Source organism: Glycomyces lechevalierae (genome assembly GCF_027622945.1).
In the GTDB taxonomy this organism is placed as follows: domain Bacteria; phylum Actinomycetota; class Actinomycetes; order Mycobacteriales; family Micromonosporaceae; genus Glycomyces; species Glycomyces rutgersensis.
Window position 1 is genome coordinate 49497 of sequence record NZ_JAPZVQ010000006.1, and the last position, 93096, is coordinate 142592.

General features: G+C 69.9%; 79 protein-coding genes, 1 tRNA gene, 1 pseudogene and 1 riboswitch. Of the genes and pseudogenes, 57 read left to right on the forward strand and 24 right to left on the reverse strand.

Annotated features, from left to right (window positions below):
• The 4 genes from O2L01_RS11985 to O2L01_RS12000 all read left to right on the forward strand — a co-directional run.
• Window positions 1-979, forward strand: a 979-nt coding sequence (locus O2L01_RS11985) for a carbohydrate ABC transporter permease (RefSeq protein ID WP_416259804.1), incomplete at its 5' end; no start/stop codon positions are given.
• Complete coding sequence (locus tag O2L01_RS11990; protein WP_270122172.1) at window positions 976-1788, forward strand: carbohydrate ABC transporter permease; 813 nt, start codon at window positions 976-978, stop codon at window positions 1786-1788. The genes O2L01_RS11985 and O2L01_RS11990, both read left to right, overlap by 4 nt.
• A 4-nt stretch (window positions 1789-1792) precedes the next feature.
• Window positions 1793-3691 carry a glycoside hydrolase family 127 protein gene (locus O2L01_RS11995; protein WP_270122173.1) on the forward strand — a complete coding sequence of 633 codons (1899 nt, stop codon included), beginning with the start codon at window positions 1793-1795 and terminating at the stop codon, window positions 3689-3691.
• A gap of 101 nt (window positions 3692-3792) precedes the next feature.
• Window positions 3793-4410 (forward strand): hypothetical protein, encoded by a 618-nt coding sequence (locus O2L01_RS12000; protein WP_270122174.1) that lies wholly within the window; start codon window positions 3793-3795, stop codon window positions 4408-4410.
• Here O2L01_RS12000 and O2L01_RS12005 read toward each other — a convergent pair whose 3' ends face one another.
• Complete coding sequence (locus O2L01_RS12005) at window positions 4411-4830, reverse strand: winged helix-turn-helix transcriptional regulator (RefSeq protein ID WP_374727645.1); 420 nt, start codon at window positions 4828-4830, stop codon at window positions 4411-4413.
• Window positions 4831-4911: 81 nt separating this feature from the next.
• Between O2L01_RS12005 and O2L01_RS12010 the strand changes: the two genes are divergently transcribed.
• Window positions 4912-5826, forward strand: coding sequence for an NmrA family NAD(P)-binding protein (locus O2L01_RS12010; protein WP_270122176.1), 915 nt, complete (start codon window positions 4912-4914; stop codon window positions 5824-5826).
• Window positions 5827-6416: 590 nt separating this feature from the next.
• Here the strand turns inward: O2L01_RS12010 and O2L01_RS12015 are convergent.
• The 4 genes from O2L01_RS12015 to O2L01_RS12030 form a co-directional block, all read right to left on the reverse strand.
• Window positions 6417-7034, reverse strand: a complete 618-nt coding sequence (locus O2L01_RS12015) for a hypothetical protein (protein ID WP_270122177.1) — start codon at window positions 7032-7034, stop codon at window positions 6417-6419.
• A 132-nt stretch (window positions 7035-7166) separates the two neighbouring features.
• A complete protein-coding gene (locus O2L01_RS12020) occupies window positions 7167-8858 on the reverse strand; it encodes a cellulase family glycosylhydrolase (protein ID WP_270122178.1) in 1692 nt (563 codons plus the stop codon).
• 288 nt (window positions 8859-9146) lie between these two features.
• The gene (locus O2L01_RS12025; RefSeq protein WP_270122179.1) at window positions 9147-9947 is read right to left on the reverse strand and encodes a hypothetical protein; all 801 of its coding nucleotides are present in this window, start codon (window positions 9945-9947) and stop codon (window positions 9147-9149) included.
• Window positions 9944-10864, reverse strand: coding sequence for an ATP-binding cassette domain-containing protein (locus tag O2L01_RS12030; protein ID WP_270122180.1), 921 nt, complete (start codon window positions 10862-10864; stop codon window positions 9944-9946). Before O2L01_RS12030 ends, O2L01_RS12025 begins: the two co-directional genes overlap by 4 nt.
• Window positions 10865-11008: 144 nt before the next feature.
• On the opposite strand from O2L01_RS12030, the gene O2L01_RS12035 reads away from it, so the two are divergent.
• From O2L01_RS12035 to O2L01_RS12055, 5 genes are all read left to right on the forward strand, one after another.
• Window positions 11009-12196, forward strand: a complete 1188-nt coding sequence (locus O2L01_RS12035) for a sensor histidine kinase (protein WP_270122181.1) — start codon at window positions 11009-11011, stop codon at window positions 12194-12196.
• Window positions 12197-12215: 19 nt separating this feature from the next.
• Window positions 12216-12893: a response regulator gene (locus tag O2L01_RS12040; RefSeq protein WP_270122182.1), complete on the forward strand. Its 678-nt coding sequence runs from the start codon at window positions 12216-12218 to the stop codon at window positions 12891-12893.
• Between the two features lie 49 nt (window positions 12894-12942).
• Window positions 12943-13728, forward strand: a complete 786-nt coding sequence (locus tag O2L01_RS12045; RefSeq protein WP_270122183.1) for a DeoR/GlpR family DNA-binding transcription regulator — start codon at window positions 12943-12945, stop codon at window positions 13726-13728.
• 10 nt (window positions 13729-13738) lie between these two features.
• Window positions 13739-14392, forward strand: coding sequence for an NUDIX domain-containing protein (locus O2L01_RS12050; protein ID WP_270122184.1), 654 nt, complete (start codon window positions 13739-13741; stop codon window positions 14390-14392).
• A gap of 65 nt (window positions 14393-14457) precedes the next feature.
• A complete protein-coding gene (locus O2L01_RS12055; protein ID WP_270122185.1) occupies window positions 14458-15726 on the forward strand; it encodes a PP2C family protein-serine/threonine phosphatase in 1269 nt (422 codons plus the stop codon).
• A 15-nt stretch (window positions 15727-15741) separates the two neighbouring features.
• On the opposite strand, the gene O2L01_RS12060 is transcribed toward O2L01_RS12055, so the two are convergent.
• Window positions 15742-17139: an MFS transporter gene (locus O2L01_RS12060; RefSeq protein WP_270122186.1), complete on the reverse strand. Its 1398-nt coding sequence runs from the start codon at window positions 17137-17139 to the stop codon at window positions 15742-15744.
• Between the two features lie 116 nt (window positions 17140-17255).
• On the opposite strand from O2L01_RS12060, the gene O2L01_RS12065 reads away from it, so the two are divergent.
• The 5 genes from O2L01_RS12065 to O2L01_RS12085 all read left to right on the forward strand — a co-directional run bounded on the left by O2L01_RS12065 (window position 17256) and on the right by O2L01_RS12085 (window position 23427).
• Window positions 17256-18173: a LysR family transcriptional regulator gene (locus O2L01_RS12065; protein WP_270122187.1), complete on the forward strand. Its 918-nt coding sequence runs from the start codon at window positions 17256-17258 to the stop codon at window positions 18171-18173.
• A gap of 84 nt (window positions 18174-18257) precedes the next feature.
• Window positions 18258-19640 (forward strand): alpha/beta hydrolase family protein, encoded by a 1383-nt coding sequence (locus O2L01_RS12070; RefSeq protein WP_270122188.1) that lies wholly within the window; start codon window positions 18258-18260, stop codon window positions 19638-19640.
• 197 nt (window positions 19641-19837) lie between these two features.
• A complete protein-coding gene (locus tag O2L01_RS12075) occupies window positions 19838-21346 on the forward strand; it encodes an amino acid adenylation domain-containing protein (protein ID WP_374727674.1) in 1509 nt (502 codons plus the stop codon).
• Entirely contained in the window at window positions 21343-22650 is a 1308-nt protein-coding gene (locus O2L01_RS12080; protein ID WP_270122190.1) for a ferredoxin reductase domain-containing protein, read from the forward strand. The genes O2L01_RS12075 and O2L01_RS12080 overlap by 4 nt, the downstream gene beginning before the upstream one ends.
• 12 nt (window positions 22651-22662) lie before the next feature.
• Complete coding sequence (locus O2L01_RS12085; RefSeq protein ID WP_270122191.1) at window positions 22663-23427, forward strand: enoyl-CoA hydratase-related protein; 765 nt, start codon at window positions 22663-22665, stop codon at window positions 23425-23427.
• A 28-nt stretch (window positions 23428-23455) separates the two neighbouring features.
• Here the strand turns inward: O2L01_RS12085 and idi are convergent, their stop codons facing one another.
• Window positions 23456-23992: an isopentenyl-diphosphate Delta-isomerase gene (gene idi / locus O2L01_RS12090; protein ID WP_270122192.1), complete on the reverse strand. Its 537-nt coding sequence runs from the start codon at window positions 23990-23992 to the stop codon at window positions 23456-23458.
• Window positions 23993-24130: 138 nt separating this feature from the next.
• Here idi and O2L01_RS12095 point away from each other — a divergent pair, with 138 nt between their 5' ends.
• Entirely contained in the window at window positions 24131-24643 is a 513-nt protein-coding gene (locus tag O2L01_RS12095) for a DUF4395 domain-containing protein (protein WP_270122193.1), read from the forward strand.
• Between the two features lie 28 nt (window positions 24644-24671).
• On the opposite strand, the gene O2L01_RS12100 is transcribed toward O2L01_RS12095, so the two are convergent.
• Complete coding sequence (locus tag O2L01_RS12100; protein WP_270122194.1) at window positions 24672-25139, reverse strand: MarR family winged helix-turn-helix transcriptional regulator; 468 nt, start codon at window positions 25137-25139, stop codon at window positions 24672-24674.
• A 54-nt stretch (window positions 25140-25193) separates the two neighbouring features.
• Here O2L01_RS12100 and O2L01_RS12105 point away from each other — a divergent pair, with 54 nt between their 5' ends.
• Window positions 25194-25781: a class I SAM-dependent methyltransferase gene (locus tag O2L01_RS12105; RefSeq protein WP_270122195.1), complete on the forward strand. Its 588-nt coding sequence runs from the start codon at window positions 25194-25196 to the stop codon at window positions 25779-25781.
• 1 nt (window position 25782) lies between these two features.
• Here O2L01_RS12105 and O2L01_RS12110 read toward each other — a convergent pair whose 3' ends face one another.
• Window positions 25783-26472, reverse strand: coding sequence for a DUF6766 family protein (locus O2L01_RS12110; protein ID WP_270122196.1), 690 nt, complete (start codon window positions 26470-26472; stop codon window positions 25783-25785).
• Between the two features lie 98 nt (window positions 26473-26570).
• Window positions 26571-26936 carry a hypothetical protein gene (locus O2L01_RS12115; RefSeq protein WP_270122197.1) on the reverse strand — a complete coding sequence of 122 codons (366 nt, stop codon included), beginning with the start codon at window positions 26934-26936 and terminating at the stop codon, window positions 26571-26573.
• 168 nt (window positions 26937-27104) lie between these two features.
• Here O2L01_RS12115 and O2L01_RS12120 point away from each other — a divergent pair, with 168 nt between their 5' ends.
• The gene (locus O2L01_RS12120) at window positions 27105-28487 is read left to right on the forward strand and encodes a cellulase family glycosylhydrolase (RefSeq protein ID WP_270122198.1); all 1383 of its coding nucleotides are present in this window, start codon (window positions 27105-27107) and stop codon (window positions 28485-28487) included.
• Window positions 28488-28591: 104 nt separating this feature from the next.
• Window positions 28592-31918: a DUF4132 domain-containing protein gene (locus O2L01_RS12125; RefSeq protein ID WP_270122199.1), complete on the forward strand. Its 3327-nt coding sequence runs from the start codon at window positions 28592-28594 to the stop codon at window positions 31916-31918.
• A gap of 106 nt (window positions 31919-32024) precedes the next feature.
• Here the strand turns inward: O2L01_RS12125 and O2L01_RS12130 are convergent, their stop codons facing one another.
• Window positions 32025-33509 (reverse strand): non-reducing end alpha-L-arabinofuranosidase family hydrolase, encoded by a 1485-nt coding sequence (locus tag O2L01_RS12130; RefSeq protein ID WP_270122200.1) that lies wholly within the window; start codon window positions 33507-33509, stop codon window positions 32025-32027.
• Between the two features lie 378 nt (window positions 33510-33887).
• Between O2L01_RS12130 and O2L01_RS12135 the strand changes: the two genes are divergently transcribed.
• Window positions 33888-35309 (forward strand): endo-1,4-beta-xylanase, encoded by a 1422-nt coding sequence (locus O2L01_RS12135; RefSeq protein ID WP_270122201.1) that lies wholly within the window; start codon window positions 33888-33890, stop codon window positions 35307-35309.
• 206 nt (window positions 35310-35515) lie between these two features.
• Here O2L01_RS12135 and O2L01_RS12140 read toward each other — a convergent pair whose 3' ends face one another.
• Window positions 35516-36685, reverse strand: coding sequence for a TolB-like translocation protein (locus O2L01_RS12140; protein WP_270122202.1), 1170 nt, complete (start codon window positions 36683-36685; stop codon window positions 35516-35518).
• Window positions 36678-37262, reverse strand: coding sequence for a SigE family RNA polymerase sigma factor (locus O2L01_RS12145; RefSeq protein ID WP_270122203.1), 585 nt, complete (start codon window positions 37260-37262; stop codon window positions 36678-36680). The genes O2L01_RS12140 and O2L01_RS12145 overlap by 8 nt, the downstream gene beginning before the upstream one ends.
• A gap of 195 nt (window positions 37263-37457) precedes the next feature.
• On the opposite strand from O2L01_RS12145, the gene O2L01_RS12150 reads away from it, so the two are divergent.
• The 3 genes from O2L01_RS12150 (at window position 37458) to O2L01_RS12160 (ending at window position 40044) form a co-directional block, all read left to right on the forward strand.
• Complete coding sequence (locus O2L01_RS12150) at window positions 37458-37877, forward strand: hypothetical protein (protein ID WP_270122204.1); 420 nt, start codon at window positions 37458-37460, stop codon at window positions 37875-37877.
• A 151-nt stretch (window positions 37878-38028) separates the two neighbouring features.
• A complete protein-coding gene (locus O2L01_RS12155) occupies window positions 38029-39207 on the forward strand; it encodes an AAA family ATPase (protein WP_270122205.1) in 1179 nt (392 codons plus the stop codon).
• Window positions 39208-40044: a DUF7192 family protein gene (locus O2L01_RS12160; protein WP_270122206.1), complete on the forward strand. Its 837-nt coding sequence runs from the start codon at window positions 39208-39210 to the stop codon at window positions 40042-40044.
• 18 nt (window positions 40045-40062) lie between these two features.
• On the opposite strand, the gene O2L01_RS12165 is transcribed toward O2L01_RS12160, so the two are convergent.
• The gene (locus O2L01_RS12165) at window positions 40063-40704 is read right to left on the reverse strand and encodes a TetR/AcrR family transcriptional regulator (RefSeq protein ID WP_270122207.1); all 642 of its coding nucleotides are present in this window, start codon (window positions 40702-40704) and stop codon (window positions 40063-40065) included.
• 206 nt (window positions 40705-40910) lie between these two features.
• Here O2L01_RS12165 and O2L01_RS12170 point away from each other — a divergent pair, with 206 nt between their 5' ends.
• From O2L01_RS12170 to O2L01_RS12185, 4 genes are all read left to right on the forward strand, one after another.
• A complete protein-coding gene (locus tag O2L01_RS12170) occupies window positions 40911-42305 on the forward strand; it encodes an MFS transporter (RefSeq protein WP_270122208.1) in 1395 nt (464 codons plus the stop codon).
• Complete coding sequence (locus O2L01_RS12175) at window positions 42302-43501, forward strand: FAD-dependent monooxygenase (protein WP_270122209.1); 1200 nt, start codon at window positions 42302-42304, stop codon at window positions 43499-43501. The genes O2L01_RS12170 and O2L01_RS12175 overlap by 4 nt, the downstream gene beginning before the upstream one ends.
• 125 nt (window positions 43502-43626) lie before the next feature.
• Window positions 43627-44733 carry an epoxide hydrolase family protein gene (locus O2L01_RS12180; RefSeq protein WP_270122210.1) on the forward strand — a complete coding sequence of 369 codons (1107 nt, stop codon included), beginning with the start codon at window positions 43627-43629 and terminating at the stop codon, window positions 44731-44733.
• Window positions 44734-44906: 173 nt separating this feature from the next.
• Complete coding sequence (locus tag O2L01_RS12185) at window positions 44907-45290, forward strand: hypothetical protein (RefSeq protein ID WP_270122211.1); 384 nt, start codon at window positions 44907-44909, stop codon at window positions 45288-45290.
• 10 nt (window positions 45291-45300) lie between these two features.
• Here O2L01_RS12185 and O2L01_RS12190 read toward each other — a convergent pair whose 3' ends face one another.
• Window positions 45301-46635, reverse strand: a complete 1335-nt coding sequence (locus O2L01_RS12190; RefSeq protein ID WP_270122212.1) for a hypothetical protein — start codon at window positions 46633-46635, stop codon at window positions 45301-45303.
• Window positions 46636-46788: 153 nt separating this feature from the next.
• On the opposite strand from O2L01_RS12190, the gene O2L01_RS12195 reads away from it, so the two are divergent.
• The 14 genes and pseudogenes from O2L01_RS12195 to O2L01_RS12255 all read left to right on the forward strand — a co-directional run bounded on the left by O2L01_RS12195 (window position 46789) and on the right by O2L01_RS12255 (window position 67000).
• Complete coding sequence (locus O2L01_RS12195; RefSeq protein ID WP_270122214.1) at window positions 46789-47382, forward strand: glycoside hydrolase family protein; 594 nt, start codon at window positions 46789-46791, stop codon at window positions 47380-47382.
• The gene (locus tag O2L01_RS12200; RefSeq protein ID WP_270122215.1) at window positions 47363-48385 is read left to right on the forward strand and encodes a LacI family DNA-binding transcriptional regulator; all 1023 of its coding nucleotides are present in this window, start codon (window positions 47363-47365) and stop codon (window positions 48383-48385) included. Before O2L01_RS12195 ends, O2L01_RS12200 begins: the two co-directional genes overlap by 20 nt.
• Entirely contained in the window at window positions 48382-49986 is a 1605-nt protein-coding gene (locus tag O2L01_RS12205) for a sugar ABC transporter ATP-binding protein (RefSeq protein WP_270122216.1), read from the forward strand. The genes O2L01_RS12200 and O2L01_RS12205 overlap by 4 nt, the downstream gene beginning before the upstream one ends.
• 102 nt (window positions 49987-50088) lie before the next feature.
• Window positions 50089-51072 carry an ABC transporter substrate-binding protein gene (locus O2L01_RS12210; RefSeq protein ID WP_270122217.1) on the forward strand — a complete coding sequence of 328 codons (984 nt, stop codon included), beginning with the start codon at window positions 50089-50091 and terminating at the stop codon, window positions 51070-51072.
• Between the two features lie 181 nt (window positions 51073-51253).
• The gene (locus O2L01_RS12215) at window positions 51254-52819 is read left to right on the forward strand and encodes a sugar ABC transporter ATP-binding protein (protein ID WP_270122218.1); all 1566 of its coding nucleotides are present in this window, start codon (window positions 51254-51256) and stop codon (window positions 52817-52819) included.
• Window positions 52816-53883 (forward strand): ABC transporter permease, encoded by a 1068-nt coding sequence (locus O2L01_RS12220; RefSeq protein ID WP_270122219.1) that lies wholly within the window; start codon window positions 52816-52818, stop codon window positions 53881-53883. The genes O2L01_RS12215 and O2L01_RS12220 overlap by 4 nt, the downstream gene beginning before the upstream one ends.
• Window positions 53880-54914, forward strand: coding sequence for an ABC transporter permease subunit (locus O2L01_RS12225; protein ID WP_270122220.1), 1035 nt, complete (start codon window positions 53880-53882; stop codon window positions 54912-54914). Before O2L01_RS12220 ends, O2L01_RS12225 begins: the two co-directional genes overlap by 4 nt.
• A 127-nt stretch (window positions 54915-55041) precedes the next feature.
• Window positions 55042-57915 (forward strand): immunoglobulin-like domain-containing protein, encoded by a 2874-nt coding sequence (locus tag O2L01_RS12230; protein ID WP_270122370.1) that lies wholly within the window; start codon window positions 55042-55044, stop codon window positions 57913-57915.
• Between the two features lie 319 nt (window positions 57916-58234).
• Entirely contained in the window at window positions 58235-62566 is a 4332-nt protein-coding gene (locus O2L01_RS12235) for a family 43 glycosylhydrolase (RefSeq protein ID WP_270122221.1), read from the forward strand.
• 138 nt (window positions 62567-62704) lie between these two features.
• Complete coding sequence (locus tag O2L01_RS12240) at window positions 62705-63322, forward strand: hypothetical protein (RefSeq protein WP_270122222.1); 618 nt, start codon at window positions 62705-62707, stop codon at window positions 63320-63322.
• Window positions 63323-63397: 75 nt separating this feature from the next.
• Window positions 63398-63838: pseudogene (locus O2L01_RS25655) on the forward strand (WxL protein peptidoglycan domain-containing protein); the annotation flags it as partial.
• Between the two features lie 259 nt (window positions 63839-64097).
• Window positions 64098-65123 (forward strand): extracellular solute-binding protein, encoded by a 1026-nt coding sequence (locus O2L01_RS12245; protein ID WP_270122223.1) that lies wholly within the window; start codon window positions 64098-64100, stop codon window positions 65121-65123.
• A 36-nt stretch (window positions 65124-65159) separates the two neighbouring features.
• Window positions 65160-66083, forward strand: a complete 924-nt coding sequence (locus O2L01_RS12250) for a carbohydrate ABC transporter permease (protein ID WP_270122224.1) — start codon at window positions 65160-65162, stop codon at window positions 66081-66083.
• An 8-nt stretch (window positions 66084-66091) separates the two neighbouring features.
• Window positions 66092-67000, forward strand: a complete 909-nt coding sequence (locus O2L01_RS12255) for a carbohydrate ABC transporter permease (RefSeq protein WP_270122225.1) — start codon at window positions 66092-66094, stop codon at window positions 66998-67000.
• Between the two features lie 265 nt (window positions 67001-67265).
• On the opposite strand, the gene O2L01_RS12260 is transcribed toward O2L01_RS12255, so the two are convergent.
• Window positions 67266-69050: an HNH endonuclease signature motif containing protein gene (locus O2L01_RS12260; protein WP_270122226.1), complete on the reverse strand. Its 1785-nt coding sequence runs from the start codon at window positions 69048-69050 to the stop codon at window positions 67266-67268.
• Between the two features lie 486 nt (window positions 69051-69536).
• Here O2L01_RS12260 and O2L01_RS12265 point away from each other — a divergent pair, with 486 nt between their 5' ends.
• The 9 genes from O2L01_RS12265 to O2L01_RS12305 all read left to right on the forward strand — a co-directional run bounded on the left by O2L01_RS12265 (window position 69537) and on the right by O2L01_RS12305 (window position 76724).
• Complete coding sequence (locus O2L01_RS12265; protein WP_270122227.1) at window positions 69537-70994, forward strand: RICIN domain-containing protein; 1458 nt, start codon at window positions 69537-69539, stop codon at window positions 70992-70994.
• Between the two features lie 231 nt (window positions 70995-71225).
• The gene (rpsE, locus tag O2L01_RS12270) at window positions 71226-71867 is read left to right on the forward strand and encodes a 30S ribosomal protein S5 (RefSeq protein ID WP_205328637.1); all 642 of its coding nucleotides are present in this window, start codon (window positions 71226-71228) and stop codon (window positions 71865-71867) included.
• An 11-nt stretch (window positions 71868-71878) separates the two neighbouring features.
• Window positions 71879-72061 (forward strand): 50S ribosomal protein L30, encoded by a 183-nt coding sequence (gene rpmD / locus O2L01_RS12275; RefSeq protein ID WP_106361906.1) that lies wholly within the window; start codon window positions 71879-71881, stop codon window positions 72059-72061.
• Between the two features lie 2 nt (window positions 72062-72063).
• The gene (gene rplO / locus O2L01_RS12280; protein WP_344469422.1) at window positions 72064-72537 is read left to right on the forward strand and encodes a 50S ribosomal protein L15; all 474 of its coding nucleotides are present in this window, start codon (window positions 72064-72066) and stop codon (window positions 72535-72537) included.
• Window positions 72538-72788: 251 nt separating this feature from the next.
• Window positions 72789-74129: a preprotein translocase subunit SecY gene (gene secY / locus O2L01_RS12285; protein ID WP_270122228.1), complete on the forward strand. Its 1341-nt coding sequence runs from the start codon at window positions 72789-72791 to the stop codon at window positions 74127-74129.
• 40 nt (window positions 74130-74169) lie between these two features.
• A complete protein-coding gene (locus O2L01_RS12290) occupies window positions 74170-74805 on the forward strand; it encodes an adenylate kinase (protein ID WP_270122229.1) in 636 nt (211 codons plus the stop codon).
• A 4-nt stretch (window positions 74806-74809) separates the two neighbouring features.
• The gene (gene map / locus O2L01_RS12295; RefSeq protein WP_270122230.1) at window positions 74810-75646 is read left to right on the forward strand and encodes a type I methionyl aminopeptidase; all 837 of its coding nucleotides are present in this window, start codon (window positions 74810-74812) and stop codon (window positions 75644-75646) included.
• 24 nt (window positions 75647-75670) lie between these two features.
• Window positions 75671-76210 carry a DUF1707 SHOCT-like domain-containing protein gene (locus O2L01_RS12300; RefSeq protein WP_270122231.1) on the forward strand — a complete coding sequence of 180 codons (540 nt, stop codon included), beginning with the start codon at window positions 75671-75673 and terminating at the stop codon, window positions 76208-76210.
• A 37-nt stretch (window positions 76211-76247) separates the two neighbouring features.
• On the forward strand, window positions 76248-76724 hold the full coding sequence (locus tag O2L01_RS12305) for a DUF1707 SHOCT-like domain-containing protein (protein ID WP_270122232.1): 477 nt from the start codon (window positions 76248-76250) through the stop codon (window positions 76722-76724).
• A 49-nt stretch (window positions 76725-76773) separates the two neighbouring features.
• Here the strand turns inward: O2L01_RS12305 and O2L01_RS12310 are convergent.
• Both O2L01_RS12310 and orn read right to left on the reverse strand, forming a co-directional pair.
• Window positions 76774-76849: transfer RNA gene (locus O2L01_RS12310), tRNA-His, on the reverse strand.
• A gap of 91 nt (window positions 76850-76940) precedes the next feature.
• Entirely contained in the window at window positions 76941-77552 is a 612-nt protein-coding gene (gene orn, locus O2L01_RS12315; protein WP_270122233.1) for an oligoribonuclease, read from the reverse strand.
• A 621-nt stretch (window positions 77553-78173) separates the two neighbouring features.
• On the opposite strand from orn, the gene O2L01_RS12320 reads away from it, so the two are divergent.
• Complete coding sequence (locus O2L01_RS12320) at window positions 78174-79130, forward strand: sigma-70 family RNA polymerase sigma factor (RefSeq protein ID WP_205328644.1); 957 nt, start codon at window positions 78174-78176, stop codon at window positions 79128-79130.
• A gap of 77 nt (window positions 79131-79207) precedes the next feature.
• On the opposite strand, the gene O2L01_RS12325 is transcribed toward O2L01_RS12320, so the two are convergent.
• The 3 genes from O2L01_RS12325 to O2L01_RS12335 all read right to left on the reverse strand — a co-directional run bounded on the left by O2L01_RS12325 (window position 79208) and on the right by O2L01_RS12335 (window position 82212).
• Window positions 79208-80110, reverse strand: coding sequence for a C40 family peptidase (locus tag O2L01_RS12325; protein ID WP_270122235.1), 903 nt, complete (start codon window positions 80108-80110; stop codon window positions 79208-79210).
• Window positions 80111-80219: 109 nt separating this feature from the next.
• Window positions 80220-80406, reverse strand: a riboswitch (cyclic di-AMP (ydaO/yuaA leader).
• Between the two features lie 319 nt (window positions 80407-80725).
• Window positions 80726-81553: a spermidine synthase gene (locus O2L01_RS12330; RefSeq protein WP_270122236.1), complete on the reverse strand. Its 828-nt coding sequence runs from the start codon at window positions 81551-81553 to the stop codon at window positions 80726-80728.
• The gene (locus O2L01_RS12335; protein WP_270122237.1) at window positions 81550-82212 is read right to left on the reverse strand and encodes a MerR family transcriptional regulator; all 663 of its coding nucleotides are present in this window, start codon (window positions 82210-82212) and stop codon (window positions 81550-81552) included. Before O2L01_RS12335 ends, O2L01_RS12330 begins: the two co-directional genes overlap by 4 nt.
• Window positions 82213-82364: 152 nt before the next feature.
• Here O2L01_RS12335 and O2L01_RS12340 point away from each other — a divergent pair, with 152 nt between their 5' ends.
• Window positions 82365-83906 (forward strand): heparinase II/III domain-containing protein, encoded by a 1542-nt coding sequence (locus O2L01_RS12340; RefSeq protein ID WP_270122238.1) that lies wholly within the window; start codon window positions 82365-82367, stop codon window positions 83904-83906.
• Here O2L01_RS12340 and O2L01_RS12345 read toward each other — a convergent pair.
• On the reverse strand, window positions 83853-85577 hold the full coding sequence (locus O2L01_RS12345; protein WP_270122239.1) for a SulP family inorganic anion transporter: 1725 nt from the start codon (window positions 85575-85577) through the stop codon (window positions 83853-83855). The two genes, O2L01_RS12340 and O2L01_RS12345, sit on opposite strands and share 54 nt — an antisense overlap.
• Window positions 85578-85693: 116 nt before the next feature.
• Between O2L01_RS12345 and O2L01_RS12350 the strand changes: the two genes are divergently transcribed.
• Window positions 85694-86146 (forward strand): hypothetical protein, encoded by a 453-nt coding sequence (locus O2L01_RS12350; protein WP_270122240.1) that lies wholly within the window; start codon window positions 85694-85696, stop codon window positions 86144-86146.
• The gene (locus O2L01_RS12355) at window positions 86143-86616 is read left to right on the forward strand and encodes a hypothetical protein (protein WP_270122241.1); all 474 of its coding nucleotides are present in this window, start codon (window positions 86143-86145) and stop codon (window positions 86614-86616) included. Before O2L01_RS12350 ends, O2L01_RS12355 begins: the two co-directional genes overlap by 4 nt.
• Here the strand turns inward: O2L01_RS12355 and O2L01_RS12360 are convergent.
• Window positions 86613-87530 carry a GNAT family N-acetyltransferase gene (locus tag O2L01_RS12360; protein ID WP_425555290.1) on the reverse strand — a complete coding sequence of 306 codons (918 nt, stop codon included), beginning with the start codon at window positions 87528-87530 and terminating at the stop codon, window positions 86613-86615. The two genes, O2L01_RS12355 and O2L01_RS12360, sit on opposite strands and share 4 nt — an antisense overlap.
• A gap of 97 nt (window positions 87531-87627) precedes the next feature.
• On the opposite strand from O2L01_RS12360, the gene fdxA reads away from it, so the two are divergent.
• Complete coding sequence (fdxA, locus tag O2L01_RS12365; protein WP_270122243.1) at window positions 87628-87948, forward strand: ferredoxin; 321 nt, start codon at window positions 87628-87630, stop codon at window positions 87946-87948.
• Between the two features lie 5 nt (window positions 87949-87953).
• Complete coding sequence (gene dapC, locus O2L01_RS12370) at window positions 87954-89069, forward strand: succinyldiaminopimelate transaminase (protein WP_270122244.1); 1116 nt, start codon at window positions 87954-87956, stop codon at window positions 89067-89069.
• 66 nt (window positions 89070-89135) lie between these two features.
• On the opposite strand, the gene O2L01_RS12375 is transcribed toward dapC, so the two are convergent.
• Window positions 89136-89681 (reverse strand): hypothetical protein, encoded by a 546-nt coding sequence (locus tag O2L01_RS12375; protein WP_270122245.1) that lies wholly within the window; start codon window positions 89679-89681, stop codon window positions 89136-89138.
• A gap of 323 nt (window positions 89682-90004) precedes the next feature.
• Between O2L01_RS12375 and O2L01_RS12380 the strand changes: the two genes are divergently transcribed.
• Complete coding sequence (locus O2L01_RS12380; protein WP_270122246.1) at window positions 90005-92995, forward strand: ATP-binding protein; 2991 nt, start codon at window positions 90005-90007, stop codon at window positions 92993-92995.
• Window positions 92996-93096 lie beyond the last annotated feature (101 nt).

Below are 93096 nucleotides of genomic sequence, written 5' to 3' on the forward strand. Positions count from 1 at the left end.
CCCCCCCCCCCCCGCCCCCCCCCCGCCGCGCCGCCCCCCCCCCCGCGGGCGCCCCCCCCCCCCCCGCCCGCCCCCCGGCCCGGGCGCCCGCCGCAGGCAGGGCGCGTCCCGCTGGACCGCGTTCGGCTTCGCCGCGCCCCTGCTCGCCTACCTGCTCGTGTTCTACGCGTACCCCTTGTGGCGCAACGTGGAACTGAGCCTCCACGACTACACCGTGCGGGCCTTCGTGCAGGGCAACCCCGAATTCGTGGGCTTCGCCAAGTACGCGGAGGTCTTCGGCTCGGACTCGTTCGGCACCGCCCTGCTGAACACGGCGCTGTTCACCGTCGTCTCCATCGCGTTCCAATACGCGATCGGACTCGCGCTGGCAGTGTTCTTCCGCAACAACTTCCGGCTCTCCGGGGTGCTGCGCGCGCTGTTCCTCGTGCCGTGGCTCCTGCCGCTCATCGTCTCGTCCTCCACGTGGGCGTGGATGCTCAACAGCGAGAACGGGATCGTCAACTCCGTGATCGAGGCGTTCGGCGGCGAGCAGATCAACTGGCTCACCTCGCCGGACACCGCGCTCACCGCCGTGATCGCCGCCAACATCTGGCTCGGCATCCCGTTCAACCTCGTGATCCTCTACTCAGGACTCCAGCAGATCCCTCCGGAGACCTACGAGGCGGCCTCGCTCGACGGGGCGAACGCGCGGGAGCAGTTCTGGCACATCACGCTGCCCCTGCTGCGGCCCGTCTCCGCGATCACGCTGCTGCTCGGCTTCATCTACACGCTCAAAGTCGTCGACGTCATCTGGATCATGACCACCGGCGGACCCGGCGACGCCTCGCTCACCCTCGCCGTGTGGTCCTACCGCGAAGCCTTCGGCACCGGGCAGCCCGACTTCTCGCCCGCCGCCGCGATCGGCAACCTGCTCATCGTCATCGCGCTCGTCTTCGGCTTCGTCCACCTGCGCATCCAGCGGAACGGAGAACGCCGATGACCACCGCAAGGACATGGTGGAAGACCGGCCTCGGCCTCGTCTTCACCGCGATCATGCTGTTCCCCGTCTACTGGATGGTGAACGTCTCGCTCACGCCCACCAACGAACTGCGCCAGACCAACTGGTTCCCGGTGCACCCCACGCTCGAAGGGTTCGACTCCGCGCTCGGCCAGCAGCTCCCGGCGCTCGGCACGAGCCTCGGCATCGGCATCGGCTGCGTCCTCCTCACGGTCGTGATCGCCGCCCCGGCGGGGTACGCGCTCGCGATCTTGAACCTGCGCGGCGGGCGGGCGCTCAACTTCCTGCTGCTCGTGGCCCAGATGGTCCCCGCGGTCGTCATGGCCATGGGGTTCTACGCGATCTACGTGCGGCTCGGCATGCTGAACACGGTGTGGGGCCTCATCATCGCCGACTCCACGATCGCCGTCCCCTTCGGCGTGCTGCTTTACACGACGTTCATGGCGGGCATCCCGAAGGAGCTCATCCAGGCCGCCCGCGTCGACGGCGCCGGGGCCTGGGGCACGTTCACCAAGATCGTCCTGCCGGTGAGCCGCAACTCGACGCTCACGGTGTCGCTCTTCGCGTTCCTGTGGGCCTGGTCGGACTTCATCTTCGCCTCGACCCTCAACCGCTCGAGCGAGTACGTGCCGATCACCCTCGGGATCTACCAGTACATCGGCAACAACACGACCCAGTGGAACGCGATCATGGCCACCGCCGTCGTCGCCTCGCTCCCCGCGGCGATCCTCCTGGTCGTCGCCCAACGATATGTGGCCGCCGGCGTGACCGCCGGGGCCGTGAAGGACTGAACCAGTGCGAGACAACACCGCGACCGTCCCCGTCGACCCGCCCGGCGGCCCGCGGGGACTCGGCCTCGGCGAGTTCCGGCTCCGCGGCGGCTTCTGGGGCGGCCTCCAGGCCGTCAACACGGCCGCCACCCTCCAGCACTGTCTGGAGTGGATGGAACGCCTCGGCTGGATCACGAACTTCGACCGCGTCGCCCGCGGGGACACCGGCGGCGGACGGCCCGGCTGGCAGTTCTCCGACTCGGAGATCTACAAGCTCATGGAAGCCCTGGCCTGGGAGCACGGCCGCACCGGCTCGCCCTGGGCCGAGGAGGCCCTCGCGTCCCTCACCGAGCGGGTGGCCGCCGCGCAGGACGACGACGGGTACCTCAACACCTGCTACGGCCATGCGGGCCAAGCGGAACGGTACAGCGACCTGTCCTCCGGGCACGAGCTGTACTGCACGGGCCACCTGCTGCAGGCCGCCGTCGCGCGCCTCCGGACGACCGGCGAGGACAAACTCGTCGAGGTCGCCCGGCGCGCGGCCGACGAGGTCTGCCGCACCTTCGGCGCCGACGGCAGCGACGGCATCTGCGGCCACCCCGAGATCGAAGTCGGCCTCGCCGAACTCGGCCGCGCCCTCGGCGAACCCCGCTACACCGAGCAGGCCCGCCTGTTCATCGAACGACGAGGACGGGGCACGTTGAAGCCCGTGACCTTGCTGGACGCCTCCTACTTCCAGGACGACATCCCGGTCCGGGAGGCCGACGCCTGGCGCGGCCACGCCGTCCGAGCGCTCTACCTGGCCGCCGGGGCGGTCGACGTCGCCGTCGACACCGGCGACTCCGGCCTGCTCAACGCTGTTGAGCGCCAATGGGAACGAAGCGTCGAACGCCGCACCTACCTCACCGGCGGCATGGGCTCGCGCCACCAGGATGAGGGCTTCGGCGAGGACTGGGAACTCCCGCCGGACCGTGCCTACTGCGAGACGTGCGCGGGCATCGCCTCCAACATGGTGTCGTGGCGGCTCTACCTGGCGACGGGGGAGGCGCGGTACGCGGACCTGATGGAACGCACCTTCTACAACGTCATCGCCGCCTCCCCGGCCGAGGACGGCAAGGCCTTCTTCTACGCCAACCCGCTCCACCAGCGCAGCGCCGCAGCGGATGTGCGCCCCGACGAGGTCAACCCGCGCGCCGAAGGCGGCGTGCGCGCGCCCTGGTTCGACGTGTCATGCTGCCCGACCAACCTCGCGCGGACGCTTGCGAGCTGGCAGGCCTACGCCGCCTCGGTCGAGGGGAACCGGGTCTCACTGCTGCAATACGCCAACGGCGACATGCGCATCGAGATCGGCGACGGGGAACTGGCCCTGCGGATCACCACCGAATATCCGCAGGAGGGCGCGATCCGGATCGAGGTCCTGGAGACCCCGAGTGAGCCGATCGGACTGCGACTCCGCGTCCCGCACTGGGCCGACGGCGCGAGCCTCGCCGACGAGACGGCCGCGTTCGCGGTCGAACCTGGCTGGGCGGCGATCCGGGGCCCGCTGAAGGTGGGGATGACTGTCGAACTCAGCCTGCCGGTCGAACCCCGGTTCACCTGGCCCGATGAGCGGATCGACGCCGTGAGAGGTTGCGTAGCAGTGGAACGCGGCCCGCTCGTGCTCTGCGCGGAATCCACGGATTTCCCAGAAGCGGCGACGATCGAGGATCTCCGAGTGGACCCGTCGCAGCCCCTGCGCCCCGAATCGGACGGAGCCACAATCCAAGCGGTGTTCGCCGGGGGTGGAGCGCGGCCAGGACTGCCTTACCGCTCCGAACCGCCGAAATCGGCCAGCGCGGCGACGACCGAACTCCGTCTCATCCCGTACCACCGGTGGGCGCAACGAGGCAGCGCCGCAATGCGCGTCTTCCTGCCGACCGTGTGACGGTGCGGTCCTTGACCTCCCTGGTCAAGGGCCGCTCATGTCTTCAAGAGCGGGCAATCTCGCGTCCCATGGCGAAGCCGCCGCTCGAATAGGATCGGTGCATGCCCCCCGAATCCCCTGACGCACCTCCCGCCCCGGAACCGGTCTACGGCCGCGTCCACCTGAATCCGGGCATCTTCGGTTACCTGATTTCGGCGGTGTTCCTCATGGCCCCCGTGATCATCGTCCTCCGGGGGATCGGGACGGTGCCCGTTCCAATCACGTACATGGGAGCCTTGCTGGGCGTACTCACGATCTTTCTGAACTGGAAAACCATCATGAGGATCCCTGTCGTCGAGACCGACCCCGACGGCATCACGGTGCGCCCCAGCATCGGCAGGGGCCGGATCTTCGTGCGGTGGGAGGACGCGAACGGCGTGGTGATCTGGCATGAGCGCCTCGGAGGCGAGATGTCGACGATGGTGGCCGTCAGCGCTCGAGAGGGCTTCGCCTACGACAATTACGGCCTGTACCCGGCCGTCCGCCCTGCCAGGGACCCGAACTCCGGCTCAAAGGTTCGTCGGCATCTGCGTTCCTGGTCGGTCCAAATCGGCAAGACCAGCGCCCGCCGCATCGCGCGGCTTGTGAACGCGAGCGGCAAGGGCGTGCCTGTCGTCGAGGAGCTTCCCAACGGCGACACCTGGAACCACTCCGGCCCTCAGTGGGCCACTGGCGATTGATCAGAGGCGGTCCGCTTCCTGGTCTGCGTCCCAAGTGGCGCGGGCGGTGGCGATGGCGTCCTTGTGTTCGCGGGACCAGTCCGCCAGGCCGTTGACCATCCCGGCGAGGCTGTGGCCCACCGGCGTGAGCCGGTATTCGACCTGCGGCGGGATCGTCGGATAGACGGTGCGCTCCACGAGGCCGTCGCGCCAGAGGCGCTTCGTCGTCAAGGTCAGCATCCGCTGCGAGATCCCCGGGATGGCCCGTTCGAGCTCGCGGAACCGGCGGACGCCCTTGGCGAGTTCGACGACGACCAGCACGGTCCACTTGTCGCCCAAGCGGTCGAGCACGTCCCTGATCCCGCAGTCGTCATCCCCACAGGGCCCCTCGGGAATAGGGGCCGCGACCTGGGGAGTTACGGCCGTGTTCGTGGCTGACACAGAAGTGCCTCCTTACGGAGTCGGCTGACTCGTGCGAATCTCGGGCTGCCATTCGAACCTTACAGCGCAAGGAGCAGCCCGATGATTCTCGTGACCGGTGTGACCGGCGGCCTCGGCGGCCTCATCCTCAACGGCCTCAAAGGCATCGACGACATCGAGGTGGTGCCGGGAACCCGCAAGGGGGACGGCTCGGCCGCCCGCCGGATCGACTTCGACGACCCCGCCTCCCTCGCCGAGGGCTTCGCAGGCGTCGACGTCCTGGTCTTCATCTCCGCCGGGTACGCCGAGGACGACATCGTCCTGGCCCGCCACGGCGCAGTGGCCGACGCCGCCAGGGCCGCCGGTGTGAAGCACGTGATCTACACGAGCCTCGCCTCCTCCGGCGAACGCATGACCATCGCCCTGCCGCACCGCTGGACCGAAGACCGACTCGCCAACGGCCCCTTCGAGGTGACGATCCTCCGCAACGGGCTTTACACCGAGATCCCCCTCGGCCTGGCCCTCACCGGAGCGGCGATGGCCGCCGAGACCGGGATCTTCGCGGCCCCGTTCGGCGACGGCCGAGTCTCGGTCGTCGCCAAGGAAGACCTTGCCGACATCGCCGTCCGAGTCGCAGTCGAAACCGACCGCGACCTGGCCGCAGGCAACCAGAGTCGCCACGCGGGCCGGACCTACGAACTCGAGGGCCCCACCCCCATCGGCGGGAACGAGATCGCCGAGGTGCTGACCGAATCACTCGGCCGCCCTGTCACTTACCAATCGATCTCGCTCTCGGACCTCCGCCAGGGCCTGGAAGGCAGCGGCATGCTGCCCTACCAGATCACCCACACCCTCTCGATCTTCTCGAACGTGAAGGCCGGCTGGACCGAAGCGAGGCACAGCGACCTTGAGGCCCTGCTGCCGAACGTCCCCCGACCCGTCCACGACAGCATCGTGGCCGCCGTGAAGGCGGGTGGGTTCGAGTCCCAGTCGCTCAGTTCCAGTGGGGAAAGCTGAGCGACCGGCCTGTTTGTTCGCGGGCGCGGGTGTCGTCGCCGAGTCGGGTCCTCTAATGCCCGATCTGGCGTTGCTGCTCGCGCTCGCTGTCTTGCCAAGGTGTGCCTCGTTCAGAGCACTGCCGCGGTCGAGGTGATCCCGACCAACGATCTCCCACCCAGCACGGCCCCCTGGGGCCGTGGTCCGCTGTGGATCCCGATAGCACGCGGGGACTGAGACCAGTGCTCCGTCAAGGCGCTGATCTCGGAATCGGTCCGGTTTGGGTTTCGGCCAGAGGCTTGGCGTAGTCTGCTTGCACCTACTCGCCACCTGTACGTTTTCCGTATCCCTGTGCGTACATCAATCATCCCTCGCACCACACCCCACTGTCATCACTCACAGGGTGAGAAGACATTCATGTTCAGCCCGACCCACCTGCACCCCAAGGGAAACGGCGCCGCCCGCCGCGCCCCGACCAAACCCGCCACCCGCCAAGCAACCCCACCCCGAATCCACCTCTCCGTCGCCGCCCGCCTGAACCGCAAGCCGATCCCGACGACAAAGTCGCTCATGCACGCGCAACCCCCGAGTCGAGCGGCTCAGGCTCAGGTCTATGCCTGCTCGATTGAGGCGGCACCGGACCGGCGTGCGAGTTCGATGAGCAGGTTCGCGTACCCGAGAGTGTCATCGAGGGCTTTATGCGTGTGCTCGATGTCGCCGAACCATTCGGAGGGCAGGTTGGCCGGGGTCATCTCCGCGACCGGGCGGCCGGTGAGCGCCGCCGCGTAGCTCCGGATGCACAGGCCCGGTCCGTCGAAGATCCGGTCCTCCTCGTAGGGGCCCTGGATGAGGCCGTAGCGGGTGAACCGGCGCAGGTAGTAGTCGATCCACAAGCCGTCGAAGGCGAGCGGAGAAGCGGCGAACATGCACTTCCCCGGCAGGGCTTGCACCCACGCGGCGTATGAGGACATGACATCGTGAACCGGTTGCGGGTCCTCAGTGGCCGCGGCCCACACGTCCGGGATGGTCTGGAACCACGCCAGGGTCTTCTCGTTGGGGGCGGCTCCTGGCAGGGGTTCGAGCACCGCCTCGAACCGGCCGTGCTCGGTGCCGTCGAGCGAGACGGCCACCGAAGCGAACGACCGCATGGAGTTGGCTCCCGGCCAAGGGCCGTCGACCTCGATGTCCGTCACGACGTAGATCCACTCGTCGGAAAGCGCCTTCTTCATGCACATCATCCTGCCCGAGCGCGGCATCGACGAGTCGGCCAGGGCGGCTGCGCCTGCTCAGGACCCGATGAGGGACTACACGACAACGGCCGGGGCGGCGAGTGCGCGCCGCCCCGGCCGTCGTCCATCAGGTCAGGCCGTCCCGGTGACGGCGGTGCCGTTGCGGTTCAGCGTGTACGTAACGGTCTTGCCGCTCCAGAAGTGGATCGTCAAGTTCACCGTCGAGCCGTCGGTGACCTCGTTGAAGAACGCCTGGGTCATCTCGATCGTCCCCGCCGCAGCGTCGGGCTTGAAGGCCGCACCGTACTCCTTGAACGGGGTCCAGTTCTGCGGGCCCGCGTTCGTGCCGTCGGCGTACTTGGCCTCCAGCGTCGAGATGCGGTCGCCGTTGAAGTCCGTCGGGATCAGCAGCGAGGCCGTGGTCCCGGTGGCGCTCTGCAGGACCGGGGTCTCGTGGCTGACGACGTTGAGCTTGTAGGGCACGCCGGCCGAGAATCGGACCGACAACTGCGCCTGCTTGCCCGGCGTCCGGTCGGGGAGCAGACTGGCGAGGAGGCCCGCCTTCAGCGTCAGGGTGTTGCCCCGGACGACGTAGTCCTTCCTGGCGCTCAGGCGCTTGGTCCCGTAGTAGACGTCCGTGAAGGACAGGCCGTTCGTGTTCAGCGTGACCGACTTGTCGGTGATCGGGTCGGTCGAGTCGACGAACAGCAGGTCGGACGAGAGCGTGCCGGAGCGCGTGGTCCAGGCCGACGAGATGTACGAGAACAGCTCCGGGTCCCGCCACTGCAGCGCGGTGCGGTCGAAGTGGGAGCCGTTGTCCCAGAACATGGTCGTGATGCCCTTGGAGCGCGCCACGTACCCGAAGTGCTCGAAGAACTTCAGCAGCTCGCCGCGCTCGACCGCGCTGTAGCCGCTGTCGAGGACGCCCCACTCGCCGATGATCACGGGGATGCCCTTGGCCACGAACGTGTTGGAGAAGCGGTTGAAGTCGTCCTCCAGGTAGCCCTGGACCTCGGCGTTGTACGTCGGGTAACCCGCGATGTTGACCGAGAACGGCCAGAACGAGTAGTGGTGGATGGTCGCGGCGATCATCGGGTCGTTCAGGGCCGCGATCTCGGAGGACAGCTCGTCCATCGCGGCCTGGTCGCCGCCCGTGTGGAGGGTCGGCAGGACCAGCAGTCGCGAGGCGTTGCCGCCGCCGGAGCCGCGCACGATGTCGTGGAACGAGCTGTTCAGCTCGGCGATGTACGGGAAGCTCTGCGCGTCGGTGAGGCCGTCGAAGCCCTGCTCGTTGATGCTCTCGAAGACGAGCTCCGGCGGGAAGTCCTTGAAGGCGTCGGCGATCTGGGTCCAGGTCGCGTCGTAGCGGGCGCGCACGGTGTCGTGCTGGGTCGGCATGGTGTTGACCCACTGCCACGAGTCGTGGTGGATGTTGATCATCACGTAGAAGCCCTCGTCGAGGGCCATCTGGACGACTTCCTGGACGCGGGCCATGACGGCCGGGTCGATCGTGTAGTCGGGGCCGGCGCCTTGGTGGTTGCCCCAGCTCACGGGGATGCGGATGCTGTTGAAGCCTTGGGCGCGGATGGCCGCGAGCTGCGCCTGCGTGACGCGCGGGTTGCCCCAGGCGGTCTCGTCGGCGCCGCAGCATATCGAGTCGAAGGTGTTGCCGAGGTTCCAGCCGGGCTGCATGGCCGCCACGATCTGGGTCGCGGTCAGGTTCGCGGCGGCGGCGGGTGTTTCGGCTTGGGAGGCGGCGGGGACCGCCATCATGGCGAGGGCGACGGGGACTGCGAGGAGCAGTCGCAATGCCTTGCGTATCAAAGGAGATTCTCCTTTCGGAGCACCGGGGACGGTCCGCGTCGACGCGGCGGTGCGATGGGCGATACCGATCGCGGCGGGACGGGCGGCCCCGCAGCGATGTATGGACAGATTCCTATATCCCATATCGTGGTGTCAATGTTTGGTCGCCCGATTCAACTAATTACTCCCCGAACCGTTATCTGTCGGCTGGCAGGCAAGCCCGAAGCGGGCCTTTGAAGACGCGACGGGAGGACACCTCCCAGAGGTGCCCTCCCGTATGCGTATCGCCGCTCTCCGGCGACCGACCGGCTAGACGTCGGACCGCTTGATGCGCCAGGCGGCCGCGCCGAGCGTGGCGGCGATGTAGCCGCTGAACACGGTCAGCCCGGCCAGCGGTGAGAGCGCGTCCTCCTGCTGCGTCACCGCCGTGAACGCGTCCCCCGCCTCGGACGGCAGGTACTGCACGACATCGCTCCAGCTCTCCGGCACCAGCAGCGCGGCCACCATGGCCAGCAGGAACATGACGCCGAACAGCGTCGTGATCGCGCCGGGCGTGGAGCGCATGAGCGCGCCGAGCCCGACCCCGAGCAGCCCCGACCCGGTGAGCAGGCCCGCGGTGCCGACGACCGCGCGGGCCACGCCCGGGTCGGACCAGGAAGCGCCGCCGTCGATGAGCGACTGGCCCACGGTGAAGACGACCGCCGAAGCGGCGAGTGCCACGACGAACACCACGGCGGCGAACACCGCGGCCTTGGCCCACAGCACCGGCAGCCGCTTCGGCACGGCCGCCATCGAGGAGCGGATCATCCCCGTGCTGTACTCGCCGGCCGTGAACAGGACGCCCAGCGCCCCGAACGCCAGCACCGCGAAGTTCGTGCCGGTGAAGCTCGCGCTGATCGGATCGGTCGGCTCGTTGCCGGGAGGGCCGCCCGGGTCGCTGCCGTCCCCGTACAGGGACGAGGCGAGGAGCCCGAACCCGATGAGCAGCAGCACGGCGATGCCCAGGGTGATGAGGGTCGAGCGCACCGACCAGAACTTGATCCATTCGCTCTTCAGGACCCGCGGCAGGCTGACCCGCTTGCGGGGGAGGGCGGCGATTGCGGTGGTCATCGGGTTGCTCCGATCGTGGCGGACTGGTATTCGACGGCGTCCTTCGTGAGTTCCATGAACGCCTCCTCGAGGGACGGACGGATGACGGTGAGCTCGTGCACCGGGATGCCGGCGCCCGCGGCCCGGTCGCCGATCTCCTCGGCGGACAGGCCCGTGACCTCGAACAGGCCGCGGTCGATGCTGAGCACCGTGGTCCCGGGACCGGAGATGAGGTCGTGCAGGGCGTTCGCGTGCGGCGAGCGCACCCGGACGCTCTCGTTGGACGCGCTCTCGATGAATCCGCTCACCGACACGTCGGCGATCAGGCGGCCCTTGCCGATCACGATCAGGTGCTCGGCGGTCAGCGCCATCTCGCTCATCAAGTGCGAAGAGACGAACACGGTGCGTCCTTGTGCGGCGAGATCACGCATCAGGTTGCGGATCCAGAGGACACCCTCGGGGTCGAGGCCGTTCGTCGGCTCGTCGAGGATGACCACCTCGGGGTCGCCGAGGAGCGCCGAGGCGATCCCGAGGCGCTGGCCCATGCCCAGGGAGAACCCGCCGACCCGCTTGCGGGCCACCTCGTGCAGGCCGACGATGTCGATGACCTCGTCGACGCGGGACTTCGGGATGCCGGTGGTGGCGGCGAGGGCGAGCAGGTGGTGGTAGGCGGTGCGACCGGTGTGGACGGCCTTCGCGTCGAGCAGCGCGCCGGCCTGGAACATCGGGTCGGGGTGCTCGGCGTACGGGCGGCCGTTCACCGTGGCCGTGCCGGAGGTCGGCCGGTCGAGGCCGAGGATCATGCGCATGGTCGTCGACTTGCCCGAGCCGTTCGGTCCGAGGAAGCCGGTCACGATGCCCGGCTTGACGGTGAAGGCGAGGCCGTCGACGGCGGTCTTGTCGCCGTAGCGCTTGGTGAGGTCGTGTACTTCGATCATGCGGTCAAGTCTCTGATCCGGGACCCGTACTCGTCGTCGTCCGGACGCGGGCCGCCGCACTACCGCGGTTGCGGTAGACGCGGCGTCCACTGCTACTGCGCGTGGACGATGACCTGCGAACCTATGCGCGCGTACGATTTCGCCATGGCATGGGGGACGACTCGGGCGTGGACGCGCAGGCACGCGACGCTCATGGACACCGCCTTCGCGGTGGCCTTCGTCGGACTGTTCTTCATGGGCTACTTCTTCGGCGACGGACACGGCCCCCGCGGCGGCGACTTCACCATCGCCGACTCGGTCGTCGCACACGTCCTCGCCGCGGCCACCGCGCTGTTCGCCTTGGCCGCCCGGCGGTTGTGGCCCGAGCGGCTGCTCATCCTCGACACCGCGGTCTCGGTCGGCGTCATGATCGCCACCGGGTACCGCCATCCGCTGCTGATCGTCACCTGGCTGATCGTCGCCTACACGTTCGCGCGGCGCACCGGCCGGCGCCGGGTCTGGCTTGTCGCGGGCGCCTGCATCGCGGCCATGTACCTCGCCTCCGGCGCGTTCGGCGACGGCGGCTGGATCGCCCCGGGCAATTTCGGCGTCACCGCCTGGTCGATCGCCGTCGTGGCGATCGGGGACGCGACCCGCAGCCGCCGCGCCTACATCGACGAAGTCGAGGACCGCGCCCGCCGCGCCGAGGAGACCCGCGAGGAGGAGGCCCGGCGCCGCGTGGCCGAAGAACGGCTGCGGATCGCCCGGGAGCTGCACGACGTTGTGGCCCACCACATCGCCGTCATCAACGTGCAGGCCGGAGCGGCCGCGCACGTCCTCGAGTCCCGCCCGGAGGCCGTCGGCCCGGCACTGGCGCACATCCGGCGCGCGGCGGACACGGTGATGCAGGAGCTCGGCTCCGTCGTCGGGGTCCTGCGCAGCCCCGAGGACGCCGGCGAGCGGTCCACCGAGCCGACCCGCGGCCTCGCGCGGCTGGCCGAACTCCTCGACTCGTTCGCCGCCGCCGGACTCCGGGTCGAGCACCGGCAGACCGGCGACGCGCGCGCCCTCCCGGCGGTGGTCGACCTGGCCGCGTACCGGATCGTGCAGGAGTCGCTGACGAACGCCCACAAGTACGGGACCGGCCGGGCGCAGTTGGCGATCACGTACGCCCCGGGCACCGTCTCGATCGACATCGAGAATCCGATCGACAAGGGCGCCAAGGCGTCCGGGTCGGGGTACGGCATCGTCGGGATGCGCGAGCGCGCCGCCGCCGCCGGGGGCACCGTCACCACCGGAGCCGCGGACGGCCGCTTCACCGTGCACGCCGAACTGCCCGCCAGTGCTCATTGACCGCTGTGAAGGAGACCCCGTGACCATCCGAGTCCTGCTGGCCGACGACCAGGCGCTCATCCGCGCGGGCTTCGCGCTCATCATCGGCTCCGAACCCGACCTCGAAGTGGTCGGCGAGGCCGCCAACGGCCGCGAAGCGGTCGAGCTCGCCCGCTCCGAGCGCGCCGACGTCGTCCTCATGGACATCCGCATGCCCGAGGTCGACGGCATCGAGGCCACGAAGCGGATCGCGGCCGACGACGACCTCGCGGGCGTGCGCATCCTCGTGCTCACCACGTTCGAGAACGACGACAACGTCGTCCTCGCCCTCCGCGCGGGCGCCAGCGGGTTCCTCGGCAAAGGCGTCGAACCCGCGGACCTGGTGCGGGCCATCCGCGTCGTCGCCTCGGGCGAGGCGCTCCTGTCGCCCAAGGCGACGCGCAGCATGATCGGCCGGTTCCTCGACCAGAACGAGCCCGGCCCGCTGCCGAGCCCCGAACCCCTTGCGGCGCTGACCGAACGGGAGCGCGAAGTCCTCGCGCTGGCGGCGCACGGCCTCTCGAACGACGACATCGCCGCGAAGCTCTACCTCTCGCCGCTCACCGCGAAGACCCACGTCAACCGGGCCATGACGAAGCTCGGGGTCCGCGACCGCGCCCAGCTCGTCGTCATCGCCTACCAGACCGGCCTCGTGAAGCCGGGGGACCCGCTCCCCTAGAACGAACATCACATTGTTCGTTCAAACAATCGGGTGTTAGGTTCGTGGCATGAGCATCGCGGACCGCCTCGACCTGACGCTGCGCCTCGTGCAGAACACCGAGCAAGTCTCGGTCGCCGAACTCGCCCAGCGCCTCGGCGTCTCCGAGATGACCGTGCGCCGCGACCTCGACGAACTCGAACGGCGTGGCCTCGTGCGCCGCGTGCGCGGCGGCGCCGTCGCCACCCGCGCCGTCGCAGAGGACGACGGGTACCTCGTGCGCGCCTCCTGGCAGGCCGCCACCAAGGACCGCCTCGGCGCGGCCGCCGCGGCCCTCATTGAACCCGGCACGCGGGTCCTGCTCGACGCCGGCACCACCACCGTCCACGTCGCCGAGCACCTCGCCGCGCGCGGCCCGCTCACCGTCGCCGTCCTCAGCCTCCAGGCCGCAGCCGTCCTAGCCGACCGGCCCGGCATCGAACTCCTCGTCGTCGGCGGCCGCTCCCGCCCCGGCGAACGGTCCCTCGTCGGCCCGCTCGCCTTGCGCACCTTGGCGTCCCTGACCTTCGACCGGTTCATCATGTCCATCGGCGGCGTCCACGCCGACCACGGCTGGTCCGAGTTCTCCATCGACGACGCCGCCGTCAAGCAGATCGGCCTCGACCAGGCCGCCCGCACCATCGCCGTCGCGGACGCCACCAAGCTCGGCGTGCGCGCCTTCAGTCGCGTCGCGCCCCTCGAGGCCGCCCACGAGTTCGTCACCGACGCCGCCGCGGGCGACGAGGCCACCCACCCGGGCGGCCCGCCCACCCTGCGCGCCCTGCGCGAAGCCGGCGTCCGCACCCACCTGATCTGAGGAGACCACCATGACCGCAGGCGTCGACACCCCCGACCGGCGCGGCCGCACCGGCCTCGACCGGCACGGCCGCGACCTGAACGGCAATGCGCGCGTTCGCATCCGCGACGTCGAACTGCTCTCCAGCGACTGGTACGTGCTGCGCGAGACCACCTTCGACTACCGCCACGCCGACGGCCGCTGGAGCCGCGAGCAGCGCGAGACCTACGACCGCGGCGACGGCGCGACCCTCCTGCTCTACAACGAGCACCGCCGCACCGTCCTCCTCACCAGGCAGTTCCGCCTCCCCGCCTACGTCAACGGCCACCCCGACGGGATGCTCCTCGAGACCGCCGCCGGCCTCCTCGACGACGACGACCCCGAGACCGCCGTCCGCCGCGAGGCCGCCGAAGAGACCGGGCACGCGATCGGCGCCGTCCGGCACGTCTTCGACGTGTACATGAGCCCCGGCTCGGTCACCGAACGCCTCCACTTCTTCGCCGCGCCCTACGAGGACGCCCTCGACGACCGCCCGCACGGCAACGCCGCCGAAGGCGAGGACATCACCACCGTCGAACTGCCCTTCGCCGAAGCGCTCGCCATGATCCGCACCGGTGCGATCGCCGACGCCAAGACCGTGATGCTCCTCCAGTGGGCCGCCCTCGAAGGGCCCTTCGCCGCCTAGCCTTGATTGCCTGTGCCCGCCTGAAACGGGAGGTACTGTCGTTTCAGGAGAGGTGGGAGCACGTCATGCGGACGGAGAACGCCGGACGACCGGTGCTGGCGGACCTGGACTACGCGGCGCTCTTCGCGGCCACGCCCAGCCCGTACCTGATCATCGATCCCGGCCTGGTGATCGTCGAGGTCAACGACGCCTACCTGGCCGCCACCGCCCGCACCCGGGCGGACCTGCTCGGCAAGCACATCTTCGCCGCGTTCCCCGACAACCCGGCCGACCCGAACGCCGACGGCGTGCGCAACCTCAACGCCTCCCTCCAGCGGGTCCTCAGCCTGCGCAGGCAGGACACCATGGCCCTGCAGAAGTACGACATCCCCGTCACCGAGCGCCCGGGGGAGTTCGAGGAGCGCTGGTGGTCGCCGATCAACACGCCCGTCCTCGGCCCGGACGGCACCGTCGAGTGGATCATTCACAAGGTCGAGGACATCACCCCGTTCCTCCAGGCCCTCGCCTCCGGCGGCTGGCCGCCCGACAGCGCGCCCGTCCAACGCGAGGCCGTCGTCGCCGAGCTGTACACGCGGGCCCGCGAACTCCAGCGGCTCAACGAGGAGCTGCGCCTCGCCCACACCCGCGAACGCCAGGTCGCCGTGACCCTGCAGGAGGCGATGCTGCAGTCGCCGGACCTCGCCCGCCACGACGACGTCGCCCTCCGGTACCTGCCCGCCACCGGCTCCATGACCGTGTGCGGCGACTGGTTCGACATGATCGACCTCTCGGACGAGCGGTACGGCGTCGCCGTCGGGGACGTCGTCGGGCACGGCCTCGAGGCCGCCGCCGTCATGGGGATGCTGCGCAGCGCCCTCAGCGCCACCATCCGCGCACTCGAGCGGCCCGCCCAGGCGCTCGACGTGCTCAACCTGTACTCCCGCTCGATCGAAGGCGCCGCGAACACCACGGTCGTCTGGGCCATGATCGACCCCCGCAGCCGCCTCGTCATCTACAGCAACGCCGGGCACCCGCCGCCGGTCCTCCTGCACCCCGACGGCACCTGCGACATGCTCGACGAGGCCGCCGACCCGCCCCTCGGGGCCCGCCCGCAGAACGTGCCGCACCCGCAGGCCGCACTGTCCTACAGTCCGGGCGACACGCTCGTGCTCTACACGGACGGGCTCTTCGAGCGCCGCGGCGAGGACATCGACGCCGGGCTCGCCCGCCTCGTCGACACCCTCGGCCGCCACGCCGACGAGAGCCCGGAGCTCCTCGCGGACGGCGTGCTCGCCGACCTCGGCGTGGCGGACGGCGCCCAGGACGACATCGCCCTGCTCATCGTCCGCCTCTGAGCGCCGCCCTTCGGTTCACACGCCGGCGAGCGCCGGTTCCTCCTGGGCCGCAGTGGTCTTGCGGCGGAGGTTGAACGCGCCGACGACCACCGCGAGCACGGCCGCGGCGAGCGGCACGAGCAGCGCCGCGCGGTAGCCCGCGAGCAGGTCGCCCGGGTCGCTCGAAGCGGTCGCGGCCACGTTCACCGCCGCCACGCCCGCGAGGCCGATCGCGGCCCCGAACTGGAACGACGTGTACAGCAGCCCGCCCGCGAGCCCCTGCTCGGACTCCTCGATCCCGTTGGTGGCGATGATGGTCAGCGGGCCGTACGCCAGGGTGAACGCCATGCCGGTCGAGACGAGGCTCGGCAGGAGCTCGAAGTACGACGCGTCCGGGCCGGCCGTCAGGAACAGGACGTACGACAGGGCCGCGAAACCGAGCCCGGCGAGCAGCACCGGGGCGTTCCCGAAGCGGCGCACCAGCTTCGGCGTCAGCGACGGGGCCAGCGCCACGTCGATGCCGAGGACCAGCATCGCCAGGCTCGCCTCGATCGTCGACCAGCCGCGCAGCTCCTGCAGGTACAGCACCACCAGGAACTGGAAGCCGAAGAACCCGGCCATGAACAGCATCCCGATCAGGTTGGCGCGCACCAGCGACGCCGACTTGAGGATGCCGAGGCGCACCAGCGGCGCGGCGTGCCGCCGCTCGACGGCCCAGAACAGGACGAAGCAGACCAGGCTCGCCGCGACCAGGCCGATCGTCCATTCCGGACCGACGTGCGCGGCGCGCTCGACGCCGAGCACCAGCAGCACCACGGCCGCCGTGATCGTCAGGCCCCCGAGGAGGTCGAAGCGGTTGCCGTCGCGCTCCGGCGGCGCGGCCTTCGGGATGAGCGCGGCCGCCGCGATCAGCAGCACCAGCGCGAGGCCCACGGGCATGAAGAACACCCAGCGCCAGTCGAGCGCCGTCAGCAGGCCGCCGATGACCATGCCGAGCGTGAAGCCGCCCGCGCCGATCGCGCCGTAGATCATCAGCGCCCGGTCGCGCTTCGGCCCTTCCTCGAAGCCCGTCGTGATGATCGAGAGCCCCGCGGGGGTCATGAACGCGGCGGCGAGGCCGGTCACGAACCGGGCCGCGATGAGCGTCGCCCCGTTCTCGGCGAGCCCGCCGAGCCCGGAGAACAGCAGGAAGACGAACAGCGCGGCCAGGAACATCCGGCGGCGGCCCAGGATGTCCGCGGCGCGGCCGCCCAGCAGCATGAAGCCGCCGTAGCCGAGGACGTAGGCGCTCACCACCCACTGCAGCGACCCGGTCGAGAGGCCGAGGTCGGTGCGGATCGAGGGCAGGGCGATGTTGAGCATGGCGATGTCGATGCCCTCCAGGAAGATAGCTCCTGAAAGGACGAGCAGTACACCCCATTCACGGGCTTTCACGGGTCACTCCTTCGGTGGGTGTCAGTGGCCCGGCAATCATCGATCCGCCCGCCGCAGGGAACAACGGCGAAGCACGCAACGTTCGGTAAGTCAGGCTTACCGATCCGGAGGGACCCATGGAACGCGACGAACTCGAGTGCTTCCTCATCCTGGCCGAGGAACTGCACTTCGGGCGCACGGCCGCGCGCATGCGCCTCTCCCGCGCCCGCGTCAGCCAGCTCGTGCAGCGACTCGAACGCCGCCTCGGCGCGCCCCTCTTCGAGCGCACCAGCCGCAGCGTCGCCCTCACCGAGCTCGGCGCGCGCTTCCGCGACGACGTCGAACCCCACCACCGCGCCATCGAACGCGCCCTCGCCCGCACCGCCGCGGCCGCCCGCGGCATCGGCGGCACCCTCCGCGTCGGCTTCGCCGACTCCCTCACCGGCGCGATCGCGATCCGCGCCGCGGACGACCTGCGCGCCGCGTACCCCGAACTGGCCGTGGAGATCTGTGAGATGTCCTTCACCGACCCGTTCACGCAGCTGCGCGACCGCTACTACGACGTGCAGATGATGGAGCTCCCCGTCCGCGAGGACGACCTCGCGAAGGGCCCGACCCTGCTCACCGAGCCGCGCGTCCTGGCCGTCGCCGCGAGCGGCCCGCTCGCGTCCCGGCCCTGGCTGACCCTGAACGACCTCGCCGAGACCGCCCTCCTGGCGATCGAAGGCGACGTGCCCGACTACCGCCGCCCGCCCCGCCGCACCCCGGACGGCCGCGACATCCCCGCCGGGCCCGGCATCACCAGCCTCCAGGAAGGCCTCATGCTCGTCGCCGCGGGCAAGGGCGCCATGCTCACCGGCGCGCACACAGCCGCCCACCAGCCCCGGCCCGGCATCGCCTACGTTCAGATCCTCGACGCCCCGCCCGTCCGCTACGGCCTCGCCTGGCGCGCAGAGGAGCACAGCGCCGCCGTCGAAGCCTTCGCCGCCCGCGTCGACGCCGTGATCGCGGCACGTGAACAGGTCGAGGCACCCCTCGATCTCACCGCCGTGTAGATCGGCCGAAAGACCGAGGCGGCGGCTGGAAAACGGCTGGATTGCGGAAGCGACGCCGCCTTTCGCGCTGCCACACTCGGACCGGTGACCGCACCGATCCCGGGACTGAGCCTGTCCCCCTTGGAGATCCTGGCCGTCCTGGGCGCGCTCGCCGTCGTCCTCGCCCGGTGGCTCGCGCACCGCAAAGCCGTCCTGCTCACCGGCGCCTCGGTCGTAGCGGCCGCCGGGGCCGCGCTCGCGGCGACCGGCCTGCGCTGGCAGCTGTACTCGGTCCTCCTGCTCACTGCGATCGTCCTGGTCGTCGCGTTGGCGAGACGCGGTCGCGGCCGGATGCGCCGCCGGTTCGCGGTCCCCGGCACGGCCGCCTGCCTGCTCGTCCTCGCCGCCACGCCGATCGCGGCCTGGGCGCTGCCCGTCCCGGTCTATCCCGAGCCGACCGGCGCGCACGACGTCGGCAGCGCGGTCTTCCAATGGACCGACGAGACCCGCCCCGAGCCGTTCACGGACGACCCCGACGACCACCGCACCATCGTCGTCCAGCTCTGGTACCCCGCCGAGGCAGGACCGGACGCCGAACGAGCGATCGCAGGCAGGTCGACTCTCGAAGAGTCCCAAGCGGTCACGCAGGCCACGGCCGACCTCTTCGGCATCCCCGGGTTCCTCCTCGAGGACGCCGCCGCGGCGCCCTCGCACGCGGTCTTCGACGCCCCGGCCGCGCCCGGCCGCTTCCCGGTCATCGTCTTCTCCCCGGGCCTCAACGCGACCCGCACCGCCAACACCGCGCTCGCCGAGGAATGGGTCAGCCGCGGCTACGCCGTCGCCACCGTCGACCACCCCTACGACGCCGCGCTCACCTACGTCGACGGCGCACCCGCCTACTCCCGCAACACGCTCAACACGACCGACGAAGCCGAGATCGCCGCGATCAACCGCGCCAACATCGAGACCCGCAGCGCCGACCTGAGTTTCACCCTCACCCAGCTCGACACCGTCGCGCTCGCCCCGCACCTCGACACCGGCCGCGCCGCCGTCGCGGGCCACTCGCGCGGAGCCGTCGCCGCCCTCGCGGCCCTGGCCGCCGACCCCCGCTTCGACGCGGCCGTCCACATCGACGGCGGCCTCGAACCGACCCTCATGCCCGGGCCCTTCACGCAACCGGTCCTCTCGATCACCAGCCCGATCTCGGCCGCCGAGAACCCCGACTACCTGCCCACCCTCGACGCCGCACTCGCCCTGGGCCCCAAGGACACCTACCGGATCGAACTCGAAGGCGCCGGGCACTTCTCCTTCACCGACGCCGCCCTCTCGTTCCCGCCCGTCCCCTCGATCCTCGGCACCGTCGGCCGCACGGAAGGCCTCCAGCGCACCGCCGACGCCACCGCCGTCTTCCTCGACGCGGTCCTGCGCGGGGAGCCGACGGACCTTCCCGGGCAGCTCGCTCAGTTCGGCACATTGACTTCAATTTGATTGAAACCTATACTTTCTCACGTGTGAGCGCTACCACAAGGAGCGCGCGCACGATTCGAAAGGGTTGGGATTCAAGCAAAAAGCAGCGAACTGGCGGGTGACCTATGCCTGAAGTCGACTACACACAGCGATCAATCAACTACGTCAAACGAAAGGGCGGCACGCCGCTCCTCGAGAAACGCGGGACTCGATCCGCACTGGACGAACGGGACCGACACCTGTTCCGCCGGTTCGGATGGGGTCCCGCTCGCGTCGTGCCCCGCGTCGCGATCCACGAGACGATCGAAAAGCACGCGGCCGCAACGCCGTCCGCGACCGCCGCCGAACACGGCGGCGACCGCATCACCTACGGCGAACTCGAACGCGACGCGAATCGGCTCGCCGCGCGCCTCATCGCGCACGGCGTCCGCCCCGGCGGCCGCGTCGCGCTCGTCGTGCGCCGCGGCATCCCGATGCTCATCGGCATCCTCGCGATCCTCAAGACCGGCGCCGCATACGTACCCCAGGACGCCAAGATGATCCGGAACCCGGCACTCCGGCACATCCTGCGCACCACCGGAAGCACGATCGTCCTCACGCAATCCGATGCGCCCGTGGAACTCCCGCCCGGCATCACCGGCATCGACATCGACCAGGTCCGCGCCGAACGGACCGACGCCCCCGCGCCCCGCATCCCCGCCGACCCCGAGCGGGCCTGCTACATCCTGTTCACCTCCGGCACCACGGGCACGCCGAACGGGGTCGCGGTCACGCACGCGAACCTCGCGAACCTCCTGCTCACCGAGCCGGGCGACCTCGGCATCCGGCCGGGCACCACCGTCGGGCAGATCCTCAACATCGCGTTCGACATGGCCGCGTGGGAGATCCTGGGCTGCCTCGCGCACGGCGGCACCCTCCTCATCCGCGGCGACGACATCGCCGCGACCGCCCGCCGGGCCGAGGTCCTGATAGCGACGCCCACGATCCTCTCCCGGATCGATCCCGAGTCCTGCCAACGCATCCGGACCGTGGCCGTCGCCGGCGAACCGTGCCCGCGCGCGCTCGCCGACCGGTGGGCCGCACGATGCGCCTTCTACAACGGATGCGGCCCCACGGAGACCACCATCGTGAACACGATGCAGCGGCACCACCCCGGCGCCGCGCGGCTCACCATCGGCCGGCCCACCCCCAACAACACCGTCTACATCCTCGACGAGCACCGCAATCCGTGCCCGATCGGCGAGGTCGGCGAGATGTGGGCGGGCGGCGACGGCGTCTCCGCCGGGTACCTCGCCAACCCCGAGCTGAACGCCGAGCGGTACTCGCCCGACCCGTTCCTCGGCGGCGGCCGCACCATGTTCCGCACCCGCGACCTGGGCCGCTGGACCGCGGACGGCGAGCTCGAGCACTTCGGGCGCACCGACGACCAGGTCAAGATCCGCGGCTTCCGGGTCGAACTCGACGCGGTATCGGCAGTGCTGGAAGGCGTTCCGGGCTGCGTCCGGGCCGCCACGGTCAAGCTCGACGACCGCACACTGGCGTCGTTCGTCCAGCCCGCCACGGTCGACCCGGCGCTCGCGCGCAAGGTCGTGGCCGAGGCGCTGCCGTACTACTGCGTCCCGGAAGCGGTCCACCTCCTGGAAGCGCTCCCCCTCACCGATCGCGGCAAGATCGACAAACCGCGGCTGCTCCGGCTCGCCCGCCTCGGACGGGAGGCCACGTCATGACCGAGCTCAGGCACGACACGCAGCTCAAGAACGACCGGATCGACGACGTCGAACTCCCGCCGCTCCTCCCGCTCGTACGCCGCGCCTTCAAGCACCCGGCGCTCATGCACTTCAACCGCCTGGCCGCCTCGGTCATCGCGGTCAACCTCGTCGTGCTGATCGCGGCGGTGCCGGAGGTCCCGGCCGAGTTCGCCTCGCGCGCAGCGCTGTTGAACTTCGCCCTCGCGATCCTCATCCGCCGCCAGCGCCTGATCAACCTGCTGTTCCGGATGGCGACCGCTGCGCCGGTCACCTGGCCGCTGAAGGTGCGGTGGACGCTGGCGAAGGTCTACCACTTCGGCGGCCTGCACGTGGGCGGCGCGCTCGCGGGCTCGCTGTGGTTCGGCGCGTTCGTCGCACTGGCCACAGTGGAAGGCGCGCCGGTGGACGTGCTCGTCCTGGCGTACGCGCTGGTGGCGCTGTTCGCGGCGATGCTGGCGACCACGATCCCGAAGCTGCGGGCCAAGAACCACAACCGGTTCGAGCTCGTGCACCGCTTCGGCGGCTGGACCTCGCTGGTCCTTTTGTGGGCCATGACGATCACGCAGGTCGGCCACAGCGGCGAGCCGCTGTTCTCCACACTGGAGTTCTGGGTGCTCGCGGCGGTCACGGTCGCGGTCATCGCGCCGTGGACGCGCCTGCGCCGCGTCCCGGTCGACATCAAGCGGCCCTCGTCGCATGTCGCGATCGCGCGGTTCACGCACGGCCGCAAGCCCTTCGCCGGTTCGTCGACGGCGATCAGCCGCTCGCCGCTGCGCGAATGGCACTCGTTCGCGAACATCCCCTCGCCCACCGAGCACGGCTTCCGGCTCACGATCTCGCGCGCCGGCGACTGGACCGGGCGGTTCATCGACGACATGCCGTCGCACGTGTGGGTCAAGGGCATCACCGTGGCGGGCGTGGCGAACATCGAGGTGCTGTTCAAGAAGGTGGTGTACGTGGCGACCGGGAGCGGCATCGGCCCGTGCCTGCCGCACCTGCTGGCGCAGGAGGTCCCGGCGCTGCTGGTGTGGTCGACGCGCGCGCCGCGCGTCACGTTCGGCGACGAACTGGTGGACGAGATCCTTGCAGTGCAACCGGAAGCGCGGATATGGGACACCGCGGAGCACGGCAAGCCGGACATGATCCGCCTCGCGGTCGCCGCCTACCGCGACTTCGGCGCCGAGGCGGTCATCTGCATCTCCAACAAGAAACTGACCTGGCAGGTCGTCCACGGGCTCGAACGCCGGGGCATCCCCGCCTACGGCGCGATCTGGGACTCCTGAGAGAGGAAGACGATGCGACTCAAGATCGAACGTGAAGGCCGGGTCGTGCGGGTGCGCCTGCACCGGCCCGAGGTCCTGAACGCCCTCGACGCCGCGCTCATGACCGAGCTGGTCGAGGCGCTGACCCCGCTCGACGCCGACCCCGGCGTGGGCTGCTTCGTGATCACCGGCTCCGAGCGGGCGTTCGCGGCCGGCGCGGACATCAAGGAGATGTCCGGGAAGTCGGCGGCGGACATGATCGCGGAGGACTACTTCGCGGGCTGGGAGGCCTTCGCGGCCTTGCGGACGCCGAAGCTCGCGGCCGTCTCGGGCTACGCGCTCGGCGGCGGCTGCGAGCTGGCGATGATGTGCGACATGATCATCGCGGGGGACGACGCGAAGTTCGGGCAGCCGGAGATCACGCTCGGCGTCATCCCGGGCATCGGCGGCACGCAGCGGCTCACCCGGTTGGTGGGCAAGGCGAAGGCGATGGACCTCATCCTCACCGGGCGTCTCATCGACGCGGAGGAGGCCGAGCGCATCGGGCTCGTCTCGCGGGTCGTCCCGGCCGAAACCCTTGCGGCCGAGGCGAACGCGATCGCCGAGCAGATCGCCGGCTACGGCAAGCTCGCGGTGATGGCGGCGCGCGACTGCGTCGACCGCGCCTTGGAGACCGGGCTCGCCGACGGGATCCGCTACGAGCGCAGGGCGTTCCACGCGCTCTTCGCCACCGCAGATCAGCAGGAGGGCATGCGCGCCTTCAAGGAGAAGCGGGCGCCGGAGTTCACCGGGCGATGAGGAGGAGGGCGGCGCCGCGGCGCCGCCCTCACCCGTTCAGGAACCGCTCGACCAGCCCCCACTGCTGCAACTGCGCGACCTGCATCCGCGACCAGGGGGAGAGGTCCGAGTCCTCCCGCTCCGCGCGGGCGACGTACGCGGGCCAGTCGATCCACTCGACGTCGCCGACCTCCTCGGCGTCGGGTGCGGGCTCGCCCGCGACCCAGCCGAGGAAGACCGGGCAGATCTCGTTCTCGACGACCCCGTTGGACTCGGCCCGGTACCGGAACGTCGGCAGCGCGCACACCAGCCCGATCACCCTGATCCCGAGCTCGGTCTCCATCCGGCGCGCGACCGCGGCCTCCATGAACTCGCCCGGCCCGGGATGCCCGCAGCACGTGTTCGTCCACACGCCCGGGAACGCCCGCTTCGCGTCCGCCCGCCGGGTCGCCAGGAGGCGGCCTTCGGCGTCGAAGCCGTAGCAGGAGAACGCGAGATGCAGCGGCGTGGCCGCCCCGTGCACCCGGTCCTTGCGTTCGGTCCCGAGCGGCGTGCCGTCGTCCCCGAGCAGCACGACCCTCTCCATCGCTTCCCCCACACGAGCCCCCGTAGTCGATCGGGCACCGATGGTATCGCGCCGCTTCGGGTGGCGCCTCCTCCATGATCACGGCGCTACCATTGGCGGACTTGCCCCGGTTGTCCGCCCGTCCGAAGGAACCGCCCCATGCGAAGCCTGTTCAGCTTCCCGAACCCCGTGAACGAGGTCTCGGCCCGACTCGTCGCCGGGGGCGTGGTCGCCATGAGTGCGGCCGCGCTCGCCTTCCAGCTCGAATGGCTCGTCGCGATCATCGCGCTCGGCTTCCTCGCCCGCGTCGCGACCGGCCCGAGCCTCAGCGTCCTCGGCCAGCTCGTCACCCGCGTCGTCACGCCGCGCCTGCCGATCGCCCCGAAGCCCGTCCCGGGCCCGCCCAAGCGCTTCGCCCAGGGCATCGGCGCGGTCTTCTCGGTGACCTCGTTCCTGCTCCTCGCCTTCGACCTGAACGTCGCGGGCTGGATCGTCCTCGCCGCCCTGACGATGGCCGCCGCACTCGAGGCCTTCTTCGCGTTCTGCCTGGGCTGCAAGATGTTCGCCCTGCTCACCCGCATGGGCCTCATCCCCGACTCGGTCTGCGAAGCCTGCAACAACATCCAGGCCCGCACCGACGCCGCCCTCGAACGGGCCGCCGCCTCAAGCTAACGCTGCCTCCAGCTAACGCCGCCTCCCGCTAGCCGTCGGTCCGTTCCTCGCGCATGGCGCGGAGCAGGGCCGGGAGCCCGGTGGCGAGGCCGTCGCGCTCGGCCGGCGACATCGCGGCCGTCCAGCGGCCGTAGCGCTCGTGCAGCATCCCGGCGGCGCCGCGGTGGAGCCGCCGTCCTTCCTCGGTGATCTGGAGCCGGTAGAGCCGCCGGTTGTCCGGGTCGCGCTCGCGTGTGAGCAGGCCGTCCGCCTCCAGGTCGGCCACCAGGCGGCTGACGCTGCTCTTCTCCAGGCCGAGGCGCTCGGCGAGCTCGCGCTGGGAGATACCCGACCGGTGGTCGAGTTCGTGCAGCGCGAACAGCTGCGACATGGAAACCGTCCGTCCGGGGAACACCTCTTCGAGCAGCGCGAACTCGGCGGTGCGGACCAGGTCCATGAGCAGGTGGTGCAGGTGCTCGGCCTCCATCGCCGCTCCTCCCAGAGTTGTGTGTTGCAACCATTCATCGTAGACTGGCTTGAAAGTTGTAGAGCACAACTATTGGAGGCCGTCATGCCGCACCGTTCCCACCAGCACCAGCACCAGCACGACAGCGGCGCCATCGAAGGGCGCCACAGCGACCGCTACGACACCATCGCCCGCCTGTTCGCGAAGCCGTTCTACAACCGGATGGCCAAGGAGATCGCGACCATCGCGCCCCGCGGCGCCGCCGTGCTCGACGTCGGCACCGGCCCCGGCATCCTCCTCAAGCGGCTCGGCAAAGCCCGCCCCGACCTGCGGCTCACCGGCATCGACATCGCCCCCGACATGATCGAGCACGCCGCGCACAACCTCGCCGACCTCGCGACCCCGCCGGACCTCCGCGCCGCCGACGTCGCCGCCCTGCCGTTCGCAGACGATCGGTTCGACCTCGTCGTCTCCACCTTCAGCTCCCACCACTGGGAGGACCCCGAAGCCGGTGCCGCCGAGATCGCCCGCGTCCTCCGCAGCGGCGGCCGCCTGCGCATCTACGACTTCCGCGACGCGCCCTTCGACGCCGTCATCGGCGAATCCCGCCTCACGAGCCTCCGCCAGGCCCCGTTCCGCTCCGTCTGGACCATGTTCATGAAGGCCACCCGCTTCGACGCCACCGCGGCCTGACTCAGCCGGACTCCTCCGTCTTCGCGTGCGAGGTGCCCACCGGCTTCGATTCGGGGGAGCCGCGCTGGCGCAGGTAGACGCTCATGACGGCCAGGGAGCCCACGGCCAGGAGCTCCGACTGCCAGTTCTGCAGGGTGCGGTTCCAGAACTCGGCGGAGCCGACGTAGCCCAGCCAGCTCACCGGGTCCTGGAGGTCGGCGATCAGCTCGGCGTTGTAGACGCTGAGGCCGCTGATGGACTGGGCGGTCCACGAGAGCAGGAAGATCACGGCCATGACGATGCCGAGGGACCGTGAGAAGACCGCGGTGCGCCAGCCGCCGGCCTTGACCCACTCGGGGGAGTCCTCGGTGGCGTAGCGGCCCGTCTTCTGCTTCTTGTCGGATTCGGTCCCGATCTGGTCCATCGGCTTCGACTCGGGCGAACCGCGCTGGACGAGCCAGACCGTCGCGAACACGTACAGGAAGAACTGCAGGTACTCGGACTGCCAGTTCTCGGCCACGTTGACCGCGAAATCGCTCGAGGTCACGTACTGGAGCAGCGTGACCGGGCTGCCGCCCTCGACGAGCTGCCGATGGTTGAAATCGGCCTGCCCGGCGAACGCCTGGCCGACCAGCGCGGCGAGGAACATGGCGCCGAAGCCCGCGCTCAAGCCGTTGTCGCGAAGGAAGCTGCCGCGAAGGAAGCGCTTCATTTCCCCTCCTCAGAGCCGCATCAGGCCGACCGCGATGAAGTACGCGAGCCCGCCGAAGATCACGATCAGGTAAGCCACGAACATGCCCCGCTTGCCCATCAGCCGCCCACCTCGCACAGATACGGCCGCTCGCCCTGCGGCACGCAGCCGGCCGCGACCACCTTCCAGCCCTCATCGAGTTCGACGAGGAAGAGCACGTCACCCGCGGTTCGGGCCTGTGCGCGGTCGCCCCACACCTGGACGTCGCTCACCGCGCCGCTCGGCAGCTCCTCGGGCTTCAGCGACTCCTCGCACGGCTTGCCCTCCGAGGCGGCCAGCGCCTCCGCGGTCTCCGGCGAGAGCACGGCGCACGCGGCGGCCGCGTCCCCGCTGGCGATCGCGGTCGAGAACGCCTCGGCCACGGCGGAAGCCTCGGACTCCCGCTGGCCGGTCCCGCAGGCCGCGGCTCCGCCGAGCACCACCACGCCACACATGGTGGCCAGCGTCTTCCGAAACATCCACCTGAAGTTCCCCTCCGGACCCCGGGGCAAACCGGGCGGTCGGCGGCCCTTGACGGCGCGCCAATACATTGACAAACTCCGATGCAACCACTGGGAGCGCTTCCCAATGTCCGGATCGATGAAAGGCACACCATGCGAGCAACCCGAAGGCGAAAGCTGACGGCGATCATCGGCGCGGCCGTCGCCGCGCTCAGCGCGGGCGCGATCACCGTGGCCGCGTCCCAGGGCGCGAACGCCGCGGCCGGCTGCGACGTCGGCTACGAAGTCGTCAGCGACTGGGGCTCGGGCTTCCAGGCGAACGTCAGCATCACCACCGACCAACGGATCGACGGCTGGACCGTCGAATGGGACTTCACCAGCGCTGTCTCCGGCATCAGCGCCTGGAACGTCTCCAAGTCCTCCCTCAGCGGCAGGCACTTCACCGCCACCGACGCCGGCTGGAACGGCCCCATCGGCGCCGGCCAGACCCGCGAGGTCTTCGGCTTCACGGCCGACGGCGACTCAGGCGACATCACGAACCTGAAGCTCAACGGCGTCGCGTGCGGCGAAGGCGGCGGCGAGCAGACCACCGGACCCGAACCCACCGACCCGGAGCCGACCGACCCCGCCCCCGCGGGCACCCCGGTCGAGGAGCACGGCAAGCTCCACGTCTGCGGCACGCAGATGTGCGACGAGTCCAATGCGCCCGTCCAGCTCAAGGGCGTCTCGAGCATGTGGCTGCACTGGCAGACCCAGCCCTACGCGCAGAACCGCTCCGCGCTGGAATGGATGCGCGACAACTGGGGCATCGACGTCTTCCGCGTCGCCATGGGGGTCGAGCCCGAAGGCGCCTACCTCTCCGACCCGGCACGCTGGAAGGCCGAAGTGGAGACCGTGATCGACAATGCGGCCGCCGCGGGGGTCTATGTGATCGTCGACTTCCACGCCCATGCGGCCCACCAGCACACGTCCGAAGCGGTCGCGTTCTTCAGCGACCTCGCCGCCCGCTACGGGGATCTCCCGAACATCATCTGGGAGCCCTACAACGAGCCCGAGCAGGTGTCCTGGAGCGGCACCGTCAAGCCGTACCACCAAGCCGTCGTCGCGGCCATCCGCGCGGAGGACCCGGACAACATCATCGTCCTCGGCACCCCGACCTGGTCCCAGGACGTCGACGTCGCCGCCGGCGACCCCGTCTCCGGCACCAACCTGATGTACACCCTCCACTTCTACTCCTGCACCCACCAGCAGTGGAACCGCGACAAGGCCGACGCCGCCATCGACGCCGGCCTGGCCCTCTTCGTCACCGAGTGGGGCGCGAGCGCCGCCGACGGCGGCCTCGACGGCCGCCTCTGCCTCGACGAGGCCCAGACCTGGATCGACTGGATGGCCGCCAACGGCATCTCCTGGACCGCTTGGAAACTCGACGTCGGCCCCGACTCCACCAACCTCCTCGCCTCGGGCGCACCGCTGACCGGGGGCTGGACCAATTACCTCCACGGCCACGCGCCCTTCGTCATCGAGAACCTGCAGTAACACCACGATGAACACCGGCCCGGGTCGCTGATCCGGGCCGGTGTCCTTTTGCGAGGGTTGCTCGGCTACGGGGAATGTCGCACCCGGTCGCTACCGTTGCCGTTGTGAACGACGAGAACCCCTTGCCCGACGAATCGCTCCTCCTCCTGCCGGCCGAATGGCAGGAGGAACTGCTGCCCCGGCGCGGCGTGCGGCCCGGCGCGGTGTTCGAACCGGATGCGGACGCGACGGCGTTCTGGCGCAAGCGTCTCAGCGCTCAGGAACCGGACCTGCGCGCGGCCCTTGCCGCGACTCCTGTTCCCGACGCGGTCGAATACCTCGACGGGAAGCCGAATCCGTCGGGCGCCGGCCTGATCGCCGAGATGGTGAACGCCGAGCCCTCGAACCAGGCCGTCACCAGGGTGCGGCTGGTCTTCGACGCCTGGATCGAGGAGCACGGCCTGCCGTTCGCGATCGGCGCGGCCGTCGCGTTCATGTCCTTCGCAGGCACGAGGAACACGGCGCACCCGTCCTTCACGCCGCTCATCGAATACGGCCACCGGCGATTCAGCGACCGCCCGCTCTTCTCCATGGGCGAAGTCCTCTACCGCGACCATGATCTCCACCTCTTGCGCGGACTGCTCGCGGACGCCCCGGACGCGGAGTTCGCGGCGGCAGCGTCGATAGTGGATGGACTGCGCACCACCCCGGCCCGCAAATATCTGGCCGCCATCCTGTTCCCCGACCGGGCCGACTGGATCCATGAAGCGGCGGTCGAAGTCGCCAAGGAGTCCTGGACCGGCCTCCTCACCGCGAGGCTCGCGCACTCGGCGACCTCGCTCGACCAGTTCGCGGCGATGCGCATGCGATCGATCGAACCGCACGAGCAGCATGCGGGCCTGATCGCGCCGCTCCTCGACGGCCTCGGCACGGATGCGCTGCCGCTCCTCACGGCCCCGACCAAGAACCCGCTCGACCAGCATCAGGTCTATGAGCGCTTGCGGGCCGTCGCGATCCTCCCGCACGACGATGCCGTTGCGTACCTGGTCGAGCACCTCGCCGACCCCTTCGTCTTCGAGCACGCCGTCGCGGCCGCGTCGCGGTTCCCGGTCCGCACGCTGCGGGTCATCGCCGCCCACGCGCCCGAGGCGCTGCCCGCGCGGATCCCCCTGCTCGCGGCCCTCGCCGCCCGCGTCGACCCCCGTGCGCTCCAAGCACTCACGGGGGCCGAGCAGACCGCCGTCGCGGAGCTCAAGGCGCAGCGGCGCCCCGCTCCCGAAGCGGCGGAAGCGGACCTGCCCGAACTGCTGGTCCGTCCGCCGTGGACGGTCGAGCGCCCGAAGTCGAAGCCGCTGGTCGTGCGCGGTCTCGAGCCGAGCGGCGCAGTGTCGGTGCTCTGGGCGGACGGCGAGCGGGAACGCTACCTCGAGAACGCGGCGGAGTTCGATCCCGGCATCGTCGACTGGGAGCAGCGCCTCGAGTGGCTGTCGGCCCACCGCCGTGACCGAATCGTCGCCGAAGTCCTCGCCTACGCCCCGTTCGACATCGCGGAGCAGCACCTCGAAGGCTGGAACGGCGCCCTCCAGCAGTTCGGCGACGACCGATCGGCCGGCTACCTCCAGGCCGTACTCGCGCGCTTCGGCGCCTCGGTTGCCGATCAGGTGGTCACGTTCCTCGCCGCCAAGTCGAAACTCGGCGCCCTCCTGGGACCGATCCGCAGCCCCGGAGCCGCCGAGGCCGCCGCGAACTGGTTCGCGAAGCGGCCGTCCGCCAAGGAGTTCGGCGCCGCCTGGCTGGACCGGCACGGCGCGGCCGCCGCCGAACTGCTGGTGCCGAACGCGCTGGGCCCCAAGAAGTCCCTCCGGGAACCCGCCGAAGCCGCGTTGCGCTACCTCGCCGATGTCCTCGGCCGTGACGCGGTCCTCAACGCCGCCAAGGTCTACGGCGAGGACGCGCACGCCGGCATCCTGGCGCTCTTGGAAGCCGGCCGGGACAATCTGCCGGACCGCGTGCCGGAGCCCGGCGACTGGTTCGACACGACGAGGCTGCCGCAGGTGCTCCTGCAAGACCATCGTTTCGGCCTGCCGGAAACGGCGATGCGCCACGCCGCCGTGATCATGGCCATCGCGGTCGACACGAGCAAAGACCCGCGCCTGGAGGAGCTCGGCGAGACGTGCGACCGCGAGTCGCTGCGCGAGTTCTCCTGGGCGGTGTTCGAGCAGTGGCTCGCGAACGGCGCGCCGTCCGCCGACCGGTGGGCGCTCGCGGCGCTCGCGCACTTCGGCGACGACGAGACCGTCGCCCGGCTCACCCCGCTCATCAAGGCGTGGCCGGGCCAGAACCAGCACCGCCGCGCCGTCGCGGGCCTGCAGGTGCTCGGCGGCATCGGCTCCGAGGCCGCGCTCCGCGCCATGCAGCACATCTCGCAGCGCGCCAAGTTCAAAGCCATCAAAGCCGAAGCGGCGCAGCAGATCCAGGTCATCGCGCAAGGACTCGGGCTCACCGGGGAGCAGCTCGCCGACCGGCTCCTGCCCGACTTCGGGCTCGGGACCGACGGCAGCCTCGTCCTCGACTACGGCCCGCGGAAGTTCACCGTGGTGTTCGACGAGCAGTTGCGCCCGTACGTCACCGACGAGGACCGCAAGCCGCGCAAGGCACTGCCCAAGCCCGGCGCGAAGGACGACCCGGAGCTCGCCGGCCCCGCGTACCAGCGGTTCACCGCGCTGAAGAAGGAGCTCCGCACCGTCTCGGTCGACCAGGTCCGGCGGCTCGAGGCCGCGATGATCAACGCCCGCACCTGGACACGCCGCGAGTTCGAGGAACACCTGCACGGCCACCCGCTCATGCGGTACCTCACCCGGCGCATGGTGTGGCTCGCGCAGACCGCCGAGTCGCGGCAGACCTTCCGCATCGCGGAGGACAACACGTACACCGACGCCGAGGACGACGCGGTCGAGCTGCATGACGACGCCGTCATCCGCCTGGCGCACCCGGTCGACATGACCGCCGAAGAGCAGGGCGCCTGGGCGCGGCTCCTCGCCGACTACGAGATCCTGCAACCGTTCCCGCAGCTCGCCCGCCCGGTCATGGCCTTCACCGAAGAAGAGCTGGAGACCGGTCGCCTGCGGCGCTTCGAAGGCGCGGTCGTCCCGCCGGGAGCGATCCTCGGCCTCACCAAGCACGGCTGGGTCCGGGGCAAGCCGATGGACAACGGCACCGAGTTCGGGTTCCACTTCCCGCTCCCCGCAGGCGGATACGTCATGGTCGAACTCGACCCCGGCCTCCAGATCGGCATGGGCGCGGACACCGAGGACCAGCGCTTCGCCTCGGTCTTCCTGTCCAAGCGCCTTGACGTGTACCACCGCAGCGCCTCCGGACTCCCGCCCCGCATCGACCCGGTGATCGCCTCCGAAGTCCTCGCCGCCCTCGACCGCATCACCGCGAAGGAGTAGCGCCCGGAAGCCGATCGAGGAACTCGTCCAGAACCGCCGAACGAGCGGAGGAAGACCGGGCGGCCCCAACGGGCCGCCCGGTCGTTTCACTCAGCGCGCGAAGGGATCAGGTGAGCGTCCAGCGCTGGTTGGTGCCGCCGGAGCAGGCCCAGAGCTGGACCTTGGTGCCGTTGGCGGTCGCCGCGCCCGCTACATCAAGGCAGAGCCCTGAAGCGGCGTTCGTGATGGTGCCGTTGGAGTTCAGGTTCCATTTCTGGTTCGCCCCGCCGTGGCAGGACCATATGATCGCGGCCGTCCCGTTGGCCGTGCCGCCGCCTGAAGCGTCCAGGCATTTGCGGCTCGTGCCGGAGTAGACCGAGATCTCGCCGTTGCTGTACGTCCACTGCTGGTTCGCCCCGCTCCAGCAGTCGTAGATCTGCAGTTGCGTGCCGTTCGTCGTCGACTGGTTCGGCACGTCGAGGCAGCGGTTGGATCCGGTGCCGCGCAACTGCCCCGAGTCGCCGCCGCCTCCCGAGCCGCCGCAGTCGGCGGTCGGGTTGGTGTTGGTCAAGAGGCCCAGTCGGTAGGGGAGCTGCGAGTAGTCACCGCCCGAGTTGGGGTTCCTGCCCTGGTAGAGGTACTGCATGCTGCAGGGGTCGATCTCCATGGTCTGGTTGCTGTCGACCCGGACCATCTCGCCGTGGCTGATGTCGGCCGTCCACGTCCCGCCCGGGAACGTCACGTTCGCGGCGCCCGCGAACGGGTTCGACTGGGTGTCGGCCAGCGGCGTCCACTCGTTGAAGTTCGCGTTGAGTTTGTTGGAGGTCCAGGACCGGAAGTAGCGGACGCCGTTGGTGCCGATGCCCTCGATGATGAGCATGTACTGGCCGGAGTCGCCCACCTTGTAGACGTTCGTGGCCTCGAACAGGCTCTGGCTGGAGCCCTTCATGAACATCTGGACGTTGCCGAAGCCGTTCGGGAAGTTCGCGACCGTGGTCTGGGCGCGGTAGAACTCCTGCTTGTCGTTGTTGAAGAACAGGTAGCAGTTCACGTCGTCGCAGATGACCCAGTAGTCCAGGATGTACGACGAGTTGGCGTCGGCGATCCCGTGGTTGGTCATGAAGTTCTTCGGCGCCGAGGCGCTCTGCGGCTGCGAGGGGTGCGTGAGCGTGGAGAACGAGGGCAGCCCGGTCTGATACAGCAGGTACCACTGGTTCTTGGGCTCGAAGTAGAACACCTGCGGGGCGGCCCGGTAGCCGCCGCCGACCGCGGTCGTCGAGAGGTGCGTCTGCGGCGCCTGCCCGGCCTGGGACCAGTCGGTGAACCCGCCGAAGGAGGTCAGGGACCAGCCGCCGTTGGTGTCGGCGGTCGTGGCGTACACGTAGTACTTGCCGTCCTCCTTGACCACGGACGGGTCCTTGATGGACACGAGGGTCCGGCCCGGCGCGGTCTGCTGGGGTCCGACGAGCGCGCCCGTCGAGCTCCATTTGAAGGGGGAGGGCAGTGGGGCGGCCTGTGCCGGGGCTGCGCTCAAGGTCGCCGCGGCGAGGGCGGCTGCCAGCGTCGTCGCCAGCAGCGCGATCCACGATCGCCATCGGGTGGGGTGTCTCATCGATTGCCTCTCTGTTCAGGCCCTTGGTTATCGCTAACAGCCCCAAGGGTCTTCGAAACTTTCGGCCTTCTCGCCGAACGTGGGGCGTGCACACAGGATAGTCCGCTGGTTCGCCGTATGTAAATAGATCGATGTGATGTGACCCTCCCGCACCAGTTCGAGCCGCCGCGAAGGGGGCCTGAGGTGCACCGCCGACCCGGCCGCCAGATCCCGCCCCGCCGCCTCTTGACGGGATATCGAACCATATCTATAGTTCGAAGCACGTAAGTTTCGGAGTCCGTCCAGAAACTTTCGGTCGTTCAGGAGTCGCGCACGCGCCGTTGGCCCGGTATCGCCGGCCGCGCCGAAGCTTGAGTACCTGATTTCACAGGGAGCACCATGATCAACAGTTCAACGAGACGGCGGCACCGCGCCTGGTCGGCCATAGCCGCCGTCGCGACCGTAGGCCTGACCGCCGCCGCCGCGCTCGTGATGACCGCCGGGACCGCCCAGGCCGCGACCACCCTCGGCGCCTCCGCCGCCGAGAGCGGCCGCTACTTCGGCGCGGCCGTCGCGGGCAACCGCCTCAGCGAATCCGGCTACGCCAACACCCTTGCGGCGGAGTTCAACTCCGTCGTGGCCGAGAACGCCATGAAGTGGGACGCGACCGAGCCCAACCCCGGCCAGTTCAACTACTCCGGCGGCGACCAGATCGTCAACTGGGCGCAGGCCCGCGGCATGAAGGTCCGCGGCCACACCCTCGTCTGGCACGCCCAGCAACCCGGCTGGGTGCAGGGGCTGACCGGCCAGAACCTGCGCAACGCCATGGTCAACCACATCACCAACGTCGCCAACCACTACGAGGGCGACGTGTTCACCTGGGACGTCGTCAACGAGGCCTTCGAGTGGGACGGCTCGCGCCGCCAGTCGAACCTCCAGCAGCAGCTCGGCAACGGCTGGATCGAGGAGGCCTTCCGCGCCGCCGACGCCGCCGACCCGAACGCGAAGCTCTGCTACAACGACTACGGCACCGACGCCATCAACTCCAAGAGCACCGGTATCTACAACATGGTGCGCGACTTCAAGTCCCGCGGCGTCCCGATCGACTGCGTCGGCTTCCAGTCCCACCTCGCCTCCAACGAGAACCTGAGCAGCTACCAGGCCAACCTCCAGCGCTTCGCCGACCTCGGCGTCACCGTCGAGATCACCGAGCTCGATGTCGGCCAGGGCACCGGCCAGGCCGCCACCTACGAGACCGTCACCAAGGCCTGCATGGCCGTGGCCCGCTGCACCGGCATCACCGTCTGGGGCGTCACCGACAAGTACTCCTGGCGCACCGACAACCCGCTGCTCTTCGACGGCAACTACCAGAAGAAGCAGGCCTACCACTCGGTCCTCGCCGCCCTGAACAACGGCACGCCCCCGACCGGCACCGGCGGCCACATCACCTCGGCGGCCTCCAGCCGCTGCCTCGACGTGCCGAACCAGTCCACCACGGACGGAACGCAGTTGCAGATCTACGACTGCTGGACCGGGGCGAACCAGCAGTGGACCTACAACAACGGGGAGATCTCGGTCTACTCCGGCGGCTCCCGCAAGTGCCTGGACGCCTCGGGCGGTGGCACGGCCAACGGGACTGCCGCGATCATATGGTCCTGCCACGGCGGGGCGAACCAGAAATGGAACCGCAACTCCAACGGCACCATCACGAACGCCGCTTCAGGGCTCTGCCTTGATGTAGCGGGCGCGGCGACCGCCAACGGCACCAAGGTCCAGCTCTGGGCCTGCTCCGGCGGCACCAACCAGCGCTGGACCTGGTAGGACCGAATCCCTCTCTCACCGACCGCCGCCCGGGAACACGACAGTCCACCCGGGCGGCGGTCCCCAGACCCGGGACCGGGCCGAGGGCGGCGCCCCCGCCGGTCCGCGACCGCCCGGTCCGGTCCCGCCGCAAGTCGCTTGTAACGCAAGACGAACGAGCCGCCGTCCTTCACTCGAAGGACGGCGGCTCGTTCGGTTCCCCGGACCTACCAGGGGAAGTAGGTGACCAGCTCGTCGATGCTCCCCGCGAAGCCCATGGGCAGGTCGCGCTGGTCGATCACCTCGCCTGCGGGATCGACGAGGTACTGCGTCGCGACATCGCCCTCGTGGGAGAGGATCAGCATCGAGCCGTCCGCCAGGAACACGACCTGCCGCCGCTCACCGCCGACCGGCAGCGCTATCTCGTCCCCGGTCGCGGTGTCCACGTAGACGTCGCAGAACCGGCCCACCCCGTCACCCTCGCCTTCACCGACCTCGTCGAAGCAGGCCTCGCCGGCGTCCGCCGAGATCCCCGCGTCCAGCCAGTTCTCGGTCGCCAGACTGGCCTCCAGGCCGGGCAGTTCCTGTGCGAGCGTGCCGTCGAGGTTCCAGATCGTCGTGCGCCCCGACCAGATCCGCTCGCCGTCGGGCATCCATTCGCTGGAGCAGAAGAGGTCGCGGCCCATTTCCCCCAGCACGGTGAAGTCGCCGGTGGTCACATCGAGCACGTACGTCTTGGCCCGGTCGAACTCGACCGGCTCGGAGAACAGGAGCTTGTCCGAATCAGGCGACCACGCGATGCCGCAGCTGGTCGTCTCCAACGAGAACCCCACGATCGGCTCGACCGACGAGTCCAGGCCGATCTCCATGTACACGCCGGTGCATTCGTCGGCGCGGTCGACCGCCATCACACGGTTGCCGTCCGGCGCGACCACGTACCGGTAGTCCTCCTCGACGTCGAGGCCGTCGACCTCGCCGGTGTCGAAGAACCCCCAGGTGGTCGCCCCGTACTCGTCATGCTGGACCTGGTAGTTCATGCGGTACGGCAGCTCCTCGCGCGGCTGCTCCGTGCCGGACTCGCCGAGCGCCGGGAAGCCGATGCCCAAGTCGTCCCAGTCCTCGGGGCGGACCCCGCAGCCGGGCGGGAGGCTCTCGTTCTCGTCGGTCTCGGTCGTCTCCTCCTCGGCCGGGGAAGGGCCGGGGTCCTGGTGCCGGTTGAGGCCCGCGGTGCCGGCGCCGGCGAGCGCGAGCGCGGTGACGACGCCGATCGCGCCGGCGGCGATGCGCCGCCTCGTGATGCCGCGCGCCCGCTGGTAGGCCCCGGCCGCGAGGTCCCGCGTCGGTTCCTCCGCGTCATCCGCGATGTCGTGCAGCAGTGAGCGAATCGACTCAGGCATGACGCTCTCCCTTCTCCGCGTGGAGCTCTCGTTCCCATTGGGCGAGTTGCAGGTCCGCGTCGCCGAGCACGAGCTCGGGGAAGCGCGTCCTGAGCCTGCGGAGACCGCGCTGGACGCGGGCCCGCAGGGTGGTGATCGGGCAGTCGAGGATCGCCGCGGCGGCGGCCTCGGTCTGGTCCTCGAAGTAGCGCAGCACGATCGCGGCGCGCTGGGTCGGCGGCAGCGACAGCAGTGCCGCGTGGACGGCCAGCCGCATCGCGGTGTCCGGCTCCAGGCCGGCCCGATCGGGCACGGCGTCGACCGAGATCTCGGCGACCTTCGTTCGCCGCCACCGGCTCACATGCAGGTGGTACATGGTGCGGCGGGTGTACGCCTCGGCGTTCGCCGTGCGGTGCAGGCGCTTCCACGAGCGCCAGGTCCGCGCCAGCGCGTCCTGCACGAGGTCCTCGGCGAGCCCGCGGTCCCCGGTGAGCAGGTACGCCGAGGCGCACAGCGCCTTCGACCTGCCCCTCACGAAGTCCTCGAACTCGCCCTGCCGCGACTGCGGCACCCCGGGTGGGGCCGTCGATCCGCTCACGTTCGATCCGTTCCTGACGAGGATGTGGGTTGATACCTAGCAAGACGGAAATCCTTGCGGCGCCACGCATCCTACGAACGGCCGTCCATGTTCGCCCGAACGGCCGATACGGCGAGCCCCGTGCACGCCGAACGGTCCCTGATCCGCACCGGAATCAGGGACCGTTCTTGCGATGCATGGCCCTACGATGCACGAATGAACCGCGTCGAATTCTCCGCAGCCAACGGCTGCATCGACATCAAGGTCGACGGCGTCGCGCTCGAAGCGCACGCCCGGCGGGCCGAGCTCGAGTCCGCCAGCGCCGCAGGGCAAGCGGACTTGGCCGGCGCCTACGCCGGTCTCACCCCGCTGCACACCGTCCGCTGGCCCAGCCGCCATTTCCTCGGCGCACCGGCACTCGGGGAACCCGATGGCGACACCGTGCTCCTCGGCTGCGATTGCGGCGACTGGGGCTGCTGGCCCCTGCTCGCCCAGGTCGACGTCACCGCCGCGACGGTGACATGGCGGAACTTCAGCAACGAGCACCGCCCGGACTGGGACCTCAGCGGCCTCGGACCGTTCACGTTCGACCGCGACCAGTACGAGGCGGCCCTCCGGACCACACAGGAACCGTGAACCGGTCTCAGGCATTGATACACCGGGTATTCGCGGCCCCGGCCGCGCCGGACGGGGTCCGGACCGGAAGAAATCCGGAGGCGGGACCCCTCCCGGGCGCTCCCCGATACCAATAGAGGCGAACTCGTCCCCCTACGAGACGGAGCATCCCGTGCAGGAGAAGACCCGCAACGAGGTCGTGCGCATCGCGCACGAAGTCGCGAGGCAGGAGCTCGACAGCCGCGACGTCGAACTCGCCGGCCTCGCCGAACAGGCCGCGGCGAAGGCGACCAGAGGCCTGCTGTCCGTGCCGCACAGGACGATCCAGCGGATGGTCGAGAACGAGACCACCGCGTGGACCGACGAGCAGGAGCGCCAGATCGAACGGGCGCGCGAGGCGCACGAGCTCGAGATCGCGCACGCGCGCGAGCAGCACGAGGCACTGCTCGAGCGCACCCGGCACGACTACTTCGCGGAGATCGAGGAGGCCCGCGCCGAGATCGTCGCCAAACTCGCCGTCCTCGTCCGCGCCGAGATCGAAACCCAGTTGCCGGGCCTCCTCCCCGAGCCGGTCCAGGTGCTGCTGCCCGAGGCGCCGCGGCCCATCGACATCCAGGGCGCGGCGCACGCCGTCCTCCCGGACCTGCTCCTGGCCCTGCGCGCGCACTGCCACGTGCTGCTCGTCGGCCCCGCCGGCACCGGGAAGTCGATGCTCGCCAAGCAGGCCGCCGAAGGCCTCGGCCTCGGCTTCCACGCGCTCTCGCTCGGCCCGACCACCCCGATGAGCAAGGTGTTCGGCTACTTCGACGCCCACGGGAACTACCACGGCACGCCGTTCCGCCGCGCGTTCGAGGAGGGCGGCGTCATGCTCCTCGACGAGCTCGACAACGGCCACCCCGGGCTGCTGGGGGAGTTGAACCAGGCGCTGGCCCTTCGGGTCTGCGCGTTCGCGGACAAGATGGTGAGCGCGCACCCGGACTTCCACCTCGTCGCCACCGCGAACACCTTCGGCTCCGGCGGCGACCAGCGGTACGTCGGCCGCCAGGCCCTTGACGCGGCCACATTGGACCGGTTCACCATGATCGAGGTCCCGATCGACCCGAAACTCGAACGCCGCCTGGCGCACGCGCACGCACCCTCGAAATCGAACGAGGTGAAGCGGCTCCTCAAGGAGGTGCAGCGGCTCCGGGAGGCCGCCGAGCGCAAGCACCTCCCGCTGATCTTCTCGCCGCGCGCGAGCATCGACGGCGCGAAGCTACTCGAAGCGGGCGCCACCGTCGAGCAGGCCATGGCCTGGCGAGTCCTCAGAGGACTCTCGGACTCGCACCGGACCGCCCTCGGAGTGCGGTAGATGATCGCGATCAAGCCGCTCCACTCCTGGCAGGAGTTCCTCGAGGCGTCGCAGCGCCCGCCCTCGATCGACTTCGGCTCCGGCCGCAACGGCCGGTCATCGTGGGCGGGCGCCACCTTCGAAGAGGCGCAACGGCTCGGACGGGACGGCTGGCACGTCGACCTCCCCGACACCGACGTCCGCGTCGGTGAACTCCGCGAACGGGCGGGCCTGACCCGCGCGGTCTCCGCCCTCGAACCCACCTGGGACGTCACCGGCAGCGAGGTCGACGTCGGCGTCTACCTCTCGGGCGTCCCGGAGTGCATGGTCGACGCCGTGCCCCGCAGCACCTCCGTGCGCGGCCGCGTCGTCACCTTCCTCGTCCCCGCCACCTATGCGAGCACCACCCCGCACCACTACATCACCAACCGCGGCCTCGCCCTCGCCGCGCTCTGCTCGGCGATCATCGCGGTCGGCCACAGCGTCGAGATCTGGAGCGGCTACGCCGCCGACCTCCCCGGCGAGGGCCGCTTCTCCGCCGTCGCCCGCGTCATCGCCGCCGGCGAACCACTCGACATCGGCCGCCTCTGCTTCGCGACCGCCCACCCGGCGATGCTCCGCCGCCTCTGGTTCGCCGTCCTCGACGCCGAAGACCGCGACTTCGCCCTGAGCCTCGTCCTCGAGAACTACGGCGCACCCCCATACTCCTGCAAGGCCACCGACCTGCCCCCCGGCGTCACCGACCCCTACGTCTTCCCCTATCTCGACGACCTCGAATCCCAATGGCGCACCCTCGACACCGCCCTCGAATGGAGCCACGAAACCTTCGAAGCCCTGGGCCTCCTCCGCACCCACTGACGGGGCGCGGCACCGCCGCTACTTCGCGAGACCGGTCGCGTAGGCGCGGAGGAACGCCCGCACGCCCTCCACAATGAGCGGCCGGACGCGGGCGTCCTTCGCGGCGTTCGCGGAGCCGAGTCGGCTGAGCGTGACGCCGAAGGTCAACGCGATGAAGTGGTCGGCCGCGAGCCGCGCATCGGGCACGTCGAGCAGCCCGGCCTCGGCGAGGGCGGTGAACCGCTCGCCCATGGCCTCTTCGGGAGCGTTCGTCAGGGCGCGGTCGTCGGGTTCGGGCAGGTGGCCGCCCGCGGTGCGCACGAAGCGCTGCAGCGTGGTGTATTCGGCGGAGTCGAGCATGTCGGTGGTGATCCGCATCGAGAACTCGACGAGCGCGGGCTCCAGCTCGTCGGCTTCCGTGAGGCCGTCGAGGGTGTCGGCGAGGGTGCGCTTGACGGTGGCCAGCAGCGACTGGCCCACGTCGTCGAAGACCGCGTGCAGCAGCGTCTGCTTGTCGCCGAAGTAGTCGTAGACCGTCCGCTTGGACACCCCCGCGCGGGCGGCGACGGCGTCCACGCTCGACCGGTCGAAGCCCTCTGTGAGGAACAACTCACGAGCCGACGTGAGGATGGCGGCCCTCTTGTGTGCGGACCCCGCACGCAGCGTTTTCTCCGTCGGCATAGGCAGATCCTAACGGACCGGCCGCCGGCGTCCGGCCGGTCATGGCAGCGCGGACCCGAAAAACGCACTACACCGTGTAGTGTGAACTTCAAGGCGCCGCGATCGTGCGATTTCATGATCAATTGGGCGCCAACGAATCGGAACTCGGACGTGACCGCAACGGGGGCGGTTTCGCCACGCGTGCAACAGAAGAGACAAGGACCGCCATGGCCGTGACCCTCGAACCCCAAGTCCGCATCGGAAAGCTCGCGATCGGCGCACTCGGCGCCCTCGCACTCGCCCTCGGCACCCTCCAGGCGGTGGTGGAGCCCTCGCTCCCGCTGCTGCAGGACGATCTGGGCATCGGCCCCGCCGAAGGCTCGCTCATCTTCATCACCCTGCTCATCACCGGCGCGGTCGTCGCGCCCATCGCCGGCAAACTCGGCGACCGCTACGGCGGCAAGCGGGTCCTGGTCGTCCTGATGACCGCGGTCTCGGTCGGCGGCCTCATCTCCGGCATGGCGCCGAACCTGCCCGTGCTGCTCCTCGGCCAAGTGCTGCAAGGCGCCATGGTCGGCGCCCTGCCCCTCTCGTTCATCCTGGTGCGCAAGCACCTTCCACCTGGCCGCACGCAGGTGGCGGTAGGGCTCGTCAGCGGCCTGTTCACCGGCGGCGGCCTGGTCGGCATGCTCATCGCCGGACCGATCGCACAAGGGCTGTCCCGCCATTGGATGTTCGCGATCCCGACGATCGCGATCATCGCCGCGACCCTGATAGTCGCCCGAGCGATGCCGGACGACCCGCCCGCCGGGGACGCCTCCAAAATCGACTGGCCGGGCGTGGTCCTGTTGAGCGCCACGTTGATCGCGCTCGTGCTCGGCGTCTCTGCGGTCACCGGCGGCGGCCTGCCCCCGCTCGCGATCGGCGCCGTCACCGCCGTCGTGGCGGCCCTCGCCACCGCGTGGGTCGCCGTCGAGCGCCGCGCGCCCTCTCCTATGGTCGACCTCCGCATGCTGGCGTCACCCGCCATCTGGAGCGCCTGCGTCGTCACCCTGCTCATGAGCCTCGGCTTCGGCATGGCCGTCTACCTTGTCCCGCAACTGCTCTCGGTCTCGGCCGACGGCTACGGCTTCGGTGCCGACTCGACGCAGATCGGGCTGTTCCTCGTGCCCGCCACCATCGCGGGCGTGGTCGCCGGGACGATCGCCGGACTCGCGGCGCGCCGCTTCGGCCCCCGCGCCGTGATCACCGCGGGCACCGTCGTCACGGCGACCGCCCTCATCGCCCTCGCGTCGCTCCACGACGCGGCCTGGCAGCTCGTCGTCGCCAGAGCCCTGATCGGATTCGCCGTCAGCGTCAGCCTCGTCGCACTGCTCGCCGCCACCGCCACTGCCGTGTCCACCAAGGACACCGGCATCGCCACCAGCCTGCTCGTCGTGACCCGCGTCGTCGGCGTCGCCTTGGGCGCCCAGATCGCAGGCGCCATCCTCGGCGCCGGCACCGACCCGGTGACCGACCTTCCGACCGAACCCGCCTTCACCACGGGCTTCGTCATCGCAGGCCTCACCACCGCCCTCGCTCTGCTCATCGTCCGCGTCATGAAGAAGGGAACCCAGTCATGACCTCCACCGCACCCACCATCCTGATCTCCGGCGCCAGCATCGCCGGACCCGCGCTCGCGTATTGGCTGCACCGGTACGGATTCGCGGTCACCGTGGTCGAGAAGGCCGGCGCACCACGCGGAGGCGGCTACCCGATCGACGTGCGCGGCACCGCGATCGAAGTGGCCGAACGGATGGGGATCCTCCCGCAGCTCCGCGAAGCGCACGTCGACTCGCAGCGCCTCACCTTCCTCGACGCCGACGGCAGCGAAGTCGCCTCACTCTCCCCGCACACCGTCGCAGGAAGCGTCGAAGGACGCGACCTTGAGGTAACTCGCGGCGACCTCGCGGCCATCCTCCACGCCACCACACGCGACAACGTCGAATACGTATTCAACGACGCCATCAGCACCCTCGACGAATCCGCCGACGGCATCGACATCACCTTCCAAAGCGGTGCCCGACGTACCTTCGACCTGGTCGTCGGAGCCGACGGCATGCACTCCCACACCCGCGAACTCCTCTTCGGCCCCGAAGCCCAGTTCCACCGCCACCTCGGCTACCGCTTCGCCGTCTTCACCATGCCCAACACCTTCGGACTCTCCCACGAGCTCCTGATGTGGAACGCCCCCGGCAGGGCCGCGGCCCTCTACGCCACCGGCGGCGAAGACGACCGGGTGCACGCCTTCCTCAACGTCCACCGACCCGTACCCCACCACGACTCCCGCGCCCCCGCGGACCTCCTCGCCGAAGCCTTCGCCGGCTCAGCCTGGCAGCTCCCCACCCTCATCGAGGCCATGCACCAGGCCGACGACCTGTTCTCCGATACCGTCGGACAGATCCACATGCCCACCTGGTCCAAAGGCCGAGCCGTCCTCATCGGGGACGCCGCCTACGCCCCCTCATTCCTTACCGGCCAAGGCACTAGCCTCGCCCTCGTCGGCGCCTACATGCTCGCCCACGCACTCGCCACGAACCGCACCCACACCACAGCCCTCACCACCTACGAAACCACCACCCGCCCCTTCATAACCGCCAACCAAGCCCTCGTCGACAACGGCACCGCCACCCTCTTCCCCACCACCCCCGAAGCCCTCACCCGCCGCAACACCAACCTCCGCAGCCTCACCAGCATTCCGACCCTGACCCCGCGTCCCGAGTACACCGCCCTCGCCCTCCCAGGCCTCCCAACGGCGCGCCGCACGTCCTCGGCCTGATGCCGTGACCGAATCCTTCAGGCAAAGTCTTGAGCCGAAATACTGGAATGGAGCATTCCGTTCTGTTATGCTGAACGTAGCCAGGGAGCACCAGTTCCCGAAAGACCGAATGAGGGAAGACGGCCATGAAGCAGCACGAGACGATCAAGCCCTTCACCATCGACGTCCCGCAGTTCGAGCTCGACTACCTCCACGAGCGCCTGTCCCGCGCCCGCCGCGCCCAGGAGATCCCCGGGGCCGGCGACGAATACGGTGTCACCGTCGACCGGGTCGACCACCTGACCGACTACTGGCTGCAGCAGTACGACTGGCGCGAGACCGAAGCGCGGCTCAACGGATACCCGCAGTTCGTCACCGAGATCGACGGCCAGCGCCTGCACTTCCTCCACATCGAGTCGCCCGACCCTGCGGCAGTGCCGCTCCTGCTGCTCCACGGCTGGCCCGGCACGATCATGGAGTTCGTCGACCTCATCGAGCCGCTCACCCGGCCGAGCGAAGGCCCGTCCTTCCATCTGGTCATTCCCTCGCTGCCCGGATTCGGCTTCTCCGGTCCGACCAAGGAGACCGGCTGGGGCGCCGCCCGCACTGCCAAGGCGCTCGCGACGCTGATGGCGCGGCTCGGATACGAACGGTACGGCGCGCACGGCAACGACGGCGGCGCGTTCATCGCCCCGGAACTGGGCCGGATCGACGGCGAGCACGTCATCGGCGTCCACGTCGACCAGATCTTCTCGTTCCCCTCGGGAGACCCGTCCGAGATGGAGGGCATGTCCGAAGAGGAGATGGGCGCTCTGCAAGTCCTGCAATGGTTCTACGAGAACAAGAGCTCCTACGACCAGCTCCACTCCCAGCAGCCGCAGACCCTCGCCCACGCCCTGGCGGACTCGCCCCGAGGTCTCCTCGCGTGGATGGACCAGCTCTTCGGCGACGTGGTCGACGACCGGTTCGTCATCGACAACGTCATCGTCCACTGGCTCAACGACACCATCGCCTCGTCCATGCGCTTCTACTTCGAGAACAAGCACAATCCGGTCGACACCACGCCTGCGGACTTCCCGATGGCCAACTCCAGTTTCGCCGGCGACTTCCAGTCCATCCGCTGCTTCGCCGAGCGGGACTACACCGACATCACCCAGTGGCGAACCCACGAGACCGGCGGCCACTACGCCGCCCACCAGGTCCCGAACCTCCTTGCCACCGACCTCCGCGACTTCTTCACGACCCTGGCCTGACCGGAAACCCGTACGAGGCAATGCCCAAGGGGCGCTGATCTGAAGATCGGCGCCCCCTTGAGCATTGCCCGATAGGGGGCATCACAGATCAACGGTCGGGCACAAAGGCGATGCACGTCGAACTCCAGATGTGGCAGAGTCAGAGCGCCCCCTTTCCGAACGGAACCAGTGCGATGACCGACCTGAAGACCATGACCCTCTGGCGCCCATGCGGACCGGCCGAGCTCGCCCTGGTCCGCGAGTCCGACTGGACCGCTTGGCCGCCGCGACTCCCCGACCAGCCGATCTTCTACCCAGTGCTCAATGAGGACTACGCGGTGAAGATCGCCCGCGACTGGAACGCGCCCCGCGACGGCGTCGGCTACGTGACCCGCTTCGAACTCGACCGCACCTTCGCCGAGCGCTACCCGATCCAACAAGCCGGCGGCAAGACCATTCTCGAACTCTGGGTCCCGGCAGAGGAACTCGAGGAGTTCAACGGCCACATCATCGGCCGAATCGAAGTCGTAGGGGAGTACCACGCCGCCGATCCGTCAAGGGTCCAGAGCGAGTCCTAGTTGAACCGCTTCAGGGCACGAGGCCCCGATTGCGGCGGGTTGGCTTGCCTTCGCTGTCGCGGGGCTGCTCGGGGATCGTGGGCCAGCGTTGCATGAGGGCGTTGCGGAGCTCGCGCCCGCGGGTGCCGGCGATGGCGGTGCCGATGACGGCGGCGATGAAGAGGGCGACCGAGACGAGGATCGCGGCGAGCGCCTCAGTGCGGTATTGGGCGAAGACCTCCTGCGAACCCAGGCCCATGCCTTGGCCCAGCATGTAGGCGGAGGCGCTGAACACGAGGCCGGCTCCTGACAACATCGCGGCGACGCGAGCCAGCGGGTGCATGCGCCGTTCCGAGTGGAAGGCCAGAACGTCCTTGTCGGGGCGGCGAGACCGCGGGTCGGCCAGTGATGCGAGCAGATCGGCGCGTTCGGCCTGCCGCTGCGTCCATTCGAGCAGCACCCCGATCAGCGCGAGCAGCGCCGCCAAGGGGACCGAGACCGCGAAGATCCAGAACCCCCAGGAGAGCACGCGCTCGATGAATGACGAGTAATAGACCTCGTTGCACTCGTTCGACCCGCGCGCCGGGATGCTCGCGCACCGCATCACCATCGACGCCTGCAGCGCGACGAAACCCAGCACGCAGATCAGCCCCGCGAGGTAGATGAAGGCGGCGGCCTTCGGGGACCCGGAGACCAGCGGTTCGGCGCCGCGGCCCTTCGCGCGTCTCCAGGCCCGCGCTTCGTCCTCCGCGCTCCAATGAGTGGCGATCCGCGCCCGGCGCTTGGCGTGGGGTCGCGGGAGCCACTGCTGGCAGGCGTACCCGAGCAGACTCATGATCGCCGCGTATCCGATGGCGGACAAGGCGATCGCCCAGCCTTCGGGGCTGCTGTCGAACAGCACCACCCCCAGCCCGACCAACCCCAGCACGCCGGCCAGGACGGCGTTCCCCCAGCCGAAGAAGCTGAGCCGCGACGCCGGCGGGTTGACGACCGACGCCACCTGGTCGGGCGAGGGCACGGCCTGACGGGACGCGCCCTGGGCAGAGGCGGCGACCAGCGCCCTGGACGCGGCCACTTCCCGCAAGTAGCTCGCAACCGCCCAAATGAGCGCCACGACCAGCGCGAACACCATGAGAAAGCCGACGCTGATGCGCATGAGGTGGTCGACGGCCGTCTCGAGTCCGGGATCGCCGAGCAGGTTCTCCTCAGCGAGGATGCCCCCACCCAGGATCAGGGCGAACGCACCGCCCAGCCCGATCAGAACCGCCGTCAAGGAACGGGCACACGCACCCGCCGCTTCACCGGCCACCCCGACCGAGTACTCATGCCAGTGCCAGCCTTGCGGCTTGCCCCCGTCGTCACTCACCGAAGCCTCCTCACCTCACCCGACCACCGCCGCATCCTACGAGCGCCCCGCCACCGAGCAGCCACGACAACACCTCGGTCCAGATGCGCAACGAGAAAGTCCCGGACCTGATCACCTGAGTTGTTCCCGGTAACATTTATGTGATCGCGTTGAGTGCCAGCGGTATTACGGGGCACGCTCCAGTCCATCCTCGGAGGCACCACCGAGTCCTGCGGCACGGGCCGCAACTACTCGGGCCGCTGCCTTGAAGGACCGGAGTTCTTCCGCTACAACGACGACGACAGGGCCTCCGCGCAGGAGCTGTACGGCCTCATGGCCGAACGGTACGAGGCCGACCGGGGCTGCCTGCCGTTCCGCACGACCGACCCGGGCTCGACCTCGCCCGCCGACTGGAGCAACGCGACCGATGTGGACTTCGGCGTCCTGAAGAAGTGCCACGGCACGATCCTGCCGATCACGCAGCGCGAGTACGAACGCGTCGGGGACGCCGCGGCAGACGTGGTCGTCTCCACGGGATGCGGCACGAAGGCCCTTGCGGCCGCGGCGGCGGGAGCGCCGGCCGCGCGACTACCACGGCGAGGCGGCCCATGCCGCCGCAACCTGCGGGTGATGTTCCCGTTACCAAAGTCCGGATCGGTAGGCTGGGGGAGTCGCGCAGCACCCTACGCGGCTCCCCGGCTCGCGAAGAGGACGGACCCGATGGAGAAGAGCCCTTTGGAGGACGTGCGTGGCGAACACGAGCGCTGACAAGCCGAACATCCGGCAGGTCGCGCGGCTCGCCGGAGTCTCACACATGACGGTGTCGCGGGTCCTCAACGAGTACCCGCACATTAAGGAGGCGACCCGGCGCCGCGTCCTGGAAGTCATCGAGGAGCTCGACTACCGCCCCAACATGGCCGCGCGCGCACTCGCGACCCAGAAGAGCCAGCGCATCGGCGTCATCGTCGAGAGCGCCGTCGAGTTCGGCCCGACGAGCACGCTCCGCGCGCTGGAGGCCACCGCGCGCGGGACGGGCTACGCCGTCAGCTCGATCGCCCTCGAAGACGGCCACCGGATCTCCCCCCAGGAGGCCGTCGACAACCTCACGACCCAGGGCGTCGACGCGCTCTGCGTCATCGCGCCGCGCTCGTCGTCGATCGCGGCCCTGCGCAAGATCTCGATCAACATCCCCGTCCTGGTCGTCAAGCCCGACAGGGACCCCTCGTTCCTCACCGTCTCGCTCGACCAGAAGGAGGGGACGACGCTCGCCGTCGACCATCTCGTCTCCCTCGGGCACCGCGACATCCTCCACCTCGCCGGCCCCCTCGACTGGCTCGACGCGCGGGCCCGCGAGCGCGCGTTCCACGCGCGCGCGAAGTCCTGGGGCGTCCGCGAGCGGCCGATCGTCGTGGGCGACTGGAGCGCCGATTTCGCCTACGACTTCGCCAAGGGCATCAAAGAGCTGCCCGACTACACGGCGGTCTTCGTCGCCAACGACGACATGGCCGTGGGGCTCATCCACGGCCTGCACGAGCGCGGCTTCTCCGTGCCCGGCGACCTCAGCGTCGTCGGCTTCGACGACGTGCCTCTGGCCGCGCACGTGCTGCCGCCGCTCACGACCGTGCGGCAGAACTTCCGGGCGCTGGGCGTCGCGATCGTCGACCTGCTCCGCGCGGCCATCGAGGAGCGCGAGATCCCACGCGTGACGAAGATTCCGGCGGAACTGCTGGTACGGTCGTCGACAGCCGCGCCCAGGGGGGAGGATTCATGACCGCGACTCGGCCAGTGGTGGAGATGTCGGCGATAACGGTCGAATTCTCCGGGGTGCGGGTGCTCGACGACGTCGACCTCACCCTGTACCCGGGCGAAGTCCACGCGCTCATGGGGGAGAACGGCGCCGGGAAGTCGACGCTCATCGGCGCGCTGGCGGGGACGGTCCCGATCCGCTCCGGCGAGGTGCGCATCGAAGGCGAGGAGCGGACGCCCGCGGGCGTGGCGCGCAGCCGCGCCGAGGGCATCGCGACGGTGTTCCAGGAGACGCATCTGAGCCCGCACCTCACGGTCGCCGAGAACGTGATGATCGGCAACGAGGTGCGCGGGACGTTCGGCATCGACTGGAAGGCGAACCGGGCGCGCGCCGCCGAAGTGCTCGCCCGCCTGGGCCTCGACGACCTCGACCCGCGCAGCCCCCTGTCGGCGCTGTCGCCCGCGGTGAAGCAGCTCGTGGCCGTGGCGCGGGCGCTCGTCCTGGAGCCGCGCGTGCTCATCCTCGACGAGCCGACGTCGAGCCTCGACGCGGCCGAGGTGCACACCCTCCTGCGCGTGGTGCGCGGCCTGCGCGACCACGGCGTCGCCGTCCTCTTCGTCTCGCACTTCATCGAGCAGGTCTTCGACGTCGCCGACCGGATGACCGTGCTGCGGGGCGGCCGCTTCGTGGGGGAGTTCCCGGCCGACGAGCTCGATCGCGCCGAGCTCATCTCGAAGATGATCGGCGAGGACATCGATGCGCTCAAGGCGCTGCGGTCGGAGCGGCTGGCGCACCACTACTGCGCCTCGGGCGAGCCGACGCTGCGGGCCTCCGAGCTCGGTCGGCGCGGCACGCTGGATCCGACCGACATCGAGCTCTCCCGCGGCGAGATCGTCGGCCTCGCGGGGCTGAACGGTTCGGGACGGTCCGAGCTCGCGCGCCTCATGGGCGGCGCTGAGCGGGCCGACAGCGGCGAGATCTGGATGGACGGCGTCCGCGTACAGCTCCGGAGCCCCGGGGCGGCGCTGCGCCGCCGCGTCGCGCTGTCGACCGAGAACCTCCGCGACGAGGGGATCATCCGCGGGCTCACGGCCCGGGAGAACATCGTGCTCGCGCTGCAGGCGATGCGCGGATGGTCGCGCCCGCTGTCGGCCGGCGAGCGGGCCGGGCTCGTCGAGACGTACCTGGACACGCTGCACCTCTCGCCCGACGACATCGACCGCCCCGTCGAGGAGCTGTCGGGCGGCACGCAGCAGAAGGTGCTGCTCGCGCGCCTCCTCGCGACGCGGCCCCACGTGCTCATCCTCGACGAGCCGACGCGCGGCATCGACATCGGCGCCAAGCTCGACATCCAGCGGCGGGTGGCGCGGCTGGCGGGAGAGGGCGTCGCCGTCGTGTTCATCTCCTCGCAGATGGAGGAGGTCGTGCGCCTGAGCGACCGGATCGTGGTGCTCAAGGACCGGGAGAAGATCGGCGAGCTCAGCAACGGTCCCGGCGTCACCGTCGACACGATCGTCGAGATGATCGCGGCCGACCTGGACGGGGAGTCCGAGGAGTTATTCGGTCACGATTGTGACACGGGCCTTGTCTCCGTGAAACAGTTCACGCTAAATTGTTCCCGGTAACAAGAATCTGGAACGCACCCCTGCTCCACTGCGATCGGCAGCGGACCCCGCGGTCCGGACCGCCGGGCGGCCCTTGCGTCCGGCATCTCAAGGAGGAGAACCATGTCTGCAAAGCACCGCCTTGCCCAGGCGATCGGAATGACGACCGTCGGCGCCCTCGCGCTCGGCCTCGCCGCGTGCGGCGGCGACTCGGGCGGCGACGACGGCGTGACGACGATCGGCTTCGTCGCGGTCGGCCCCGAAGGCGCCTGGCGTGAGGCCAACGAGACCAACATCCAGGACACCTTCACCGAGGAGGCGGGCTACGAGCTCAAGTACGCCCCCGCGACCAACCTCGACCAGAAGTCGCAGATCGACGCGTTCACGTCGTTCGTCGACGAAGGCGTCGACGTCATCCTGCTCTCGGCCACTGAGGCCACCGGCTGGGAGGACTCCCTCAAGCGCGCGCAGGAGGCGGAGATCCCCGTGATCCTCCTCGACCGCGGCATCGAGCCGAACGACACCGACCTCTACGTCACGCGCATCGCCCCCGACAACATCGAGGTCTCCACCGCCGTCGCCGACTGGGCCGTCTCGGCGTTCCCCGACGGCGCCAACTACTTCGTGCTCGAAGGCCCCGCGGGCGTCTCGGTCGTCAACGAGCGCAACGAGGGCTTCGACGCCGTCGCCGGCGCGCAGCCGAGCCTGGTCAAGGTCGGCGCCCAGACCGCGAACTGGTCCACCGAAGAGGCCAAGGGCGTCGTCGAGACCGTCCTCAAGTCCAACGGCAACGACATCCAGTTCATCTTCGCCCAGAACGACGAGATGGGCCTCGGCGCCGTCCAAGCCGTCCAGGAGGCCGGCCTCACCCCCGGCGTCGACGTCAAGATCGCCACGATCGACGGCACCAAGAACGCCCTCACCGCCCTCGCCGCCGGCGAGCTGAGCTTCGTCGCCGAGTACAACCCGCTCTTCGGTGAGACCGCCCTCGACGTCGTCGAGAAGGTCCTCGCCGGCGACGAGGTCGAGTCGAGCATCGTCGTGCCGAGCGCGACCTTCGACTCGCCCGAGGCGGCCGAGACCGCGCTTCCCGACCGCAAGTTCTAGTCACCGGAGCGGCAATCCCCCTTGGTGGGGGGGGCCGCCGGGGGCCCCCCCCCGCCCCCCCCCCCCCCCCCCCCCCCCGCGCCACCCAGTGGGGGACGCGCGGGGGGGGGGGCCCCCGCGGCCCCCCCCCACCAGACCACCCCCCGCGGCGCGGCCGCGGCGACAGCATGTGGAGCACGCGATGTCAGAATCGCTTCCGATCGTCGAGATGGCCGGCATCTCGATCTCGTTCCCCGGCGTGAAAGCACTCGACGAGGTGGGGCTCCGGCTCTTCCCCGGCGAGGTGCACACCCTCATGGGCGAGAACGGCGCCGGGAAGTCGACGCTCATCAAGGCGCTCACCGGCGTCTACAAGATCGACGAGGGCGAGATCCGGATCGCGGGCGAGCCGCGGCGCCTCGGCGGGACGGCCGACGCGCAGAGCGCGGGCATCTCCACGGTCTACCAAGAGGTCAACCTCTGCACCAACCTCACCATCGGCGAGAACGTCATGCTCGGCCACGAGGTCAGGGGCGCCGCGGGCATCAACTGGCGCGCGACCCACCGGGCGGCGGGCCAGACGCTGAAGAAGCTCGGCCTCGGCCACCTCAACCCCAAGCAGGCCCTCTCGACGCTGCCGCTGGCCGTCCAACAGCTCGTCGCGATCAGCCGCTCCATGGTGGCGCAGTGCAAGGTGCTCATCCTCGACGAGCCGACTTCCAGCCTCGACGCCAACGAGGTCGAGCAGCTCTTCACCGTCATCCGGAGCCTGCGGGACCAAGGCGTCGCCATCCTCTTCGTCTCGCACTTCCTCGACCAGGTGTACGCGATCAGCGACCGCCTCACCGTGCTGCGCAACGGCCGGTTCGAAGGCGAGTACCGCATCAGCGACATCGACCGGGCCCAGCTCATCTCCAAGATGATCGGCAAGGACATCGCGGCGCTCAAGTCCCTCGACGCGAAGGACTCCCGCCGCGTCCGCCCGGACGCCGAGCCCCTGTACTCCGCGAAGGGCATCGGCCGCAAGGGCGCGATCGACGCGACCGACATCGAACTCCACCGCGGCGAGGTCGTCGGCCTCGCGGGCCTCCTCGGCTCCGGGCGCACCGAGCTCGCGCGCCTCATCTACGGCGCCGACCGCCCCGACACGGGCGAAGTGACCCTGAACGGCGAGCAGACGGAGATCACGACGCCCGCGAAGGCGCTCGCCCGGCGCATCGCCTTCTCGAGCGAGAACCGCCGGGACGAGGGCATCATCCGCGACCTCAGCGTCCGCGAGAACCTGGTCCTGGCCGTCCAGGCCCGCCGCGGCTGGGCCCGTCCCCTGCCGCGCCGCGAGCAGGACGCCATCGTCGAGAAGTACGTCTCGGCGCTCGGCGTGCGCCCCGCCGACCCCGAGCGGCCCATCCGCCTGCTCTCCGGCGGCAATCAGCAGAAGGTCCTCCTCGGCCGCTGGCTCGCGACCGAGCCCGAGCTCCTCATCCTCGACGAACCCACGCGCGGCATCGACGTCGGCGCGAAGGCCGAGATCCAGGAGTACGTCTCGGTGCTCGCCGACGAAGGACTCTCGGTCCTCTTCATCTCCTCCGAGATCGAGGAGGTCGTCCGCCAGAGCGACCGCATCATCGTCCTCAAGGACCACAGGAAGATCGCCGAACTCGAAGGCGGACAAGGCGTGTCCGCCGATTCCATCGTCACAGTCATCGCCGAGGACGGCCTCGGCGACGCAAGCGCGGACGCTGCGGTCCGCGAGGAGGTCACCACATGAGCGCGAACGCGCACGGCCCGTCCGAGGCCCTGAAAGGCCTCGTCCGGCGCCAGTACTTCTGGGGCATCGTGGCCATCGCGCTGCTGCTCCTCGTCAACCTGGTCAAGGACCCCGGTTACCTGGCGGTCTCCATCGGGCAGTCCGGCAACCTCGCGGGCAACGTCATCGACATCCTGCGCGCCGCCGCGCCCATCATCCTGATCGCCGTCGGCATGTGCCTCGTCGTGTCCACCGGGGGTATCGACCTCTCGGTCGGGTCCGTCATGGCCGTCGCCGGGGCCGTGTCGATGGAGTTCCTCAACGGCGCCTCCGACACGGTCGGCTCCGGCCTCGCCGCGGTCGGCCTCGTCGTCATCGTGAGCGCGGCCCTCGGCGCCGTCAACGGCGTGCTCGTGTCGGTCGTCGGCCTCCAGCCCTTCATCAGCACCCTCGTCATCATGCTCGCCGGGCGCGGCCTCGCCAAGGTCATCACCGGCGGGCAGAACACCACCGCGACCAACGAGACGTTCCGGTGGATCGCGAACGGCTACGTCCTCGGGCTCCCCGTCGTGTTCCTCCTCGCCCTGCTCCTCGCCCTCCTCATGGGCCTCCTCGTGCGCCGCAGCGCACTCGGGCTCATGCTCGAAGCGATCGGCATGGACGCCAAGGCGGCCCGGCTCGCGGGCGTCAACCGCCGCGCGCTCCTGTTCACCGTCTACATCCTCGGCGGCGTCCTCGCCGGATTCGCGGGCGTGTTCGCGACGGCGAGCGTGATGACCGTCGACGTCTCGCGCACCGGCTACCAGCTCGAACTCGACGCCATCCTCGCCGTCGTCATCGGCGGCACCTCGCTCGCGGGCGGCAAGTTCAACATCACCGGCGCCGTTGTGGGCGCGATCCTGATCGCGACGCTCGACAAGACGGTCGTCTTCCTCGGGGTCTCCTCGTCCGCGACACCCGCCTTCAAGGCCGTCGTCATCGTCGTGCTCTGCCTCCTCCAGTCGGAGCGGGTGCGCCGTATGTTCCGTCAGCGCCGCGCAGCGGGTGCCGCCCGCCCGGCCGAGCGAGAGGTCGTCGCCGCATGAGCACCCTCACCACCCACCCGGCAGCGGAGCCCACCGGCGTCCGCGCCCTTGCGAAGCGCCTGTCGCTGCACCTGGACACGCTGCCCACCGCCGCGGCCGTCGTCATCTTCATCGGTATGATCATCTACGGCGAGGCCGCGTACGGGCGGATCGTGCAGTTCAACACGCTCTCGAACCTGCTCATCAACAACGCGCACCTCATCATCCTCGCCGTGGGCCTCACTTTCGTGATCCTCACCGGCGGCATCGACCTCTCGGTCGGCGCGGTCATCGCCTTCAGCAGCGTGGCGGGCGTCATGCTCATCAACGCGGGCTGGAACCCCTGGCTCGCCATGGCCCTCATGGTCCTCATCGGCACCGCGTTCGGCACCGTCTCCGGCATCCTCATCCAGCACTTCCACGTGCAGCCGTTCATCGCCACCCTCGCGATGATGTTCCTGGGACGCGGCCTCGCCTCCATCCTCAGCACCGTGCCCGAACGCCTCGCCGACGAATCGCCGCTGCGCTCACTCGGCACCCAGATCGAGATCTACGACGGACCGAAGGTCGACGACATCGTCATCACGCCCGGCGTGATCATCGCGGCCATCGTGGTCGCGGCGGCGTTCTTCGTCCTCCACCGCACCCGCACGGGCCGCACGGTCTACGCGATCGGCGGCTCCGAGCAGTCGGCGGCCCTCATGGGGCTGCCCGTCGCGGCCACGAAGATGTGGGTCTACATCATCAGCGGCACCCTCGCCGGCCTGGCCGCGGTCGTCTACACGGCCCGCCTGGGCAGCGCCCAGAACATCACCGGCATCGGCTGGGAGCTCGACGCGATCGCCGCCACGGTCATCGGCGGCACGCTGCTCACCGGCGGCGCCGGCTTCGTGCTCGGCTCGGTCGTCGGCGCTCTCGTCCTCGGCCTCATGAACGTCCTCATCACGCGCGACGGCGGCATCCCGCCCGAGGCGACCACCATCATCACCGGGGGCATCCTCCTGGTGTTCGTCCTGCTCCAGCGCGCCGTCCTGGCACGACGCCGCGAGTAACCCCAGCCCGCCGGCGCCTCACCACCCCGGCTCAGGTCGAGGCGCCGGCGGGACCCCCGTCGAAGCCCTCCATCCGCAACACCAATGCCGTTCATCTCAATGACGAGAGGCGAATCCCTTGAGAAGCATGCTCCGTCTGGCCGGCGTCGCCGCCCTGACCGTCGGGCTCGCCGCAACGGCGGCCCCCGTGTACGCCGTCGATGCGGCGCCCCTCATCCACTACTCCTTCGATCAGGCGCCCGCGGACGGCGTCACGATCGCGGACGAATCCGGCAACGGCAACGACGGCGTCGTGCGCCAGTCGGGCGCCGCGTTCACCGACGGCGTCCTGTCGCTTCCCGGCGGCTCATCGACGAGCGCCGCGGCGTACGTCGAGATCCCGACGGCCGACCTCGTCGGGCTGAAGGACGTCACCGTGTCCGCCTGGGTCTCGGACCGCTCCGGCGCCGGCAATGTCGCGGCCGCCTTCGTGGGCGCGCCCGTCGCATCGGGCGCGTCCTTCTCGAGCGGGTACTGGCTGCTCAACCCCTCGAATCCGAGGGGGTATGTGAAGTCGGTCGTCACGAATGCAACGGACGCGTCAGCGCCGTGGAACACCGAGGTGGGCGCCGGCTCGACCGCGACGCCGACGGCGGGCGTGCGGACTCCCGCCGGAATGGCGCTCTACACCACCGTCATCGACGGCACCAACGGTCTGCTCACCCTCTACGTCAACGGGGTGAAGACCACCGAGCACGCGATCGCCCGGAACCTCTCGAGCTTCGGCGGCAGCCTCGTCGCCTACCTCGGCCGCTCGACGTACAACGACGCGTTCTTCGCGGGCGACTTCGACGAGCTCACGGTCTACGGCTCGGCCCTCGCCGCCGCCGACGCGCAGGCGCTCTACGCCGACGGGGCGCTCGACCGCGCCGTCGCCTCCGTCTCGGTGCCGGGCACCGCGGAGACGGACTTCGACCTCCCCACCTCCGCATACGGAGCGGCGATCACGTGGGCCTCTGACGGCGCCGCCATCGCCGTCGACGGCGGCGCGGCGGCGGTGACCCGACCGGCCTCCGGCTCCGGCGACGCCACAGTCACACTGACGGCGACGTTCACGGCGCTCGGCGAGACCCGGACCAAGGCATACACGGTGATCGTCCCCGAAGACCTCACCGACGTCGAGAAAGCCGACGCCGATCTCGCGGCGATCGCGATCGCGACCGCTGACGACGTGCGCACCAACGTCTCGGTGCCGACCTCCGGCGCGAACGGCGCGGCCATCGAATGGACCGTCCCCGCAGGAGCGCCCATCACGCTGCGCGACGGGGCCGCCGACGGCACGCAGACCCTTGTGGTCGACCGCCCTGCAGCGGGCGAGGACCCGGTGTCCGTCGTCGTCACCGCGACGGCGCGCATCGGCGACGCCGTCCGCACGCGCGACATCACGCTGACCCTCCAGCCCCTGCCCGCCGCGGGAGCCGAGGAGGAGGCCTACGTCTGGGCGTTCTTCACCGGTGAAGGCGACGGCGCCGAGCAGGTGAGCCTCGCGGCCTCGCAAGGCAACGACGCCCTCAGCTGGAACACGCTCAACGACGGCAAGCCGCTCTTCACCTCGACCCTGGGCACCCAGGGCCTGCGCGACCCGTTCATCATCCGGTCCGCGGAGGGCGACCGCTTCTACATGCTCGCGACCGACCTCAAGGTCGCCGGCCTCGCCGGCGGGTTCGACGCCGCGCAGCGCACCGGGTCGCTGTACATGGAGGTGTGGGAGTCGAACGACCTCGTGCACTGGTCCGAGCAGCGCCACATCAAGGTGTCGAGCGACTTCGCCGGCAACACCTGGGCGCCCGAGGCGTACTGGGACGAGGAGCTGGACACGTACGTCGTCTACTGGGCCTCGAACCTCTACGACACGACCGATGCCTCGGCGCGCACGGCCGTCACCTACAACCGGATGATGTACGCGACGACCGACGACTTCGTCCACTTCTCTGAAGCGAAGCCCTGGGTCGACGTCAAGCGCGGCACCGGCCGCGGCACCATCGACGCCACAGTCGCCCGCGTCGACGACACCTTCTACCGGTTCATCAAGGACGAGGGGTCGATGACCATCCGCCAGGAGCGGTCGGACGACCTGCTCGCGACCGTGACCGGCACGCTCCCGGGCACGACCGGCGCCGCCGACGAGTGGACCCTCGTGAAGGACCAGGTCGCCACGGGGCTCCCCAACGGCGAGCCGGGCGGCACCTTCACCCAGGGCGAGGGCCCGAGCATCTTCCCGGCCAACGAGGGCGATGTGAACGGCTACGAGTGGTACCTCTTCATCGACCAGCCCTCGTACCACGCCGGACCGAACTACTACATCCCGTTCGCGACCGGCGACATCGCCGACGGCAACGCATGGGAGCCGGTCGGTTCGACCCTGCGCGAGAACCTGCCCGAGAACGCCGACGGCGGCAAGCCCCGCCACGGCACCGTCATCCCGGTGACGCGCGCCGAGTACGAGGCCGTGCTCGCGGCCTTCGCGCCCGACATCGCGGTGACCGGCGCCGCCGACATCGCCGTCACCACGAAGGCCGGCACCGCTCCGGTCCTGCCCGGCGCGCACCTCACCAAGGCCGACGGCTCGGAGCAGGACGTCGCCGTCGCGTGGGACGCGATCGACGCGTCGCAGTACGCGCGGCCCGGCACGTTCACCGTGGCCGGTGTCGCGCAGGACGACTCGCGCGCTCCCGTCACGGCCCAGGTCACCGTGACCGCTCCGCTCACGGTCGTCGCGTCCGTGCGGTGCCTCGGCGGCAAGGCGACCGTGGTCGTCAAGACGACGAACGTCGGCGACGCCGCCGTGGACGTCGTGCTGTCGTCCGACTTCGGGGCGAAGGCCATCAGCGATCTCGACCCTGGAGCGACCTCGTCGTCCGTGTTCACGACGCGACAGGCCTCCATTCCCGCCGGAAAGGTCCTCGCGACCGCGGACGGCGCCTCCCTCGAATCCGCCTACCCGGCCGCGAAATGCGGCTGACTCCTCAGTAGAGGGAACTCCCGTGCCCGTGGCGGCACGTCGTGCGGGAGGCGTCGGCCGCAAGCGGCCGACGCCTCCCGCCTCGCAGACGTGCTCGACGCGGGCGTCCACAGCCGCGGGCTCCGTACCGGACCGTCATGAAAGCACCGCGACCGTCGAAATAGGAGCCCCGTACACGTCCTACACCTGGGGTGAGGTGCGGCGGTCCGGCCGGCGAAATGCAGAGGCCGGACTGCACCCCTTGCCTCGCGAGCATCACTCCCGTTAATATCTGATACCGGTAACAACGTTGTTGCCACGTCCCCTCGAAGGAGAGCGCATGGACGTCCCATCCCGTGCGAGCCGCTTGATACCCCGACTCCTCGCCGCCGCAACGGCATTCGGCTTCGCGGTCGCGGGCGTCAGCCCGGCGCAGGCCGCGGCCCAGGACCACCTCGTGGCGCACTACGCGCTCGACGAGACGAGCGGCACCGTCGCAGCCGACAGCTCCGGCAACGGCCGCGACGCCCAGATCGCCGGGGGCGCGACGCTCACCGGCGGCGAGGGCGTCCGCCTCGACGGCGCCGACGACCACGTCAAGCTGCCCGACAACATCCTCGCGGGGATCACCTCGATCACGGTGAGCACCGAGGTCCTGGTGCGCCCGGAGCAGGGCACGCCCTATTTCATCTACGGTCTGGGCAATCCCGCGAGCTCGAGCTCGGGCACGGGCTACCTGTTCTCGACGGGCAACGCCTACCGCACCGCGATCACGACGGGCAACTGGTCGGGCGAGCAGAACACGACCAGCGGCGCGAACCTCGCGCGCGGCGTCTGGAAGACCATCACCTACACGCTGGACGACGCGACGAACACCGCGACCCTCTACCTCGACGGCGTCCAGGTCGCGCGGAACACCGGCGTCACGGTCACTCCGGCGCAGATCGGCGGCGGCACGACGACGGCGAACTACATCGGACGTTCCAACTACGCCGCCGACAAGTACCTCTCCGGCAGCGTCCGCGACTTCCGCATCTACGACGTGGCGCTCTCGGCGTCCGAGGTCGCGGCGCTCCAGCCGTCCGATGCGACGAGGGCACAGCGCGACCTCGACGCGCTCTCGCTCGGCGACCTCTCGAACGTGACCGCCGACCTCACGCTGCCGACGGCGGCACCGAACGGCTCCCAGATCAGCTGGGCCTCCAGCGACGAGGCCGTCATCTCGTCCACCGGCCGCGTGACGCGACCCGCGAGCGGCTCGGCCGAGGTCACGCTCACTGCGACGGCCGTCAAGGGCTCCGCAACGACGACGCGCTCCTTCGTCGCCACGGTGCCCGCGACGGGCGAGGCCGACCTCCAGGCCGATCTCGACGCCATCGCCATCCCGAACGCGGACGACATCCGCGGCAACATCACACTCCCCGCCACCGGCGCGGTGACCGGGAGCGCCGTCACCTGGACCGCGTCGCCCGAAGGCGTCGTGTCCACCGTGGCCGACGGCGAGATCGCTCCCGGCGTCGTCACCCGCGGCGCCACGGACCAGAACGTCGTCCTCACCGCGACCGTCGGCGGCCTGACCCGCGAGTTCGACCTCACGGTGCGGGCGGCCCGCTCGCAGGAGGAGTACGAGGGCTACGCCTTCGCGTACTTCACGGGCAACAGCGTCGCGGGCGAGAACATCCACTTCGCCGCGAGCGAGGGGAACAACGCCCTCGCCTGGAACGAGCTGAACGGCGGGCTCCCCGTCCTGTCCTCGCAATACGGCGAGCAGGGCCTGCGCGACCCCTTCATCATCCGCTCGCCCGAGGGCGACAAGTTCTACCTCATCGCGACCGACCTCTCGATCGGCTCCGGCACGTCATGGGACACCTCCCAGCGCCAGGGCAGCCGGTACCTCGAGGTGTGGGAGTCGCGCGACCTCGTGAACTGGTCGGCGCAGCGGCACGTGCTCGTCTCGCCCGAGACGGCCGGCAACACGTGGGCGCCCGAGGCGTACTACGACGAAGGCCTCGGCGCCTACGTCGTGTTCTGGGCCTCGAAGCTGTACGCGGCGAACGACCCCGGGCACACCGGCAGCACCTACAACCGCATGCTGTACGCCACGACGCGCGACTTCGTCACCTTCAGCGAGCCGCAGATCTGGCAGGACGGCAAGTCGCGCATCGACTCCACCGTCACGCTGCACGACGGCGTCTACTACCGCTTCACCAAGGACGAGGGCGCGGGAACGACCGGCTGCTCCGACATCATCCAGGAGTCCTCGACCTCCCTGCGCGCCCCGCTTCCCGAGTGGACCATGATCGACTCGTGCATCGGCCGCGACGCCGGCACGAAAGCGGTCGAGGGCCCCTCGATCTTCCAAGCGAACCCCGGCGACGTGAACGGCGGCGGCAAGCACTACCTGTTCGTCGACGAGTACGGCGGACGCGGCTACATCCCTCTCGTCACCGACGACATCGCGGCCGGCGGATGGACCGTCGCCCCTGAATACGACCTCCCCGCGAGCCCGCGCCACGGCACCGTCATCCCGGTGACCGCCGCGGAGCTGGCGGACCTCTACGAGGGCCGCGCGCCGATCTCCTCGAACGAGAACGGCGAGGTCGTGCGCTACGACTTCGCCGACGGCGCGGGGACGACGCTCGCGGACGTGTCGGGCAACGGACGGGACGCGAAGATCAACGGCGCGACCTGGTCCGACGGCGCGCTCACCTTCGACGGCACGGACGACTACGTCGACCTGCCGGACGACCTCATGGCCGGCCTCACCGACATCTCCGTCGACGCCGACGTCTGGGTCGACACCGCGCAGTCCGGCAGCTACTTCATCTGGGGGCTCGGCAACACCGACGCCGCGGGCGCCGGACGCGGGTACCTCTTCACGACGGGCAACGGCTCGTACCGCACGAGCATGACGACGAGCACGTACTCGCTGGAGCAGACGGCGAGTTCGGGTTCGGCGCTGCCGCGCGGACGCTGGGCGCACCTCACCTACACGCTGCAAGGGGAGACGGCCCGCCTGTACCTCGACGGCGTGCTCGTCGCGACGAAGACGGGCGTGACCGCCGATCCCGGCGACATCTCGGGCGGCGAGACCTGGGCGAACTACCTCGGCCGCTCGCTGTACGAGCAGGACGCCCGCTTCAAGGGCAAGTTCCGGTCGTTCGCGATCTACGACCGCGCGCTGAGCTCGGCCGAGGTGCTCGACGCGGCGGGCGCGACGGGCGCGATCACCGACGTGTCGCTCACCGACGCCGAGGCGCTCGCGAGCGCGCCGCTCGTCGACGCCCAGGCGCACACCGTCGTCCTCCCCGTCGTGAAGGGCACCGACGTCTCGTCGCTCGCGCCGGTCTTCGCCTCGGCGACCGGCGCCACCGTCTCGCCCGCGTCGGGCACGGTCGTGGACCTGTCCGCACCCGTCGAGTACACGGTCACGGCCGGCGCGGAGACCACGACGTGGACGCTCTCCGCCCAGGTCGTGAACAGTCCGGTGCTGCCGGGGCTCTACGCCGACCCGAACATCGCGGTGTTCGGCGACACCTACTACATCTACGCGACCACCGACGGGTACCCCGGCTGGGGCGGCAAGGACTTCTACGTGTGGTCCTCGAAGAACCTCGTCGACTGGACGCGCTCTGAGGAGCCCATCCTGACCCTGGACGGCGCGAACGGCGACGTCCCCTGGGCGAGCGGCAACGCCTGGGCGCCGACGATCATCGAGCGGGACGGGAAGTACTACTTCTACTTCAGCGGCCACAACGCGGCCCTGAACCGCAAGACCATCGGCGTCGCGGTCGCCGACAGCCCGGAGGGCCCCTTCACGGCGCAGCCGACGGCGATGATCCTCAACAACGAGGCCGTCACCTCGGGCCAGGCGATCGACCCCGCGGCGTTCCACGACCCGGTATCCGGGAAGTACTACCTCGCCTGGGGCAACGGCAGCCCCGTCATCGCGGAGCTGGGCGACGACATGGTGTCGATCAAGGCGGGCACCTACCGGCGGATCTCGGGACTGACCGACTTCCGCGAGGGAAGCTTCCTCAACTACCGCGACGGCCTGTACCACCTGACCTACTCGATCGACGACACCGGCTCGGAGAACTACCGCGTCGGCTACGCGACGTCGACGAGCATCGACGGACCGTGGACGTACCGCGGGGTGATCCTCCAGAAGGACACGTCGCTCGGCATCAAGGGGACGGGCCACAGCTCGATCATCAACGTGCCCGGCACGGACGACTGGTACATCGCCTACCACCGGTTCGCGCTCTCGGGCGGCGACGGGACCCACCGCGAGACGACGATCGACCGGCTCGAGATCGGCGAGGACGGCCTGTTCCAGGCCGTCGCCCCGACCCTTTCGAGCGTCGAGCCGCAGACCGTGCCCTCGCCGGGGCCGGAGTTCGCGGTGGCGATGGGATCGCGGTGCGTGGCCGGCAAGGTCGTGCTGACCGTGTCGGTCATGAACCAGAGCGAGGGACCGGTGTCGCTCGTGGTGTCGACGCCTTACGGCGACAAGACGATCGCGTCGCTGGCCGCGGGCCGCACGGCGACGATCGGCTTCACGACCCGGGCGGCGCAGGCCGCGGCGGGCACGGTGACCGTGACCGCGACGGCGGCGGACGGCACCGCCGCAGAGCAGGAAGCCGCCTACGCGGCCGCGAGCTGCGGCTGAGGGCGCAAGGGCGGCGGCCCAGGGCCGCCGCCCCGCCCCGTCGGCGCCAAGTCCGGCGGGGCATTCCCGGATGACATGAGCGTCGTCCGGTCTGGAGGGCGACAGTCGCCCACTGCAGTCCAAGAGAGGTCTCTCGACATGAATCGTGGAATGGCGAAGCGGGTGACGGTCGCCGCGTTCGGCGGCGTGATGCTCGCAGGAGTAGCGGGTGCGGCGTTCGCGGAGGAGCAGGTCGGCACCGGTTCTGATGTGGACGTGAACGTGACCATCGAGGACATCGACCCCGGTGTGCTGGCGATGAGCGTGGCGGGCACGACGACGACGCTGGCCGAGAACGGGTCGACGGAGACGGTGCGACAGTTCACGGGCGATCTGCCGACGGTGACCGTGACGGACACGCGGACCGCGGAGGAGATCCCGGACGGCGCGTTCTGGTGGGTCGAGGGCACGGCCTCGAGCTTCGTGGGCGATGCGGGACAGGCGCCGATCGGCGCCGAGAACCTGGGCTGGTCGCCCTCGCTCGTGGACGACGGCTCAGGCGCCGTCGCCGTGGGCCCGGACGTCGCTCCGGCGCTTGACACCGCGGAGGCCCCGAACAACGTCGGCCTCCAGGGCCGCGAGCTGCTGGCGATGGCGCTCACGAGCGACGAGGCGATCGGGTCGTGGGAGGCCGGCGCCACGTTGACGCTGCAGGTTCCGGCGGACGTCGAGCCCGGCTCGTACAGCTCGACGATCACGCTCTCGCTGTTCGAATAGGGCCGATCAGGCGGGTGCCGGCCCTTCGCGGCACCCGCCCGCGTTCTCGCCTCCTGATCTCCGGAAAGGCCGATGATGGTTCCCTCGCTCCCCTCCCTCGCGGTACGCAGTCTGTGCGCCGCCGCGGTGTTCCTGGCCGCCTTGGGACCCGCCGCTCCCGCCGCGGCCCAGACAGGTGAAGACCCGGGCACGGTGACATGGTCGGTGCGCCCGGCGGACGAGTCGGGCGAGGACGGCCGGTCCTGGGTGGAGCAGGAGCTCGACCCGGGCGAGAGCGCGACCGAGCACCTGGCGGTCCACAATCTGTCCGACCAGGACGTGACGTTCCGCATCTCGGCGGCGGACGGGTACTTCGGGGACAACGGCCGCTTCGGCATGCTGCCCTCCGACCAGGAGTCCGTCGACGCAGGGCTGTGGATCGAGGTGCGGGACGAGGTCACAGTCGGCGCGGACGAGACCGTGATCGTGCCGTTCACGACCACGGTGCCGGAGAACGCGACTCCGGGCGACCACGCCGCGGGGATCGCGGCGTCGGTCCTGTCCCAGCAGGCGGGGGAGGACGGCGCGACGGTCGGTGTGGAGTCCCGTGTTGGGTTCCGCGTGATGACCCGGGTGACCGGCGAGCTGGCGCCCGCCGCGTCGGTCGAGGCGGTGGCGTCCTCGTACGACCTGTCCTGGAATCCGTTCGCGCCCGGCTCGGCGCAAGTGTCGTTCGAGGTCGTGAACACCGGCAACGCCCGCCTCCTGGTGACCGGAGTCGTCGCGGCCGGCGGACGTGAGATCCCCTTCCAGCGACGGCGAGCTCGCCGAGCTCACTCCGCTGCTCGACGCGCCCTCCTACGACGACCCCGAGGTCACCGTCCGGGACACGCTCCGCGACGGCGTGCTCGAGGCCGGCACCTTCAACGGCAAGGTCTACGCCCTCAACTACGTGTTCAACGCGTGGACGATCTGGTACGACGCCAAGCTCTTCCGCGACCAGGGCTGGACCCCGCCGACCACATGGGAGGAGATGCTCGCCCTCTGCCCCACCATCCAGGCCGCCGGGATCGCGCCGTGGACCTACGCCGGGCAGCACCCGGTGTACCTCTACGACATGTTCCTCATGCTCGCCGGCCGCCACGGCGGCGCGCAGGTCCTCAAGGACATCGACAACCTCAAAGAGGGCGCCTGGAGCAACGAGTCGGTCGCGCTGGCGGCCGAGGCGATGCACGGGCTCGGCGAGGCCGGGTACCTGCTCGACGGCAGCGCCGGCATCGACCACATCCAGTCGCAGACGGCCTTCAACAACAACGAGGCCGCGTTCCTGCCGTGCGGCTCCTGGCTCCCCAACGAGCAGCGGGCGATCGCCCCGGCGGACTTCGAGTACGCCCCGATGGGCGTGCCCTACCTCGAGGGCAGCGCCCAGCCGGGCCTGATCAGCGCGGGCGGCGACGAGCCGTTCGTGGTGCCGAAGAACGCCACGAACCTCGCGGGCGCGTACGAGTACCTGCGGATCATGCTCTCGAAGGAGGGCTCGCAGATCTTCGGCGACACGGTGCAGGCGACCACGGTCGTCAAGGGCGTGGAGCTCGACAACCCGACCGCGAAGATGACGAACGAGCTGGTGTCCAATCCGGACGACATGTTCCAGCCGCAGTTCCGGTACTGGTACACGAAGATGAACGAGGAGGTGCGCCCGGCGCTCGGCCAGCTCATCAACGCCGAGACGACGCCCGAGGCGTTCATCGAGCGGATGCAGACGGTCGCCGACGACACCGCCGCGGACGACACCATCGAGAAGTTCACCCACGACGACTAAGCGCCGCAAGCGGACCGAGAGAGGAGGGCCTGGGCTGTGAAGCACGGCAAGTACCCGTTCATCCTGAGCTTCCTGGCATTGCCGGTGGGGCTGTACGCCTGGCTGGTGATCCTGCCGTTCGCCCAGGCCTTCCAGATCTCCCTGACCGACTGGTCGGGGTCGTCGAACTCCTTCGACTACATCGGGTTCGACAACTACGCGAACCTCTTCAAGGACGAGCGGCTGGTGCTGCCGGCCTTGCGGCACACCGGGATCATCCTCGTGGTGCTGCCGCTCGTGACGATCGTGCTGGGCCTGTTCTTCGCGTTCATGCTCAACCTCGGCGGCCGGGTCCGCCAGGGCCGCATCGAAGGCGTGCGCGGGGCCCGGTTCCACAAGGTCGTCTACTTCTTCCCGCAGGTGCTCTCGGTGGCGATCATCGGGATCCTGTGGAAGCAGGTGTACGCGCCCGAGAACTTCGGCGGGCTCATCACCGGGGCGCTCACCGCGGTCGGGCTGCCGGCCCCGGTCAACGGGTTCCTGGCGGACACGCGGTTCGTGCTCGCCTCCGTGATCGGCGTGCTCGTGTGGAGCGCGGTCGGGTTCTACCTGGTGTTCTTCTCATCGGCGATGGCGTCGATCCCGCGCGACTTGTACGAGGCGGCAGTGATCGACGGGGCCGGGCGCGGCGCGATGTTCTTCCGGATCACGCTGCCGCTGCTGTGGGACTCGGTGCAGACCGCGTGGATCTACCTCTCCATCGTGGCGCTCGACGTCTTCGTCCTCATCTACATGATGACCCCTGAGCGCGGCGGTCCGAACGCGGCGAGCGAAGTGGTCGGCGGGGTCATCTGGAAGTACGCGTTCAACCACGGCGAGCAGGCGTTCGCGTCGGCGCTGGGCGTGGTCCTGTTCTTCGCCGCCCTGTCCCTGGCGGTCGTGTCGCTGCGGTTCGGCCGCCGCGAGCAGATCGAGTTCTGAGGAGCGACATGGCAACCGACACCGCCCCCGCCGCCGAGGGGACCGCCGAGGCCGCGCCCGCGCGGACCCCGCAGCGCGCCCCGCGCCCCGAAGGCAACGTGCTCAACGTCTTCTCCCACGGCTTCCTGTGGCTGTGGGCCCTCATGGTCATCATCCCGGTGGCCTGGATCGTCATGTCCTCCTTCAAGACCACGCGGGAGATCGCCTCGGACCCGCTGGGCCTCCCGAGCGCGCCGCACTGGGCGAACTACGTGAACGCGTGGACGAACGGGAACATCGGCGGGTACTTCCTCAACACCGCGCAGGTGCTGGTCTTCAGCGTCACGGGCACGATGCTGCTGGGGGCGATGGCCGCGTATGTGCTGGCCCGCTACGAGTTCCCCGGCAACCGCGTCATCTACTTCGGGTTCGCCGCGGGGATGATGTTCCCGGTGTTCCTGGCCCTGTTCCCGCTGTTCAAGACCCTGCAGAACGTGGCGTTGCTGAACACCTACACGGGCCTGGTGATCGTGTACATCGCGTACTCGCTGCCGTTCACGGTCTTCTTCCTGACCGCGTTCTTCCGAACGCTCCCAACGGGTGTCGCCGAGGCGGCGGTCGTGGACGGCGCAGGGCACTACCGGTTGTTCTTCCAGGTCATGCTGCCCATGGCCAAGCCCGGGCTCGTGGCGATCACGATCTTCAACGTCATCGGCCAGTGGAACCAGTTCCTGCTCCCGCTGGTGCTCCTCGGCCGCAACCCCGAGGACGCGATGATCTCCCAGGGCCTCGCGAACCTCGCGCTCCGCCAAGGCTACGAAGGGGACTCGGGCGCGCTGTTCGCCGGGACCGTGCTCGCGATGGTCCCGATCTTCATCGCGTACGTCCTCTTCCAGCGCCAGATCCAGGCCGGATTGACTGCCGGCGCCATCAAGTAGACGCAGGGGCAGGCGCGGGCACTGGGGCAGGCGCACGAGAGCGCGCGGGCACCGGCGCGGAATCGAGCGGGCGGCGACGATGAGGCAGTAGCAGGGCTCTGGTCTGTCTCCGACTTCCCGGTCCTGTTGGGCCCGAGTTCAACCTGGCAGCGACAACGAGGCCTCATGCGGTCCTGGCCGGTCTGCGACCACCTGGCTTGATCGGGTGCGGCAGCGAGGTGGCAGCGGGGCTCGGGTCGACTTTTCAGCTTCCCGGATCACTTGTCTACCGGTTCAATCGGGCAGCGACAACGAGGTAGTGGCAGGGCCCGGTCGTTCTCCGGCTGCTCTGCCCGATCCGGTCCTGGTTCAACCTGGCAGCGATGGGAAGTGGTTGGCGCGGGGGTTGGTTTCTTGGCTTGGGCATGCCGAGGGGCCCGAACCTCAAGGGGAGGTTCGAGCTGCACTGCGTGGTGTTGCCGTGCGGCGCTTCCCCCAGCAGTCGCCCGCTGGGGCAGCCTAAGACCGGTATCGGGGAGGGCGGGCTCGGTGCCCTGAACTTCTCTCGGCATCTGGCCTTCGCCGCTCGCATCGCTTGCAATGCCCGGTCGCGGTCGATGGCCTCAGCCATCCCATCCAGGTCAGGCTTCATGCTCTCGGACCATTCCGAGCGGTAGAGCCCGGTGGGGAACACATCCCATTCGGTCCCTTGGTGTTCGGCATCCATGTCGTGGTCGGTGCGCCAGTCGGAGCAGCCGCAGCCTTGGCTGTCGTTGCCGCCTGGGCCTTCATGACCGTCATGGTGGGTGATGATCGCCTGGCCGGGCCCGGTCTTCTCCACCGACCAACCAGTGGTGTGGATCCGCCCGTGGTGGAACCTGCAGAGCAGGATCAGGTTCTCAGCGGCCGTCACACCACCGTCGGCCCAGTGCTGGATGTGGTGCGCCTCGGTCCAAGCGACCGGCCGGTCACAACCGTGCCAGGCACACCCTTCCGGTTGCTCCAGTTCCAGCTTGCGGCGGAGGGAAGCGTTCGGCAGGCGCATCGCCCTGCCGAGCTCGACGGCTTCACCGGTGGCGTAGTTGAACACCGAGGGGATGACCCCGGCCTCGCAAGCGAGGAGGCGGGCACGGGCGACACTGATGGGCTGGCCTTCCAACAGGGGGAGGCGGCCGGTGTCCTTGCCCTGCAGGGTCTCGATGTCCACGACCAGGTCCAGGGTGGCGGTGTGCCCGTGCCTGGTGGCGGCTTGCGGGGAGGACCCGTACCCGGCCAGAAGCTGGTGGAGGGCCTCGGCATTCCGGTTCGCCTGCGCGGGCAGCAGGCCCTCACTGTCGTCTTCGCTGCCGGCCTCGGTGTCTTCCTGGCGAGGCGGCGGGCAGGCGGTCTTCAGGTACTTGTCCAACAGCCGACCGGTGGTGTCGGACAGGGTGCCTTCCAGGGCCCACATGCCGTTGCCCTGCGGGGTCAACTCCAGGCGCTGAAGGGACTGCTCACCCAACTCGTCGAAGAGTTCGGTCTCTTCGGCGATCGAGGCCCACAGCTCATCGAGGTGCCGGCGCAGGTCTTTGAAGGAAGCATGAGCGCAATACTCGGCGACCATCGCCTCAGGCGTGGCACAGAGGATGTCCGGGTCGAAAGGCGAGACCGCAGGGGTTCTGAAGGGCGTCCGGGCGAACAGGCGCATGGCGGGGGTCTGGTCGAGCTGGCGGACGGCGTAGGCGACCTGGTCGATCCTGGCTGTTCCTGTCGTTGCCGCTTTGGCCAGGATCCGGAACTTCCCTGAGAGTCGGGCGATGGCCGCGATGGATCCTGCCGTGTTGTAGGTGAAGTCGAACTGCGACAGCAGGAGGTCCCTGAGGGCGGAGAACCCGAACTCGGAGCGGTGCAGGCCTTGTTCCTTCATCGCGATCACTGCGGACAGGACCTGGGTGTGGAAGGCATTGATACCGGCGGCGGCTTCATCGAGCAGGGAGCGAACCTCAGCAGCCTGGGAGCGGCGGTCAGCAGGAGCAGGGAGGATCGAGGCGGAGAGGACCGGAGGACTGGTGTGGGTGTCGCAGTGGGCCATGGGTCTCGCCTCCTCACCTGTTCTCGAATGATCTGGCTGTTTTAGCTTGCCTGTTCGTACTTCAATGATGACATCCCACCGCGACAGTGTCATCACCCGATAGAGTGAACATTCCATAGAGGACTATCGATACCTCGCCCCACCTCCACCCCAACCTCCCTGAGGTGCAAGACAAACCAAAGGAACATCGCCGCCCCGCCAGCCGTGCCCCGGCGCTGCCCGTCAGCCGCTGGGCACACCCACCCGCCCTCAGACCTCTTTGTCGCTGCCCGCTCTAACCTCAATCGCCACAGCGCCGCACGCCGCAGTGCCCGCCTTTCCGGCCTCCCGGCCTCCCGGCGTCCCTGCGTCCCTGCGCTCCTGTCGCCGCAGCCCGTTCCTCCACCGGTTATACGAAGGGTCTTTACAAGGGTTCCAATCTGTGGAAATATCGAACTCATTCGATCCCCCACGCTTCCCCTTGCGACCCTTTCGAAGGAGACGACGATGTCCCTGCGCAGACGGCTCGGCGCCCTCGCCGCGGCGACGGCCCTGACGACCGCGGGCCTCGGCCTCGCCGCCCCGGCTCCCGCCACCGCCGCGCCCGCGGCGTTCGACAACGGCCAGACCATCACCGACACCGCCGGCAACCTCATGCACGCCCACGGCGGCGGCATGCTCAAGGTCGGCAACACCTACTACCTCGTCGGCGAGCAGCGCAACGACTACCTGTTCGACCAGGTCAGCATGTATTCCTCCACCGACCTCGTGAACTGGACGTTCGAGAACGACATCCTCAGCGCCGAGTCCGACCCCGAGCTCTCGCCCTCGAACATCGAGCGGCCCAAGGTCATCTACAACGCCGCCACGGACAAGTACGTCCTCTGGGCCCACAAGGAGAACGGCGTCGACTACGGCGACGCCGAAGTGGCCGTGGCGGTCTCGGACACCGTCGACGGCGACTACCAGTACCAGGGCTCCTTCCGCCCCGCCGGGTACGACTCCCGCGACATGACGCTCTTCGTCGACACCGACGGCACCGGCTACCTCATCTCCGCCGCCGACGTCAACTACGACCTCAACGTCTACCGCCTCACGCCCGACTACCTCGCCATCGACGAGCTCGTCTACGTCTTCGACGGCTACCACCGCGAAGCACCGGCCGTGTTCCAGCGCAACGGGGTCTACTTCCTCGTCACCTCCGGCGCGACGGGCTGGAACGCCAACCAGACCCAGTACGCCACCACGACGAACTTCCCCGAGGGGGCCTGGTCCGGCTGGACCAACGCCGGGAACTCCACGACCTACGGCTCCCAGCCGACCTTCGTGACCACCGTGCAGGGCACCGCCGGCACCAGCTACCTCTACATGGGCGACCGCTGGGGCCCGCAGTGGGGCGGCAAGCCCATGGACAGCGAGTACGTCTGGCTCCCGATCAGCTTCCCCAGCAACACGTCCATGACCCTGACCTGGTACTCCACCCTCAACATCGACGCCGCCGCAGGCACGGTCCAAGGCGTCGTGGGCACCGAGGACGGCAGCCCGTACGCCACCAAGTTCGTGAACGCCGCCTCCGGCCGCTGCGTCGACGTGCCCAGCGGCTCCAGCACCGACGGCACCCACCTCATCCAGTACGACTGCTGGAACGGCGCGCCCCAGGCCTTCACCTTCGACCCGGTCTACCCCGGCTCCAAGGTCGGCGCCGTCTCCAACACCGCCACCGGCAAGTGCTGGGACGTCCTCGACCAGGCCACGGCGAGCGGCACCCCCGTCGGCCAGTGGGGCTGCTGGGCCGGCGGCAACCAGCGCTTCTCGCTGCGCGCCTCCGCCAACGGCAACTACGCGATCGTCGCCCAGCACTCCGGGCTCTGCCTCCAGGCCGCCTCGACCGCCAACAGCGCCGCGATCGTGCAGGCCACCTGCACCGGCGCCACCAGCCAGCAGTGGGACGTGACCGGACTCTAGAACACGCCCGTCATAGACAAGGACCGCTGCCGGCGGACTTCGCAGCGCCGGCGGCGGTCCTGCTGTGTCCCCGGCCTCAGCCCGACCCCGCCGTTCGCCGAAGAACCCCTGACCAGGCATAATCGAGAGGTTGCGCCTCGGCGCAGCGTCTCCGGGTCTTCGAATCCGGATATTCCATGCGAGTCGGCCCTATTTCGGGCTGGCGTTGAGCGAACGAAAGGAATCAGTCTCGTGGCTGATCAACAGCAAGCTGCCGCCGGCGGCCGGGACGGCGGCGGCGACCGCCGCGGCGGTCGCGGCGGTCGTGGTGGACGCGAGGGCGGTCGCGGTCGCGACCGCGCCGAGAAGTCCCCGCACGTCGAGCGCGTAGTCACCATCAACCGCGTCGCCAAGGTCGTCAAGGGCGGCCGCCGCTTCGCCTTCACCGCCCTCGTGGTGGTCGGCGACGGTGACGGCAACGTCGGCGTCGGCTACGGCAAGGCCAAGGAAGTTCCCGCCGCCATCGCCAAGGGCGTTGAAGAGGCGAAGAAGAACTTCTTCAAGGTCCCCCGCATCGGCGGCACCATCCCGCACGAGGTCTTCGGTGAGGACGCGGCCGGCCGCGTGCTGCTGAAGCCCGCGTCCGCGGGTACCGGTGTCATCGCGGGCGGTCCCGTGCGCGCCGTGCTCGAATGCGCCGGCGTCCACGACGTCCTGTCGAAGTCCCTGGGCTCCTCGAACGCGATCAACATCGTCCACGCGACGGTGGCCGCGCTCAAGGGCCTCGAATCCCCGGAGGCCGTCGCGGCCCGCCGTGGCATGGCGCTCGAGGACATCGCTCCTCAGGGCCTGCTGCGCGCCCGCGCCGAGGCCGCCGCGGCCGCGAAGGCTTAGGGGTTCACGACATGGCACGTTTGAAGATCACCCAGCACAAGTCGGTCATCGGTGAGAAGCCGAAGGCCCGTGCGACCATCCAGACGCTCGGCCTGCGCAAGATCGGCCAGACCGTCTACAAGGAAGACCTTCCGCAGTACCGCGGCATGGTCCACCGTGTCCGTCACCTGGTCGACGTCGAGGAGGTCGAGTAGTCATGGCTATCCGCATTCATGACCTGCAGCCCGCCCCCGGCGCCAAGAAGGCCAAGACCCGCGTGGGTCGCGGTGAGGGCTCCAAGGGCAAGACCGCCGGCCGCGGCACCAAGGGCACCAAGGCCCGCAAGACCGTGCCGGCCGGGTTCGAGGGCGGCCAGCAGCCGCTCCAGATCCGTCTGCCGAAGCTCAAGGGCTTCAAGCCGCACAACAAGCTCGTCTACACCGTGGTCAACCTCGACCGCCTCGCGGAGCTCTTCCCCGAGGGCGGCCAGGTCGGCCCCGACGAGCTGATCGAGGTGGGCGTCCTCAACAAGAAGGAGCTCATCAAGGTCCTCGGCTCCGGCGAGCTCGAAGGCGTCAAGCTGGACGTGAAGGCCCACGCCTTCTCGGCTTCCGCCGTCAACAAGATCGCCGCCGCCGGTGGTTCGACCACCGTGGTGGACAAGAAGACCGGCGAGGCCCTGGGCGCGTAACCGCACCCGGACCACCGGTTCGAACAAGAGATCCGCGAAACGGGTCGGAGGGAACTCCGGCCCGTTTCGTCGTGACTAATGCCGAATACTCTGCGTCCGAATGCGCCTGCTAGGCTCCCATGGCGAGGACCACCGTCTTCCTCGGGCGTGTGACGCTCTCGCTACGAACTACACACGCCCACTGGTTACGAAAGGTGTTGCCCCGCAACGCCTAGGGCCCCGCCAGGGGGTCTTGTTCAGGAGGAACCGCATTGCTCTCCGCCTTCATCAGCGCGTTTCGGACCCCCGATCTGCGCAAGAAGATCCTGTTCACCTTGATGATCATCGGACTGTATCGTCTTGGTGCGCAGATGCCGAGTCCCGGCGTGGACTACGCGGCAGTGCAGACCTGCCTCAACCTCAACGAGCAGACTGACGAGGGCGGCGTCTTCGGACTCCTGAACCTGTTCACCGGTGGAGCGCTCCTCCAGCTCTCGGTCTTCGCACTCGGCGTGATGCCTTACATCACGTCCTCGATCATCATGCAGCTCTTGACTGTCGTGATCCCGAGGCTCGAGCAGCTCCGCAAGGAGGGCCAGCCCGGCCAGGTCAAGATCACCCAGTACACGCGCTACCTGACGCTGGGCCTCGCCCTGCTCCAGGCCTCCGGCTACATCGCGCTGGCGCGCTCGGGCATCCTGTTCCAGGCCGAGTGCCCGGACCCGATCCTCCCGGACCTGTCCGCCACGGACGCCAACGTCCCCTACTGGATGACCATCGTCGTCGTCGTGGCCGTCATGGTCGCGGGCACCGCGATCATCATGTGGTTCGGCGAGCAGATCACCGAGCGCGGCGTCGGCAACGGCATGAGCCTCTTGATCTTCGCGTCCATCGCGGCGCAGATGCCGGGCCAGTTCTGGTCCCTCCGCAAGTCCGAGGGCTGGTTCATGTTCAGCGTCATCATCGGGCTGTGCATCGCGATCATGGTCGCGGTCATCTTCATCGAGCAGTCGCAGCGGCGCATCCCGGTGCAGTACGCCAAGAAGATGGTCGGCCGCCGGATGTACGGCGGCACCTCGACCTACATCCCGCTCAAGGTCAACCAGGCCGGCGTCGTGCCCGTCATCTTCGGCTCCTCGCTGCTGTACATCCCGACGCTGTTCCGCCAGCTCAACCAGAACAGCGACTCGTCGTGGGTCAGCTTCATCGACCGCTACCTGCTCAACCAGGGCTCGTGGGTGTACATCACGCTGTACGCGTTCCTCATCATCTTCTTCACGTACTTCTACGTCTCGATCACCTTCAAGGTGGACGACGTCGCCGAGAACATGAAGAAGGCCGGCGGGTTCATCCCCGGCGTGCGCCCCGGCAAGCCCACCGCGACCTACTTGCAGCGAGTCCTGTCACGCCTGACCTTCCCGGGCTCGCTGTACCTGGCCGCGATCGCTATCCTTCCCAATCTGGCCATCATCGCGTTCGGTAACCAGCAGCTGTTCGCTCAGTTCGCGTTCGGCGGCACCTCGGTGCTGATCATGGTGGGCGTCGGCCTGGAGTCGGTCAAGCAGATCGAGTCCCAGCTGATGCAGCGCCACTACGAGGGCTTCCTCCGCTGAAGTAGGAAATCTTCATAGGCATTACACGGGAGGAACAACTGTGCGACTGGTACTCGTAGGCCCGCCCGGGGCAGGCAAGGGCACCCAGGCGGAGATCATCGCCGAGCGGCTCGGCGTCCCCAAGATCTCCACGGGCGACATCTTCCGCGCGAACGTCTCCGGCGGCACGCCGCTGGGCCTCAAGGCCAAGGAGTACATGGACGCCGGGAACCTCGTGCCCGACGAGGTCACCAACGAGATGGTGGCCGACCGGCTGGCCCAGGACGACGCCAAGGGCGGCTTCCTGCTCGACGGCTACCCCCGCAACACCGAGCAGGCCAAGGTCCTCGACCGGGTCCTCGAGGCGGCGGGCAGCACGCTCGACCTGGCCCTGGAACTGGTCGCCAGTGACGACGAGGTCGTGCGCCGCCTCTCCGGGCGCCGCGTCTCGAAGTCGACCGGCAAGGTCTACCACCTGGAGTTCGACCCGCCCGCGGACCCGGACTCCGACGACCTGTACCAGCGCAGCGACGACCAGCCCGAGACGATCAAGAACCGCCTCAAGGTCTACGCGGAGCAGACCGCGCCGCTCGTGGGCTACTACGAGGCGCAGGGCAAGCTCGTGCGCATCGACGCGATCGGCGAGGTCGCCGAGGTGACCGAGCGCGCCCTGAACGCCATCGGCGCCGCGGAATAGCCCTGTGTTCCGCCGTCGCCAGCAGATCCAGTACAAGACGCCCGAGCAGATCCTCACGATGAGGAAGGCCGGCCTCGTCGTGGCCGAGGTGCACCAGGCCATGCGCGAATCGGCCGGCCCGGGCGTGACGACGGCGGAACTCGACCGCATCGCCGAGCAGGTGATCCGCGGCTGCGGTGCGACGCCCTCGTTCAAGGGCTACGACATCGGCAACGGCCCTTACCCGGCCTCGATCTGCTCCTCGGTGAACGAGCAGGTCGTGCACGCGATCCCCTCCGAGGACGCGGTCCTCAAGGAAGGGGACCTCCTGTCGGTCGACGTCGGCGCGATCGTCGACGGCTGGCACGGGGACGCGGCCATCACCATCGAGATCGGCGAGGTCGCGCCCGAGCTGACGGCCCTGCGCGAGGCCACCGAGGCCGCCATGTGGGCCGGGATCAAGGCCGCGGCCACCGCGAAGCGCCTCGGCGGCATCTCGAGCGCCATCGAGCAGTCCGTGGATGCCTCGGGCGAGTACGGCATCGTGACCGGCTTCGGCGGGCACGGCATCGGCACCGAGATGCACCAGGACCCGCACATCCTCAACTACGGCCGCCCGAGCGAGGGCCCGAAGCTGCGCCCGGGCATGGCCCTGGCGATCGAGCCGATGCTCACGCTCGGCTCGGAGGACACCGCCGAGCTGGCGGACGGCTGGACGATCGTGACCGACGACGGCTCCGCCGCGGCGCACGTCGAGCACACCATCGCGCTCTGCGAGGACGGCGTCTGGGTCCTCACCGCCCCCGACGGCGGCGTCGAACAACTGGGCGACGCGGTCGCGAGCGCGGCTCGCGCGGAATAGGACCCCGGTGCCATAATTGGCATCGTGACCGAAGACCACGGCAAGCTGCGCATCTCGAACGCCGACCGCGACAAGGCGATCGCGCAGCTCCAGGCCGCCCTCGACGAAGGCCGGATCGACCTCGCGGAGTTCGACGAGCGGGCCAAGACCGCCTACGAGGCCAAGACGAACGCCGAGCTCGACCTCATCTTCGACGACCTGCCCGGCGGCCGTCCGAAGGAAGGCGAGGTCGTTGCGGCCGAGCCCGCCGAAGCCCCCGAGCACGACCGCCCCCGCGGGCCCCGCTTCCATCAGCTCCCGGCCCTGCGCGGCCTCGTCACGGTCGGCGTCATCACCACCGGCGTGTGGGCCGCCTCCTCAATCGCCTCGGGCGAGTGGCACTACTTCTGGCCGATCTGGCCGATCCTCGGCCTCGGCATCGCGACGATCATGCAGGTCGTCAACGGCGGCTGGGGCCACCGAGACTGGGACCACGGCGACGCCGGCGAGCGGCACGAGCGCCGGGCGCGCGAGCGCGAGGAGCGGCACGAGCGACGCAGTCGCCACCACCGCGACCGCTACTGAGCCCCCTGCGCCCCGAACCCCCAAGGAGCCCAACCGAATGTCCTCCCTCGAACGCTTCGGCGGCGACCGCGAGATGCGGATCGGCAACGCCGAGCGCGACGCCCTCGCCGACCTCCTGCGGACCTCCGTCGACCAGGGCTACCTCGAGCTCGACGAGTACGAGAAGCGCGTCGACGTCGTCATGGCCGCCAAGACCGTCGGCGACGCCCTGCCGGTGCTCGTGGACCTGCCCGCCTACCGCACGATCGTCGAGACCGAGCCCCCAGTGAAACGCGGTGTGCCCGACTGGATCAAGTGGATGTGGTTCGGGTTCTCCATCCCGATCACCATCTGCCTGTCGATCTGGCTCGTGATCTTCTTCTTCGCCGGCCACACCTACCCGTGGCCGATCTGGGTCGCCGCGCCGTTCATCGGTGTCGGCATCCCCATGACGCTCGCCGAGCGGTTCATCATGCGCCCGGCCGAGGAGCGCAAGCGCCGAGAGCAGTTGCGCCGCAAGCGCATGGAGGGCTAGCCCCCGGACAAGCGAAAAGCCTCGCGGCGGTGCCGCGAGGCTTTTGCATTGGGGTGACCGACGGGGCTCGAACCCGCGACCTCCTCGACCACAACGAGGCGTTCTACCAGCTGAACTACGGTCACCAAGATCGGTTCCACAGGCGAAACCTGGGACCGGCGACAATCATAGCCAAGCTTCCGGCGTTCCTGTCAACGGGGTTCGGTGTCGGCCGTCTCAGTCCTGCGGCGTCCCGGCGACGCTCGCCGCGGCGGCCTTGGCCTCGTCGCTGCTGGGGCCGGGCAGGGGCACGAACAGGGTGCGCCGGTAGTACTCGAGCTCCTGCACGCTCTCGTTGATGTCCGCGAGCGCGCGGTGGGCGAGGCCCTTCGGCGGCTGGTTGTAGTACACGCGCGGGTACCAGCGCCGGGCGAGCTCCTTGATGGAGGACACGTCGATCATCCGGTAGTGGAGGTGGTCGTCGAGGCGCGGCATGTACTTGGCGATGAAGGTGCGGTCGGTGGCGATCGAGTTGCCGCACAAGGGGGCCGTGCGCGCCTCGGGCACGTACTGCTTGATGTACTCCAGGACCGTGTCCTCGGCCTCCTGCAGGGAGATCCGCGAAGCCCGCACCTCGTCGGTGAGCCCGGACTTGGCGTGCATGTCGGCGACGAACGCGCCCATGGCGTCCAGCGTCGCGCCCTCGCAGGCGATCACGATGTCGAGGCCCTCGTCGACCGGGGTGAGGTCGGGTTCCGTGACGAGTACGGCGATCTCGATGAGGGCTTCGGTATCCGGGTCGAGGCCGGTCATTTCGCAGTCGACCCACACTAGGCGTTCTTCAGTCACCGGGCCAACTCTACGCGCAGGCGACACGTTGGGTGATCTACGAGGCACGCTGCCGGAAGCGGGCCCGCGGGCGCCGGGGAGGGCGCAGACTGAGGAGAACGAGAGGTGTTCGGAATCGGACATCAACGCCTGGGAAAGGTGTTGCTTGTCACCGCTACCGTCCGCTATGGTGCGGGTATCAGAGCGTCGCCGCCTTTGCGGCCCGGATCGCAGTGATTAGGGCCGCAATAAGATGATCTCTCAACTTTTTCAAGGTAGGGCGCGTGTACCCCTAGAGATTGAAGGTTTGCGATGAAGCAGACCGGAGACGATACCGTGACCAGGACTCGGGTCATCAGGCCTCTGCCGAGGTGAGGTGATCCCCGTCTCAGAGACATCATGAGGACGACCTGTCCTCGTCTCAGAAACGGGAGCCGTGAACCGAGCTTAGCCGACGATTACGGGTACTCGAAACGATGTGAAGGCAACTGGGCCCCGAAAACCCGGCGGCCACCGAATCGCATCGATTTCGTAACCGTGGCGCATCGAACACCGGGGCACGGAATTCCACGCAACGAAGCGGTCGTTGTAACTGGTACACCGCTCACGCGGTGTCGGGGGACGAGGAAGCTGGAGGAGACCTTGAGCGTGGAGCAAACGACAACACCCACCCTCACCACCGAAGAGGTCGCTGAGGAACGAGACCTTGTGGGTGTCTACCTGCATGAGATCTCGAAGACGCCGCTGCTTGACGCCGCCGCCGAGGTCGACTTGGCGAAGGCTGTCGAAGCCGGTCTGTTCGCGAAGCACCTGCTCGGCGAGGGGGAGACCTTCGGCGACGCCACCGAGAAGGACCTGAAGCGCCTGGTCGAAGACGGGGCGAAGGCGAAAGAGCAGTTCATCAAGGCGAACCTGCGGTTGGTCGTCTCGATCGCCCGCCGGTACGTCCGCTCCGGGATGCCGATGCTCGACCTGATCCAGGAGGGCAACACGGGCCTGGTCCGCGCCGTCGAGAAATTCGACTACCAGCGCGGCTTCAAGTTCTCGACGTACGCCACGTGGTGGATCCGCCAGGCCATCAGCCGGGCGATCGCCCAGCAGGAGCGCACCGTGCGCCTGCCGGTGCACCTGGTCGAGGACGTCAACCGGATGCGCAACGTCACCCGCCAGCTCACCCGTGAGCTCGGCGGCGACCCCGAACCCGACCAGGTCGCCAAGGCACTCGGCGTCACGGTCGAGCGGGTCAACGAGCTCATCCGCTGGAGCCAGGACACCGTCTCGCTGGACACGCCGATCGGCGACGACGGCGACACCAACCTCGGCGACCTCGTCGCCGACTCCGACGAGCCCAGCCCGGAGGACGTCGTCCTCGCCGGGATGGAGCGTCAGCGGATCGAGATGATGCTCAACCACCTCGACGAGCGCTCAGCGGGGATCGTCAAGGCCCGCTACGGGCTCGAGGACGGCCGCGAGCACTCGCTCACGGAGGTCGCGCACCGGTTCCACCTGTCGCGCGAGCGCATCCGCCAACTCGAGATCCAGGCGCTGGCACGCCTCAAGGAGCTGGCCAACGACCAGGTCATGGCCGAAGCGGCTTGACTGCGTAACAAGCACTAGGACACATGGCGGAAGGGCCGGGGCGAAAGCCCCGGCCCTTCCGTCGTTCACGGTGTCGGTCAGACGCGGCGGTAGCCGTCGACGGACATGCCCATGTCGTCCAGGTTCGTGATCTTCACGACGTCGCCCGGCTTGGGGGCGTGGATGACCTGGCCGTCGCCGATGTACATCGCGACGTGGTTCTCGCCGTTGTAGAAGATCAGGTCGCCCGGCTGCAGGTCGCTGCGGTCGATCGAGCTGGTCTCGTCCCACATGGACCACGTGGAGTGGGTCAGCGAGATGCCGGAGACCTCGTACGCGCCCACGATGAGGCCCGAGCAGTCCCAGGTGTCGGGGCCGGCGGCGCCGAACACGTAGGACTCGCCGAGCTGGTCCTTCGCGAACTGGACGGCGGCGGTCGCGGCGTCGGCGCTGTAGGAGGCGGTCGAACCGGAGTCGGCATCGGAGTCCGAGCCGGAGTCCGACTCGCTCGCGGCGGCCTCTTCAGCGGCGGCTGCGGCTGCGGCCGCAGCGGCTTCGGCCTCGGCGGCCTCGGCTTCATCGTGGGCCTTCTCGGCCTCGTCGATCTGCGTGTCGAGGTCGGCGAGCTCCTGCTTCGCGGCCGCGATGTCGGCGTTGAGCGTGTCGGCGGTCTCGGAGGCGGCCTGCGCCTCCTCGTACTTGTCCGACTGCTCCTGCGCGTAGGCGACCAGGGAGGTGACCTTGGCGCCGAGGTCGTCGTCGGCGGATTGGACCGCGGCGGTGACGACGCTGAGCTGCGCGCCGGAGGTGCCGTACTCGGCGGTGGCCGCATCGATGACGGCCTGGGCCGCGTCGAGCTTGGTCTGGAGCGCCGTGAGGTCGGCGGCGGCGGTGTCGCGCTGCGTCTCGAGATCGGTGAGGTGGTCCTCGATGTCGGAGGCGGAAGCGGAGGTGTAGTCGATGTCGGCCGCGTCGGCGTGCGTGCCGGCGAATGCCGTCACGAGCCCGACGGTGGCGAGTGTGACGCCCGTGTAGGCGGCGACGCGGCGAAGGATGGCGCTGGTTTTCGAACGTTGTTCAGTATCAGAGCAGGCGTGAGCCACGAGGTGGCCTTTCTTCCTCGGCCGCCTACCGGGTTAGCTGTCGGGTTCGGGCAGGGAAGATCGCCCTACCCGCTGCGGCTGCGCTGCAGCGGGATTCACCCCGTGTGCCACGGCATTCACTGCGTCTTCTCAAACCAGCGAGGGGGGACGCGGCACGGCTGGGTCCCCGGCCCGCGCATCGGTGTTTCACCCGGAACCGGGAGGAACGGGCGTCATGCGAGCGCGGCTCGGCGGTCCGGACGGGTGGGTCTCTGGGGGAGCCCTGAGGACCCGACCGGAACAGGCGCCGACGCTAACGCATGGTGACCCGAATCGCCAAGCCCTCTGTGAGTCGCTCCACAGTCCAGTAACGGACAGTGAGGACGTGGCGGGAGACAGGGCCACTATCCAGCGGATTTATTGTCCGAACGGCCGAGCCTGCGATGGCCGGCCGGGCGCAGATGGTCAAGCCGGCTCGGATTCGCGATCGCCTCCGGCTTCGATGGTGCCCGGCGGGCACGACACCCGGCGGCCTCAGAAGCTGCGGAGGGACCGCGGGGGCGGCGGGGACTGGATCGCGGTCGCATCCGTGGCCGGGGGTGCGCCGCCGATGTACTCCTGCAGCTCGGTGCCTTCGAGCACCCGGCACGGGAAGGCCGCGCCCGCGCAGCGGCGGCGCAGGGCCGCGACCGGGAGTTCGACGTCGGCGGCCACGGCGACGACATTGCCGAAGCGGCGGCCGCGCAGCACCGCGGGCTCGGCCATGACCGCCGTATGCGGCCACACCGCGCCCATCGCCGCGAGCGCCGGCTTGAGGAATTTCATCTGGCCGCCGTCGCAGAGGTTCACCGCGTAGTGCCCGCCCGCGCGCAGCACCCGCCGCGCCTCCTGCAGGAACTCGGTGCTCGTGACGTGCGCGGGCACGCGCGCGCCCGCGTACACGTCCGTCACGATCAGCTCGTAGCTCGCGTCGGGCGCGGCCTCCACGGCCTCGCGCGCGTCCGTGTGCCGGATCTTCACCTTCACGCTGCGCGGCAGCGGCGCCTCCGCCCGCACGAGCGCCACGAGCTCCTGGTTCGTCTCGACCGCCTGCTGGTAAGAGCCGGGCCGCGTGGCCGCCACGTACCGCGCCATCGCGAGCCCGCCCGCGCCCAGGTGCAGCACCCGCAGCGGTCGCTTCGGCTCGGCCATGGCGTCGATGAGGTAGGCGACCCGCTGCATGTACTCGGCATCCAGATAGGACGGGTCGTCGAGGTCGACCGTGGCCTGGACGACCTCGTCGGCGACGAGGTGCAGCAGGTTCGGGCGGTCGGGGTCGCGGTCGATGCGCAGCGCGGGGCGTTCGGATTCGGGCGGGTTCACGGACCCATTGTGCCCGAAGGCCCCTGCCCGGCCTGGGTCCTGGCCGAGGCCGCGACGTGCGCGATGCGCCGCAGCGCCGCGAACACCGTCTCGCCCAGCACGGTCGCCACCACCGCCTGCTCCACGTTCACGCCCTCGATCTTCGTGGCCTCCGCGATCGCCTCCATGTCCGCCGAGGCGAGCGCCGCCGCCGCGTCCGCGTAGTGGCCCAGCACCTCCTGCGGATCCGGGTTCCCCAAGCGGTAGAACGCGGTGAGCGCCGTGACCAGCGCGTCCCGGTAGTTCGGCGGGGCCACCTCGGCCCACCCGTACTCGGTGAGCAGCTGGTCCACCGTGCGCTCGGCCGCCTCCGCGGTGCCCTCGCTCGCGAGCGAGAACTTCGGGTCCCGGTGCGTCGCCGCGAGGGTCGCGCCCAGCGCCTGGAATGCCGACTCGGGATGGCGCCCAAGCACAGTCAGCACCTCGCCGATCTGCGCCACCGAGAGTCCCGCGGTCTCCGAGAGGGCGCGGATGAGCGTCAGCCGGTGCACGTGGGCCGGACCGTACTCGACGGTGTTGCCCTCGCCGTGCTCGCCGGGCTGGAGCAGGTGCTCCCGCAGGTAGTACTTGATGGTGGCGGCCGGAACGCCGGTCCGCTCCGACAGCTCCCCGATGCGCATACGAGGGAGTCTATGACGGAATGCGCGCCCGCGTTACCGTTGAGCCGGGCAGGAACCCCCGCCTTCGATCCACCCCACCGGAAAGGCGGGACCATGGACCTCCACGAGTCCGACCGCCCCGCCGCCGGTACCCGAACCTGAACGGCTGCGCCATGCCTGAAGACCTCCGTACGGCACTCCTCGAGGAGCTGCGCGAGATCGCCGCGCTCCCCGTGCCCGCCTTCGACCCGGACCTCGCCGGCGACTACGCCGAGACCGGCCGCCGCCTGCCGTACGAGAACCAGTACTTCGCGCGCCGCAGGCACCTCGCCGCCCACGCCCTCGTCGGCGACGGCGCCGTCCTCTCGACCCTCATCGCCGACATCTGCGACGAGCACTCCTGGGCGCTCCCCGCCCACTGGGACGACGGCGACCCGGCCGTCTGCGTCGACCTCTTCGCGTGCGAGACCGCCCAGACCCTCGCCGAGATCCTGAACCTTCGCGACGACGTCAAGGACCGCGAACGCGTCGAAGCCGAGATCCGCCGCCGCGTCCTCGACCCGTTCTTCGAGTCCGAGGAGCCGTTCTGGTGGGAGGAGCGGTTCTCCAACTGGACCGCCGTGTGCGCCGGCGCCGCCGGCATGGCCGCCCTCGCCCTCGGCTACGACACCGACGTCATCCGCGGCCGCGTCCTGCCCGCCCTCCAGGCCTACCTGTTCTCGTTCGGACCGGACGGCGGCTGCGTCGAGGGCATCGACTACTGGGTCTACGGCTTCGGCTACTTCACCTACTTCGCCGAGGCCTGGCGCGACGCCACCGGCGAGGACCTGCTGGCCGGGACCGAGGCCATCGCCTCCTTCCCCGCCCACGTGCAGCTCTACCCGCGGTCCTTCGCGACCTTCGGCGACGCCCACTACAACCCGTCCCTGCCGCCGGGCCTCCTCGCCCGCCTCGCCGACCGGCTCGGCGTCCCGCTCCCCGCGATCGAGCACACGCCCACCTTCGCCGACGACTACTGCGCCCGCTGGGCCCACCTCACCCGCACCCTCGAATGGGGACGCGAGCTCGGCGGCGAGATCAAGCCCGGCCGCACCCTCCTCGCGGACGTCGGCTGGTACGTCGAGCGCCGCGTCATCGGCCGCCGCATGTGGTCTCTCGCGGTCAAGGGCGGCTACAACGAGGAGCCGCACAACCACCTCGACCTCGGGTCGTTCATCATCGCCGCCGACGGCGAGCAGCTCCTGTGCGACCCCGGCGCGGGCGAGTACACCGCCGCGTACTTCGGCGATGAGCGTTACGAGCAGGTGCACCCCTCCGCCGCCTGGCACTCAGTGCCCACCGTCGAAGGCGCCGGCCAGCAGGTGGGCGAGGACTCCCGCGCCGAACTCGTCTACACCGACGACGGCGTGGACGCCTACATCGACGCCTACGGCGACGGCGCGCTCCTGCGCAAGTTCACCTGGACCGAGGACGGCATCGAGCTGTTCGACGCCGGGCCCGAGATCGTCGAGTCCTTCGTCAGCCGCATCCGGCCCGAGACCGAGGGCGACCGCGCCACCTGGACCGGCGAGCGCGGCACCCTCGTCCTCCACGGCGTCGACCCCGACACGGTCCTCATCGAGGACGTCGAGACCACCACCCACCTCGGGCAGCCCGAGCGCCTATGGGCGCTCCGCTTCGGCTTCAGCGGCGGCCTCCGCTTCGAGCTGCTCTAGGAGCCCGTCGGCCTTGAGGCGCTGGCGGGCGGCCGCGATCGCCTCGCTGGTGTGCTCGAACAGCCGGCCCTGCTGCCAGAGCAGCTCCAGGATGCCCAGGGCCGCAAGCGGTTTGGCGTGCACCGGCTCCAGGCCGGAGAGGTAGACCGCTATGCCGCGGTGCTCCAGGCGCTTGATCGCGTCCGCGAGCACCGTGGCCCCTGACGCGTCCATCGTGGACACCCGGCTCATCCGCAGCACCACCACCCGCACGTCCGCCACATCCAAGAGCTGCAGCAGGAACCGGTGCGCGGCCGCGAAGAACAGCGGGCCCTCGAGCCGGTACGCCACGATGTGCTCGTGCAGCAGCGCCGCCTCCTCGTCGTGGTGGTCGGCCGGCTCGATCGGCTCCTCCTCGACCGACACCGACCGCGAGATCCGCCCCAGCGCCAGCAGCCCGGCGAGCGCTATGCCCACGGCCACGGCCCACACCAGGTTGAACAGCACCGTCGCGGCGAGCGTCAGCCACATGACCGCCGCGTCCGCGCGCGTCGACCGCGCCAGCGCCAGCATCGAACCGACCTCGATCATCCGGATCGAGGTCGCGATGAGCACGCCCGCGAGCGCCGCGAGCGGCACGTGCGCCACCAGCGGCGCGAGCGCGAGCATCATGAGCGCCAGCACGATCGCGTGCGTCAGCGACGCGAGCCGCCCGGCCGCCCCCGACCGCACGTTCACCGCCGTGCGCGCCAGCGCCCCCGAGGACGGCATCCCGCCGAAGAACGGCGTCACCAGGTTCGCGATGCCCTGCCCGAACAGCTCCCGGTCCGGGTTGTGGTGCTGGTCCACGGTCATGTTGTCCGCCACCGTGGCCGACAGCAGCGATTCGAGCGCGCACAGGGCGCAGATCGCGACGGCCGCCGCGACGAGCTGGGGCACCTCCGCGAAGTCGAGGAAGTCCGCCTCGGGCGCGGGGATCGTGCGCGGCAGCGAGCCGATGACCGACGCCTCGGCGTTCGCCCACCACGTGACGAGCGAGGCGACGATGACCGCCAGCAGCGGCGTCGGGATCTGCGAGTGCAGGCGCGAGCCGAGCAGGATCGCGGCGGCCACGCCGAACGCGATCGCCGGCGGCGCCCAGTTCGGGTCGGCCGCGAACGCGCTCAGCGACTCCCACGCGCCGCTGATCAGGTGCGCGTTCTGCGCGGGCAGGCCGAGCGCGGGCGGGAGCTGCTGGACCGCGATCACGATCCCGACGCCGGCGGTGAACCCTTCCACGACCGGGACGGGCACGTAGCGCGCGTACCGGCCCGCGCCCGCGAGCGCGAGGACGACGAGCATCAGCCCGGCCATGATGCCCACGAGCATCACGCCCGCGTGGCTGTGCGTGGCCGCGAGCGGCACGAGCACCACGGCCATCGTCCCTGTCGGGCCGGTGACCTGCAGGTTCGATCCGCCGAGGAGCGCGGCGAGCACGCCGGCGATGATCGAGGTGATGAGCCCGGCGAACGCGCCGAGCCCGGAGGCGATCCCGAATCCGAGTGCCAGCGGCAGCGCGACGACCGCGACCGTGAGGCCGGCGAGGAGGTCGGTGTGCCAGTGGCGGCTGAGGTGGAGGTAGTCGGACCGTTCGGGAAACAGCTGTCGGAAGCGTCGGCGTTTCGTGGCAGTTGTCTCTCGTATCGTGGTCATGAGCTGATTGTCCCGGATCGGTTGATTCACAAGGACTTCCGGCGAACCCGGGCGCGTCGCGCCCCCGCCCCGCGCTGCCGCGCATCGTGTTCGCCTGCTGCCGTAGGATCGCCTGCGTGCGTGAGAAGGGTCTGGAAACGGCGATCCGCGTCGGCGGGGCGGTGGTGGTCACCGCCGCGGCGCTGCTCGCGGCCGTCCTCGAGTCCTTCCTCGTGCCGTACTACATCGCCGGGATCGCGGTCCCGGTCGCCGGGGCGATCGCGTTCGTCGCGAACTGGCGCCTCGCCGCGCTGGCCGTGTACTGGACGGGCGGGCGCTGGTCCGTCGTGCTCACCTCGGCCGCCTGGTTCGCCGTGGTCCTCGCCGCGTCGATGCCCACCGACGGGGGCTCGCTCGTGATCACGAGCGGCTTCAACGGCTACGTGCTGCTCCTGGCGGGGACCGCCGGGATCGCCCTCGCGCTGTGGCAGTATTTTCGACCCAGGCCGAACGCCGAGGTCCGGGCCGCGCGCGGTCCCGCCGCCCCGGCGCAGGCCACCCCTACCGCTACGAAGGAGTCCCGACCGTGACCCTCCTCAGCCGCCTCCTGATCCCGCACTGGCCTTCGATCTACGGCTTCGCCCTGGGCCTGATCGCCGCCAACCTGGCCGGCCGGTTCGCCTCCACCAAGTGGGGCGAGGGCACCGCGGTCGGCGACCTCGTCGGCGTGTACACGTTCGGCGCGATGGCCGCCGTGGCGATCGCCGCCGGGATCTGGTGGGGCGTGCGCCGCCGCCGCCAGGAGATCACCGGTGAGCTGCTGTCGATCTTCGTGGTCGTCACGCTGTTCACGGTCCTGGTGAACCCGCTCATCGCGCAGGTCGAGTACCCGACCCTCGACGGGGTGTTCTCGCAGGTCCTCATCTACTTCGCGCTGCTGGCGCTCTCCGGCTGGGTCGGTTTCCTCATCGTGATGGCGCTCGGCGTCGACACGTACGGGCGCGAGCTCAAGGCCACCCGGATCGCCTTCGAGCGCAAGGCGAATCCGAAGGCCGCCTAGCGGGCCCGGTAGTAGTACCGGTACCGCTCGGCGTACCCGAGGCGCGCGTACATCGCGATCGCGGCTTCGTTGTCCGTCTCGACCTGGAGCGCGGCCCGCCGCGCTCCATTGGCGTGCCCCCAGGCCTCCAACGCGTGCAGGATCTCCGTGCCGAGCCCTTGGCGGCGGAACGCCGGCAGCGTCCCGATGGACGTGATGGCGACGAGATCGCCCGCGATCGCGCCCCGGCCCCGGGCGGCGAGCGCGCCGCCGCGCCGGATCTCGGCGTAGCCGCGGCCCGGGCCCGAGCCGAAGATCCGCGCCGCGATGTCGGGCCGCCCTCGGCCCTCCTGCTCCAGCAGCTCCGCGCTCGGCGCGTCCGCGATCACGGCTTCGCCTTGGTATGCGACGTCGCCGAGCGTCTTGGTCATCACCGCCGTGGCGGCCTCGGCCTCCCAGCCGCGCGCCGCCAGCTCCTCGTCGAGCCGCTTCGTCACGGCCCCCGCGAGGGCCACGAGCGGCCGCGCGCCGCGCGCGTCGTACCAGGCCTCGACCGCCGCGAGCGCCGCGTCCGTCCCGCCTTCGGGCGCGGTGAGCGCCAGCACCGAGTTCGCGCGGCGCGAGAACCCCTCGGCGTAGCGCAGGAGCCAGCCGCCGAGCTCGGCGGTCTCGGGCGCGGGCCAGGTGGCGGCCAGGAGCCGTTCGAGTTCCAGAATCTCGGAGAACGGCGTAGGTTTGGGGGGGATGGCCCGGGCGGCGACGACCGCGGACGCCGCGATGGTGACGACCGCCCCCGATTCGGGCAGCACGCGCCAGACCTCCGGGCCGATCTCTATAAGCTCGCCGGTGATGTCCGTGAACCGGCGACCCGGTTCGGGAGATTCCAACCTGATCCGAACCGCCACGCGACGGCCGACATGTTCCGGTCCCAGCATCTGGCGCACCCCAAGCCTTCGGGTCTATAAATGGCAATAAGCTTTAGGCTCATCTCAGCGCAGTCCGCCCGACTGCGCGCTGTAGGAAGGACGACTCGTGACTTACGTAATCGCCGAGCCGTGCGTGGATCTCCTCGACAAGGCCTGCATCGAAGAATGCCCTGTCGACTGCATCTACGAAGGCAACCGGATGCTCTACATCCACCCCGACGAGTGCGTCGACTGCGGTGCATGTGAACCGGTGTGCCCGGTCGAGGCGATCTTCTACGAGGACGACGTCCCCGAGGAATGGGCCCCGTACACCAAGGCCAACGTCGACTTCTTCGACGAGGTCGGCAGCCCCGGCGGGGCCTCCAAGGTCGGCAAGATCGAGAAGGACGACCCGTTCGTGGCCGCGCTGCCCCCGAAGGGGGAGTAGCCGCGATGGCGCTGCGGCGCCTCCACGGCGCCTCTCCGGCCCGGCGGCTGCCGCGCTTCCCCTGGGACCGCATGGCCCCGTACAAGGAGCGCGCGGCGGCCCACCCCGGCGGGCTCGTCGACCTCACGGTCGGCGCTCCCGTGGACGAGGTGCCCGCGTCGATCCGGCAGGCCCTCATCGACGCGTCCGCGCGGCCCGGCTACCCCACGGTGGCCGGCCCGGCGGCGCTCGGCGAGGCGATGCGCTCCTGGCTGCACCGGCACACCGGGGTGGCCGAGGACGTCGCGGTCCTGCCGACGGTGGGCTCGAAGGAGCTCGTCGCGAACCTCCCGTTCCAGCTCGGCATCGGCCCCGGCGAGGCCGTGGCCTACCCGGAGATCGCCTACCCGACGTACGAGATCGGCGCGCTCCTGGCGAAGGCCGACGCGCTGCCGGTGGCCGACCCGCGCGACGCCGCGGGCTCGCGCCTGCGCCTGGCGTGGATCAACTACCCCACCAACCCGACCGGCGAGGTGGCCTCCGTCGAGCACCTGCGCGACCTGGTCCGCTGGGCCCGCGACAGCGGCGTGGTGCTCGCCAGCGACGAGTGCTACCTGACGCTCGGCTGGGACGAGGAGCACCCGCCCGTCTCGATCCTCGACCCGCGCGTCAACGACGGCGACCTCACCGGTCTCCTCGCGGCGCACTCGCTTTCGAAGCGCTCGAACCTGGCCGGCTACCGCTCGGCGTTCCTCGCGGGGGACGCGGAGCTGATCGCCGACCTGCTGGAGATCCGCCGCCACTCGGGCTTCATGGTCCCGTGGGCGGTCCAGCAGGCCACGATCGCGGCCCTGCACGACGAGTCGCACGCGATCGAGCAGCGCGCCCGCTACGAGAACCGCCGCGGCGTGCTCCGCGGCGCGGTGGAGGCCGCCGGGTTCCGCATCGACCACTCGACCGCAGGCCTGTACCTGTGGGCCACCCGCGGCGAGGACTGCTGGGAATCCGTGCAGTGGCTCGCCGAGCGCGGCATCCTCGCGGCGGCCGGGGAGTTCTACGGCGCCAAGGGGAAGCAGCACGTGCGCCTCTCGCTCACCGCCACTGACGAGGCGATCGCGGACGCGGCGCAGCGGCTGAAGTAAACGGACACGGCGAAGGGCCCGCGGCTGGTGGCCGCGGGCCCTTCGCTGTTCAGCGGGTGGCGATCGCTACTCGACCGGCGGTGCCACGGGCGGTGCGCCGACAGGCGGCTCGACCGGCGGCACGTCGACGGGCGGCGCGGGCAGGTTCGCGAGCGCGTCCTGGCACTTCGTCGTCAGGTCGGCGATGTCCGGCAGCGGCGCGTCGCCGCCGGGCGCCGGAACGCCCGGGTCCGGGACGGGCAGCGGCACGGGCAGCTGCTCCGAGCCTTCGACCGGCGGCGCGGGCACGGGTGCCGGCACGTCGGCCGAGAGGCCGTCGAGCAGGTCCGACACGCAGGTGAGCAGGTCCGGCAGGTCCGCCAGAGCCGCGGGGTCGAGGCCTCCGGGCACCGGCAGGCCCGGGTCCGGGACCGGCAGCCCCGGGTCGGGCAGCGGCAATTGCTCGCTCTTGACGGTCTCGGCTTGGTCGCCGGTCTCGGCGGCGCTGACGGCCGGTGCGGCCGCGAGCATCGCGATCGGGACGGCGGCCCCGACCACGAGGGCCCGCCAGGTCTTGGTAGTTGCGTCGGTCCGTGCTTCGCTGCGTTCTTTTTCGAACATGGACAGTGCCATGAGGATTGCTCCCGTTGATCGTCGGCTCCCGGCTCAGGCGCGGTTTCGCGAACCGCCAACGCGGGCGATACGACCGCCCTTCGACACCGGGATGTCTACTTTCCGTAGCACTCTAGATACCCACAGTGAGCGGTGAGTGGTTTCAACGAAAACAAAGCGAACCCTTGTTGCACATGTAAACGGATCCCGCGGGCTGACCTGGCGGAACGCCGGAACATGAGGTACATCGTCCGATAGTCGACAATCCACCGAGCCGACGCCGGCCGGGGTCCTAGGACCAGAACCCGATGGCGGCTGTCGGACCCGTCGGCCACACTGGTCGGGTGACCTTCCTGATCGGCCGCGACCACCCGGCGGCGGCCCTCCGCTCGGCCGTCGAACGCACCGTCTCCAGCCACGGCGGGCTCGCGCTCGTCACCGGCGAGGCGGGCATCGGCAAGTCCACGCTCGTCACCGACGTCGCCGCCCGCTGCCGCGGCGAGCTCACCGTCGCCTTCGCGACCTCCTGGGAATCCGAGGCCGTCCCCGACCACTGGCTGTGGGTCCAGGTCCTGCGCTCGCTCCGCGCCCAACTCGGCGAAGACACTTGGCGCGCGCTCGAACCCGGCCCGGCCGCCGAGGCCCTGCTGGGCCGCGGCGACGGCTCCGCGCCCCCTCCGTTCGAGCTCTACGACGCCGTCACCCAGCTCCTGATCGCCGCCTCCCAGCGCGGCCCGCTCCTCGTCGTCCTCGACGACCTCCACTTCGCCGATCCCGGCAGCATCGAACTGCTCAAGTTCGCCTCGCAGCACACGTGGTTCGAGCGCGTCCTGTTCATCGGCACCTACCGCGACTCCGAGATCGACCCCGGCCACCGCCTGCGCGCCCGCATGCTCCCGCTCGTCGCCAAGGCCGCCATGATCAGCCTCGAAGGGCTCGACGAAGCCGGCGTCGCCGCGCTCTGCCGCACCACCGTCGGCGACGCGCCCGACGCGGACACGGTCGCCGAGATCACCCGCCGCACCGGCGGCAACCCGTTCTTCGTCGAGCAGACCGCGCAGCTCTGGGCCTCCGGGCAGCGCGTCGACGCCACCACCGCCGGGATGCGCGACGCCCTCCAGCGCCGCATCGACCAGCTCCCCGCACCGCTCACCCGGATGCTCACCCTCGCCTCGGTCGGCGGCCGCGAGTTCCACGCCGCCGTCATGTCCCAGGCCGCCGGCATGGACCTCCACCGGATCGAGGCCGCGCTCGACGCCGCCTGCCAGACCCGGCTCGTCCGCCGCGAACGCGACCGCTACGTCTTCGTCCACGACCTCGTGCGCGAGACCCTGTACAACACGATGTCGAACGAGGAGGCCGCCCACCACCACGGCTGCATCGTCCGCGCCCTCGTCGCGGACGAGTCGCTGCAGAAGCTCATGCTCTCCACCGAGATCGCCCACCACGCCTGGCTCGCCGGGGACGACCTCGACCCGGAGACCGCCGTCGGCTTCCTCACCCGCGCCGCCGAGGAGTCCAGCAGCTGCCTCAGTGTCGCCGGGGCCGAGCGGCACTACCGGCGCGCCCTCGACCGCTGCACCCCCGCCATGACCCGCAAACGCGTGCTCCTGCGGCTCCAGCTCGCCGGCACCGTCGCCTGGACCGGCCGCGCCGACGAGGCCCGTACCCTGTTCGACCAGGCGCTCCTGGAAGCCGAGGACTCCGGGGACCCGATGCTCCTCACGCGGGCCGCCCTCGAAGCGCCGAAGGACCACCGCGCCGACGACCTCCTGCGGCTCAAGACCCTCGCCCACACCGCACTCGCGGGCGCCGCACCCGAACCCGGGCTCTCCGAGGACGAACTGACAAGGCGGCTGCTCTACAACTACATGCTCGCCGCGCGCGCCGCCGAATCCGACGAGGACCTCTCCTTCGGACTGTGGGCCACCCACGCCGTCAACTGGGGCCCCGGCACCGCCGCCGAACGCCAGGCCATCGTCGAGGAACTCGCCGAGATCACCCGCCGCACCGGCGACATGGAGATGCGCCTGCTCGCCGCCTCGCTCCGGTGGGTCGTGCTCCTCGAACGCGGCGACCCGGCGTTCCAGGCCCAGCTCGCCCACTTCAGCGCCCTCGCCCAAGCCAGCGAATCCGAGCGCTGGCGCAGCGGCGTGCACGTCGACCTTGCCATCGCCGACCTGCTGCAGGGCCGCTTCGACGACGCCCGGGCGCGGTTCGAGGCCGCTGCCGGGCAGACCGCCGACGACCCGATGTACCAGCGCATGATCCAGCACCTGGAGTGGGAGGTGGCCATGGCCCGAGGCGATTGCCCCGCCAAGGTCCCCGAAGACTGGGACGAGATGTTCGGCGGCTGGCACACCGACATCCTCGCCGGGCTCACCGCCCTGCGCCGCGGCGACGTCGACCTCGCCCGCACTCTCCACACCAGACTCAGCAGGGGCCCGGCCCCGGGCAACTCCTGGGAGTCGCTGTGGATCCGGCTCGAGGCCGAACTCGCCCTCACCGACGGCGACACCGAAGCCATCACGCGCCTGCGCAAGCGCCTCGCGCCGTACGAGGGCGAATGGCTCGTCGCCTTGTGGGGCTTGAGCATCCACGGCCCCGTCAGCCACTGGCTCGGCCGCCTCGCCGCCGCCGCGGGCGACGAGGACGCCGCGCGCGCCCACTTCGCGAACGCCGTCGCGCAGTCCGAGCGCCTCGACGCCCGCCCCTGGGCCGAAGCCGCCCGCAAAGCCGAAGCCGAACTCGGATTCGCCGCCACCGCCACCGCATCCGACGCGGCCGGCGCGGTCTTCCGCCGCGAAGGATCCACCTGGACCCTCCGCTACGACGGCCGCGGCGTCCACCTCCCGCACACCAAAGGCCTCGCCGACCTCCACCGGCTCCTGCGCCACCCGGGCCTCGAAGTCGCCGCCGTCGACCTCCTCGCCTCCGCGTCCGGAGAAGAGGTCACCGCCGACGCGCGCCTCGGCGGCGACGACCTCCTCGACGCCGAAGCCCGCGCCCGCTACCGCGACCACCTCGAAGCGCTCGACGAGCAGATCGACACCGCCGCCGCCCTCGGCGACGACGCCCGCGCCGCCCGCCTCGACGCCGAACGCCAGGCCCTCATCGAACAGCTCAAGGCCGCCACCGGACTCGGCGGCCGCTCCCGCCGCCTCGGCGACAACGCCGAACGCGCCCGCAAGAGCGTCACCAACCGCATCCGCAACACCCTCAAGAAGATCGAGGCCGTCCACCCCGCGCTCGCCGGCCACCTGCACGAGGCCGTCGCCACCGGCTCGGCCTGCGTCTACCGCCCCGAGCCCGAAGCGCCCCGATGGGAGCTGTGAACACGGACGGGGGCGGGCGGGGGCGGGGGCCCCCCCCCCCCCCCCGGGGGGTGGGGGAAGAAAGGTGGAGTTGGGGTGTTGGGCCGGGGGGGGAGGGATCC

Coding starts and splice junctions, on each gene's coding strand:
- O2L01_RS11990 (WP_270122172.1), top strand. CDS start 976: ATGACCACCGCAAGGACATGGTGGAAGACCGGCCTCGGCCTCGTCTTC.
- O2L01_RS12000 (WP_270122174.1), top strand. CDS start 3,793: ATGCCCCCCGAATCCCCTGACGCACCTCCCGCCCCGGAACCGGTCTAC.
- O2L01_RS12010 (WP_270122176.1), top strand. CDS start 4,912: ATGATTCTCGTGACCGGTGTGACCGGCGGCCTCGGCGGCCTCATCCTC.
- O2L01_RS12015 (WP_270122177.1), bottom strand. CDS start 7,034: ATGAAGAAGGCGCTTTCCGACGAGTGGATCTACGTCGTGACGGACATC.
- O2L01_RS12025 (WP_270122179.1), bottom strand. CDS start 9,947: ATGACCACCGCAATCGCCGCCCTCCCCCGCAAGCGGGTCAGCCTGCCG.
- O2L01_RS12030 (WP_270122180.1), bottom strand. CDS start 10,864: ATGATCGAAGTACACGACCTCACCAAGCGCTACGGCGACAAGACCGCC.
- O2L01_RS12035 (WP_270122181.1), top strand. CDS start 11,009: ATGGCATGGGGGACGACTCGGGCGTGGACGCGCAGGCACGCGACGCTC.
- O2L01_RS12045 (WP_270122183.1), top strand. CDS start 12,943: ATGAGCATCGCGGACCGCCTCGACCTGACGCTGCGCCTCGTGCAGAAC.
- O2L01_RS12050 (WP_270122184.1), top strand. CDS start 13,739: ATGACCGCAGGCGTCGACACCCCCGACCGGCGCGGCCGCACCGGCCTC.
- O2L01_RS12055 (WP_270122185.1), top strand. CDS start 14,458: ATGCGGACGGAGAACGCCGGACGACCGGTGCTGGCGGACCTGGACTAC.
- O2L01_RS12065 (WP_270122187.1), top strand. CDS start 17,256: ATGGAACGCGACGAACTCGAGTGCTTCCTCATCCTGGCCGAGGAACTG.
- O2L01_RS12080 (WP_270122190.1), top strand. CDS start 21,343: ATGACCGAGCTCAGGCACGACACGCAGCTCAAGAACGACCGGATCGAC.
- O2L01_RS12085 (WP_270122191.1), top strand. CDS start 22,663: ATGCGACTCAAGATCGAACGTGAAGGCCGGGTCGTGCGGGTGCGCCTG.
- idi (WP_270122192.1), bottom strand. CDS start 23,992: ATGGAGAGGGTCGTGCTGCTCGGGGACGACGGCACGCCGCTCGGGACC.
- O2L01_RS12095 (WP_270122193.1), top strand. CDS start 24,131: ATGCGAAGCCTGTTCAGCTTCCCGAACCCCGTGAACGAGGTCTCGGCC.
- O2L01_RS12105 (WP_270122195.1), top strand. CDS start 25,194: ATGCCGCACCGTTCCCACCAGCACCAGCACCAGCACGACAGCGGCGCC.
- O2L01_RS12110 (WP_270122196.1), bottom strand. CDS start 26,472: ATGAAGCGCTTCCTTCGCGGCAGCTTCCTTCGCGACAACGGCTTGAGC.
- O2L01_RS12120 (WP_270122198.1), top strand. CDS start 27,105: ATGCGAGCAACCCGAAGGCGAAAGCTGACGGCGATCATCGGCGCGGCC.
- O2L01_RS12130 (WP_270122200.1), bottom strand. CDS start 33,509: ATGAGACACCCCACCCGATGGCGATCGTGGATCGCGCTGCTGGCGACG.
- O2L01_RS12135 (WP_270122201.1), top strand. CDS start 33,888: ATGATCAACAGTTCAACGAGACGGCGGCACCGCGCCTGGTCGGCCATA.
- O2L01_RS12140 (WP_270122202.1), bottom strand. CDS start 36,685: ATGCCTGAGTCGATTCGCTCACTGCTGCACGACATCGCGGATGACGCG.
- O2L01_RS12150 (WP_270122204.1), top strand. CDS start 37,458: ATGAACCGCGTCGAATTCTCCGCAGCCAACGGCTGCATCGACATCAAG.
- O2L01_RS12160 (WP_270122206.1), top strand. CDS start 39,208: ATGATCGCGATCAAGCCGCTCCACTCCTGGCAGGAGTTCCTCGAGGCG.
- O2L01_RS12165 (WP_270122207.1), bottom strand. CDS start 40,704: ATGCCGACGGAGAAAACGCTGCGTGCGGGGTCCGCACACAAGAGGGCC.
- O2L01_RS12170 (WP_270122208.1), top strand. CDS start 40,911: ATGGCCGTGACCCTCGAACCCCAAGTCCGCATCGGAAAGCTCGCGATC.
- O2L01_RS12175 (WP_270122209.1), top strand. CDS start 42,302: ATGACCTCCACCGCACCCACCATCCTGATCTCCGGCGCCAGCATCGCC.
- O2L01_RS12180 (WP_270122210.1), top strand. CDS start 43,627: ATGAAGCAGCACGAGACGATCAAGCCCTTCACCATCGACGTCCCGCAG.
- O2L01_RS12185 (WP_270122211.1), top strand. CDS start 44,907: ATGACCGACCTGAAGACCATGACCCTCTGGCGCCCATGCGGACCGGCC.
- O2L01_RS12205 (WP_270122216.1), top strand. CDS start 48,382: ATGACCGCGACTCGGCCAGTGGTGGAGATGTCGGCGATAACGGTCGAA.
- O2L01_RS12210 (WP_270122217.1), top strand. CDS start 50,089: ATGTCTGCAAAGCACCGCCTTGCCCAGGCGATCGGAATGACGACCGTC.
- O2L01_RS12215 (WP_270122218.1), top strand. CDS start 51,254: ATGTCAGAATCGCTTCCGATCGTCGAGATGGCCGGCATCTCGATCTCG.
- O2L01_RS12220 (WP_270122219.1), top strand. CDS start 52,816: ATGAGCGCGAACGCGCACGGCCCGTCCGAGGCCCTGAAAGGCCTCGTC.
- O2L01_RS12225 (WP_270122220.1), top strand. CDS start 53,880: ATGAGCACCCTCACCACCCACCCGGCAGCGGAGCCCACCGGCGTCCGC.
- O2L01_RS12230 (WP_270122370.1), top strand. CDS start 55,042: ATGCTCCGTCTGGCCGGCGTCGCCGCCCTGACCGTCGGGCTCGCCGCA.
- O2L01_RS12235 (WP_270122221.1), top strand. CDS start 58,235: ATGGACGTCCCATCCCGTGCGAGCCGCTTGATACCCCGACTCCTCGCC.
- O2L01_RS12240 (WP_270122222.1), top strand. CDS start 62,705: ATGAATCGTGGAATGGCGAAGCGGGTGACGGTCGCCGCGTTCGGCGGC.
- O2L01_RS12255 (WP_270122225.1), top strand. CDS start 66,092: ATGGCAACCGACACCGCCCCCGCCGCCGAGGGGACCGCCGAGGCCGCG.
- O2L01_RS12260 (WP_270122226.1), bottom strand. CDS start 69,050: ATGGCCCACTGCGACACCCACACCAGTCCTCCGGTCCTCTCCGCCTCG.
- O2L01_RS12265 (WP_270122227.1), top strand. CDS start 69,537: ATGTCCCTGCGCAGACGGCTCGGCGCCCTCGCCGCGGCGACGGCCCTG.
- rpmD (WP_106361906.1), top strand. CDS start 71,879: ATGGCACGTTTGAAGATCACCCAGCACAAGTCGGTCATCGGTGAGAAG.
- rplO (WP_344469422.1), top strand. CDS start 72,064: ATGGCTATCCGCATTCATGACCTGCAGCCCGCCCCCGGCGCCAAGAAG.
- O2L01_RS12305 (WP_270122232.1), top strand. CDS start 76,248: ATGTCCTCCCTCGAACGCTTCGGCGGCGACCGCGAGATGCGGATCGGC.
- O2L01_RS12335 (WP_270122237.1), bottom strand. CDS start 82,212: ATGCGCATCGGGGAGCTGTCGGAGCGGACCGGCGTTCCGGCCGCCACC.
- O2L01_RS12340 (WP_270122238.1), top strand. CDS start 82,365: ATGCCTGAAGACCTCCGTACGGCACTCCTCGAGGAGCTGCGCGAGATC.
- O2L01_RS12345 (WP_270122239.1), bottom strand. CDS start 85,577: ATGACCACGATACGAGAGACAACTGCCACGAAACGCCGACGCTTCCGA.
- O2L01_RS12360 (WP_425555290.1), bottom strand. CDS start 87,530: ATGCTGGGACCGGAACATGTCGGCCGTCGCGTGGCGGTTCGGATCAGG.
- dapC (WP_270122244.1), top strand. CDS start 87,954: ATGGCGCTGCGGCGCCTCCACGGCGCCTCTCCGGCCCGGCGGCTGCCG.
- O2L01_RS12375 (WP_270122245.1), bottom strand. CDS start 89,681: ATGGCACTGTCCATGTTCGAAAAAGAACGCAGCGAAGCACGGACCGAC.